Here is a 115343-nt window from a genome sequence, read left to right as displayed (position 1 = left end):
TGTTATGGTCAGTAAAACCAGAAGCTAAAACACCAAATATCCTTTCTTTATATGCAATCAGACCTGCAGGTGTTGATAATGGCCCAGTATTAACTGGTGATGTTATTACCAATGCGCGTGATGAGTTTAATGAGAGAAATGAACCCGTTGTTTCCATGCAGATGAACAGCGACGGTGCTCGTGAGTGGAAAAAAATTACAGCTAAAGCAGCACAAGGTCACCAATCGATCGCTATCGTTCTTGACAATGTAGTATATTCTGCACCTGGCGTTAATGAAGAAATCGCTGGTGGTAATTCATCTATCTCTGGTTCTTTCACAGTGGAAGATACAAAGGATTTAGCGAACGTACTAAAAGCTGGTCGTTTACCAACTACCGCTAAAATCGTTGAAGAAGCGATCGTAGGTCCTACTTTAGGACAATCGGCTATTGATTCTGGTGTGAATTCAGCAGTTATCGGTATTGTGCTTGTTCTTGTATTCATGATTGCATACTATAACACTGCAGGTTTAGTAGCAAACATTGCTGTTCTTATAAACGTATTCTTTATCATGGGGGTATTGGCATCGCTGAATGCAGTATTAACACTCCCAGGTATCGCGGGTATCGTATTAACGATGGGTACTGCGGTGGATGCCAACGTCCTAATTTACGAACGTATACGTGAAGAATTAGCCGGTGGAAAATCAATCCGTCAAGCGGTTGCCGATGGTTACAAGCACGCATTACCTTCGATCTTAGATTCACAGATTACAACATTCTTAGTTGGTTTGGTATTATTCTTCTTCGGAACAGGTCCAATTTTAGGATTTGCTACCACATTAATGGTGGGTATTATCACTTCATTATTCACAGGTATATTCCTTACTCGCATTATTTTTGAGTGGATGTTAGAACGTGATATGAAAATTAAAGTTTCTTTCCCTTGGTCTGCGAAAACATTGCAAAATGCAAATTTCCAATTCATCAAGAAAAGAAAAGGCCTTTACATCGTTTCTATTGTAATTGTTATCGCTTGTTTCGCATCAATCTTTATTAAAGGCTTTAGCCAAGGTGTAGATTTTCAAGGTGGACGTACTTATACCATCCGCTATGATAAACCAGTTGATTTGGAAGCTGTGCGTCAAAACTTAGATGATGCTTTCCAGAAAACAACTGAAGTTAAAGTCTTTGGCGCTGCAAATCAAGTACGTGTAACAACAACTTACCATGTAGAAGAGACTTCTGATGAAGCAGATAAAGAAGTCTTAACTAAATTGAATGACGGATTATCGAAGGTAGATGCAAGCAACAAATATGAGATTCTTTCTTCTCAGAAAGTTGGTCCTAGTATCGCGACAGATATGAAAGCAAGATCAATTTATGCAACTATATTTGCGTTATTAATCATTGCGGTTTATATCCTAGTGCGTTTCCGTAAATGGCAATATTCAGCAGGTGCGGCAATCGCAACTATACATGATGCCATCATTGTATTAGGTTTATTCTCTATTTTAGATGGTATTGTTCCATTCTCATTAGATATTGATCAACATTTTATTGCCGCTATTCTAACGGTATTAGGTTATTCAGTGAATGATACTGTAGTGGTATTTGACCGTATCCGTGAAGATGTAAACAAACCAAATGCTTTAAATAAAGATTTTGGTGAAACGATCAACCACGCCATAAATACAACATTAAGTAGAACGGTTATTACATCATTGACGATTGTATTCGTATTAGCAGTACTATTTATTTTCGGTGGTGAAGTTATCAGAGGATTCTCTTTCGCTATCTTAATTGGTATTATTGTAGGTACTTATTCATCTATATTCTTAGCTGCACCAGCAGTATACGATTTAAGTAAAGGAAAACACTTTGAAGAAGCTCCTAAAAAAGCTGAACCGGTAACTCCTTAGTAAAAAATCAAAACGTTTAAAAAGGCTTTCAGATAAAACTGAAAGCCTTTTTTATTTTATAATAAATCTACCAAATACTTGTTGCACTAAGTATTTAATGATTATATTTGTTGTACTAAATATTAGCAATACAAATATTTTAAATGCAAGACGAAAAATTCAATCGATACTCTTTCATATTAGAAAGAACAGCAAAAAAAGTAAAACAATTTGCACAAAATTCTTTTACAGATAATGATTTTGATATCACCGTAGATCAGTGGACCATCATGAAGACACTTTATGAGAATGATAATCTATTGCAAAAAGAACTTGCTGAAAAATGTTGCAAAGATCAACCTACGCTCACCCGAATTGTTGATCTGTTAATAAAAAAAGGATTAACAGAACGAGTGATCCATCCCTCTGACAGGCGAAGTATCCACTTGCACCTAACAGAGGAAGGTCGAAAAAAAGTAGAAAACTACTCTCCCATCGTTTCCAGCATTCGCATGAAAGCTTGGGAAAATCTAACAGACGAAGACTTTAGTTCTTTCACACGTATTCTAGACAAAATTTATAATAACTTAAGTAATTAACATTTGATATGATAACAACAGACATATGTATTATAGGAGCCGGACCAGTGGGTCTATTTGCTGTATTTGAAGCAGGTTTGTTAAAGATGAAATGTCACCTCATTGATGTTTTACCTCAAGTTGGAGGTCAGTTGTCTGAAATATATCCGCATAAGCCGATATACGATATACCGGGCTACCCGACTATCCGTGCTCAAGAGTTGATTGACAATCAGATGAAACAGATCGAACCATTCAATCCCACTTTTACACTCGGCGAGCGTGTTGAAGGCTTAGAAAGGCAGGAAGATGGTTCATATGTGGTCGTAAGTTCAGAAGGAACACGTATACACTGCCGAGTTGTTGTTATAGCAGGCGGCTTAGGATGCTTTGAACCCCGAAAACCTGAACTTGCTAATTTAGTTAAGTATGAAAGAAAAGGTGTTGATTACATGGTCAGAAATCCAGAAACGTATCGTGACAAGAAGATCATCATCGCGGGTGGTGGCGACTCTGCTCTAGACTGGACGATTTACTTAGCCGATATCGCAAAGGAAGTAACATTAATTCACAGAAGTGACTCCTTTAGAGGAGCGCCAGACTCTGCCGAAAAGGTTTATCATCTAGCTCAAAAAGGGGCCATCAACCTCTTACTGTCCCACAACCTGGCAGATGTACACGGCTCAGATAGCTTATCGCATGTCATTGCAGTCAATAAACAAAAAGAAGAAGTCAAAATGGAAGCGGATTATTTTATACCGCTATTTGGGCTAACCCCAAAATTAGGACCTATTGCGGACTGGGGCTTAAATATTGACAAGAGTGCTATCGTAGTAAACACAGTTGATTATTCGACAAATGTAGAACGCATTTATGCTATAGGAGATATCAATACCTATCCAGGTAAATTAAAGTTAATTTTATGTGGATATCATGAAGCGGCATTAATGGCTCAAAGTGCTTTTAAATATGTGTATCCAGATCAAAAACTAAGCTTCAAATATACAACTGTTAATGGCATCAATACTTTTTAAATTATGGACAATATTATTGAAATAGAAATTGAAGATCGGGATGGAACTGTTCAAACAATCGAAGTTCCTACGGATGTCAACTTATCCGTAATGGAATTGCTAAAAGCATGCGATTATGAGGTCTTAGCTACCTGTGGAGGCATGGCACTTTGTGCAACTTGTCATGTTGAAATCAAATCTGGAGGTGAAAACTTGTCCGAACCTCAAGACCAAGAGCTCGATATGCTCGATACTTTACCCGATGCTAATGATGATAGCCGACTAGCATGCCAGCTGCGGTTAACAAATGAAAATAACGGCCTAAGTATTAAAATAAGAGGAGCATTACAGTAATAAATTATCAAAGTGTACTTTCTACACACTTTTTTTCATTTTTTGAGACAAGCCGTATTAATAAACCATGCAATTAATACGGTTTACAAAACACTGATTAACAAGGAGTAATAAAACAAGAGATATATTAAAAGAGTGAGTTATCAATAAATATGACAATAAAAAGCAAGTATATATAAAGATATTTTAGTTTTTTGAGTGAAAAATTAAGATATTTGCAGAAGGATTACAATTTTCCGAATATTTTATATAAATTTCAAATAATATGCTAAGCAATCGTTCAGATAGAAAATTCCCAAAAGTGGTCATTATTGGTGCTGGATTTGGTGGAATTGAAGTTGCTAAAAAGTTAAAAAATAAGGAAGTAGAAGTACTATTATTAGACAGAAATAATTTTCATACCTTCCAACCTTTAATGTATCAGGTAGCTACAGGTACATTATCTGCAGATTCGATCTCTTTCCCTATCCGTAAGATGTTCAAATCTCAGGAGAATTTTAGTTTCAGAATTGCAGAAGTTAATCATATTGACTCGTCCAACAAGACTGTTCAAACGAATATCGGTGATTTTGAATATGATTACTTAGTGGTTGCTACTGGAGCAACAACAAATTTCTTTGGAAATCAGCAAATTGCAAAATATGCGTTACCAATGAAAAGTATTCAAGAAGCTTTAAACATTCGGAGCTATGTGCTACAAAATCTTGAAAAAGCTGTTCAAATTGCAAATCCGGAAGATCGCAAATCATTTTTAAACTTTGTAATTGTAGGCGGTGGCCCAACTGGTGTTGAGCTTTCTGGAGCAATTGCTGAGATCAGAAATAATATTCTGGAAAAAGATTATCCAGAATTACGCAAGGAAGAAATGAATGTTTACTTAGTCGAAGGACAAAGTAAAGTATTAGCAAACTTGTCAGAAAAATCTTCTGAAGACTCTGAAAAATATTTAAAAGCATTAGGTGTTAAAATATTACTAAATGTTTCTGTAACGGGCTTTGATGGTACTGCAATCTCTTTTGGTGATGGTAGTGCGATCGAAACAAAAACAGTTATCTGGGGCGCAGGTGTTGCAGGACAATTTCCTGAAGGTTTCAAAAAAGAAAATATTCAACGCGGTAACCGCATTCAAACAGATGATCAATGTCGTGTGTTAGATATGGAAAATGTATACGCAATTGGTGACGTTTCAGCATTTATCACAGATGATTTACCACGTGGATTACCTGGTGTGGCACCTGTAGCACAACAACAAGGTAAATATGTTGCCAAGCACATTAGCAATGTGATGGATAACCGTTCAAATGAAAAATTCTCTTACTTTGATAAGGGCTCAATGGCGACAATTGGTCGTGCGAAAGCTGTAGTCGATATGGGTAAAATCCATTTTAATGGATTCTTTGGTTGGATTGTTTGGATGTTTGTTCACTTAATGTCTATTTTTGGTTTTAGAAACAAAGTAATTACCTTTATCAACTGGACAGTGAAATTTTTCACGAAGAACTCGGGTGTTCGATTAATTTTCTATAAATTCAATCAGCCGGCGCCAGAGGTAAAACAAGAAGATCAAGTATTAGAAAATAACTAAAATGGATAATAAGACAATTGCTAAAAAATTCAAGTTATGTAGCCAACTGATGGAATTACATAATGTAAACCCATTCAGAACAAAAGCAATTGCCAGTGCATCCTTTAAGTTAGATAAAATACCTTTTCTGCTGGAAACAGCTTCTTTAGAAGAAATAAGCAGTCAGCCCGGTATCGGGAAAAGCACTGCAGAGAAGGTGAAAAAATTAGCCGAAACTGGCTCGTTCGATGAGCTAGACGCGATGTTAAGCATTACTCCAGAAGGAATTTTGGAAATGCTTAACATAAAAGGCTTAGGTCCAAAAAAGATACAAATTATCTGGACTGAGCTCCAGATTGAAAGTGTTGGTGAGTTATTGTATGCTTGCAACGAAAATAGGCTCATTGAGGCTAAGGGTTTTGGCCTAAAAACACAAGAGGATATTAAAAAATCCATCGAATTCTCCATATCCAATCAAGGTTGGTTTTTATATGCAAGGGTATTATCCCATGCAAACAACTTACTAGCTTCATTACAAAAAAACTTATCTCCTACCCTGATTTCATTTACTGGAGATTTTAGACGAAAATGCGAAGTACTTAGCGCTGTTGATATCTTATTGGATACGGATAAACAAACTACTTTAGCTTATCTAAATGCGAATTATGCTGACAGTCTAAAGGAGGAACTTGAATACATTTCATTTCGAGATGAATTAGGATTTTCCTTTCATATTTATCTATCAGCAACAGCAGAATTTTACCAAAAGTTAATATTAACCACTGGTTCTAAAAAGCACTTAGAATTACTCGATCTAACTTTGGTTACAGCTTTAGGTTCTGAAGAAGAAATCTATGCTAAACAAGGCTTAGACTATATTGAACCTGAGCTTCGAGAAGGGCTGGATGAAGTGTTTTTGGCGAAAAACCATCAATTACCCAAATTGATCAATTTTGATGATCTTAAAGGAACTTTACATAATCACTCGACTTATAGTGACGGTGTGCATAGCTTAGCAGAAATGGCAAGATATACAAAGGAAGAATTAGGTCTTAGCTATTTCGGAATTTGTGATCACTCAAAAACTGCTGTATATGCCAATGGCCTACCTATTGAGCGGGTGCAAAAACAGTGGGAAGAAATCGATCAGCTTAATCAACAACTTGCTCCCTTTAAAATATTCAAAGGCATTGAGTCAGATATTTTATCCGATGGTTCGTTAGATTATCCAGATGAAATTCTTGCAGGTTTTGATTTTGTAGTTGCGTCCGTTCACTCTAATCTAAAAATGGATGAAGAGAAAGCAACTGCTAGACTGTTAAAAGCAATAGAAAATCCCTACACGACGATATTAGGACATCCAACAGGTCGCCTCTTATTAAGTAGATCGGGTTATCCACTGGATTATAAAAAAATAATTGATGCTTGTGCGACTAACAACGTTGTGATTGAAATTAATGCCAACCCGTTAAGGCTTGATTTAGATTGGAGATGGCATCGTTATGCCTTAGAAAAGGGTGTGCTTTTATCCATTAATCCAGATGCTCACCGCACGGAAGGCTTACTTGATATGCATTACGGGATATTTGTCGCAAGAAAAGGAGGATTAAGTGCTAAAAATTGCCTTAATAGCTTTTCATTAACAGAAATTGAAAGCTTTTTTAATAAAAAAAGCTAATAGATCTATTTCTTAAAAAAGATCCCATTTTTTTAAATAGGCAAATTATCTTATATTTAACACTTATATTAAAATTATAAGCGTTGAAAAATCTATCCTATTTAATTCTATTTCTTTTATTATCTCCCTTCCTTGTAAATGGGCAATTATTATCGGACAAAAATGAATTTTCCCGCAAAGATTCTTTAAGAGGTCAACTGACTCCCTTAAGAACCTGCTACGATGTCACCTATTATCACTTAGATGTTGATATTAATATTCCAAAACGTAGCATTGCAGGAAGCAATCTCATTAAATTTAAAACTATTCAAGATTTCAATCGCATCCAGATTGATCTTTTTGATAATATGGCAATTGATAAAATTCTTTACAGGGGTAAACAGCTAAAGTATACAAGAGAATTTAATGCGGTTTTTATAGATTTTCCAACGCAGATTAAAGCAAACACACTGGATTCTATTTTAGTGTATTTCTCAGGTACACCACATCAAGCCAACAGAGCTCCTTGGGATGGCGGATTTGATTGGAAAAAAGACAGCAATAACAAACCTTGGGTAGCGAGTGCAAATCAGGGTATTGGAGCAAGCTTATGGTGGCCCAATAAAGATCATCAGTCAGACGAACCCGATAGCGTCTTAATCTCTGTAACGGTGCCTAAAGAACTTATGAATGTTTCTAATGGTCGCCTCCGTAATACGGAAAGCATCGGTAAGAAGAAAACTAAATTCAACTGGTTTGTTTCCAATCCCATTAACAATTATAACATTGCAATCAATATTGGTGATTACGTACATTTTCAAGATAGCTTCAATGGTGAAAAAGGAAAGCTAGATATTGACTACTACGTACTACGTGAAAATATAGAGCGGGCAAAACCGCATTTCGAGGCCAATGTAAAACCGATGTTAAAAGCATTTGAATATTGGTTTGGCCCCTACCCTTTTTATGAAGACAGTTTCAAACTAATTGAAACATCTCATTTAGGGATGGAACATCAAAGTGGTATAGCGTATGGCAATCGTTTTTTAAATGGCTATTTGGGAAGAGATGGTTCTGGAACAGGATGGGGATTAAAGTGGGACTTTATCATCATACATGAAGCCGGACACGAATGGTTTGGAAATAATATCACAGCATCGGATATTGCCGACATGTGGATTCATGAAAGTTTTACCAATTATTCAGAAGCACTTTATATCGATTACTATTTTGGTAAAAAAGCTGGACAAGAATACATACATGGCAATCGAAGAGCAATTCAAAACAAAACACCGATTCAAGGACAATATCATGTTAATAATGAAGGCTCCGGAGACATGTACAATAAAGGTGGTGTACTGCATAACATGATTAGAACAATTATAGCAGACGATGATAAATGGCGATCTATTTTGAGAGGATTAAATGCTAAGTTTTACCATCAGCAGGTTGATTATGATGATATTGTCAATTTCATCAATCAAGAATCTGGTTTAAACTTCAACTCCATATTTGAGCAATATGTGAAGACAACTTTGATTCCTGTGTTATGTATTTCAGAGACAACAGATGGAAAAGTTCAGGCGAAGTGGAAAAATACAGTCGAAAATTTTGAAATGCCGGTCTATATTGGTACCGCAGATAATAATTTAAAAGCAATTAATATCACGAACAACGACCAAACATTAAATATTCACAATCTAACCAAAGAAAATATAAAGATTGACACTTTTAATTACTACATTGACATACAGAAAAATTAATTTCTGCATTAAAAACATAAGAAAATGCTTTAATTAACGTTTACTTGTTATCATCCTTAAAGCTCCGCAAAAGAGTTCTAAATTATCAATAAAAAAAATCAAGACTTACCTACAAAAACTAATAATTTTTAGTAGGTTTGCATATTCATAAAAAGTAGCTTAAAATACAGCAAATGGGTTTATTTAACTGGTTTACACAAGAAGTTGCCATCGATTTAGGTACCGCAAATACCTTAATTATCTATAATGACAAAGTAGTAGTTGATGAACCTTCTATTGTAGCCTTTGATCGTACGACAAACAAAGTAATTGCAATCGGACGTCAGGCAATGCAAATGGAAGGTAAGACACACGATAATATAAAAACAGTACGTCCTCTCCGTGATGGAGTTATTGCAGATTTTACTGCCGCAGAGCATTTGATTCGTGGTATGGTAAAATTAGTAAATAATGGTAAGAGTTGGTTTTTCCCTTCTTTAAGAATGGTGGTTTGTATCCCTTCAGGAATCACTGAAGTAGAGAAGCGTGCCGTACGCGATTCTGCAGAAATTGCAGGAGCAAAAGAAGTGTATTTAATTCATGAGCCAATGGCTGCCGCAGTAGGTATCGGAATTGATGTCGAAGAACCAATGGGTAACATGATTATTGATATCGGTGGTGGAACAACAGAGATTGCAGTAATTGCACTTTCGGGTATTGTTTGCGACCAATCAATCCGTGTTGCAGGAGATAACTTCGACTCCGATATTGTACAGTATATCCGTAGACAGCACAACATCATGATCGGTGAGCGTACAGCTGAGAAAATTAAGATTGAAGTTGGTGCAGCTCTTCCGGAATTACAGGATCCACCTGAGGATTTCGCCGTTCAAGGCCGTGACCTCATGACAGGTATCCCAAAACAGATCACCGTTTCATATACAGAAATTGCACATTGTTTAGATAAATCGATTTCTAAAATTGAAGAAGCAATATTGAAAGCTTTAGAAATTACGCCTCCAGAGTTGTCTGCTGATATTTACCAAACTGGTATCTACTTAACAGGTGGTGGTGCTCTATTGAGAGGATTAGATCGCAGGATTCAAGCTAAAACTAAATTACCGGTACACATTGCAGAAGATCCTCTTCGTGCAGTAGTGCGCGGTACAGGCATAGCATTAAAGAATATTGGCAGATTTAAGTTCTTAATGCAATCATAATTGCCACAACATAAAATTTTATATGCGATATAGTTGATTTTTCACTATATCGCTTCTTTATTAAATAGCAAAGTAATAATTATTAAACAATGAGAAACCTTTGGTTATTCCTTAGACGTTATAACGCTTTCTTTTGGTTTATCCTTTTTTTTGGATTTTCTATGTTTCTGGTTGTTACTAACAATACCTTTCAGCGTGCTAGTGCATTAAACTCTTCCAACACTATAATTGGCAATATTTACCAAAAAGTGAATTCATGGAAAAGCTACCTGTCACTAACAGAAACAAATGATCAACTTGTAAAAGAAAATGCAAGTTTGAGAACGCAGTTAGAAAACTATTTGACGACTGATACAGTCGCCATGGCTAAAAGACCGGTTATTGATAGTAGTGAATTTGGACGTTATGAGTTTATTATTGCAAGCGTTACAAATAATAGCATTCACCAAAAAAGTAATTATCTCACCCTAAATAAAGGTTCTTTAGCTGGTATTGAAAAAGGAATGGGCGTAATTGCTCCAAATGGTGTGGTCGGTATTGTGCTCAACGTAACACCGCACTTTTCGACAGTTCAGTCTCTACTTCATCCCGATACAAAAATATCAGTAACATTAGCTAATACAGATGTATTTGGTTCTTTAGTTTGGGGCAGCAACGTAGACTACCGTTTTGCAATGGTCAAAGAAATCCCGAATCACGTAAAAGTTAAGACTGCGGAAAAAGTGTTCACTTCAGGCTACTCTGGCCACTTTCCAAAAGGTATACTGGTAGGCGCAGTTGTGGAAACGGGAATATCTTCCGGAGACTCTTTTTTAGATTTAAGAATTCTCTTGAGTACTAATTTTTCAAACCTCCACCATGTATATGTTGTGAAAGACTTATTGGCAAAAGAATTAAAACAATTAGAAGAAACGAATCAGGATAATGGCTAGAATATTACTCTTTAATATCATTCGGTTTTTGGTACTTATTGCCATGCAGGTATTCTTGTTTAAAAATATCGGCTATTATAATCTAGCAAGTCCTTTTCCATATATTCTGTTTATCTTTTTGCTTCCTACCGGAATGCCGAACTTTGTATTATTTACAGTTGCATTTTTAACCGGACTTTCGGTAGATGTATTTTATGATACACTTGGAGTCAATGCCGCAGCTTGTGTTGCCTTAGCCGCCTATCGTGTATTTTTTATGAAAATTACAATTGAAAACGATATGGATACATTCATTACACCAATTTTAGGTGAAATGAATTTTAAATGGTTCTTTTCATATACTTTTTTCGGAACATTGATTCATCACTTTGTTCTTGTCACATTAGAAACATTCAGTTTCAAACAGTTTCAGTACACATTAGCGACTATTGGTTTAAGTTGTATCTTTACAATGGTTATCCTACTCATTTTTAGTTTTCTTTTCTATAAAAGAAAGAGTAGAATTTAGTAATTCCATCGCTTAAAAAGAGGATAAAAGAATTTATGAATAGTTTTTTTGCACGTAAATTTGTCATTCAAGGCATTATTATTAGTATAGCGTTATTAATAATAGCAAGGCTATTTTATCTTCAGATTATAGATGACTCCTATATACATTCTGCTAACAGCAATGTCATGCGGAAGGTTATAGTATATCCTGCACGTGGTGTTATTTTAGATCGTAAAGGTCAGGTTTTAGTACAAAATGAACCTGTATATGACCTCATGGTTACGCCAAGAGAAGCAAAAGATATCGATACGGCTCTATTATGTCAATTGATTGAAATTGACAAAGAAGGTTTCATTAAACGCATGGATAAAGCCCGTGCACACTCCCCTTATCGTGCCTCCATCTTTGAAAAACAACTATCATCCCGAACGTATGCCCATTTACAAGAGTATTTGTATCGATTCAGAGGTTTCTATGTTCAAAATAGAACTGTGCGAAATTATCCGGATAGTATCGCAGCACAGTTTCTGGGCTATGTAAATGAGGTAAACGAAAAAGACATTGAGAAGTCGAACGGCTTTTATCGTCCAGGAGATTATATCGGCCGAAGTGGTGTTGAACGCTCTTATGAAGATTTATTAAGAGGAAAAAGAGGGGTTAAAAACCTCATGGTCGATGCCCTAAATAGACCTAAAGGTGTATTTATGGAAGGACGCTATGATACTTTGGCAGTTTCTGGGGAAGGTCTAGTATCTTCTTTAGACAAAGAACTTCAGATCTTGGGTGAAAAACTGATGAAAAATAAGTTGGGATCTATTGTCGCCATTGAACCTTCCACAGGAGAAATTCTTTCTTATGTAAGTAGTCCCAGTTATAATCCAAATGACATGGTCGGTCGTGAAACAGGTAATAATTTAATGAAATTATTAAATAATGAAAGTAATCCCTTATTTAATCGTCCAATTCAAGCATCTTATCCCCCAGGCTCTGTATTTAAGGTTGTTGCGGCCTTAACTGCTCAACAAGCTGGCGTTATTGATGAGAACACCTCTTTCTTTTGTCCACACGGTTATAGCTATGGCGGCGGAAGAGGATTTATGCGCTGTACCCATTACCATGGAGCAACTTCTTTGATCAGATCCATTCAAGTCTCTTGTAATACTTATTATGGGTATACTTATGCCAAAATGATTGATTCAAGAGGCTTGTCAGGACCGAAAGCATACGATCTATGGTATGAGGCAATTTCCAAATTTGGTATCGGTCATAAATTAGGTATTGATCTACCAGGCGAAAAAGGAGGTTTATTATATAAATCTGACCATTTTACTAAAAGTTATAGAAACGACAAGTGGCGTTCATCTTTTAATATTTCATTATCGATTGGTCAGGGAGAAATGGGCGTTACTCCACTCCAGATGGCAAATATTATGGCTATTGTAGCAAATAGAGGTTTTTATTACCGCCCTCACCTTATTAAAGGTATCGGAGATAAAAAGATCGTGAAGAAAGAGTTTACCGAAAAAATATCAGCAGGAGTAGATGCTAAATATTATACTCCGGTAATAGAGGGATTAAGCAGAGCAGTAAATATGGGCGAAGGAACAGCCTTCGCAAATAGAATTGCTGGTATTGAAATGTGCGGAAAAACAGGAACAGCACAAAACCCCCATGGTAAAGATCATGCTGTATTCTTTGCATTTGCCCCTAGGGATAATCCTAAAATTGCCATTGCCGTTTTTGTTGAAAATGCCGGTTATGGTGGTGTATGGGCTGGCCCTATTGCTAGTATGATGGTTGAAAAATATATCAAGGATACAATCACAATGCCGAAGCATATTCAAGATCGTATTTACAATGCTAATTTTATGCCTGCTCCAAAAGCAGACCCAAAGAAAGCAGATTTGAAGAAAACAACGGATTCAACTAAATCTAAAAAAGATACCACAAAAAACGTTAACCATATTGCTGCAGTAATGCCAAAGGAAACAATTGTCCACCATAGTGCTGTAAGGAGAAATCATGAATAACCAAAAAAGTAGTTTTTTCGGAAAGATAGACTGGTTAACCATTATCTTATGGTTGGCTTTATGTATAATCGGTTTATTTAATATTCATGCGGCAGTATATGATCCGGAAAATCCCGGATTGTTTGATATGGCAACAAGATATGGTAAACAGTCCATGTATATTGCCTCAGCTTTGGTATTAGGAATAACAATACTGATTATCGATGCAAAATTTTTCAGTTCAGCATCTCCTGTTATCTACGCTTTAGTTATTCTATTATTGATTGCAGTATTAGTTGTAGGGAAAAACGTGGGGGGAAATCAAGCTTGGATTGATCTAGGCTTTTTCAGGCTTCAACCATCCGAATTTGGAAAACTGGCAACCTGTCTCCTCTTGGCCAACTACCTAAGCTCTCAAAGCAACAAAAATCCAAATATGCATACTTTAGCCATCGGTGCTGGTATCGTATTATTCCCCGTATTCCTAGTAATGCTTCAGCCTGATACCGGTTCTGCTCTAGCTTTCTTTTCCCTCATCTTTGTATTCTATCGAGAAGGATATGTCAATAACAGCTTACTTATTTTCGGAGGACTCTGTATTGTCTTATTTGTTATGGCACTACTCGTAAATGCATGGATATTAATTGGCATACTCGCTTTAATTGCCGGCTTTTTCATGTGGACGTTTAGAAAAAAGCGGAAAAATTTAATTAATATAGGAATTCTTTTTGCCGCTTCGTCTGTATTCATATTATGTGTGGATCTTGTCTACAATCATGTTTTACAATCTCATCAAAGAAATCGTATTGATATCATCCTTGGGAAAATGGACGATCCACGAGGACAGGGTTACAATTTAAATCAATCTAAGATAGCAATTGGTTCTGGACAATTTTGGGGTAAAGGCTATCTTCAAGGTACACAGACCAAATACAATTTTGTTCCCGAGCAAAGTACAGATTTTATTTTCTGTACAGTGGGTGAAGAATGGGGATTTGTCGGCTCTACATTTTTAATAGCGATATACTTAACATTATTGCTCCGCATCATTCATATAGCAGAACGACAGCGATCTGCTTTTGCAAGAATTTATGCTTATGGAGTGGCTTCCATCCTATTTTTTCACTTCTTTATTAATATAGGAATGACAATAGGAATTGTACCTGTCATTGGTATTCCATTACCATTCATAAGTTATGGAGGATCTTCGTTATGGAGTTTCACCATTTTACTCTTCATCATGCTAAAATTTGATTCAAATAGAAAAGGAGTTGTTTAATACAACTCCTTTTCTATTTTTTAAAAACGTTCTAAAATCATTTTTATAGCACGATCTACGACTTTATCTGGCTCTGAACTAAAATGTCCCGCTACACGGCTGGCTAAAATAGCATTAATAGATAGCGCTTGATGACCAAACATACGGGATAAAGCATATATTCCAGCAGTCTCCATTTCTAAATTTGTTATTCTTAAACCATCTGACTTGAAGCTATTCGCCAATTGGATCAAATTAGGAAACGTATTTTCAGAACGCACATTCCTACCCTGAGGTGCATAAAAACCAGGAGCAGTCATCGTCACTCCTTTTGGCAAATCGTAAGCATATTGTGCTAATAAATTTTTACTGGCCTCCGCAACATAAGGCTTTAGATATAAATTCGGAAAAGCATCCCATACTGCTCTTTCCAAAGTTTTCTCATAAGCTGAATAGGGTTTTACATAATATTGCATCAGGGCATCAAAGCCTACTCCAAATGAAGAAGCCAAAATCGTTCCCATTTCAATATCCGATTGAACAGCACCAGAAGTTCCGATTCGAATGATATTTAAACTTGTTAGCTTTGACTTTAATGCTTTTGATTCAAAATCAATATTCACGAGCGCATCCAATTCATTAAAGACAATATCAATATTATCCGTTCCAATGCCTGTTGATATAACAGAAATACGTTTATTACCAATATATCCTGTGTGTGTAATAAACTCCCTTTTTCCCTTCTGAAGTTCAATACGGTCAAAATACTGAGATACCTTTACTACACGGTCAGGATCCCCTACTGTGATAATGGTATCTGCAATATCTTCTGGCATTAAATTCAGATGATAAATACTCCCATCTTTATTCAATATTAATTCTGAATCATTTATCATATTGTCCGCAAATAAGAAAGTTTACAATTATCAATTTTATCAAAACGTGTAATGACCGAATTGACCTGCATTTTTCGTACTTCAATTTCCATATAGCATGTATTATCAAAAACTTGTTTACTGACAGTTATATTCTCTTCTTTAACCACGCGCATCACGTCGTTCATAGCTAAGTAATCAAATTCAATTTTATAGATATCATTGACAGTTTTCTCTACAATCTCTACGGCAGATAAAACCTCTTGAGTCGCCGTTTTATAAGCATTAATCAGACCTGGGACGCCTAATAAAGTTCCTCCAAAATAACGAACTACAACCACAATAATATTTGTTACATCTTGTGATAGTAATACATTTAAAATAGGCCGACCGGCCGTCCCCGAAGGCTCTCCATCATCATTCAGCCGATATACTGTTCGATCCGGACCAATTCGATATGCCCAGCAATGGTGTCTCGCTTTAGGATGTAGGGTTTTTAGATCTGCTATGATTTCCTTCAACTGATCTTCCGTTGTGAATGGGTAGGCATAGGAAATAAATTTACTTCCTTTATCACGAAATATTCCCTCTGCACTTTTTTCAATTGTACGATAAGTATCTTCAAATAAACTCACAAATATGTTATAATTAAAACTGATATAATAGAAAGTGCTAGCCCTAATTTATTGATAGCACTTAATTTTTCTTTAAATAATAAAACACCGACCAGAGCCCCTATTGAAATTACACCAATATTCATCCCTGTGAAAACAATAGAAGGATTATCTGGAATTGCTCGATGAGCTTTCATATAAAACAATATATTCCCAAAATTGAAAAAGCCCAATACAATGCCAAATCCGAAAGATTTAAAAGAAAATGACTGCTTTTCAATTGCTAAGAAATAAATCATAAATAGAAACGCCACAGCTATGGCCAATAAAAAAACAACAAACATAGCTGTAATATAAGGAACAGATTGATGAAGCGCTATTTGTTTAAAAAGAATGTCAATAACACCCATTCCAATAAAAACAATTAAAGGATACAGCAGGCTACCAATCTTATTGTTATTTTTAACATTCCCCTTTTGCCAACCAATGGAACAAATGATAGCAACTAAACCGACTAGAATACCAATTCCTTTATTCCAGGTAATGACTTCCGAAAAAAGTACAAAGGATGCCATTAAAGGAATAAACAGAGACAATCTTTGTGCAATCTCCGTTTTAACCAAACCTGTGTATTGAATTGTCAATGCAATAAAAATAAAAAGTGTTGGAAGTAAAATTGCCAAAAGAATATACAATTCCCAAGGCATTTGTCCAATCTGTATATCTCCGAGGTCTGGCTCTAAAACAAAATAAGTTAGTACTGCTGCTACAGGATAATTCCAGACAATAATTTGTTTGGTGCTTACCTGCTGTAGTTTTGCATACTTTAATAGCACTGCGACCGTAACACTACATAGAACACTTAATAAAACAAAAATCATAAACTTAAATAATTTCGAAAACCGTTTAAAGCTATTAAGGCCTTCTCCTTCAATTTTACGAAATATTCCCCGTATTTCACATTTAGAAGACCTAAAACTGATAAAAGCCAGTTGCTATCTTCAGATAGGAATTAGTGAATGGTATCAAAATTAGCTAGCAATTTTCCAGCGATACAGCTTACTCACTATCCAGCCTTAGTCATTGATGTAGTTTTTATGTTCCGTCATATGAGAAATATCTCCGATAACATAGACTTCTATTTATGCATAACTTAAATAGTGATCGTATGACAAGCAACACACCTTGATATACCTAATCAACTCATTGCGGAGACTAAATGTTGAAAATTTTCAGCTTAATTTTCGATATATTCTAAACAAAAACACAAATAAACAACCAAATTAATGACATAAAATAGTGTTTTTAAAACAAAAATATAACATAAATAAACTTAAAAAAAACACAAAAATAAACTTAAAAAATAGACAAAATAAACTGATTTTTTTCATAAAAAAATAATCTATATTATAATTTATATGCATTTAAACAAAATAAACAAGGATATCGAACACAAAAAGTACATAAAAAATTACATAAAAAACAGCTAAAAAAATAGCTGTTTTCTTAATTAAAAAACACATAAAATTACGGCTAAAAAAATATTTAATTTTTATCTTGCATTTATAAAAAACATCCGTATATTTGAAATATCGAAACGAACAAATAATGAAAACGACGACTACATATTTTTTCAATTACTTTTATTTTAGACAATAAGAGCAGGGACGAATTTGTAATTATCACAAGATATTAAAAAGCAAAAGTTCCGATCAACAATCGGAACTTTTGCTTTTTCTAAGAACATATAAAACAAACAATGGGTTTAAAAATTGCAATACAGGGAGTAAAAGCTTCCTTTCATGAAGAAGCATCATTTAAGTACTTCGGTGAAGACATCGAAACGATAGAATGCGATACTTTTAAAAAAACCTGCGAATTATTAAAGCAGAAAAAAGTTGATTATGTTGTAATGGCTATTGAAAACTCAATTGCGGGAAGTATCTTACCCAATTATAATCTTTTGAGAGATTATAAATTCAACATTGTAGGTGAAATTGCCTTAAGCATTCATCAAAATTTATTGGCTTTACCAGGAGTTAAACTTGCTGATATAAAATTCATAGAATCGCATCAAATGGCCATTCGCCAATGCGAAGAGTTCTTGCAGGAATTACCAGATGTTAAAATATCAGAAAGTTCAGATACAGCGGCTTCAGCAGCAAAAGTGGCAAATCAAAAATTAACTGACACTGCTGCTATTGCAGGTACACTTGCTGCAAAAACGTATGGTCTCAATATATTAGAAGCAAAGATTGAAACTAACAAAAAAAATAGTACGAGATTCTTAGTGTTATCCAATGATGTCGAAGAACAAGCAAGTGCAAATAAAGCTTCTTTATCCTTTCAAACAGGAAACTCGGTAGGTTCTTTAGCTTCGATTTTACAATGCTTTGCTGATCAAAATATTAACCTAAGTAAAATCCAATCTATGCCTGTCATAGGAAAAAGAAATGAATATGATTTTTTCGTTGATGTGGAATGGAAAAAGCAATCAGATTATGACGCTGCTATTCGTAAAGTATTAAAACACAGCATCAATTTTAATATTATGGGTGAATATGTAAAAAATGACCGCATATAAGTTCTAATAAATAAAAAGTAAAACTCACAATAGATATTGAAATCATCATGGCCTAAAGCGCTCGAAAAATAACGAAAAATGATCATGATAACTTCATAACCACTAAAAAAATAAAATTACATAATAATGAAAAACACATTAGATATCGTCCCTTTAAAATCTTGGTTAGATACAGGAGACAAGCCTTTAATTATAGCAGGACCTTGTAGTGCTGAAACAGAAGATCAATTGGTTTCAACAGCGCATTTATTAGCAAATACTGGTAAAGTAAACATCTTACGTGCAGGTATATGGAAACCACGTACTCGTCCAGGAGAATTTGAAGGTATTGGTTCTATTGGTTTAGAATGGTTGAAAAGAGCAAAAGCAGAGACAGGATTATTGACAGCGACAGAGGTTGCAACAGCGAAGCATGTTGAAGAAGCATTAGCTGCTGGCGTAGATGTGTTATGGATTGGAGCGCGCTCTACTGCAAACCCATTTACTGTGCAAGAAATTGCTGATGCATTAGTTGGAGTAGATATCCCTGTATTCGTTAAAAACCCGGTAAACCCTGATTTATCATTATGGTTTGGTGCTTTAGAGCGTATTAACCGTGCGGGAATCAAAAGATTAGGAGCTATTCATAGAGGTTTCTCTTCTTACGAAAAATCAGCTTTCCGTAACGAACCAATGTGGGATCTTGCGATTCAATTAAAATCATTATGTCCTGATTTGCCAATTATCAACGATCCAAGCCATATCTGTGGTAACCGTGAATTGTTGCCGTACATTTCTCAAAAAGCAATGGATATGGATTTACAAGGATTGATCATTGAATCACATATTGACCCTTCAGTTGCTTGGACTGATGCAAAACAACAAGTTACTCCAGCGGCTTTGGCTGATTTAATTGATCACTTAAACTTACGTAAAGCAGACTCAGATAATCAAGCTTTTGAAGATAAATTAGCAGAATTACGTACAAGCATCGATAAATTAGATGATCTAATTATTCAAAAAATTGGTGAACGTATGAAAATTGCTGAAAAAATTGGCGAATACAAGCGTGATAATAGTGTCACAATCTTACAAGTTAACCGTTGGGACGAAATCGTTCAAAAACGCACGCAGCTCGCTGAAGCATTAACTTTGAGCAATGATTTTGCAGTTAAATTCTTAGAATTAATTCATAATGAATCAATTCGTAAACAGAATGCAATCATGAATACTCAACCTACTGCGGAGGCATAATGAGTCAACAGGTGATTACACTTACTCACCCATCTAAAAGTATTAATGGTACGGTTCAACTTACTGGTTCAAAATCAGAAAGCAACCGTGCCCTTATTATTCAAGCATTGGGAAAAGAGAAAGTACAAATAGAAAATCTTTCGCAAGCTTTTGATACAGTTACACTAAAGAAGGCTCTTCTGCTAGCTACCAATACGCAATCTGAACTAACCAAAATTGATATTGGACCCGCAGGGACCGCAATGCGTTTTTTAACAGCCTATCTTAATCTGATTAAAGGAAATTTCATTCTAACCGGTTCAGAACGTATGCAACAAAGACCTATCGGTATTTTAGTTGACGCGCTCAAGACTATCGGAGCTGATATTCATTACGAAGCAAAATCTGGCTTCCCACCTCTTCATATAGAAGGTGGCATGATTCAGAGTAAGGATAAAATTTCAATTAAGGGAAATATTAGCAGTCAATATATTTCAGCTCTATTGCTCATTGCGGCATCCTTAAAAAAAGGTTTAACACTTGAAATTGAAGGCGAACTTACTTCACGACCTTATGTCACCATGACGTTGAATATGTTGAAAGAAGTTGGTATTCAATACGAATGGTTGCATAATACCATTCATATTCCAAATCAAGAAACAAAGGAAGCAACGATTTATGTCGAACCTGATTGGAGCGCGGCGTCTTATTGGTATGCCATAGTAGCACTTTCTAATTCAGGATCGATCATACTTCCCGGATTGAAAAAAAGTAGTCTACAAGGTGATATAGCAATTGTTGAAATTATGAGCCACTTTGGTGTTGCCTCAGCTTTTGAACAAGATGGTTTACACCTTACAAAAATAAGTGAGCCTTCTGGGAAAACATTTTTTGACATGAAAGAATGCCCAGATTTAGCACAGACAGTAGTAGTTATAGCGGCTGCATTAAGACGCGATATATCACTTACAGGTTTAGAAACATTGAAAATTAAAGAAACAGATCGAATTTTAGCTTTAAAAACAGAAATTGCTAAATTCGGAGCAAAATTGATCGAAGATGGAACCACTTATCATATCAAAACTGATGAAGTCTTCGAACCAACAGCTGTTTCTTTCGCCACATATGAAGATCATAGAATGGCAATGGCATTTGCCCCACTTGCATTAATATTCAAAAGTATTAATATTGAGGAACCACAGGTTGTCGAAAAATCTTATCCAGACTTCTGGAAACATTTAGCTGAGCACAAATTTATTATTACTTAGCAAAAAATACCGCAATAATGCTCCTATTATTGCGGTTTTACCTATATTTATAGAAATTATATTAAATCATGGCAGGAAATTCATTTGGCGATTTATTTAGAATTAGCACTTTTGGGGAATCTCACGGAAAAGCGATTGGTGTTATTTTAGATGGCTGTCCTCCAAATATAGCTATTGATGAGGACTTTATCCAATCAGAACTTGATAAACGTAAGCCCGGTCAATCAAAAATAACCACACAACGCAAAGAAAGTGATACAGCACAAATTCTTTCTGGCGTATTTGAGGGCAAGTCTACAGGAACACCTATTGCCATACTTATCCCAAACGAAGATCAAAGATCGAAAGATTACTCACATATAAAAGATATCTTTAGACCATCACACGCAGACTATACATATCATATGAAATATGGTCATCGTGATTACCGAGGTGGAGGTCGCTCATCGGCTAGAGAAACTGCAGCTAGAGTTGCCGCAGGAGCAATTGCCAAATCCTTTTTAAAACAACATGGAATAGAAATATTTGCGCACGTATCAGGTGTTGGCAAAATTGAATCTCCAAATTTAGATACAAAAGATTTAGAAGCATTGTTAGATTTGAGAGAATCTAATATTGCACGATGTGCTGATCCTGCTACAGCGAATGAAATGATTGAATTCATTGATGCTGTTCGTAAATCAGGTGATACTGTAGGAGGACGCATTTCAACTATTATTAGAAATGTACCAGTCGGATTGGGTGAACCTGTTTTTGACAAATTACATGCGGATCTAGCTAAGGCAATGATGAGCATCAATGCCGTACACGGTTTCGAATATGGATCAGGATTTGCTGGTTCTGAATTACTAGGTTCACAGCATAACGATCTTTTTGTATCTGAAGAACATGATATCCATCGTACTAAAACCCATACCAATTTCTCTGGAGGAATACAAGGTGGTATTTCAAATGGTATGGACATCACATTTAAAACAGCTTTCAAGCCTGTTGCTACTATTATGAGAGATCAACAGACAATTGATTCAAATGGTAATGAAGCTACAGTTCAAGGAAAAGGAAGACATGATCCTTGTGTAGTTTCCCGAGCTGTTATTATTGTTGAGGCAATGGCTGCATTAGTTATTGCTGATCATTTATTAAAACAATCTAGTTACAAAAATGTCAGATAAAAGTGAATTCATTTTAGGAGTGGATATCGGCGGCACACATATTAGCGCCGCTATAGTAAATAAATTAGATTGGAAAATTATTCCGAATAACGTGGTGAGAAACCACGTTTTTTCGCAAGAAAATGCTAAATCGATTTTCCTTACTTGGGCAAACACAATTAACAGTTGCGTAGAAGCTGCTGGATCTATGGTAAAACACATTGGAATAGCAATGCCTGGCCCTTTCGATTATGAAAATGGTGTGTCTATGATGACTGGACAAAGCAAATATGATGACCTATATAAAATGAATGTCAAAACCCCGTTGGCAACATTAATAGGAATTCCAGAACAAAATATTCATTTCATTAACGATGCCGCGGCTTTTTTGCAAGGAGAGGTTTTTGCTCAACATCTGAATACAAAAGAAAGAATTTTAGGAATCACTTTAGGTACAGGTCTCGGTTCAGCAGTCTGGAACAAAGGAGAAAAATCTTTCGATGCCGATCTTTGGAACACACCATATAAAGATTTAATTTTTGAAGAGTTTTTAGTAACCAGATGGTTTATAAAACGGTTTAAGGAACTTACAGATATTGAAGTAACGGGACTTAAACAAATTATCAATGAGCATCAACAAAACCCTGCCTTTAGCATATTATGTGAGGAATATAGCATCCATTTATTGGATTTTCTTGATTTCTTCAGTAAAAAATATAATTGTATAGACTTTGTAATCGGAGGAAATATTGCAAAAGCACTACCTATACTATTGGGTCAAAAGAAAAATCAAGTAGAAGCATATAATATAAAAACTGCAATTCTAGGAGAAGAGGCGGCAATTATTGGTGCTGCCGCTCAATTCTCATAAAAGTATCTATCCCTCACTGACTAAAATAGTGAGGGATATTTATCCGGATTACCTTCGTTCATCATTTCAAAGACAGTTTCCACAATATCATCGCTCGAAGGTTTTGTGAAATAATCACCATCAGAGCCATAAGGAGGCCTATGTGCTTTAGCACTCAACGTTCTAGGCTGACTATCTAATAAATAATAACCATTTTGATCCTCCAATATTTGCTGCATTATAAATGCCGATGCACCACCAGGGACATCCTCATCCACAACCAATAATTTATTCGTCTTTTTTAACGATTCAGCACATAAATGAGCTTTATCAAAAGGCTGTAAAGTTTGAGCATCAATAATTTCAACACTGATGCCCAATCGATCCAGTTCCATCGCAGCCTCTTCGACCACACGTAAAGTAGAACCATATGAAACAACAGTAATATCAGCACCTACTCTAATGCACTCAGCATAACCAATCGGGATCGTAAAGTCACCAATATTATCTGGTAAACGTTCTTTTAAACGATAACCATTTAAACACTCGATCACAAGAGCAGGCTCATCGGATCTAAACAAAGTATTATACATTCCAGCAGCTTGAGTCATATTACGAGGAACACAAATATGCAGCCCCCTTAAAGTCCCCAAGATCATAGACATTGGGGAACCCGAATGCCAGATACCCTCTAAACGATGACCACGAGTACGAATAATAACAGGCGCTTTCTGTCCCCCAAACGTACGATAACTCAAACTCGCCAAGTCATCACTCGCCACCGTAATACCATAAAGAAGATAATCTAAATATTGAATTTCAGCAATAGGCTTAAGTCCCCTAATAGCCAATCCAATTCCTTTCCCTATAATAGAATTCTCTCTAATTCCAGTATCAAATACTCTATGTTCTCCAAACTTCTCTTGTAGACCAGCAAACCCTTGATTTACATCACCAATTTTACCAACATCCTCACCAAATGCTAACAAGCGCTCATCTCGACGGAAATTCTCTTCGAAGCATAAGTTAAGAACTTCCCGGCCGTCAATAAATTTAGCATCATCAGAATATTGAGGGGCGATAACTTGGACATTTTCCGGACCATCAACTCCTGTGGTAAATAATTTCGAATTATATCGGGATTCATTTACCCCTTGTTGAAGTTTATACCAAGCCAATAAAGCACCTTTACCTTCAATATCCTTCCCTTTCAGTTCACGAATAACCTTGCGGACAGTACTATAAACCTCCTTCAAAGAAGGTTCAGTTAAAGATTGCAATTGTTTTAAAGGTAATTCGACCAGTTCGTCATCAATTTGACTTAAAAGTCCAATAGCCTGTGAAGCATCAACAGCTAAAGCTTTATTATAATCAGACCAGGCACGTCTCTGCTCCTTCCTCACGAAATCCTTCGCTTCTTCATCAATTAAATTCAACTGCTCAGCAGTTGCAATATCCGAATCAATCAACCATTGATGCATTTTAGCAATACAATCATGCTCAAGCTCCCAGTTTAAACGCTCTTTCGACTTATAACGTTCATGAGAACCAGAAGAAGAATGCCCCTGTGGTTGAGTCAACTCGATAACATGAACAATACAAGGCGTATGGTGCTCCCTAGCATATTTTGCAGCTCGCTCATAAGCCTGACAAAGTCCTGGGTAATCCCAGCCTTTTACTTTAAATATCTCAAAACCGTTAGATCCATCTTCCTTCTGAAATCCTTTCAAAACTTCGGAGATATCCCCTTTAGTCGTTTGCACCTCATTCGGAACCGAGATTCCATAGCCGTCATCCCATATCGAAATAACAACAGGAATCTGTTTAACACCTACAGCATTGACAACTTCGAAAAATACTCCCTCTGAAGTTGACGCATTACCTACAGAACAAAAGACAACCTCATTACCCCCATTAGAAAAATACTTTAAATAAGATAAATTCGGATTCTCACGATACAGTTTTGAAGCTAGGCCAAGACCTAAGATACGAGCCATTTGCCCGCCAGTAGTCGAAATATCTGAGAAAGTATTCTTTTGCTTCGTTTGGTCCAACCAATTACCTTCCTCATCAATAACACGGACTGAAAAATGACAATTCATTTGACGCCCCGCAGAAGATGGATCATACTCAACATCAGGATGAGCATATAATTGCGAAAAAAAATGATAAATTGAGGTCATTCCACTTGCAAAGGCCAAGGTTTGGTCCCTATAATATCCGGAACGCCAATCACCCTTTTGAAATACTTTAGACACTGCAATCTGCGCCAGTTCCTTCCCATCTCCAAAAATTCCAAATTTTGCTTTTCCTGTTAAGACTTCCTTACGTCCCAATAGACTAACATATCTGCTCTCTACTGCAACCCTATAATCTTCAACAATGATCTTTCTAAAGTCATCAAAACTTAATTTCGAATTTAAATCACTGCCTTGGTCTAATGTGGTTTCCAACATATTATATTTTCAGTTTCCAACAAATTTAATAAAAATAATATTCTAAAATAATCATTATTAACATTAATAAATAATTGGAGATAGCTATTTAAACAATATAAATAATTGCTTAACGGAATTAGCACTTACAATTAGCTTATAGCTACTCTACTAAAGAATATTATCAATTTAGTCACTAAATCTTATCTTTGGTAAAATAAAACATCAAAACTTTGAAATTTCAAGATCTTAATATTCATTCAAGTCTTTTATCCATCTTAGAGCAATCAGGATTCACAATCCTGACATCCGTTCAAGAACTTGTGATTCCTCATATACTAAATAAAAAAGATCTTATTGCGATTGCTCCTACAGGAACAGGAAAAACCGAAGCGTTTACAATACCCATCTTACATCGCTATTTCACACAAGAAATTACATTACAGGAGCAGACACTTATATTAAATCCTACAAGAGAATTAGCGTTGCAAACACAAAGCCGTATAAATAAGCTCATTCAAAGCTACCCCGTTACAACCATCACACTTGTTGGAGGACAGGCTTATGATATGCAGCTAGCAGGACTATTGCAAAGTCCTACTATACTTATAGCGACCCCTGGCCGTATCTTAGATCTTATTGACCAAGGGAAAATTACATGTAATACTATTAAAACGCTGGTTATAGATGAGTTTGATCAGTTATTACAGCTAGGTTTTATTAAAGAAGTAAATCAAATTTTAAAGCATTTACCAAATAAAAAACAAAGCCTTTACTTTTCAGCTACACTTCCTAAAGATATTTTGAAAATTGTGAATAAAACGTTGAAAAATCCAATTAAAATTGAAATAGAAAAGGAAGTGAAGAAATGCACGATCGAAGAAAGTGTATTTTATGTAGACAGAACCAATAAAAAAAATCTGATCAAGTACTTAATCGAGTTAAACCCGGAAGAACAGATACTGATCTTTAGCAGAACAACACATGCAGTAGATCGTATCGTAGCGGATTTAAAAAAAGAAGGAATTGTCGCCGAAGGGCTTTACGCAGATAAAGCGCAGAAAAATAGAACGCAACTATTAACGGCTTTTAAATCAAAAGAAATTCAGATACTTGTTGCCACAGACCTACTGGCTAGAGGAGTGGATATCGAAAACCTTCCCATAGTAATAAATTACGAAGTCCCGGATAGTGATTCCTTATACACGCATAGAATTGGGAGAACAGGAAGAAGTATGACAACAGGTAAAGCTTATACCTTTTGCGACGCACAAGACAATAACAAGTGGATCCAATTACAATTATCATTAAATAGACAAATAAAAATAAACGACCAGCACCCTTATATATTAACCTGGGAACAAATGATTTCCACAAGTCAAGTCAAAACAGCTAAGAAGAAAAAAAAATAAGGAATCGAAATTGTTGCACATCCTTATATCCCATTCCTAATAAAATGTCTATTTTTACTAATTATCATAATGATCGAAATTTAATATGAGTACGGTACATTTATTTAACGACAGTGAAAACTCAAATGAAAATCTGCTAGGGGATCTTTCAAAAACTATCAATATTAATTCTTTACTGGAGATTCCGTTTAAAGAACGTGATGAAAAATGGGTAGCAGAATTTTTAGACAACATAGGTGAGTCAACCTTCCAGCTGGCAGCATCAGAACTAATCATAGGTCCTGATGGATATCCTTATTTTCAATTAGAAAATGCACCGAAAGATCAAAATTTTCAAGCTTTTGTGATCAAACATAAATTGAAATCATTCCTTCTCAAAAAAGGTATGGGGCTTGCTATTAATACACATCAAGAGCAACCAGACTGGATCTTCTCATATGGTGACCTAGTCAACTATTCCTTAAATAATGAATTCTATTCTGATGAGTCTATTTTTTCAAAAAAAACGGAAGAGGCTCACATTGATAAAGATGAAAAAATCTTAGTGGGACAACCTTCAGAAACAATTCTACCAAAAGACTTACGCCATAATTTGAGAGAATACTTAGTAAACATGGGGATCAAAGAACCCAAAATTATGTTGATAGCAAGAAATTATGATGATGAAACTTTGGTAAGTCAGGATTTAGTTTTTAATATTACACCAGCTATGTTTCAGACTGAGCAAGATTTTAAACAAATTATGGCATCTATATCTTGGTTTTTACCGAGGCATTATTCCTACATGGGTATAGACGAGCAAACAGTTGAAAATGGTTTTATGCCTTTATAATGATGAAACTCAAATATATATTGCCGATCGGCTTATTAGCACTGTCTGCTGCCTGTGCTACACAGCATCATTCAAAAAATCAAAATAAGAACGGGTGGATCAGTCTGTTCAACGGAAGAAATCTTGATAATTGGATTGTGAAAATACACCATCATGATGTTGATGTAAACTTTGCCAATACCTTCCGAGTAAAAGACGGTGTAATACAAGTCAATTACGATGGCTATGGTGATTTTAATGAGCAATATGGACATCTTTATTATAAAACGCCCTATTCAGATTATCACGTTAAGCTAGAATATCGATTCTATGGAGATTTACAAAAGGGTGCACCATCCTATACCTTACGGAATAGCGGACTTATGTTTCATTCACAAGATCCAAGAACGATGCCTAAAGAGCAGGATTGGCCAATCTCAGTTGAAATGCAATTTTTAGGAGGGTTAAGCGATGGAAAGCCGAGACCAACCGGCAATATGTGTTCTCCAGGAACAGATATCGTCTATAAAGGAAAAAAATTGGAATCACATTGTCTAGAATCAACCTCTAAAACATATGATGGAGATCAATGGGTCAAAGCAGAATTGATCGTACATGGTGATTCATTGATAACACATATCATTAATGGGGATACTGTCCTTCAATATAGCCAGCCAACGATAGGTGGCGGAGTGGCAAATAGGTATGACCCAAGAATAAAAATTGATGGCAAAAAGCTAAAACAAGGATTTATAGCCTTGCAAAGCGAAGGTCAGCCTGTGGAATTCAAAAATATTTATCTTAAAGATTTATCAAAAAAATAAAATAATAGCACATGTTTCCTTTTAATGTAAGAGTATATGGAATTTTGATTAATGATGATAATGAAGTACTCATCAGCGATGAGAAAACTGAAAATGTATCGTTCACCAAATTTCCTGGAGGTGGTTTAGAATACGGAGAAGGACTTATTGATGCCCTAAAAAGAGAATATCAAGAAGAATGCAACTTTGATATTGAAATCTTATCACACATCTATACAACTGATTTTTATGAAAAATCAAGCTTTAATGACAGTCAGATTATTTCAATATATTATTTAATCAAAAACAGCACCCCCATTCAGATCCGAACCACAAAAAAAGAATTTGACTTTGAAGGCCAGGAATATGACGATGGTAAAGCGCAATCTTTTAGATGGGTAAAAATAGAAAACTTGAAAGAAATTAATCTAACATTCAAAACCGATCAAATGGCATGGAATATTTTTTATAAGGATATAAAATAAATTTGTATTTATAAAAAAAAACATTAAATTTACGTATACCAATAAAAAAATTACCTTTTGTAGAAGGAACCTAATCAGTTATTTTGTTAAGATTATTCCAGATTTATAAACGTAAAACTTTGGTATACTGAATTTTGCAAATTCCTAGTTCTATAGGTTTTTTAATAGTTAGTGTGATTTTATGGCGATACTCCCGGTATCGCCTATTTTTTTTAATAAAAGTCCAGACACTTAAGTGCATGAACTTATATTGCTTCAAAAATTATATTGAAAATATATACTCTTATGCAGGATCTCTACGCAATTATAATCAAATCACTAAAACTAAAAGAGGCTCTAAACAAAGAATAGAACCTCTTAAGAAAAGTTCGTGCTATAAATCGTTTAGACAAAATAAGCCAAAAGCAAGACAATAATAATACAAACAATAATAATAATCTTAGTGACTCCTGAATTATTATCATCGCTCTTAAAGTGATAATCTCTTTTACTTGGTAACATATGTAACTCCTTTCTTTAATTGATGCATAAATTATATTAATTCCACAATTATTCGTGATGATAAGGCTCACCTTTTAAAATTGAAAATGCGCGATAGGTCTGCTCAACAAAAAACAAACGAATCATCTGATGCGAAAATGTCATCTTTGATAATGATATTTTCTGATTAGCACGCTGATAAATCTGATCATCAAAACCATAAGGCCCTCCTATAACAAAGATAAGATGCTGCGTACTCTGAATCATATTCTTTTCCAAATAAGAAGCAAATTCCAAAGAACGATACTCCTTCCCAAACTCATCCAGTAAAACAACAGTATCCAAAGAATTAATATGTTTCAGCAAAAGTTGTGCTTCCTTTTCCTTTTGTTGTTCTTTCGTTAGATTTTTACTATTCTTGATATCTGGAATAACTACGAGATTGAAGGTTATATAAAACTTTAATCGTTTCAAGTATTTTTCAATTCCTTCAATCAAATATTTATCATCTGTCTTCCCAATGCACAACAAAGTTATTTTCATAAATCATTCTCTTTCTACAAAAATGACTTATTTTTTGATTATTTTGTAATAAAAGTTCCAATTATTAAACAAGCGAACTATTAACTTTGTTTAATATGCTAGATTTGGAACAGTTAAAGCTACCCTATTTCTATCAAAGTCCTAACACCTGCTGCCAAATCGACTCACAAGTAAATGATGCATCAATCTGTATCCTATTTTTCAGACATCGGATTACGACCAAACCCTCTCCCCTAATAAAAAACTAGCACAACAATCAAATAATCATCTTGATCACAAACAGTTCCATATGACCTCCTTTTCTAATTCCTATTTAGATCTGAGCAATTACTTTTTTAAGAATAGTGATTCTTAATACACATCATATTGTTTGCAAAAAACAGTGTTCTTCTAGACAAAGGTTGTTTTTTTTGATTGTTTAATAATAAAATATTGACTTTAACTAAACAATCTAAGTTGGCTTTGTGTTTAAGCTTTTAGACTTAAAAAAATGAAATATGAATAAAATAAAACTTTTATTGTTTACAGCCATCTTTCTAATAATTAACAAAGGTCAGGCACAAGTTGATTCGACAAAGAATTGGACCATACATGGAGAGAACACATTTCTGATTAACCAAAGTTCATTCTCGAATTGGGCTGCCGGGGGAGTCAATTCTTTCGCAGGCAACATAATCTTAAATTATGACTTCAACTATAAAAAAGAAAAATGGTCCTGGGATAATAAAGTAATTGCAGCTTATGGTCAAACTTTTCAAAAGGAAACAGATTGGAGAAAAAATGACGACCGATTATCTTTAAACAGTTTATTGGGTTACCAAGCTAAAGAACATTGGCTGTACACCTTTTTTCTTAATTTTAACACCCAATTTGCCAAGGGTTATGATTATACATCCGCAAATAAAAAATTGCTATCAGAGGCCTTTGCTCCTGCCTATTTAAGCTTTGGTCCCGGTATAGCTTATAAAAAATCAGATAATTTAAAATTTAACTTGTCTCCCGCAGCCGTTCGCTTTGTTATTGTTAAGAATGATAGCCTAGCGCCAAATTATGGACTGGATCCTGGAAAAAATACACGCGTAGAATTTGGTGCTTCATTTGATGCCTATTATAAAACACAAATTATGGAGAATGTTACTTTTGAAAATATCCTAAAACTTTATTCCAACTATTTAGAGAAGCCACAAAATGTAGATATTGACTATACGGCCAATCTAAATATGAAGGTGAACAAATGGATTACAGTAAATGCAGGTGTACAGTTAATATATGATGATAACACCAAACTTCCTAAAATAGAAAATGGAGTTCAAGTAGGCAAAAAATCAGATCTACAAGTGAAACAAATACTAGGAGCTGGTATTACTTACAAATTCTAATGATGTAAAAAAGCCTTGTTCTTAGTAAAGAACAAGGCTTCCAAATAACTATATAAGTTTTAATATTTTAGCTTAACCTTTCTGAAAACAAAATGCCAAAGCCAAATAGGACCTACGGAAATTAATGTCCAAAATTCACCTAATGAAATAGCTTTATTCTCTTTAGACTTACCCCACCATAATGCAGCTAAAGAAACTGCTGTAATCACTCCAGAAACAAGTAATACACTTGGTCCACCATCCCGCTCAATATATTCGAGTTGCACAATAAAATAACTCATTATGCCTATACATAGTAAAACAGCATAAGATAGTGTTGGAGAAAGCTTTAAAAAATAATAGATAAGCACGGCAATAAAAAATGAACCCCAGTTCAGAAAAGTATGCCATCCTAATTTAACCAAAAAATCAAATTGAGGAAATGGAATCATCCAAATCAGTCCCATTAAACCAAAAAAGAATAACGGTAAAAAAATAATTTGAAAAATTCGATTCGTAGGATTCTGAAAATTTGCATTTAAATTCTCAAAATATTGATCAACTGGTCTTTTTACTTCTTGAACGGGCGGTTGCTTTTTCTTCATCTGATCTGCGTTATAGTTGCTATGCAATATGAACTGCAAAAATACTAAAAATAAAAGTTGAAAGTAAGGCGAAATAGCGATTAAAAACAAAAAAAGCCAGTCTGTAATAAACCTGCTCTGTTGAAAACCGAATATAATGCCAATAATAAATCTTAATCATTAAATAGGATCAAAAAGAAATCTAAAACACTTATTTTCATCACGGTACAAATATTCAAAAATTACTTAAGAGACAGCTTTTCTTATTAGAGACTAGATAGCAAGGGAAGATATTTTCACCCTCAGAAGCAAAAATATCTTAACATATGCTTTATGCCAGGATGTTCTCTATTTAAGTTTAGAGTGACTACAATACATAAAAGACAATGAAACCTTGGCCCTTTCGACACGATAAATGTAGAAATCATTTTGCGCAAACGCAGTAAAGCAAAGCACAATGGCTTATTACTTTCTCCCTCCCGCCTACATATATCGCAATATGGCGGACTGACTATGCGCCTTTAGTCAATCATGATGCGCAAAGGCAATAAAGCAACGCGCTATGGCCGATTGGTTTATCTCCATAGCCATAGTGTCGTGCATTATGGCGATACATTTCGGTACTCTGGGTAGTTCATATTGCGACACGGCTTATTGAAAATTCTGGATGGCCTTTAAGTATCGCTACGTAACATGCTTTTAAGCTAATCCTATTTAACTATTAAGAATAAATGATTTACAAACAAGTAACATTGCAATACTATTTAGCCCCCTGTTAAAACCCAAAGTACTCCTCGCAGAAACTCTCTGCACCTATGGAAAGTGTTATTTTTACTCGAATCTATTCATAATCATCTTTGGGAGCTTATTTTTCAGTCAAACGAAACGAAAAATCCATGTAACAACTTTGCTTTGCAGTATGGTGAAATAAAATAAACAGAAGAATTTGTGCGCAAACTATACCGCGATAAGATCAATCACATGCTCCTCCTTTCCATGTTACGTAGAATAATGAGCTACTTTGAATATATAACAGTAAAAACATCCTCTTAATAGCGCAAATCATTAAAAAAACTAAGGCTGTCTCAAATAAATGAGACAGCCTTAGTTTTAAGCTATATTTTTAAAATCTCGTTTTATTTCGCGTAGGCGACAGAACGGATTTCACGAATAACAGTTACTTTAATTTGACCTGGATAAGTCATCTCAGTCTGAATTCGGTTTGAAATATCAGCGGCTAGAATCTCAGCCTGTGCATCAGATATCTTTTCACTTTCAACAATAACACGTAATTCACGACCGGCTTGTATAGCGAAAGTTTTTTCAACGCCTGGATAAGATAATGCTAGATCTTCTAACTCCTTTAGTCGTTTGATATAACTCTCCACGACTTCACGGCGAGCCCCAGGACGAGCTCCTGAAATAGCATCACAAGCTTGCACAATTGGTGAAATCATTGCTGTCATTTCAACTTCATCATGGTGAGCACCGATAGCATTACAAACATCAGGATGTTCTTTATACTTTTCAGCCAGTTGCATTCCCAAAATAGCATGTGGCAATTCTGGATTATCATCAGGCACTTTACCAATATCATGTAAAAGACCAGCACGTTTTGCATGCTTAACGTTTAACCCCAACTCTGCTGCCATTGTAGCTGCAAAATTTGCAACCTCACGGGAGTGCTGTAACAAGTTCTGTCCATAAGAAGAACGGTAACGCATACGACCGACCATACGGATCAATTCCGGGTGTAAACCGTGAATACCAAGATCAATAGCTGTACGTTCACCTATTTCAACAATTTCGTCTTCTATCTGTGTACGTGTCTTTGCAACTACCTCCTCAATACGCGCAGGGTGGATACGTCCATCTGTCACAAGACGGTGCAAAGCCAAACGAGCGATTTCACGACGAACAGGATCGAATCCCGATAAAATAATTGCTTCAGGGGTATCATCAACAATGATCTCAACACCAGTAGCAGCTTCTAATGCACGAATATTACGTCCCTCACGTCCAATAATACGGCCCTTGATTTCATCATTCTCAATATTGAAAATAGAAACCGTGTTCTCAATAGCAGATTCTGTAGCCGTACGTTGAATGGTCTGGATGACCACTTTTTTAGCTTCTTTTGTTGCTGTCAATTTAGCTTCATCAACGATATCTTTAATTTGGCTAATTGCTTGTGAACGTGCCTCTTCACGCAAAGAGTCGACCAGTTGATTTTTAGCTTCTTCCGCTGTAACTCCAGCAATACCTTCCAGTTGTTTAATCTGCTGTAACTTTAACTGCTCGACTTCCTCAGACTTACTTTCATTTACTTCAACAAGCTTTTCAAGCTGTTTACGGGTTCCATCTAATTCTTGTTTTTCGCGGTTTAAATTCTCAAGCTTCTGATTGACAGATTGTTCCTTCTGGCGTAAGGTATTTTCCTTTTGACTGATTGTATTATTTCGCTGACTGACCTCTTTTTCATGCTCTGATTTTAGCTGTAGAAACTTCTCTTTAGCTTCTAAAAGCTTTTTCTTTTTCAGATGTTCTGCTTCTTGATCTGCCTCTTTTATAATGCTTTTCACCTTTTCTTGAGCTTCTGCTGTTTGTTTACTAAACAAAAGAGCTAAAAGATAACGGCCAATTGCAATACCAACAATCAGAGAAAGTATGATATAAATTGCGATGTCCATGTAATATTAATTGTTTATATGTATTTTATTTATTTATAATTTTCAAAAAAAAACCGCAATTAAATAACGGGTATCTAATATTATTAAACTTCTATATCATATGATTAGGCTATGATCATGGTCCAGATGGCTTACGCAAAATGACCTACATCTTTTTCGCCTGTAATATTGAAGCGTTAAGTTTAAAATAGTGACAACCCGAATTCAACTGCGGCAAATTCGTTTAGTAAAGCGCTATAAAGAACGATTATTTTGTAAAGAAATTAGATAATAGCTGATCCAGTTCATGAACTGATTGCTCTAAACCTTGATCTTGTGTTTGAACTTGTCGCTCAGCTTTCAACATTCCTGTTGCGTACTGAAGGACGCACATTGACAATAAATCCTGTTTATCACGAACAGTATAGCTATCTTGTAACTCTTTTACTTTTTCATTAATCAATTTCGCTGCATGGCGGATTATCTCCTCCTCTGCTGTATCAACACGTAGCGGATACACACGATCAGCGATATTTATTTTGATGGAAATCTCTCCCATTGTTATTTGAGCTTTACGTTGTATTAGTAAGTTATCCTTGTACTACACTCTTCACTTACTTCAACAAACTAATACATTTGTCTATTTCTCGCACAAAATCGTTAATTTTTTGCTTTGTGTCAAGTATTTTCTCATTAATTGCATCCTTATCGGCTTCAGAACTATCAAGAGAACGAGCAACTGCCATTGCTTTCATTTGCTCCTCCATTTGCTTATTCTTATCGCTACTCGTATTGAAAGCGACTTGAAGCGATTGAACCTCTAATTTAAGTAAATCATTTTCTTCTTGCAAGACTTCGCACATTTGAATCAAGTTTTTCGTTTTCTCAACGATAATATTCATTTGTGAAGATAATGCTGCCATATACTAAATTTATACAATTAAATGTTATTATTCAAATTAACCACGCACTTCTGCGTTTACTTCTTTCTCAAAGTTAAGAATTAATTTTTGAACTATTGCGTCAATTTGTTTGTCCATTAAAGTTTTTTCCTCATCCTCGATAATAAAACTCAAAGCATATGATTTTTTGCCTACAGGAATCTTGTCTCCCTTATAAACATCAAATACTTTAACCTCTTTTAAGAGTTTACGTTCGGTTTTATGCGCGATTGTTTCCAATTGTTTGAACGTAACTGCTTCATCGATCAACAACGATAAATCACGTTTTACAGCAGGAAACTTAGATACCTCTTTAAACTTAATAACATTTTTACGGATGATCTTCAGTATTTGATCCCAGTCAAAATCAGCAAAAAACACTTGCCCATCGACGTCAGCTTTGGATAAAGAAACATCAGATACCGCTCCGAAAGTTACTAAAGGTTTTGTACCCTTCATATAACTTAATCCGTAAGCGAAATGATCGGTAGGTGCATCTTCCAACTGAAGTCCTTCAATTTTCAATCTTTTCAAAATAAGATCGACAACCGCTTTCAGATTGTAAAAATTTACCGATTGTTTACTATTGTTCCATTGCTCAACTTCCAACTTTCCACTAATAGCAATAGCCAAGTGCTGTTTCTCTTTATATCCCTCACCATCGATCGAATATGTTTTTCCAATTTCAAAAACCTTCAAATCAGAATTTCTTCTCTTTTGATTATAAGAAACTGCTGTTAAAGCTGAAAACAACATATTTTGTCGCATGGTATCCAAATCAGAACTTAATGGATTACACAAACGAACGGCGGTCGCTTCATCATTTACATAATCCAACTTCGTTAATGAATTCGAAAGAATTTCTCTAAAACCATTTGCAATAAGCAAATCTGCCAGTTGATTTAAAACAACCTCTTTATCAGGTTTTTCCGAAGTATTTAAAGATGACTTTATCTGTGGTTTCAATGCTACGTTATTGTAACCGTAGATACGCAAAACCTCTTCTATCACATCCACCTCACGCGTAACATCAACACGATAAGCAGGAACTAATACATCAATACTATCTGCCGATTCTTTTTCAATACCGATACCTAAGGCAACTATAATTGATTTTATTTCCTCATTAGGTATATCCTGACCGATTAATTTACGGACATTATGGTAATTGACATTAAAAGCAAATGGATTTATAACAGCAGGATAAATATCGGTAATATTAGAAGTGATCTCACCACCAGCGATCTCTTGAATCAGAATAGCCGCCTTTTTTAATGCATTAACGGTAATATTTGGATCAGTTCCTCTTTCATATCGGAAAGAAGAATCTGTTTTCAGATGATGACGCTTTGCTGTTTTACGTACTGAAACTGCATTAAAATATGCTGACTCTAAAAATATGTTTGTAGTCGATTCTGAAACGCCTGAATTAGCACCACCAAAAACACCAGCGATGCACATTGGCTTCTCAGCATCGGCAATAACAAGATCTTCAGCAGAAAGCTTACGCTCAACACCATCTAAAGTGACAAAAATCTCATCTTGTTTCGCTTGTCTAACAGTAATTTTATTACCTGCAATCTTATCTTGATCAAAAGCATGAAGTGGCTGACCCAAGTCATGTAATATAAAATTAGTAACATCAACGATGTTATTAATGGGACGAATACCGATAACGTTTAAACGCTCCTTTAACCAATCAGGGGATTCAGTTACTTTAACACCTGAAATATTAATTCCTGAATATCTTGGACTGCCGGAATGATTTTCTACAATTACTTCTGTATTGACACCAGACACTTCTTTAAATTTAGAAAGATCAATTTGCTTCATTTCAGATCTAAAATATGCGGCAATATCACGAGCGACACCTAAATGTGAAGCTGCATCTGCACGATTCGGAGTCAAACCAATTTCATATCGGTAGTCATCTTCGATCTGATAAAAATCTTTGACAAGTGTACCAACCCCAGCATCTGAAGGAAGTTCTACAATACCTGCATGCGAATTGCCTAAACCAACTTCATCCTCCCCGCAGAGCATTCCTTCAGAAACTTCACCACGGATTTTTGATTTATTGATCTTAAAAGGCTCACCGCTAGTTGGATGAACTGTTGAACCAACTGTCGCAACAATAACTTTTTGACCGACTGCTACATTTGGAGCTCCACAGACAATATTTAACAACTCGGGCTGACCAACATCAACCGTTGTAACTTTCAATTTATCTGCATTCGGATGTTGTTCGCATGATTTTACTTCCCCTATGACCAACCCTTCTAAACCTCCTGGTATACTTTGGACCACATCTAAAACCTCAACCTCTAATCCTACGTTAGTTAGAATCAAAGAAAGCTCTTCTGGTTTTTTATCAATATCGATATGATCTTTAAGCCACTTATATGAAATATTCATTTTAGAATCTTATTTTACGCACAAACTTAGATAAATTTGCTCTGATTCGCAATATAATTACAGTCTTATCCATGCAAATTTATCGTTTTATCCTCTACCCTTGAGAGTTTATTACTACCTATAATATTAAAATTTGTATGTAAATAACCAATTCAGTTTTATAGACTGGCTCAGTTTCTATATTTAAGTAATAAAAAAAGAGAACGTATGGGCAGCTCATTTACAGCATATAAAACTTAAAATCGTAAGTACTTCAAAAATTAAAAAGAAGTTGAGATCAAGCAAAAGATGAACCGCTTAAGAGTAAAAAATATTTTTACGATTATTTAGCACTTTTCATTCCTAATAAGTCAAAGGATTAACGTAAATTTGTATTTTAATTTGAAGAACGTTCAAAACTTACAGTTATAATGATTCATTTCTTTGTGAACCCAAGCGACATCGTTTACGGTGTGCAAACCCTACAAGATTTATCAACCGATGATATCTCTAAACTAAACTGGCTATTTGGAAACGCTACCAAAATCGAAAAAGCAACCTTAAACGATTATTATGTTGGTCCTCGTGCAGCTATGATTACTCCATGGAGTACCAATGCCGTAGAGATAACCCAAAACATGGGTATTCAAGGGATTATTCGAATTGAAGAATTCCATAAGGCACAAGCTGATTTTATCGATTTCGACCCAATGATTTCTCAAAAATATGAGTCATTGACACAAGAAATGTATACCATCAATATTGCTCCTGAATCTATTTTAGAAATTGAGGATATTGATGCTTATAACAAACAAGAAGGTCTTTCTTTAAATCCTGAGGAAGTTCAATATCTTTCGGACTTAGCAACAAAATTAGATCGTAAGTTAACCGACTCAGAAGTATTTGCCTTCTCTCAAGCAAATTCAGAACACTGTCGCCATAAAATATTCAACGGTACTTTTATTATCGATGGCGAAGAACAGCCGACATCGCTTTTCAAATTGATTAAGAAAACATCTGAAACAAATCCCAACGAAATCGTTTCGGCATATAAAGATAACGTAGCTTTTGTTAAAGGCCCACGGATCACCCAATTTGCACCACAATCTGCAGATAAGCCAGATTTTTACGAAGAAAAAGAATTTGACTCTGTACTTTCTGTAAAAGCAGAAACACATAATTTCCCAACTACCGTTGAACCTTTCTCAGGAGCAGCAACTGGTTCAGGAGGTGAAATTCGCGACCGTTTAGCTGGAGGACAAGGATCATTACCTTTAGCAGGAACAGCGATTTATATGACGTCTTACTCCCGCTTAGAAGAAAACCGTCCTTGGGAACAAGCGATGGAAGAACGTCCATGGTTATACCAAACTCCAATGGACATTTTAATCAAAGCTTCCAACGGTGCTTCAGATTTTGGCAATAAATTTGGACAGCCTTTAATAACAGGATCGGTCTTAACATTCGAACATGAAGAAGATGCCCGAAAATTAGGATTTGACAAAGTAATCATGCAGGCTGGTGGTATAGGCTATGGTAAATTGAACCAGGCAAAAAAACATACTCCAAAAATTGGTGATAAGATCGTTATACTGGGTGGTGAAAATTACCGTATCGGTATGGGAGGAGCAGCAGTTTCTTCTGCTGATACAGGAGCTTTCGGTTCCGGTATTGAATTAAATGCAATTCAACGTTCAAATCCAGAAATGCAAAAACGTGCCGCAAATGCAGTTCGTGGAATGGTGGAATCCGATCACAATCCAATTGTATCTATTCATGATCATGGTGCAGGAGGTCACTTAAACTGCCTTTCAGAACTAGTAGAAGAAACAGGCGGCCTAATTGATTTAGATGCACTACCTGTAGGTGATCCTACCCTATCAGCAAAAGAAATTATCGGTAACGAATCTCAGGAAAGAATGGGATTAGTGATCGGTGAAAAAGATATTGACACGTTAAAACGCGTTGCCGATCGCGAACGCTCTCCAATGTACACTGTTGGCGATGTAACAGGAGATCACCGTTTCACTTTCGAATCAAAAACAACCGGTGAAAAACCAATGGATTATGCCTTAGAAGATTTCTTCGGGTCATCTCCCAAAACAATTATGAAGGATACAACTGTCGTTAGAAATTACGCAGATGTAAATTACAGCACTGAAAATATCCCAACTTACCTAAAACAAGTGCTGCAATTAGAAGCAGTAGCCTCTAAAGATTGGTTAACCAATAAAGTTGACCGTTGTGTTGGCGGACGTGTTGCTAAACAACAATGTGTTGGTCCATTACAATTACCATTGAATAACGTGGGAGTAATGGCATTAGATTACAAAGGTAAAGAAGGTGTAGCAACTACAGTAGGTCATTCTCCCGTAGCAGCAATTATAGACCCTGCAGCGGCAAGTAGAACGGCTATTGCCGAATCATTGTCAAACTTAGTATTTGCTCCTATTAAAAATGGTCTTGCAGGTGTATCACTGTCGGCAAACTGGATGTGGGCCTGTAACAACGAGGGTGAAGATGCTCGCCTTTATAAAGCTGTCAAAGCATGTTCAGATTTTGCTTTGGAATTAGGAATCAATATCCCTACAGGAAAAGATTCACTATCGATGAAACAAAAATACCCGAACGGTGACAATGTCATCGCTCCAGGTACTTTGATCGTTTCTGCAGCTGGTAACTGTACGGATATTACAAAGGTTATAGAACCTGTGCTAAATAAAAATGCTGGTTCTATATACTATATCAATCTATCAAAAGATAGTTTCAAATTAGGCGGTTCTTCATTCGCTCAGATCTTAAACAAGATTGGTAAAGAAGTTCCAACCATTCAAGATGGAACATATTTTAAAACGGCTTTTAATACGATTCAAGATTTAATAAAAGCTGGACAAATTGAAGCTGGTCATGACATTGGTTCAGGAGGTTTAATTACGACTTTATTAGAACTGACATTTGCAGATGTAAACTTAGCTGCAAATTATGATTTATCAAGCTTAGGTGAAGCAGATACTGTAAAAGCACTATTCAATGAAAACATTGCTGTTGTTTTACAGGCAAAAGATGACGCTACATTTGAAAGTACTTTCGCCGCTGCTGGTATTGATGCTGTTAAGATTGGAGAAGCAATCTCAGGTGCAGAAGTTTCCTTCAAAAATAATGCTGACACGTTTACTTTCAATGTTGTAGAAACTCGTGATACTTGGTATAAAACGTCTTTCCTATTAGATTCAAAACAATCTAAAAATGGAACTGCTCAAGCTCGTTATGATAATTACAAAAATCAGCCATTGAATTTTGTATTCCCAAATCACTTCACGGGGTTGAAACCTGCAATAGACGAATCAAAACCTAGACCAAAAGCAGCTATCATTCGTGAAAAGGGTTCAAATTCTGAACGCGAAATGGCAAATGCGATGTTCTTAGCGGGATTTGATGTAAAAGATGTCCACATGACTGATTTAATTTCAGGACGTGAAACACTAGAAGACATTCAATTTATTGGTGCTGTTGGGGGATTCTCGAACTCTGATGTTCTAGGTTCTGCAAAAGGTTGGGCTGGTGCATTTTTGTACAATGAAAAAGCTAAAACGGCATTAGAAAATTTCTTTAACCGTCCTGACACCATGTCGGTAGGTATTTGTAACGGCTGTCAATTGTTTATGGAATTAGAATTAATCAACCCAGAACACGGAGTTCATGGTAAATTACTTCATAATACTTCACAGAAACATGAATCTAATTTCTTATCCGTTACCGTTCAAGAAAACAACTCGATCATGTTATCAACGTTAGCTGGTACAACATTAGGGGTATGGATCTCACATGGTGAAGGTAAATTCAATTTACCTGAAGAAGAGTCACAATATAATATTGTTGCTAAGTACGCTTACGATCAGTACCCTGCAAACCCTAATGACTCTGATTATAATACAGCTATGCTTTGTGACAAAACTGGTCGTCACTTGGTAACCATGCCACATATTGAGCGCTCAACATTCCAATGGAATTGGGCAAATTATCCGAAGGATCGTCAAGATGAAGTGACACCTTGGTTAGAAGCATTTGTAAATGCCCGTACTTGGATTGAAAAAAATAAAAAATAGTTTTCTATACGGAAAAAATAAAAAAACCTCTTGCATGAATTGCAGGAGGTTTTTTTTGAATTGATATAATCAATATTAAATCTTTCTCTCATAACCAGGTCTATTCATTAAATTATCTAATGAATATTTACCCGAACCCATAACAAGAAATAAAATAAGCAAAAGTAGAACAACAATGGACAACCATAATTCTCCATTAAGAAAACTAAATCCATGCGTTAAGTTTACAAAAAATACAGCACCAAACAAGATCGGCAAAAGAACTAGACAAGCTAACCTGGTCTGGAAGCCAAAAATAATAAACATCCCACCGACAATCTGGGCAAAAACAATATAATGCACCCCTCCCCAAATATAAAATGTATAGTTAACTTGCTGCACCAAAGAACTAACCCGATCTAGATCACCAACAAAGCTCATTCCTTTGATTAAAATTAAGAATCCTACAGCAATCCGTAGGTAATCTATCCATTGCGGATGATGCGTATCACCCCAATGCTCAATTTTGTGAATAAGGTTCATAATATTATTCCTTTCTTATTGATTTATAGCTACAACAAACCTAAATTAGTTTTGTTTTTATATAATTTTCAACAAAGAATAATAGCTGTTTTTAATAAAAAAAAGTAATTTTAATATATTGCTAATATAAATAGATGTATCCTTATCATAATAAAATAAAACAGCGTATTGCTAATGGAGAATTCATTACATATGAGTATGTACCGAAGTACAAACAAATTGCACCATGCATGTTGCTATACTTTAAAACTGAACCGTACATTCGGCCGATAAGAGAACATCGGTTCCAAGAATATGAACAAATATTCCGGACTTTAAAGCAGGAATTAGAATGTCCAAAAAGTAAATAGTCTATTTGGGATAAAAAGGACCATCAATTTTTGATCAATGCTTAATGATATGCGGAACAAATCGACTCTTATCCGTGGTGATGGGCATAGTCGATTCTCTAAAACTTATACCACACGGTTCCTGTCCAATAATCCAGCTGCCTATGATAGAAAAACCCGATTCTTCTTTATGAAGTGTGGCCAGCTCTTGATAAATATACCCTTCATGTCCATATGCACCAGATGTTGAATAAATGAGCTCCTTATCATAATACATTGCGATATTAGCACCCTCCCTGGATAGAATAGGTTTTTTAATGTAATTTCTAAGTGTTCTCTGCTCTTCAAAATAAGCTGGCAATAAGTTATCATGATGCGGAAACAAATTCCATAATATGGGTAAAATAGCTTTGTTAGACAGTATCATTTTCCATGAAGGCTCTATCCATTGAGTTTTATTGATATCATTGAGGATATGGTGCCCAAACTCCTCATGTACCATCCATTCCCAAGGATACAATTTAAATATAGATTGGATCGAGTCACCCTCTAAATCAATAAATGAATTTCCATTCCAACCAATATCGTCGACGTAGATCAATTGTGTTTGGATGCCAGCTTGTGTGGCCGTATCTCTTAAATATTCTACATTGGTCAGATCCTCCAATGTCTCCTTTGCACAAGTGAAATACAAAATATCACCTTTGAGATAAGGTTTAATATCTTTCCAAGAAGTGATCAATTGCTCATGTACGCTATTAAACTGATCGACTGATTCTGAAAAATAATGGTTTTTCCAATACCACTGGACAATGCCACACTCAAATAAAGAAGTCGGTGTATCTGCATTAAACTCCAGTAACTTTAATTTTCTTTTACTGCTATCATAAGCAAAATCAAAACGACCATAAATTGAAGGAGATTCACTTTCCCACGACTGTTCGATATGAGGTACCATATGATCGGGAATATGAAATAAAGCGTAGAGCTTATTTGCAATCACATGTTCAACTGCTTTTAGACACATATCCCAAACCTCAGCTGTTGCTTGATAAATAGTGTCTGCTTCATTACTAGTGATTTCGTAGTAATAATTATCTATCCAGTAAGGTTCATCATGATCCGAATGATAACCATATCCAATAGCCGTTAATCTAGATTTCCAATTTGGATCAATCGTAAGATGTTTAATTTTCATTATGAACCGACAGAAGAAGAGTGGGAAGAAGCAGCAGTATTGCCAAAACCACCTCGCTTTGCTTGATATGCAGCAGATTTTTTAGCATTAGTACCAGAAACAGAACTGGGATTTAGATTATTGTTCGCATATCCCATTCCTCCCCCAAGATGTCTAAAGGCCATAAACCACAAAAGAGAAGACCCCATACCTCCGCCCGTACGATGCTGATCCTTATAATCATTTGTAACTTCTGTATAAGGAGCAGTAGAATCAGCACGCATAAAAACACGCTGTTTATTTTTATCCTCCGGAGGAGACTGAGCAGTTCCACATGAGGCCAAAACGGAAGTAATTAATACTAATTTAATCGCTGAAGATGTTTTTTTTCTCATAATTACTGCACGGTTACGTAAATAGGAACTTCACTAAGTGTTTGAGCAGAATCCCCAACACTCCAGGTATTCACTTTCTTTGCTGTAATGATCGTATCACTTTGAGAAGCAATTTGCTCTCCATTAAACCAGATATGCTGTTTAGTAATATGCAGGACTGAATCACCCTTCACTTCGGTCACTAAAACCACTTCACGAGCAGACTTTTTATCTAACTGCTCTAATGGCTTATCTTGTTGCGCATTGGAACAACTCATGAAAACCATGACTGGAAGTACGAATAAAATATATTTCATTTCAACGGAATTTAAACAAGAAGAATACTGCTAGCTTAGAAAATAATAGGGCAATTTACAAAAAACTAAATACAAAACATTAAAAAAAAACAGTACTTAACGAACGTTTAAAACGATAGATAATGATTTGATTAAAATTCTTTATCGTATGTACGATTCCAATGTTTATTGCTGTCCAAAGGAGTTGGAATAACACGATACTCAAGGTTTATTCCATTTAATCTTCTTTTTTTGATCCGTTTATTTACTTCGTTAATAAAGGCAATATGGGTAATTCGGTAAGTTCCAAAACTTGTTCCTCTTATATCTTCTCTATCCAACAAATCCTCAACCAATTCAAAATTAAAAAAGCATCCTAAATAATCCTTCCAAAAGAAAATAGGATTGTCAATTTTATCCAAATAACTGTCTTCAGGATAACATAATTCACCATCCTCAACTTCAAAGTGGTCGGATAATACCTTATTTGTATGAGCTACAAACTCTTTCGCAACTTCTTCATCTTCGATTGGAAGAAATGAAATTACATCTTCCTCCTCTAAGCTATCAAACATCAAATGATTATTGAAGCAATGAATCAATTCGGGCAATAATTCCACCACATCATTATACATTTTTCCCATCTTGCAAAGATACAAACATTCTATCATTACATAATTATTTTTAGCTAATGATTCTATTTACATCAAATTGCATGTAAATTTATGCCATGAAAGCACAAAGAATATTTTTCAGCATCCTAGTTATATTTTTATCCCAACTTTGTTTTGCTCAAAAAGTTGAAACTAAAAACCTTAAAAATGGTGATCTTATCTTTGTAGAGGCGGAACAAGAAAATCTATCTGGAGCTATAAACCGTGTGACACAACGTGACAAAAAAAATTCTTTTGATCACATTGGACTCTTAGAAGTTGAGCATGATTCTATTTTTGTTTTACACGCAAGTTCCAAAAATGGATCCATACGTCAAAACTTAAAAGATTTTTATGATTCTCAAAAAAATAATCAAAACAATTTAGTCGTTTACAGACTAAAAAAAGAATATCAGAAAGCTATACCCCTAGCGATAAAAACTGCAAAAAATATGCTGGGAAAACCGTACAATTGGAGCTATATTTTAAATGAAAACACTTACTATTGTTCCGATTTTATCGAAAGAGCTTTTAGAAAATCTCAAATTTTTACCTTAGAGCCCATGACCTTCATCAATCCTGCTACGGGTGAAATAGACAACTTTTGGAAAGATTTTTATAACAAACAAGGACTGGAAGTTCCTGAAGGAAAACTAGGTTGCAATCCCAATGGATTGGCAGCGTCAGAAAAATTAACAAAAATCGGTTTTCTAACACCCTTAAATTAATTAGAATATCATTAAAATTAATTTTTATCGTAACTTACGACCACCATCAAACATACAAATTATATGAGTCCAAGCCTAATCAACACGTTGAAGAAGCAATATAAAATACTTTCTGGAAAAATATCATCATTCAAGATCGAACATAAATGTCCACATGTTTGGTACGGAAATTCTTATGGTGGATTTTTTGTCAATCCAGATCTGCTGCATCCCGATGCGATTGTATACTCTTTTGGAATAGGACAAGACACTTCTTTTGATGATGCCATTATACAAAAGCACAATTGCCATGTCCATGGCTATGACCCAACACCGAAATCAATTGAATGGATAGCGCAACGATCAGATCTATCTCCCAAATTTCATTTTCATCCGTTCGGATTGGACAAGGAAACCAGAATAACCCATTTCAATTTACCAAAAAACAAAGAGCATGTCTCCGGCTCCATCATTAACCATCAAAATGTTGATGAGAATAATATGGTAGAAGTACAAATGAAATCACTTATAGATATTGTATCTGAAAACAACCATAGCTACATCGATGTGCTAAAAATGGATATTGAAGGCTCAGAATATTGCGTCATAGAAAGTATTCTAAATTCATCCATCGAGATCCGCCAGATTTTATTAGAAATACACGAAAGATTTTTTGATAATGGAATTGAAAAAACAAAAGAGTTATTAAACTCTTTACATCAACATGGATACAAAGTATTTGGGATTTCTGATACTTTAGAAGAAATTTCTTTTATTAAAGTCTCTAGTTAATATCATTTCAGAATTAATTATCTCATGGACATTTTCAAGGATTACATAAAAAAAAGAATAGCCGTTACAGAAGAACAACTTGAACAGATCACGTCTAGTTACACCCAAACACATGTAAAAAAAAAGAGCTTCATTCTGCGGGCAGGGGAAATATGCAATTTTGAAGGATTTGTAAAGAAAGGCTGTTTTAAAATTTTCTATTTGACTCCAAATGGAGAAGAACATATTTTATACTTCGCTATAGAAGAATGGTGGATATCAGATATTGCCAGCTTCAATGATCAAGAACCCGCTCAATTATATATTCAAGCTTTAGAAGATTCTGAAATACTAATAATCTCGAGAGAACAGAAAGAAAAACTCTTCACTAATTGTACTCAAGTAGAACGGCTATTCAGAATTATGTCCCAAAGAGCTCAAGTAGCATCACAACATCGCATCATTGCGGCTCTGGGATTTACGGCACAGGAGCGCTATCTGGATTTTATTAAACGTTATCCAAAAATATACCCCAGAATATCTAATTTGCAGCTCGCATCTTATATCGGAGTTACACAAGAGTTTTTAAGCCGATTAAAAAGGCAGATCCTAAAACCAAAAAAATAGTACATTTTATTGATGTAGGTCAATTTTTAAAACAGCATTATTCGTCATCTTTGTACAAGTTAATACAACAATTTATTTGTTTATCGACAAACATTTTGAACAAGATTACTGTTAAAAAAGATAAAAAGAAAGATTATGAATAATTTATTGAAAATTGTAGCAGCCACAGTCTTAATGATCAATGGCGCCTTAGCACAAGTAAAATGGAGTGCAGATCCTGCACATACAAACGCAAGATTTGATGTAAATCACTTAGGGATAAGCTTTGTCGATGGTGAATTCACGAAAGTATCCGGATCCATTGATGCTCCGAACAAAGAAAGTTTTGATAATGCAAAATTAGATTTCACGATTGATGTCAACAGTATTGACACACGAATAGATGCTCGTGACGGCCATTTAAAATCAGATGACTTTTTCAATGCAGAGAAATATCCAACAATGAAATTAAAATCTGTTTCTTTTAAACAGGGTAAAAAAGGAAAATATGTATTAATCGCCGATCTAACAATCAGAGATGTGACAAAGAAAGTTACTTTTGACGTTACTCAGAACGGAGGAATCATTACTGATCCTTGGGGAAAGACACGGGCTGGTTTCACTGCGAAAACTACTATTAATCGCTTTGATTTCGGAATGAAATATAATGATAAATTACCATCAGGGGTTGAAGCTGTCGCAGCAGATGTGGCTATCACAGTAAATACAGAAATCGTACTGAATTAAGAAAATAAACAGATAAAAGCCCTTAAGTAAATACTTAAGGGCTTTTATTTTAAAATCCATTCATCATGCCACCGTCAAGTGGAATATTGGATCCCGTGAGGTAGCTCGCATACTCAGAACAGATGAAGGCGACAAGATAACCGTACTCCTCGGGTCTGCCCAATCTATTCATGGGAACTTGCTTCAATCGCAAAGACAAAGCCTCTTCATACGGTATATCTAGACGCTCCGCATCCATCTGTGTCAATGATTGAATGCGCGCAGTATCAAATAGACCTGTCAATACACTGTTAACTGTTATATTATGAACGGCAACATCTTTCGCTAATGATTTGCTCCAGCTCATTAATGCCGTACGCACTGTGTTCGATAATACCAAATTTGACATTGGCTCTTTTACAGTTAACGAAGAAACATTAATGATACGCCCATAACCCGCACTTTTCATATGAGGTAATGCCAGATCTGTCGTATAACAGTGAGTCTTAAATAATAAGTCAAATGCCCGTTGATAGTCTGCTAATGATTGATCTGCAATAGTGCCGGCCTTCGGACCATTGGTATTATTAATCAATATATCAACAACATGATGAGTAAAATACTGGGATATTACACGTTGGTATTCTTCAAAATCATTAAAATCTACGACAAGATAACGGTGCTGCTGTCCTCTACTCCTATCTAATGTAGCAAGTGCAATTTTCAGCTTCTCTTCATTTCTAGCCATTAAAGTGACAGATGCACCATGTAAGGCTAATTGTTGTGCTATTGCGCAACCTATACCACCAGAACTGGCACCAACCAATGCTTCCTTATTTTCTAAATTTATTTGTATCATATTATTTTATATCATGTCTAACCTCTATTGACTAATCTCGATTTTTAGCACGTATCATAGCTATAAATAGATAAATCGATAAAGAAAAAGAAGTTCCTAAAAACACCCATGCCCAAACTGGAATTCCTAAAAATTTAGGCTCAACATGCGCGATAATAACCATACCTGCAAGCATATTCAAGGACAAAACCATAATTCCGATTACAATACGGTTAACGCCTTTTCTTAAGATCTGGGTAAATGACTTAGCACTGATCAAGTGGTGATTAAGCGTGAAATTTCCAAGCTTTATTTGCCTAAATAAGCCTCTAAGATCATCAGGAAGTTTTTCAATATCACGAGCAAAAGAAAAAGCCTTATTCTTCCCTTTTTCAAATAAATATTTTGGATCCATTCGCTCCCGCATAATACGGTTTGCAAACGGTCTTATACTCTTCATAATATTCAAGTTTGGATTGAGTTGTCTGCCAATTCCCTCCATTAATGATATGCCTCGAATAAGCTGATAGATATATTCAGGAAAATAAAGACGGTTATCCCCAATGATCGTCCATAATTTATCAAATAATGACTCCAAACTGATATCTCCCAATGAGACGTTATCAATCAGATCAAAAATCTCATACAAAGAACGTTCAAATCTAGCACGATCAGGAATATTACTCACAACCGCCACATCTTCTATCGTATCAGCTAGATGCATCGCATTGGAAGAAACTGCCGCCTGGATAAACTCTTCTAAATTTTGTCGGTCTATACCTAACAATTTACCCATATTTCCAAAATCAATAAAAGCTAGTTTACCATTTGGAAGCACAAGTAAATTACCAGGATGAGGATCGCCATGAAAGAAACCATGTACGATCACCTGTTCTAAATAAAGATTGATGCCATTATCTACAATCTCCTCTAAATCAAGCCCCATAGACTGCAACTTCTCCTTATCCGTCACTTTAACACCGTCCATAAATTCCATTGTCAGGATACGATCAGAACTTATTTTCGGATAAACTTTAGGAACACTGATTTTGCTGTTGCCCTTAAAGTTTTTGGCGAAACGCTCTATGTTATGACGTTCATTTAACAGCGAAATTTCCTGAACCAAGGTGGTTGCAAAAGAGTCAACAATTAATGGTAAATTAAGGTTGTGCAAAGGTTCACTATAGCCTACCAAAATCCGGGCAATATCTCGCATTAAAGATAAATCCGTTTTCAGAATCTCATCGACTTGAGGCCTACGAACTTTAACAACAACATCTTTTCCATCCATGAGTTTCGCCTTATAAACCTGGGAAATAGAAGCGGCGGCAAAAGGTTCTGGATCAATAGAAGCGAAATGATCATCAAAAATAATATCCAGTTCCTCTTCAATATAACTTTTGATATCAATGCTAAATGGATCAACACGATCTTCCAAAAACTTCAATTCTTCAATAAGCTCTTGTGGCAATAAACCCTCGCGTGTAGAGGCAGACTGCCCAAGCTTAACAAATGCTGGCCCCAACTCTTCCAAGGCCATTCGAATACGTCTGTAAACGGAAATATTCTCGACATCAACACCTATTTCTAAAGAAGTTTTACCGGTATTCCAGGGGAGTCTGTTTAAGATATCGCGAAATCCATATTTAGCAAGTACGCTAATGATATGAGAACTACGCTGTATTTTTTTAGCTGAATGCTGCATCATAACCTTTTATTCGATTAGATCATCAAGATACAAAAACCTTGCCCACAAATCGAATTGAGAAACTCTTTTAAAGATTGATAACTCAAAATAAAACAGTTTTATTACAATTACTCTTCCTCTAGGGCATCGATATTTTTTTTGATCATTTTCAAATATTTGCCATAGTAGTAATAACTCATAGACTCAATACAAACAACCAAACAAATCAAACCTGCAAAAACCCCAAGAATAAAAAATATGATAAACGAGGAATCATTTTCCCAAGTAGCACCAAAATGATAAATCTTATCTGCCCACTCCGCAGAATGACCTAAAGAGAAAAATATGAAACAAATAAGAATTCCCTGAGGAACTAATAAATAAGAAGACATTTTATAAGTTTCAATCGAAAATTTTAAATCGTAATACAACTTTAACAGATTTTCACGGGAACTTAATAGTTCAAATTGCTTTGTGGTTTTATAAAAATAAAAAAACTTTTTATAGTAAAATAGACTGGATATGCACATTTGAAGTAATAAAAAGTAATAGGCAACTTTTGTATATCCTGTGATCATATAGGTATCAATGTTGGGCAATAACATCAAAAATGTAATTGCACACAACCATGAGAAAAATTCCATTTTAATATTTCTCCTCAGTTTCACAAGAATGCTACCAACGGATTTATAATGATTAAGATTTGGATCAATCTCAAAATTATTTTCCGCTTGATTATTCCATTGTTCTTTTAATTCATCAAAATTCATAACCTTGTGTTTTAATAATCTGTTGCAATTTTTCTTTGGTTCTGTTCAATTTAACACGTGCATTTACTTCAGAGATACCGAGATTAATAGAAATATCGCGATGACTTTGTCCTTCCAAAAACAGAAAGATTAATGCTTTCTCTACAGGATTCAGATGTTGAACTGCTTGATAGAAATAACGTAACTGCTCCTCTTTTCTTTCCGAATCAAATTCATCTACGACATCAATATCAACAGTAAGCTCATGCTGATCAGGCCGGCGTTTCTCCTTTTTGAAATACATGAGGGCAGTGTTAATTGCCACACGATACAGCCAGGTAGAAAATAAACTCTCCTTCCTAAAGGAGCCATAAGACCGCCATAACTGCATAACAATTTCCTGAAATAAATCCTGCTGATCCTCTAAGTTGTCCATATACATTCGAGACACCTTAATGATAGCACCTTTATTCTGCTCTATCTGTCTTAAAAATTGCTGTTCGTCTGGCTTTATCATTAATCGTGTAGCCTCTTAATGTAATTAAGTTTAATATACAGGATTAGTACCGCATTTTTGAAAATGTTACAGTCAATATTTAAAAAAAAGAATCTTTTGCATTTTATTCACTATTTTAGGTTGAAAACAAAAAATATCATCGTATGGATAAAATATTTTTTAAAGGTCAGGTATTATGGGCGCAGATTGATCCAAATCGGCATTTACGTCACTCCGCATATGCAGACTTCTGTGCACAAGCAAGAAGCAATATGTTAAATAAAATTGGATTATCTCTAGAGCAATTTGCTAAACATCACATAGGCCCCATCCTATTTAGAGAAGAGCTACTATATCATAGAGAAATTCATCTCGATGAAGAAATTTATGTTGAAGTAGAATTAACCAAATTCAATATTTCCAATAGCCGATTTTCTTTTAGGCATATCGTTTTTAAAGCAGATGGAACAAAAAGTGCTACCATTAATGTCGATGGTGCTTGGCTAGATTTAGAAAAAAGAAAATTAACATTCATTCCTCAAGAATGGAATCATTTTATGGATAAAATTCCTAAAGCGGACGATTACACAGAAATTTTAGAATAAAAAAAGCTTCAAGGAATTTACTCCTTGAAGCTTTTTTCAATAAACACATATTACTTAACTTCTATTAATCTTTTTGCTACAATAGCATCTTCTCTCTTGCCCACTGTCACTACTAAAACACCATCTTCGTAGACCGCATCAATATTGCTGTGATCTACCGTTTCAGGCAATGCAAAAGATCTTGAAAAAGAAGTGTAATTAAACTCTCTTTTACTAAATAATTTCTCTTCACTTACTGACTCTTCTTTTTTCTCAGCAGATATAGTTATTATTTTTTTATCTACATTGATCTTAAAATCAGACTTCGTTAAACCTGGAGCAGCCAGCTCAATACGAAAAGCCTTTTCTGTCTCCGAAATGTTCACCGCCGGAACGCGGGAAATCAGACGATCCGAAATAAAAGAATCGTTAAACAAATTATCAAACACTGTACTTACAAATGGATTTACAGAATCAGTATTCAAGCTTTTTGTTGGAAATTTAATTAATGCCATTTTTTGTCCTCCTTTTATGTTTATACTTTATTTTTTATTAATCAATTTACATCAGTATTTCAATTCCCATACCAAAACATTAAAACAAAAAATACATAGACAAAATGTCTGAATAACTTATTTAAAGTTGACAATATGTCACTTTCGATATAAAGAAAGAAAATAACAAACTTAAAATCAAGCAATTTGAAAATAAAACTTTATTATCAAAAAAATATAAATTGTTTACACTTAGTTTTCAGCATAGAAAAATTGTAATTGATAGCGAAAAAAAAAGAAAAACAAAAGCTGAACATATAATTAGTGTTTATCAATCAAAATTTAGTTAAATTAGATTACAAAGATGTATTGACAATCATAACATAGAAAAATATGAAGTGGAATCCCCAAATTTACAATCAATTTAAAGATATACGCAATCAACCATTTTACGATTTAATCAATTTTATTACTGAAGAACCACAACAAAATTGTATCGATATTGGCTGTGGTACAGGTGAACAAACTTTTATCCTGTCCAACAAGTTAAAAAACGCGCAATTTCTAGGTGTTGATTCTTCAGAAGCGATGTTATCGGAGTCTTCACAATTTAAAAATGACAGATTAGCATTTAAAATAGCTACTACTAAGGATGTCCTCGATACAAAACAAAAATGGGACCTGATATTTAGCAATGCAGCATTACAGTGGTCTGATAACCATCAAACCTTATTTCCCGATCTTTTGTCGCTATTAAATCCCAATGGCCAAATTGCAATTCAAATGCCGATGCAATCGGATAATATCTTAAATCAAATTTTATTAACATTAGTGCAAGAACAGCCATTTAATGACTATCTCAGTGGATGGAAAAGAGAATCACCAATGTTATCAATAGATCAATATGCGGCAATTATGTATGACGCAGGATTGATAAATTTGCAAATTATTCAAAAAGTATATCCCATAATTGCACAAAGTTCACAAGAATTACTAAACTTTATTTCTGGCTCTGCTTTAATTCCTTATCTGGACAAACTACAGGAGGATCAAAAAGAAGAGTTTATTACGGTTTATAAAAGTCGTATCGAACAAAAATTTCCCAAATTTCCAGCCATATATGCCTTTAAACGACTGTTACTATATGGAAGAAAACCCGTGTAAGCTCTTATGCGCCTGCTCTCATAGAATTCCATAATTGGATTAAGGTTTTGAAAAATTAATAAAAATCTCTTTTCCTGCTCTTGGTGAAATACTATTGTAACACTTTTCCATTTTGTCGATGGAAAAAAAAGGTCTGAAAAGCTTTTCATAAGTAACAACATCACCTCCAAAAGGAGGCCCAGGTGCTTCAAATGCTTTATCAAAAAGTAAACCAACAATCCGACCCTGTGGTTTCAGCAAGGATAATACTTTTTGCACGTAATCGGCACGTCTTTCCGGTGCAATCGCACAAAAAAAAGTTTGTTCCAACAACAGATCATATTGTCTCTCGTGTTCAAAAAAATCTGTACAAAGAATCTTTATAGCAGGATATCCCGCAAATTTTTCAATCAATCCTTTAACTGCTTCTTCAGCAAAATCAATTAAAGTAATGTCAGTGAAATTATTCTCTAATAAGTAGACCGCTTCGTAGGCATTTCCGCAGCCCGCTATTAAAATTGCCGCATTTTTATTAGGGTATTGCGCCATATACGCGGTAATAGCCGGAGAAGCATAACCGATATCCCAACCGGTTTGATTGTTCTGCCACTTCGTATTCCAATAGTTTTGATCCAGGACAGGCTGTACTGTTTTAACTGGAAATTGTTTTTTAATCTTATTATTCATACACCTAATAATAAATAATGATCACTTAATACAACTGTTGAACATCTACGCTTACCTAATCAAAAGTCATATTTGTGCAATTTGAATAAATAAATTTAAAATAATTTTGCTTAGTGTAAAAATAACACTTATATTTGTGTCATCATAATTTAGGTTTATAATTGGTTATAAAGGTTTTCATTCTCCCCGTTTGAAAACCTTTTGTTTTTTAACAGAAAACCAAACTTATAACGTTAAAATTCACGTTTCAATTCCTTTAAACAAACATTTCATTCTATACTAAAATCGCTGGATAATTTTTTCACTACCTACTGTGTAATAACAAAATATCCAGCGACTAACTATGAAAGATCGAATCTTCACAAGAGCAATTATGCCGAAAAAGACTAATCACAATACGTTACGATTATATAGACTGCAATGCTAATTTGACATGTTCATCAATCAAAATTAGTCTTTTGCTCCTTCGTATATTATTATTCTTTTCAGGTACACTCAGATTGGGATCAAAAGAATACACTTGATTTCCTTCAACCGTTGCAACATCTGCTTTCCAACCATCCCATTGATAGTCTTGATAAAATAAACCAAGGTCTCCATTTAATGACCAATTAATGAAGTCTGCGTAACCGCATTCCAAACTTTCCCAACGCAAAGTATTTGGAGCAAAGTAATATATTTTACCTATCTCTTCCCCCAGCTCCCCAGCATTAATTGCAAAATATCCACCCAAAACATCATCAGCAATCAGTAAGAAGCCCCCTTTCTCTCCTTCATTGACATAGGTCTTACCTTTATTCCACTCCATCATACCTCTATTCAGCTTTGTGGAACCCGAACCTAAGATACGTAACCATCCATTTTCAATTAGAATACCCCCTGTTTCAAAAACAATAGCCCCCATCGGCGATTTAGTTGAAATCTGCAAGCGTAACAACTCCTCATCAGCTCGCTTAGAAACTCTTGGCAAAGTTTCAAAGGTATTCTTTGAATTTTCCATCCACTTTTGTACAAGTGCCCAACCAAATCCATCCTTATTTATTAAATCTTTTAATGTTTTCATCATCTAATCTTTTAAAAAAAACATACGGTGATGATAAATACATTATAACCTCCAATATTTTTCACTTATTATATTTTCAACTATTACTGATATGATAACCCCACTTTACCTTCATTGAATATAATTCAAATGGTACTATAATAAAACAGGGTAAAAAGTAATAGTGCGCATTTTTCTCCATCAATAACGTATAAGATGCTTTATGCTAAGCATAATATTCAATCTGTTTTCAAAATAGCAAGCAATACCTTATCCCAAAATCAAACAAAGAAAACGCTACTGCAAAGAAATAAAAAAGAAACGAATAACCCGTAAAAATTAAGGTTAAATCAAAATAGGATACAATTCGAAAAAAATATTAAAAAAAATTTGTCTTAGTGTACAAATAACACTATATTTGTGTCATCATAATTTAGGTTTATAATTGGTTATAAAGGTTTTCATTCTCCCCGTTTGAAAACCTTTTGTTTTTTAACAAAAAAACAACTTACCAATTCATACTTAGACTAAGAAGACAAGTCAATATTCTATTACCCCTACCATCATACTGTTCTCCATTCAAAAGAAAATACTGAAAAAACAGGAGCCTTTCGGAGCTAATTTTCCTACTTCTAGATTTCCGTATTATTTCTCTTCAAAAGTATTTAGCCAGACTTATCAATTGAAGTAATACATACACAATAAATATCCTAAACTTAAGTTCAACTTGATTAAAAATACAATAGAGGAACTGGAAAAAGACTGGTTATACTGGATCTATATCAAATAAGCATAGGACTTCTATGGACTTATTAATATTTTGGTAGGCGGAGAGATCAAGGAATCAGAATAATTAGCATCCATGACAAATTATTATTTTTAAATTCATACAACCTTAAAATTCAATTCTTATATTTCCATAATAATAAAGGATACCTATCTTTACTTATCTAGAAACAAGTCAACGAGCACGATAAAACTAGATGATGAACAAAGCTTTTGAAATAGACAAAAACTAACCATAAATAGAAAAACTATGAAAATTCAAAAAATGGTATTAAAACTATCACTTTTGTTAAGTTTTATACTCACAACTGAGCTTGCAACCGCACAACTTGGAGGCTTTCTCAATAAAGTAGGAAAAGTAGCAACAAGTAAGGGCACACAAGCGCTAGGTTTGGACAAACTACTCAAAGAACCCGAAGCGATATCCACGAATTTTGAAGATGTAGATAGAAAAGGTGAGCAGATGCCAAGTTTTCAACAAGATGCAAATTATAAGCCATTACAGGAACTTCCCAGAAACGCCAAAGATGGTTATATTTTACAGGCTGGTCATTTCGAGATGACAAACAAAAGCTACTGCTTAAAAGCGGGCACTCATGCGCCATCATCGGGAGATGGTTATATGTATGCACCCACCTTAGGTAAGAAAAAAGAAGTTGTTACAGCCATACTTAAAAGTGCTGAACAACATCCCGAAGTAAAACAAAGCGATATTCAGATGCTCTTATGGACAATAATAGCTAAAACAAAATTTATCGATTACGCTGGCTCCGTAAAAGAAACAGCATTGACATTGCTAACACCTAAACAACTTTTGCAACTAGAAGGGGGCGCACTTGGAATTTTACCTTTTGATGCAATGGCTGCTGCCAAAGAACAATTGCCTGCATCGCTGCGCGCAGTCTTTGAAGCTGAAAATAATATTAGAAGCCTAGTTTCTTCAGGTAATTACTCCTATGAAGAATTTGAACAATATGCAATTTTGGCGGGTATGGCTATGCCAAGAACAGATACACCAAGTGGAATTTGGACATTACATCCTGATGGTTACTATATTCGTTATTTCCCTAGTGGATATAGCATAACCCGTATTCAAATTTATGTACCTGAAGAATTAATAAAACCAGGTAAAAAATTAATCTATGATGCGACAGACGATATCTCATGTCCTGCAAATAATGGTTCCCAACGTTTAGCGCAAACAAACGAACCGATTCAAAATCATGAATAATTGAACAACCAAATAAAAAAGCCAGACATTGTTACTGTTTCTCACAATATGATAAAAACGCAACCTTTAAAATTAACGGGCTAATATCTTCCATGATGTTAGCCCGTTAAAATAAAAAAAATGCGAAGTTTTTACGCTCCGCATTTTCCTACAAACTAAATCACCAAACTAGTTTTTCTGCGACACATCCGATCGTTCCTTCTTTACCATTCGATTGACTGATCTTCGTCAGGAATCTCGGTGTTCAATCGCCGTTGTAAAATCAATGACCCCGTAACCTTATATTTAATAGCAACATTTGGAACCATCGTATAGTCGGTAAATTGATAGTCAATATTATTGATAGCAATGTAGCGGTGCAGTAGATAAGGCCTTACCGCATCCATCTGCTCTGAAATAGTATAACTGGCATCTTTATTCACTTTGAAATTCATGTTGGCATTATCAGCACGAAAGCTGACCCCACCAGTTTCATTAAAAGTTGCATAAATTTTATATTTACCACGATCTTGTCGTTCTTCATCTATGTTTCCTGCATAAAAGAAAATCGTATTTTCATCAACGACATAACTCCGAATTTCACTTTTAACAATAGGAGTTTCGTTTTCATATCCCTCCATATTTGTTTTCAAAGCTGTACCGCTATAGGTTCCCGAGTAATTGTTAAAAGGATAGATACGCAATAGAGCTTTACGATAATGTTTTCGAGGATTAGCTTTGTATCCATTGGACGCATCGTCCAAGATCGTTAATGGGAGAACCCACTTATCGACCATGTCAATATTTTTAAGCGTGAAATCTATTGGCATTAAAGCAGTGCTTTCACCAGCTTTTATATGAACTGCTGGAATCATTGAAAAGTATTGACTCATAAGCTCCCGGTAATAAAAATCTTCCCTGTTTTGAAAACGTTCATAATTCAACACCTTCAATGTATCGGGATCCACACGAACTTGAACAGTCATATTTTTATCATTGATAGTCGATCCGCTAACGATCATAGGTAGCATGAAAGTCGTTTTCTGATCTCCTTTATACCGCACATAGATATTAGAAACACCCTCAATTGTCAAAGGTGCTTTAAATGACACAAAATTTTCAAATTGTTCATCTTTCCATTCATCATTGCAGCCGCTAAATAAGAACAGCAAAGAGAGTAACAAGAGTTGTATATATCTTTTTTTCATTGGACAATTTATTTTTATAAGTGTAAATTATAAAGGGCATACAAGAGTTTAGTAACACTCTTTTTTTTTAAAGGCATTTATTTTAAGTACTATATTATTTACGATCTAAAAGCATGCATCAACTAATTTTACAATATTCCATCACTGTGTTATACCGCTTAGCTCATATGCATAAGCATCACATATCTTTAATCATTGTAAGTCCATCCTGGATTTTGAGTCAATCTCTTATTACGTTTAAGCTCACTATGACTGATCGGCCAAAACCACATTTTATCCGCAAAGGTCGTTTTAAGTGTCCATATGGCTACTGGTCTATGAAAGAGATCTCGCTCCTTAACATTCATCAAAATATTACACCCATAAACTGGTAAAGCCTCCTCAACAGGCGCATCCATCCAACGACGTAAATCATAGTAACGCTGTCCCTCTCCCATCAATTCTATAAAACGTTCTCGTTTCAAAGTTTTTCTTAATTCCACTTTGCTAGTATACACCTGAGCAGGATAGTCTGGTACACCAGCACGAATACGAACCGGATGAGTACCACGCTGTATCTCTTTAATATCGCGACTGATCGCATAAGTTGTACCGCGCCACGAAGGAATATTATAGGAACCACTTAATTCATTTAATGCCTCGGCATAGACCAATAAAATATCAGCATAACGAATGGCAGGTTCAGCTTTTGAAATAACGCGTGACGCACTCCCCCCCTCATAAGTGTCACTTGGATGAACAAATTTTTTCACTCCAAAACCCGTACGAAGCCAGTATGCATTGGATGAGTTGAAGCCATTACCCTTTGTATCATCGCGGTAATAAAACACTTGCTGATTGCGATTGCGTTCCAAGGTCTCATTCAGTAAAGTCCAGAAGCTACCATTATAAGCAACAGAAGCATAAAACCGAGGCTCTCGATTGGCATATTGCAAAGAAACACCTTCTCTCAATGGCCTATATTTACCTTTGCTATAATCATCAGCTGATACATAACCACTTAACCGGTTTGTTCCATTTCCACGTCCGATCTCACTATCTTTACCTGGAATATCTTTTCCGTCATTCATATAATATGCATCGACGAGCTTCTGTGTAAGACCATGCGTATTCCATCCGGTTGCAGAACGAGGCAACTGATGGATAACCATATCTGCTACGCTTTCACCATCTTGATTATTACCTCTAGTGAAAATAAGTTCCGGATTTCCTGAGGCTTGCAAAGTACCGTCAAACACTTGCGCATAGGATTTGGAAGGATCAATATTTGCCCAACCTTCCGGCCAGTTCTTTCCTGAAAAATTATTATCATTTGGCGGAACTACAGTTGCATCATCACCAGTTTCTTGGATTGGAACCCAATACAGTCTATATACGCCTAATTCAATCACATCTCGCGCAGCGGCTGCAGCCAGAGCCCATTTCTCATCTTGATAATCTACTGAAAGCAACCGCTTACCGACATCATCGACCAATCTCGCTGAAAAGCTTGACGTATTTCCGTTGGCTAATGGACTTGCCGCATACAGCAATACTTTAGCACGTGTGGCCAATGCGGCACCGCAACTAGGGCGAGCAGAACCATCCTGACCACGATTCATACCTAGCTTTTCCATTTCTTTAGCCGCCAATAATAGCTCATCAGCAATAAATTTAGCACACTCCTCATAGGTGCTGCGTGCTGTAGCAATGTCATCATAACTTTGTGTATAATCAATTCCTTCATCAGGTAACAATGGAATCGGACCGTATTTCCGCAAGAGTAACCAATAGAGGTAAGCTCTACCAAAACGAGCTTGCCCGCGATAATCTTCGATCTCAGCAGCAGTCATTTCTGTATTCATATACACATGATGAATAAAAGTAGTGGCATTGCGAATGCCCCGATAACACTGCGTCCAGCTACCTTGCTTATCATTTTCAGTATAAATCCCCATTTTGAACATATTATAGGATAGTTCGGTCTTTGAAGGATCAAAATCACGATCCCGATCACCATAATACATATCATCTGCAAAATTATGGGGCGTGAGCCCCTTGCTGGCAACGTCAACATTCTCTCCTTTAAACTCTTGGAAAACATGTGCTAACCACTCCTCTGTATATACTTTACTCTTAAAGACTTTTTCAATCGTGATCCGATCCTTAAAATATTGATCAGATTCCAGATAATTCTTTTTACAGGAGGAAATAAAAGTTGTGCACAGCACAAATAATAGCATGAAATATATCTTCTTTTGCATTTTTATTCAATTTATAGATTAACATTAATGCCTAACGTAAATGATTTCGGAAGCGGATAGTCTTCACCCCTAGGGCTCGCGAGTTCAGGATCCCAAAGCTTAAATTTTGACCAGGTCAACAAGTTACTTCCAACAAGAAAAATTCGAATGTTATTAGTCTTGATTCGATTAGCTAATGACTTAGGAATAGAGTAACCGATATCCAGCGTTTTAAGACGAAGATATTGACCATTTCTAAGCCAGTAGGTAGATTCTCTAAAATTGTTAGCGTTATAGCCATAACTTAAACGTGGATAGGAAGCATTTGGGTTTTCAGTCGCTGGATCTCCTGAAATATCCGCAGAAACCCAACGGTTATCGCCCATTACGCCTTTCATAACTTGCCCCCACTCGCCCTCACTGAATGCGTGCACAGTTTTTCCATAGGTGGAGAAAGTAGATTTTCCCGCTCCTTGAAAATGGACATTTAGATCAATCGCTTTCCAACTGATCGAAGCACCGATACCATAAATCAAATTTGGTCTTCTGGTAGCACCAATAGGTACACGGTCACCATCATCAATCACTCCATCACCATTAATATCTTTATATTTCAAGTCTCCAGGTTGATAATTTCCGAAAGTTTGATTCGGACTGTTGCGGATGTCATCATAATCTTTGAAGAGACCTAAAGCAACTAATCCTTTAGCCTGATCAACACGGAAACCGCGTTCATTCTGATAACCGTACACATTATTCTCTTCATCTTTTTCTAAAATGATATTCTTACTATAGGTAATATTACTTCTTGCAGTGATATTGAAAGCCCCTAACGTTTGCTTATATTCAAATCGACCATCGAAACCCCGTGACTGCACCGCGCCTACATTGGCACGAGGCGTACTTTCAAGTCCAACGATCGCAGGTAAAAATCTGCGTTCCATATATATACCTGTACGCTCCTCATTGAAGAAATCAAGATTAGCAACAATCTTATCTTTAAAAAGTGAAATATCGAATCCTAGATTTTGTTTCGTTGCCATCTCCCAGGTCACATATGGAGACGCTACTTGCGCATATTTCATTCCTTGATAGTACCTATTGAAACCATAATCGGCCCATTGGTAACCCCCATCTGGTATCCTGTTACCTGCACCATCTAAAGCAAAACTTCCGTCACTATTCCTTCGCCAGATTTCTTCGATCGTATATAAATAAGGAAACCTTTCCTGATTATTACCTACTTTTAATTGATCATTACCTACACGACCCCATGAATACCGGATCTTAAACATATTGACCCAATCCAAGTTTTCCTTGATAAAGGATTCCTCTGATACGTTCCAGGCTGCAGAAACTGCTGGAAAAAAACCATACTGCTGTCCAATAGCGAAATTTTCGGAACCGGTGTAACCAAAATTAAAATCGGTAATGTATCTATTTTTCCAATTATAGGTTACCCGTCCTGCGAGTGCTTGATTTCTTCTCGATATACCATTCTTAATATCATCACCAATGTTTACGGTTTTTACTAAGGCGTCACGCGTAAAACGGATTACCCCACCTATATTATGATCGCCAAAGCTTCGATCATAATTGAACATTAAATCCAGAAATTCACGTCTTTCTCCCTCAGCTCCACTCATTTGAAACATTTCACTGGGATTGGATACATGCGTAAAAATCAGATTTCCATTTTCATCGCGCGCACGTTCAGCACGCCATTGCTCAGGCCATTTACGACGGGATATATTACTTTTATTGTTGGTATCAAAACCGACGATTCCCCTAGCCCGAAGTCCTTTAGTAATGAAATCGAAATTTTGTTCTATAGATACATTTGTCTGGATACTATTGGTCCAATTCTCATTAAAGCCCGTCTGCGTAGCTACTACCCAGGGATTAGTCTGATTCCCTGTACCGATCGCAGGTACGTAACCATTCGAATACATAACAGGTGTACGGATGGGCGAATACCCAAAGAGTACCCCCCAGAAATCATCATCCCCCATTCCTGGGCTGTTTCGTTTATCTAACGATCCTGCAACACCAATTTTAGCTACCGTAGTTTTTGTGATATTAAAATCAGTATTCAAACGATAATTCCAACGTTTGTAATTTGCATTGGTATTATAATCATTACGCAATGTTTCATCGATCTTATACATCCCACCTTCTTCAACATAACTCCCTGAAGCAAAATAGCGCGCTGTGGGGCCACCGCCACTCATATTCAGATTGGCTCTATAGGTCATCGCACCATCTTTGAGTAACAGATCTTGCCAATCTACATTTGGATATAAATCTGGATCCAGTCCTAATCTCAAAATTTCTAATTCTTCAGGTTGATAAATGGGTGCCTGATTACGCGTGATCCGCGATTCGTTTAAGAGATTAGCGTAAGTGACTCCATCTTCAAATTGAGGAGTAATCGTTCGGGTATTATAAATTGTTTCATCTTTAAAATTGATATTAATTTTACCCTCCTTACCTCGTTTAGTCGTAATGAGAATAACTCCATTTGCACCTCTAGAACCATATATTGCAGTAACTGCAGCATCTTTGAGCACGGAGAAGGATTCAATGTCTTCAATATTGATATCGTTGATATTACGTTCAATATTATCAACCAAAACCAGTGCACCTGTGCCACCACCAAAAGTTGAAATACCGCGAATCCAGAATTCAGAAATATTTTTACCCGGTTGTCCAGATTGCATCATGGCCATCACACCCGGTACATTTCCTGCTAATGCATTGGATAAGCTCGAAGTTGGATTGGATTTCAAGTCATTGACATTTACACTGCTTACAGCTCCTGTAGAAGTCAATTGCTTTTGGGCACCAGTTCCTGTGATTACAACTTCATCCAGAACACTTGTTTCTGATTTTTCCAATGCCATATTTATAACAAAGACATCTTTAATCAGCAGGTCTTGTTTAATATATCCGATATAAGAAAATGTTAATCTTTTATAGCGTTCTACTTTGATTTTATACCGACCATTATTATCGGTAACCGTACCTAATCCAGGTGAATCGGTTACAAAAATACTAACCCCTACTAAAGGTTGTTTTTGGGCGTCCGTGACGACACCAGTTACTTCGACGATCTCTTGAGCCAAAAGACTACAGGTGAAGCCGAACAGCAACATGCATATTATTAAGAATTTTTTCATCATTAAAACCACTGGTTATTCGTTAATACTTTGATCCATTTCTTCAAGTGCGATTTTACGGATACGGCGATTTGATTGATCTCCTATATAAAATGCACCTTCTGTTTCACTGTAAGCGATACCAGAAGGTCTGTCAAAACGTGCTTCCTGTCTCAGGTCTCCATCTACATAGCCATATGGATTAGCATTGATACTGGAACTGCCTCTTCCTGCAAAAGTCGTCACACTCCCATCGGGTTTCAAGATACGGATAGCATGATTCTGCTGATCTGTGAAATAAAAATCGTATTCATCTGTCTTACCATCAGCGACATATTTCGGATTTTTAACAAAGACTCCCTGATAAGGATTTCGCAGTCTTGCAGAAGAACCTACCGCATCCTCATAACCAGCTCCTCTAAGTTGACCACAAACCAAATACGGTTGATTAAACTGTTTCTTTTCCCAATTATAATCGACACGAAGGATATAGTGCTGGTTAATGACAACAATGTATGCGTAGTTTCCCGTAGGATGAATCAAAATCTTATATTCCCATTGCGGATCATGCACGACAAATAATTGTTCGTAGCCTTTAACATCAAGACCTTCATTAAAATATTTATTCAGATCGAAACGAAAAAATTGTCCTTTCTCATAACTATTAAAATACATCTCCCCATTAATAGGATGAACAGAGGCACCATTACACTGCCTATAGGTGGTCAGCACCTCCCTATCCTGCCACTGTCTATCACGCGATAATCGATAAGTTGCTCGATCATTTTCTCCGCCGCGGTCTTCTGCTATAATCATATATTTATGATCAACCGTGAAATCAATACTACGGGGACGGTCAAAATCAGAACGTTTTTTTGTTACGGTACTATCTGCAAAATTGATCAAGTAAAGTCCATTGTTATTATCGAATGTCATCCAGAGATGCTTCGGATTCACAGGATCAAATTTCATAAAAGAAGGCTCCCAGAATCCACTTGCCATTTTACTTTGGTCTGCATCCTTAAATTTTCCGTCCCTCCACGGTTCATCCCCCCGCGAGTTTCGGTATCCTATAATGGTAGATACAACCATTTTGCGCTGGTAGTCAAAAGGTTTTGCAGATTTACCAATAGTTTGTTTATTTGGATCTCCGACCCGCACTTCAATGTCCCCATTAAACGCTTGCCTTGGGACCAAGCAGTATAGTGATTCTCCGACGGCACTAATGACTTTTGCTTGCTTTCCTCCAATAAGCACATTTATCTTTGTGGGATCATTTCCAAAATTTTGTCCATAGATAACAAGGCGCTGCCCCATACCTCCCGCTTTTGGACTAAAATCAGATACAACCACAGGTTTAGCTGGATCAAAAGGCAACGCCTCAGTGACATTTTTAATATCATCCTTACAGCCCCCCAATCCAAAAATAAGTACAAGAAATGTCCATAGCATATTGCTTAGGAGACACCTATTGCTGTTAATAAACTGTTTAGTTATCATAAAATATAATTTGGTTAAAATTTATTCTCAGTATTTAAAGTATTATCATCGATACAAATAACATAAGTGAATAATATCACCACAGCTAAATGGTATTAGCTTTTTAAATTAAAAAAAGGACCTCAATACGGTCTCCACTTTTTAACGATATATAAACTGCTACATTTTTAATTTACTTCTTGTAATTTAGATCTTTTAAAAAACCAGGTGAAGACATTTATAACTGCTATACCAGTATAGAACTATATGATAATGGTCAAAAAAAATAGTAGCTATAATTTTATAAAAATCGCTATTTCCCTAACCTCAGAATACATGTGGTTTTAAATAAAGTCTCTAATTATATTAGAAGGTTTAATGCTATAATTGATTAATCAAAATTAATCAATACAAAAAACATGACACTACCAATTCATCTCAACAGTCTGCTAATTAGTATCATAAATAAACAAAAAGACATGTTGAATATATTTTCAAACAAGATTTCCGAGGATAAAAACTTGGTTAAAAAAAGAATAAATGAATAGAGACCATCCAAAGGAAGTAAGTTTATCGATTTTTACACAAAAAAGAATTCTATAAAAGACAGTAAAGAATAGCTTCTCGTACATGAGAATATATACATCAGATAAACAAAAAACCGCTCTTTAACGGTCTCAAAAGAGCAGTTGAAATTGTGAGTATGTACGAAACAAAATGGGTAGATTTATCAATTGCGAGTTCGTCTTAATCTGCATCCATCACCTGGTCAAAACAACTCATTACTTCAGTAAAATTGAATTTATCAAATTTTACTAAAAAGTGTAATTATTAATTTTAAAATTAACTCAACTGATCTTCAAGTGAATATAACGAGACAAAAAACTAGATATGAAAGGAGCTTAACAGCTAGTGATTGTTAAGTGCTAGTATTACGAACTCTATAGATTAAAAATTTAGATAGTTCTGTCGACTATTGTACTGCTCTAAAAAATGGTGCTTCCTTAGCTAAATGGCTACTGGTATTATTTTCCACTATAGGCCAGTCGGCGACCCATTTAATTTGATCTAAGAGCAGAACGCGTCTGTTACCTCCTGAAGATACACGGCTTTGCTTAGGGTTTATTCCATGATACAGCATCCAATCAATGCCATTCTCATCGGTCATGATACGAGAATTATGCCCAGTACCTACAAAGTTGTCATTACCCTCTAGCAACAGCGTGCCAGCACCCCTCATTTTCAAATCTCGCCCCTCTCTATCAAAATATGGGCCTTGCAATACTTTTGCACGCCCCACCATAATATGATAAGTACTCTTGGCTCCTTCACAGCAAGAACCCTTTGAACCAAATAAATAATAATACCCTCTACGTTTATGAATCATAACAGCTTCAAAATCTCCTGCGGCCACTTTAAACTTTTTCTGTAAACTGGAAATAGCTAATCCATTATCTGTCAACGGTATTCCATAGGTACCTTGCGTATCAGCATCACTAAAACTTCCCCAGAACAGATAATTAATGCCTTTATCGGAGAAGAAATGGGGATCTATAGAATTGGGAACTTGAATTTCTTGACTATCGAATAATTTACCTTGATCTAAAAATGGACCAATAGGTTGATCTGCAACCGCGACACCTATTCCTGGATTGGAATCTCCCCAAGTGGAAAATGCATAGTACAGCAAATATTTGTTCTTTAGCTTGATAACATCAGGTGCCCAGATTCCTCCAGTCATTTTCCATGATGGCTTCTGTTGAAAGGCTGTCCCTATCCATTTCCAATGAACAAGGTCTTTAGATTGTAATATAGATACGAGACGTTCTCCGTGTTCATCTCCCCAATTATCAGCAGTACCATACGCATAGAAATAGGCTGACTTCGGATCTTTAAGTACTGTTGGATCCGCAAGTATGGGCTCAAATACTGGATTCAAATATGTGTTAGATCCAATAGTAGCATCACTGCCACCGGTCAGATTGCTCTTCCGCAATCCTAAACTACTACACGAAATCGAAAAATAAACAGTACATATAAGTACTAAAAAACGACCGGTTACATTTAATTTATACATGATAAATGAATAATATGTCCGTAGGTTGAGCCTGCATTAAAAAAGGGCCTTGTTGCATACAGGTATACACAAGGCCCTACAAACCAACCTATCTAAATCTACTTTACTTTTTCCATTTTTTCTGCCAGCATTTTGATAAAATAACCACCTACTACAGATCTAGCTTTAAAACCTGAGCGTTTAGGTTTATCTGTATAGATCCAATCTGACATGGGTACACGATCTACTGTCTCATTCATAAAACGATATACTGGGCTAATGAATTTTTCAAAGGTTTCTTTGTCATCGGCCATTGTTGCAGTCCAAGAAATCCAATCAGTTTTTGTATACTGTTGACGGTTATCCAATGGAAGACCATAAATGTTCTGCTTTGTGAGATAGTATTTGATTTCAGTTGTACGAATATCTTCATCAAAAATTTTCATTTTTAATATTTTGTCCCAGACCATGTTGTATTTTTGACTCCACGTACCAGATTGATCAAAGGTAAGTTTATAATGATCACCGTCTTGTGCCATTGTCTTCCATTTCTTAGCCATTGATTTTGCTTGATTGAGATACTTATCAGCGGTTTGCTGATCACCCATCATCTCCGCTAAATAACCATAAGAAGCAATTCCTAAAATCGCTTTAATCGATAAGTTGGCATTATGAGCAAAATGCCCTGCAAAGTCATCTGTACATAACTGATTTTCTGGATCAAGTCCTTTCTCTACCAAATAATCTACCCAGGTAGATAAGACTTTCCAATGTTTCTTTGCATAAGCAGCATTGCCTTCTGCTTTAGCAATAGCATAAGTTAATATTAACATATTGCCAGACTCTTCTACTGGCATATCTCCGCCATAGGTTTGCCCATTTGCTATCGGATAGGTACCCACGTCATGTGCCGCAAAAGGTTTTGTCCACTTATTACTTTCACTGTAATAGAAAATAAAATTCATAAGACCTTTTGCCAGTTCAGGATTATAGTATAGAAATAATGGTGCTGAGGGATAAGTAATATCGACGGTACCAATAGATCCATTGCTATCATTTTCCTTCGATAACAAAAGTAAATCACCATTTGGTGCTTTTACCAATTTATGTGCAGCTATCGCTTGACGATACGCAAGTGCGCATAATGCTGCATATTCTTTACCACCAGCCTTGATCGCGCTTTGCATCAATTGGGCATCAAATTGATCTGAGGCTTTTATTAATTTGCTATATTCTTTATTTGCTAAATCAAATTGCTTTTCAATGGTACTTTGGCCATCTCTATTCCAATAAGGACGTAAGTTTTCGTTAAAATACTGAATCGCATATAAATCGTCGTAACCTAAAAGTATCTTATCACTATATTTGGACGTTACGGAGAATGACTGACGCAGGGCCAGTTGCTTCCCTGAAACAGAGCTTTGAATAACGTGATTTGATTTTAAGAATTGTTTCCTTAAATCATGGCTATCACCAATCATGGCTTTGGTATTTTTTTGATCTCCAGCCATATAAAAATATCCCCAATCAATACGCAAGTCATCACCTTTATTACCCAGTATCTGTTGATTCTTACTTCCTGTTTTTACGTATTGTAAGGATCCATTTTTAAATTCACTACTTTCAGATTCTTGTAATGGCGAATTTAATGCCCAGTTTGGAGATGCTTCAAGATAGAATTCGATTTGATGTTTTTTACCATCTTTTGATTCAACTTGATAAGATAAATAATTGACAGGTCGTGTCAGTAAAGCCAAATTATCCAAAAACATAGGAGCAGTAAAACTTACTTTCACTTTTACCGGCCCACAGTCAAAAACATAATGAGTTTGTGTTGCTTGCACATCAACGCTTTCTTGCTTTACTTCCTGATCAAAATGATTGCTCCCCTCTCTTTCTAAAAATAAGCCAAAATCAAAAAAGCCATTTGCAACTCTGTTGTGGCAGTAACCTCCAATGATATTTTTCCCTTTCCGAAGGGTTTTAACAACTTCATCTGAGAGTTTGACGCGATTATTTTTACCGGTTCTATTTCCGGTATTAACGACTTCTATTCCATTAACATATAAAATTGCATCATCATCATGGGTAAATTCAATATAAACAGACTGTCCCGCTAAATCTTTTTCTAAGTTGATAATCCTTCTAACCCATATCTTAGGCTCTTGCCAATCTGTTTTCGCATGAGATTCTTTATCTTTTGTACCAAATGGCGTAATCCCTGTTTTCCAGTTCGCATCATCAAATGCCAAGGTATTCCATCCGGCAGAAGGTTCCTTCTCTGTGTATGGCGCTTTCCAGTGATCATCTTCTCCCATTCGTGCGATAGGTTCTAATTCTATTTCCTCTTTACCTAAAAAACGATAAGCTTTACCATCTACTTTTATGACGCCAAGCAACGGAAAAGTTTTTCCGGTCCAATGCCGCACAACATCACCATAAAGTTCATCACTATACGACCACGCACTGGTATTGGGGTCAATGGTGACTAGAGGAAAAGCAGGTGCGCGCAAATTATTTTTGACTGGATTATGTTGCGCCGACGAAAAAAGCGACTGACACAACAGAACAGCTATAGCGACATATTTTAATTTCATTATGAATATATTGATGGATTACTTAAATAAATTTTCAATTTATTATCTTCATGAATCAGGTTACTCCACTTGCACAAAAGTAGAGCAACCTAATACACACTAACGTTTAATTAAAAACTCAAATAAAGGTTTGTGAATTGCCTTCAGTTCACTTTCAGGCATTTTTATTACTTTTCGATCGTAGGTCATTAGTCCATTTGTTTCAACTTCCACATCTGTGGTTTGCGTATAAACTGCCGCTGATAATCCCATTGGAATCAAACGGTTTAGATCATGAATAAGTCTTTTATAACGATCCAATAACTCCGTTTTATTTTTAAAACTTTGATAACCCCAGTTGTCTTTTTGTTGCCAAGAATGCCCCTCGACCGGTAAGCCTAAACCTCCAAATTCACCTAATGCTAAAACCTGATTTGCACCAAATAAAGAAGGATCAGGCATAGCAGCATCTGGATAATTATGAATATCAAGAATATGTCCAGTTTCCATGAAATTCCCTCCACTGGCACTGTTCACTAAACGAGATGGATCATTTGCAATTGTCCATTCTGTAATTTCCTTAGTTTTAAACTGTCCCCAAGCCTCATTGAAAGGCACCCAGATGACGATGCTTGGGAAATTATGCAAAACTTCCATTATCGCCTTCCATTCTTTACGATAATACTGTTCTGATATTGCCGAACGCGTCTTGTCACGATCACCTCCTGAAATTTTTCCGGGTTGCATATCCCAATTATTTCCACCAAGATCACCGCTTGGCATATCTTGCCAAACTAACATACCGATACTATCGCAATGACGGTACCAACGTGCAGGTTCAACCTTAATATGTTTCCTGATCATGTTGAAACCCATTTCCTTAGTTTTGATCACATCAAATTTCAACGCTTCATCTGAAGGAGCTGTATGCAGACCATCGGGCCACCAGCCTTGATCCAATGGACCATACTGAAATGTAAACTTATTATTAAGCATTAATCGTTGAATACCATCTTTATCTTGCTGCATCGATATCTTACGCATCGCAAAATAACTTTTAGCCTGATCAATTACTTTACCCTTACGTAACAATTGAATTTCCAGATCGTACAATTTAGGATTAGAAGGAGACCACTCCTCTGCATTTGGAACAGCAATCTTAAAAGCCACATTTGGCTCACCTAATTGCTCCTGCAGAATACGACTGCCATCCACAGCTTTCACCTTGATCTGATCGCCAGGCTGACCTCCGGATACCAAAGCTTCAAAGGTTAAGCTTCCCTCATCCAATTGCGGAGTTTGCTTAGTACTTACAATATGACTTTGAGAAACGCTCTCTAGCCAAACTGTTTGCCATATACCTGTCACAGGTGTATACCAGATTCCATTAGGATGCTTTACTTGTTTACCGCGTGGCTGTGGCCCATCATCGGTAGGATCCCATACCCGAATAGCAATATCCTGCTTCGATCCCTTTTTAAGAAATTTTGAGATATCCATCGTAAAGGGATCGAATCCCCCTTCGTGCCTACCGACCAGTTGGTTATTGATAAATACATCACATTGCCAATCTACGGCACCGAAATGAAGTAAAATCTTATTTTTTTGAACTGCTTTATCTAAAGTAATGCTATTACTATACCACAACGCTTTATCTTTTCCCACTTCTTTCCCTACTCCAGACAAAGATGATTCAACAGCAAATGGTACCAAAATATTACCTTCCCATTGGGTTGGAATAGCCTGAGCATCGACAGGTGTAATGGCATATTTCCAAAGTCCATTCAAATTTTGCCAATTGTTCGATCGGACGAGCTGTGGTCTCGGATATTCTGGATGTGGCTTTTCAACATTTACTTGTTCCCCCCAAGAAGTTAAAATATGCGAACCTGCGGGCTTCCAATCTTGAGCAAAGTTCATCTGTATGGTCATTAATAAACCTGCAAACAATAAAGTTCTCTTCATAATAAAAAAACGTATAATCATTAATATCTATATCACTATATTTAAAGATGGGACGACTACAAACCATGAACTTAGGCTCCCATCAAAATCAATTCAATTCTTATTTTGTAATCTCAATATTTTCCACACGAGCCTAAAATGCTGTGATCAGTATCATTCTCTTTTAACCCCAAAACGATCATATTTTCTAAGATTAAACCATAATTCCTCGAAATAATTATTGAATGATTATTAGGTCGTTGTGCTTAATTACTGGTTACTCAAATTTATGATTTAACAAGCTACTTTAACTTGCTAATTTTCTCAAAAATGTGCGCATTTGTATCATTTAATTAAGCTTAAAGCAAAGGATTCTAAATTATTATTAAAGAAAAGCCCATTACCTAAATAAGAAATGGGCTTGATTATGTTTGGATAATATGAAAATAACAATTACAGAACTGAGAATCGATATAGTGATTTAGTTTTATAGATCTGACCAGGAACTAATACGGTTGTTGGAAAATTCGGTTGATTAGGGGAATCTGGATAATGTTGTGGTTCTAAACAAAATGCAGTTCTAAAAGAGTCTTTTTTACCATTTTTCAATTGGACCTTTTCACTCATAAAATTACCACTGTAAAATTGAATCCCCGGTTCCTGCGTCAAGATATCCAGGACAATTCCGGATTGATCACCCACAATATGAGCAGCTTTATACCAATCACCTTCTCTTTGTTTATTTAAGACAAAATTATGATCATATCCCTTACCATAAGACAGTTGACGATCATTAGCATCAATATCTTTACCAATTGCCTTAGCGGTCGTGAAATCAAAAGCTGATCCGCCTACTTTCTCAAGTTTTCCAGTTGGAATCAATGTACTATCAACAGGCGTGAATTCATCGGCAAATAACTGAAGCTGGTGATTCAATATTGAACCACTACCTTCTCCGTTTAAATTAAAATAAGCATGATTTGTTAGATTTACAACCGTTTTTTTATCCGATTGCGCCTCATATCCAATTGTTAGTTCATTTTGGTCATTTAAACCATATGTAACTTCCATCGCAATATTTCCTGGAAAACCTTCAGCTCTATCTGGCAAGGTATATGCAAATGTAATCGATGAATCGCTCTTCATTTTCAAGGTCCAATTGGCAAAATGAACGCCATTAAACCCACCGTGTAGTGTATTGACACCATTATTAATAGGTAGTTGGTAAGTTTGTCCATCAAGTTGAAACATTCCCTTTGCTATACGGTTTCCAAAAGGACCGACAATCGTTCCAAAATAGGGCTCTGCCGGGTTGTTGTAATCGGTAGCTTTTGTAAATCCCAAAACCACATCCCTTAAATTACCTTGTTTATCCGGAACCCACAAACCAACTATGCGTGCACCAAAATTTGTAAAGTATGCATGCACACCCCGTTTATTTTTCAATTCAAATAACTGGACATCATGATCATTTATTTTAGCAGCAAATGCAGCGCTATCCATATAGGAAATCATTCCAGATTGATCCTTATTTTCTGTGACATTCTTTTGCTGACATCCTAATCCAACGACAAGGATACTAACAATACCCATACACTCCATTTTTCTTTTCATTTTTAATTTATTTTAGGTCCCTTATAAAGGTTCATAATTTTGATCATATTGATCAACTTAAGCGATTTAGTTGACAGATAAATGAAATAATTAAACTTAAAAGTTACGATTTACTTTTTAATTTTTTATCTTCAACCTTACAAGTACTAAAATCCTAAATTTAGAAAATATTGATTAGCAGAATTGTTTCATAATACTGCTCTTTTGTATCAATTACCAATTAGACATGATAAAAATTAAATTGTTGCTTCTTTATTTTGCTTATCTTTTATTTTCTGCTCATATCCATGCACAACCTTATTATTTTAACCATTATCAAATAAATGAAGGACTTTCTAACAACGCAGTTATCTGCAGTATGCAAGATAGCTACGGATTTCTATGGTTTGGTACCAAAGATGGATTGAATCGCTTTGATGGAAATTCTTTCAAACACTTTACAAGTAAAGAAGATCATCGAAGTTTAGGAAGTAATTCTATTATATCTTTAAAAGAAGACTATCAAAAAAAAATGTGGATCGGTACAGATCAGGGGATCTACTCTTATGATCCCATTCATGAAAATTTTGAAATATTAGATGAGAAATTTAGAAGCACAGAAGTTCCTGTTATTACGACAGATGGAAAGCACAACCTATGGTTTATATCCAGTGGAATGCTTTACCTGCACAACCTTACAAATAAAGTAACAAGACAACTTACAAAATCAAATCTGTACATCACATCACTATGCAGCACAAAATCCGGAAAACTCTATTTTGGAACTCCAGAGGGTATTATTTACCTCGTTAACGAAAAGTATCAGATTACTCCATTTCTTGATTTCACAAAATCATTTGAAAAAAAAGATTGGTATAGCATTGAAAAAATAGTAGAAACAAAGCAGGGACAACTCCTAATTGGGACTTCCAAAGCGGGTGTATTCTCTTACGAAAAGAGCACTGGAACACTTACTTCCATTCTTGGTCAAAAACAGTTGAAACAATTTTTATATGTAAGGGATATTCTTCAACCGAATGACCATGAATATTGGTTTGCAACAGAATCTGGCTTGTTTGTTTATCAAATCGCCACTAAAAGTTTTCTCCATTTACGTAAGGAGAATCATAATAAATGGGGTATTTCCGACGATGCAATTTACAACATATTACAAGACAAAGATCAGGGCATCTGGTTAGGTACTTATTTTGGTGGACTAAATTACTATCATGCACATAACAGCATCATCGAAAAAATTTTACCGGGCGACCAACCAACAAACCTACAAGGATCGGTTGTAAGGGCCATTAAAAAAGACAAAGAAGGTAATATTTGGATGGGTACCGAGAACGGCGGAATATCAAAATGGAACCTCTCAACCAATAAGATCCAAAGTTTTACGAGTCAAAATAGCTCATTAGCTAATAATAATATTCATGGATTACTAGCCATTAAAGACAAATTACTAGTCGGTGCTTTTGTAAATGGACTCGATATATTCGATTTAAAACGTTTACAGGTGACACAACATTTGGATAGAAATAGTTATCATAATTCAGAACTTGAAAGTAATTTCATATTCCACCTCTATCAAACAAAAAAAGGTGATATTTTAGCCGCTTCTACACGAGGATTGTACCGCTTTAATTTGGATACCAAACAATTTTTCTTAATAAAAAATGTACCGGCTTATATTTTTTACACCTGTATATTAGAGGACTTCCGGGGTAATTTGTGGATAGGTACGTGGCGTGATGGTTTAATTTGTTACAATCCAGAGACCAATTATTTTAAACATTATAAGCAGCAGACACATGATCAACATGCGCTACCCAATAATCGAATTAACAGTTTATTTGAAGATTCAAAAAAAAGATTGTGGATTGCAACTGAAGGAGGAATGGTAAAAAAAGAATTTGAAAATAACAGCTTTAGCTCTATAAGTATAAAAGACGGAATGCCCAGCAACGTTATTCTCTCTTTTTTAGAAGACAAAGAAAATAATATTTGGGTGGCTACTTCCAAAGGTCTTGTTAGGTATAACCCCGTCAACCACAAAATACGGACATTCAATATGGAATCGGGTTTACCAACATTACAGTTCAATTACAACTCTTCCTTTGATGATAACAACAATAATTTCTACTTTGGGACTATCAATGGTTTGATCCGATTTAAGCCCGAACAATTAAATCAAATCAAATACAATGCAAAAACACCTATTTTTATTACAGATTTAACTGTCAATAATCGAGAAGTAAGTCAAACTGATGAATCAACCATTCTCAAAAAATCAATTCTCTTTACCGAAAGTATTAAACTTAAGCACGATGAATCCTCATTTAGCTTAGATTTTGCAGCATTACATTACCAAGCTCCTCATTCTGTACGCTATAGTTATAAAATGTTAGGAATAGATGAAAAATGGAACCCTATCAATGGTGTCCCCCGCGCATACTTTACCAAACTGGCGCCAGGAAATTACACATTCATAATTAAAGCTGAAGATCCAAATGGCACTGCGATTCCACAAATCAAGACCTTGAAAATAGAAGTATTACCACCAATATGGGCAAGTCTTCCTGCATATCTTATCTATGGATTTATTATTATCGGGCTTATCGCATTTATAATTCATCATTTTAATGAAGCAATAAAACAGCGGAATCGTCAACATATCTTAACAATCCAAAACTTAAGAGATCAAGATTTATACCGTTCAAAAATCAATTTTTATACTGATGTTGCTCATGAAATCCGAACTCCGTTAACATTAATAAAGGCCCCTTTGGAAAAATTGATGGATAGAGTCGAACGCAGTCCGGCTGTAGATAAATTACTGCTAACGATGGAAAACAATACCAATAAACTTATTGAATTAAGCAATCAATTACTGGATTTCAGAAAGGTGGAGGCCGAAGGGTTTAAATTAAACTTTGCTCCGCATAACATAAGCCATATTTTACAAGAAATTATCAATAATTTTGCCATAACCTTAATTGCTCAAAATCGTGTTTTAACACTAGATATCAGTCAGAGTATTATCGCTTTAATAGATCTGGACGCTTTCGAAAAAATCTGTTATAATCTGCTTAATAATGCATTAAAATATGCTGATCATCGAATAGAAATAACATTAAAAACTGATGAAAACACAAAAACATGTGTATTGATCATAAAGAACGACGGGGCAATAATTCCGCCAACAGAACAGCAAAATATTTTTGAACCTTTTAATCGCTTAAAAAGAAGCAAAAGTATTTCAGGTAGTGGATTAGGTTTAGCCCTTACTAGATCATTGACCTTAAAACATCAAGGGACATTAATATATGAAGTAGACGAATCCTCCTTCAACGTATTTAAACTCATACTTCCTCTAAATCAAAGCTCACTATCATCATGAAAAATGCAAAAGCCAATATCCTCTTAATCGACGATCATCAAGAATTACTTGAATTTATTGCAGATGATCTCTGTGAAGAATATCATGTTCAAACCTGCAACAATGGTATAGAAGCATTGAAATTGATGGAATCGGATAATTTTGATTTAATTATTAGCGATGTCATGATGCCGGAAATGGATGGCTACGAATTGTGCCAACATATTAAAGAAAATATGGCATCCTCCCATATTCCGGTAATTTTACTTACGGCGAAAAATAGTATTGAATCTAAAATCCAAGGCTTAGAATTTGGCGCTGATGCTTATATTGAAAAACCATTTTCACCGGCATTTTTAAGAGCACAAATTGCCAGTCTTTTAAAAAACAGATTAAAAGTAAAAGCTTTTTTTGTTAGTAACCCTTTATCACAGATACAGAGCATTGGGCAAAATCAAAGCGATCAAGAATTTCTTCAAAAAGTGGATGAAATTATTCAGAATCATTTAGATGATCCGAAATTCAATGTTGACCGTATGGCTGATATTTTGTGTATGAGCCGACCAACACTCTATCGAAAAATTAATATTGTTTCAAGCCTATCTCCTAATGAATTGATTAACCTGACCCGGCTGCGAAAAGCCGCAGAATTACTAGCACAACGAAAATTCAAAATCTATGAAATATCCAACTTACTAGGCTATAGCTCGGCCACGCATTTTTCACGGAACTTTCAAAAACAATTTGGAGTAAGCCCTTCTGAATTTTTAGAACAACAAAAACTACACTCCTAAAATAACTAAAAGACCCCATGCTAAATACATGAGGTCTTTAAAATCAATCTTTATTTTTTGGCTAAAATCACAACTTGCTATTTAGGTTTATTTCGATTTGTCTAATTCGTATTGCGATAAAATAGCATATTGCGCAGCATATGTAAACATGAACATACCTTCCAGATTATTTTTATTTTGATCGGTGTCCCATCCCTTTAATAAATCTGTTGGTAAAAACCCATCCTTCAAGAAGTGGTCATATCCATAATCAAGATTCTTTTGAAAAGACTCCATGTAACTTCCTACTTTTCTATGATTAGGATAAATATTAAAGAATCCCCGCAGTAGGATACCGTTAAACCAATTGTTGAATCCGGAGGATTCGTAAGTGTAATATGCCGGAATCTGCTTTCCCAATTTTGCAAAATACTCGAAACTAGCATGAGATAATGACTGTGCATCTTCCCTATATTTTTTTGATTTTGTTACACGATACAGATCTGCAGCTCCAGAAATCATCGTTCCGCTATTATAGGAAAATGAAGGACCTACGGCAGTTTTCAAGCGTGTATTTGCACGGTATCTCGTTCCATTTACATTCTCATATGCGATAGTACAATCCGGAAAGCAATCTCCCATCATATCTGAATACACACCTTGGTTGTTTAAAAGGTAACGTTTTTGCCAATCGTAGACTTTTTTTGCAAAACTTAGATAATAATCACCTTTATTTAACATTTTAGAACGACGTGTTTTTTTGTCTTTTGGATCGACATAGCGATGCTCGATCTGATCAGATTTATGCTTATAGATTTCGTGTAGCCATACCAAGGGGCTAACCATTGGACCGTTGCTACAAGCATGCTTGGTCACATAACCTGGGCCCCAGGGAATACCGCCATGCTCTTTATTTCTGTCATCTAGTGTACTATCCCAACCGTCAAGAACATAGGCCGTCAAATACTCAGCCTTTTCTAAAAAGACTCGATCATTCGTTAGGTGATAGGCGTCTAATAATTCACGGACAAGCCACATTTGGTCATCGTAAACATTCAGTATCCCAGTAACATTCGCTTTCCCCTTTTCTCGAACACGGTCTACCGCATAGACTGCCCACTCTTTTTCTTGTGTAAATGACGTCAACTTAAAAGTGCCTAGATAATAATCAGCATTATCAAATAGTTTTTTCAACAAATCGACATAACGCTTGTAATGTTGATTAAACAACAATACATTGCCATTTTCCTTTTGAAGTTTAAGACTTGTTAAAATTGCATTAACAGCTTCTATCGAAGCTGTATACATCCAAACACTCCCCCTTTCAGAAGATAGTTCTTTGGTATCCGGGTTGTAAAATCTAGCCATGGTCATCTCATCACCTGAAAAATAGGTAGCAATGGATTTATCAACAAGCTGAATAGAACGCACTAAATTTTGCGTTTGAAGATCTGAAACATTATTACCATCCCCGCCATTTCCCATCGTGGCATAGGTAGGCATTAAAAAACAAAACTGTACAAACAGTAATAGTGGAATAGCATGAATAAAAATGCTTTGTAGCTTTCTTAAAAATTTCATAAGAAGAATCTGGTTTATCATTAGTCAGAATTTTGCCCATGATTAAGGCATTAAATTCTGGAACAAGATAAGTAGAGTTGATTAATTTTAGGGTTAAAAGGGGGTTAATAGGCAAAAATAAAACAATAACCCGGTTTTATTTTAATACTATAGCGTGTTAAAAATCAGAAAACATGTAACAACGTCTTTATTTCATTTGATTAATTTTTTGTATACTTTTAAGGTATTAAGATGTTGAAAAATTAGTTACTAACCATTAAATCATCTACGAAGGTTTATACGCTCGCCTTTTAAAAGGAATGATGCGTCCATACTTCTGGATTTAAGTTTTTGATTGCCCTGTATGAAATTCTATTATATATATTTTGCTATTTACTTATTCCTGCCGACGCTATCCTTTTCACAAGGACTTAAATTTAACGGAGGTCATCACGCAATCGATGAACGTACTTCTTATGAAGTTTTTGGAGAAAACACAATTTCATTTGAAGGACTATTTGATATTGACTTTCAACTTGCAATCTATGGCACCAACTCACTTGGGAATATCCTTAGAGTTCAAAACAAGGAAAATAATACCATCTATAACCTATTTTATGACGAAGAAAAAGATCAGTGCATTTTCAGACTAAATGAAGAAGGAAAAAGTAGTTTGATCATAGCCAAGATAGATCGTCGGTTATTAGACAACAACAGCTGGTTTCCGGTTAAATTAACCTTTAATCTGACACAAGGAATTTTTAAACTTCAAATAAAAAACAAAGTTTTCGCATCCGAAAAAATTAAGCTCCCTAACCCCTATTTTCCAATCATTACTTTCGGAAAAAGTGATTACCTAATCGATGTCCCAAATATGGGAATTAAAAACCTATCCATTGGAAATAAAAACACCAAATATGTGTTCCCCTTGAGGGAAAATGAAGGTAATATCGTTCATGATTTTGAAGGAAATAACTATGGTTTAGTAAGCAATCCCGAATGGTTGATCAATGATTCTTACAGATGGCAATTAGTACAGACCTTCAATTCGTCGATTCAAGCAGGCTCTAATTATAATGAAAGCAGAAAAGAAATTTATTATTTCAATCGCGATTCTATATTTATTCATAATATCAAAACGAATGACACTCGGAAAGTTGCTTTTCAAAAAAAATGCCCTGTCGATCTGATCCAAGCAACCAATTTTCTCGATGTAAAAGCAAATAAGCTTTATGTTTATGAATTGTATCATAATTATCCCTATGAGGGCCCCACCGTCGCCAGTCTTAATCTAGATAACTTGACATGGACTATTGAAAGCTATGATCGTGTCCAAAAGGAATTGCATCACCATGGATTCTTTTTTGATCAGCAAGCAAAGCAATATTACATCTTCGGAGGATATGGGAACATGTCCTATAGTGACAAATTTTATCGATATGCCGCTGATTCTACCAAATGGCAAAAACTTGAAGATTTTACCGGAGATAAGCTCTTCCCACGATATTTTCTATCTGCGGGCTATATGGAAAACAACCGTACAGCATATATTTTTGGAGGAATGGGAAATGAGTCTGGAGAGCACATTGTTGGAAGAAAATACTATTATGATCTACACAAAATTAACTTAGATACTAAAAAGGTGACAAAAATGTGGGATATTCAATGGAAAGATAAGCATGTGGTACCTGCACGCGGTATTGTATTCCTAGATCAGTCACACTTTTATGCCTTATGTTATCCCGAGCATCTCACCCGATCAGCAATCAAGCTTTATCGGTTTTCAATCCAAGATGGAAGCTATGAAATATTAGGTGATTCTGTAGCCATCTATTCGGACAAGATTTCAACACGGGCACAGCTTTATTATGACCATCAACTTGGACGTCTAATCGCTTTAGTACAAGAGTCAAATGATGATGTTAAGTCAACATTAAAAATCTATTCCCTAAACTCCCCTCCTATCTCAGAAACAGAATTAAGCAATTATCCCAAAAAAAATAATAAAATTAAATATCTGATTTTTGTATTATTCGGAGGAACTGTTGCAATAGGAGCTTACATCATGCTCAAAAGGATCTCTAATAAAAAAACAGGGCGACATATGATCTTACCAGTACCTGCAGGTGTAGCTGATAGCAATAAAGAACATTTGTTGGTCAAGACTAAAAAATTAGCACCCATCGGTAAGTTAAAACCAAGTAATAACGAACCCGCTGTCTGGAAAAATAACTTACGAGCCAATGCAATCTATTTATTTGGAGAATTTACGGTATTAGATCGCAATCAAAAAGATATATCCCATTTATTTAGTACACGACTGAAACAAGTTTTTTGTTTGATTTTAACCCACGCAGGTGAAGCCGGGATTTCATCCGCATTATTAAGTCATCTGGTATGGCCAGACAAATCTGAAGATAAAGTCAAAAATTCAAGAGGCGTTACAATCAACCATTTAAGAAAAGCATTAAGTGAATTGGATGGGATAGAATTACGCTATGAGAAAGGGCGTTTTAAAATTGAACAACATGCTGATTTCTATTGCGACTATACGAGATGTATGAAACTCACTTCGTCTATTAACAACACTGAAAACAGAGATGAGTTAATTCATCTATTACGAAGGGGAAAGTTCTTACAGGGTACCAATCAACCTATTTTCGACTCAACTAAGGCTGATCTAGAGAAAAATATAACACCTCTTTTAATCACTGAAATCTATCAAAGTATGGAGAAACATGCCTATAACGATAGCATAGCATTGGCTGAAGTTATTTTTCTATTTGACCCTCTCAATGAAAATGCCTTATTTATGGAAATTAAAGCAATGATTGCTTTAAACATGCTCCAAGAAGCTCGCATACGTTTTCAAAACTTTGCTAGCCAATACAGGAACATCATGGGGGAAGACTTCCCTTTCAACTTTGAAGATATAGCCTAATTTTACATCTTATGGGTTTAAAATCTCCAATCAAATGTAACTTAATCATTTGATCGGAGGTTATCTTGAGTTGCCGAAAAACTATTCCTTTTCATCGAAAGAATTAAATACCCTTTTAAGTTCCGTCAGTTTTTCAGGATATTCATGAATCAAATTCGTTCTTTCACTCGGATCCCAGGCAATATTAAACAATTCCTCTACCGTCTCCTCCGTTTTGCCTGAGATTAAATTTGTTCGTTGTTTAATAATACGATATTTCCAATCACCAACTTTCACAGCTTCTGGTTTACCATAATTAACCAAAAAAATTGGTCTATGGACATAGTTTAAATCAGTCTCTTTACCTTCCAGTAAATTATGAATTGATTGTCCATCCAGTTTTCTGTCTGGTAAAGAAGATCCCGTCCAAGAAGCAATAGTTGGTAAAATATCTAAATTACTGATAGAAGAGCGAATAACTTTTCCTTCCGGGATAATTCCCTTCCCGAAAACAATAAAAGGAACTCGGGCACCGCCTTCATAAGTCAGCGCTTTAGAACCTTTAAATACGCCAGCAGTTCCAACATGCCAATTTTTCGTCTCGCCGTCATCTGACATACGAGCAGGATACTCAATCCAAGGTCCATTATCACTAGAAAACATCAAGATGGTATTTTTATCCAGACCCTTAGCCTCTAATGCGTGCCATAATTGGGCAATATACTGATCCAGCTCATACAAGACCGCACCAAGAGGACCTGCATTTTGTGCACTGGCATAAGGATTTTTCTTGTTTGAAAATGCCAATGGAAGATGAGGGAAATTATGTGCATAATACAAAAAGAAAGGTTTGTCTTTTTTTTGCTTATTGATAAAATGAAGTGCTTCACGGTGATAGTGCTGACTTAGATCCGAATCATCAGGAGCAAATACTTCAGGACTGCGATTTCTAAAAAGTTTAATAACAGTATCCGTTTTCACATAAGGTGCACGATAATCATGGCTATAGAGCATACCATAAAAGAAATCAAATCCTTGTGCATTGGGTAGCGATTCTGCTTTATCACCAAGATGCCATTTTCCTACCAAACCCGTTTGATAGCCCTTCTGCTTTAACATTTCAGCGATCGTTACCTCTGCATCAGGTAGACCTAATTCCGAACCAGGACCGATCGGTTGAGGCAAGTTATAACGAGAAGCATAACGTCCGGTCAATAGCGATGCACGAGAGGGTGTACATGAAGGAGTGGAAACGACATAATTTGTAGCCCGTACACCTTTACTCGCTATCGAATCTAAAAAAGGTGTTTGAATATTCGGACTACCATAAGATCCCAAATCCGAATACCCCATATCATCCGTCAATATAAAAATAATATTAGGAGGTTGTTTTTGAGCATATAATAAGGAACAAAAACTTATGCCCGTTAACAATAACAACATTCTTTTTTTACACGACACGATACTCATAATAGTAATTTCTTTTTTTAAATTAATCAATTAGGATTTATAAAAATTAAAAACTGCTGCATGTTTATTAAAACCTTTGCAGGGACTACATTTTCGATCTTCCAATATTAAATAAATGGCATAATCAATTTCAGAACTGCAAGATTGATTTATAATTGCAGACCAATATAATTAATAAATTGTGCGACCTACAATAAAAAACCTATTAAAATACGAAAACGATTTCATTCCATCAATTTCAATAACATCATTTAAATGTAAAACATAGCCGTAAAAATAACATTAAACCGTTATGAGATTATAAAAAAAATCCTGTAACATCAGCAAGACAGTAATTAAAAAATAAAACATAACCAACTCATTACAAATACTATAATAAAAAAAAATAAAATTTATTTTCTGAAATTAAATAATCAAATAATTATGTAAAATGTAAAATCATATACCATCCACGTTCTGTAAATATTAAAAAACAAGTCTTCATCTTTATTGAATTTTATACCTTTGCCACATGAGTACATTCAAAAAATAGGTTACATATGTCATATGTAACTTTTGTGACATTTCAGATATCCTCAAGAACATTCGCTAGCTAAAGAAACCCTATTTACGTTTATCTCATTTGTTTTCAATAAACAATACACATGCAAGAAAATACTTTAAATTCACGAAAATCATTTGCTCCGACACTAATTGCATTCGCATTGGTTCCAATTTCGGGCTTAGCAACAGACATTTACCTACCATCCATGCCACAGATGGCAACAGAGCTAGGACTGGCAGAAAGTAAGATTCAACTCACCTTATCCCTGTTTTTAATTAGTTATGGTATTTCACAATTCTTTGCCGGTGCCCTTGTTGATGCATGGGGAAGATATCGGATTACCTTAATTTCTCTTTTTCTATTTACAATCAGCTTTTTTATTACAGCCACAACTGATAATATTATTGTCATTTATATGATGCGCATACTGCAGGGAATACTATCCGCTTTTGTTGTAGTATCAAAACGCGCCTATTTCGTTGATGTGTACGAAGGTGAAGAGCGAAAACGATACCTGAGTGCCATCACTATCGTTTGGTCATTAGCGCCAATTATTGCTCCTTTCATTGGCGGATATTTACAGGCACAATTTGGATGGCGCTCTAATTTTATGTTATTAGCAGCTTACAGCATTGTGCTCTTCATATTAGAACTCATTTTTTCCGGTGAAACAATCCGTCAGAAAAATCCACTTCAATTTGAATATTTAGTCACTGAATTTAAGACCATGCTTCAAACGAAAGACTTTACGTTTGGAGTGCTCATGTGTGGAATAAGCTATGGTTTAGTTATGTTCTACAATCTAAGTGGACCATTTTTCATTGAACACAATTTAGGTTATAGCTCCATTACGACCGGATACATTTCCTTATTAATGGGACTTGCATGGATGTCCGGTGGGTTTATCGGTCGTGCACTAATCAAGAAAGCACTACTACCAAAATTAAGATATGCTAATTATTTACAAATTGCTTTCATTATTTTAATGATTATAATATCTCCGTATATCACAAATCTCTTTACATTATCACTATTCGCCTTCTTGATCCACGTTACCGCAGGATTTATATTTAATAATTATTTCGGTTACTGCTTAGGTCGTTTTCCTTTATCTGCAGGAATTGCAGGTGGCTTAGCAGGTGGTATAACTTACCTCGTCACTTCTGCATTAAGTTATATTGTCGTGAGTCTCGTGAATCCAGAAACACAGACTGAGATAGGTATTGGTTATGCAGTATTTGCTGTTTTGGGTTTCGTTACCCTGATGATAATTAAGGCGAAAAAAGCATACAAACAATGGACATAATCACTAAGTTTAGATTATTCTAAAAACAAATTGGCGAAATTATACGTTTTTACCTTAACATTTTAGACAACTTAAAATAAGCTTGTTTCAACTTTTTTAAATATTTCACCAAGGTATGATGATTACGTCTTCAATAGTAATACAAAAAAAAGCATCAATTATCTGGGAGGTACTGACCGATAAGAATCAATTCAAGCAATGGTATTTTGACATTCCTGATTTTGCTCTAGAGAAGGGCTTAACATTTCATTTTTATGAGCCTGGTGGTAAAAATAAATTTTTACATGAGTGTACAATACTTGAAATTATTCCTAATAAAAAATTAGTTCATACCTGGACTCACCCCACCTTTAGTCAGGGTGTAACAACAGTCAGTTGGTTGCTCCAGGAAAATGAAGGACTAACAACTGTTACTTTACATCATGAAGGTATCGAAAACCTTCATGATGCAGGCCCCGAATTTGCTTCAGAAAACTATCAAACCGGATGGGATCAGATTCTCAGCAATCTCAAAAAGTTTGCTAATGAAAAAGATTAATAAATTTCCCAAAAGCGGGTATATTTTACAAAAAGCAATTGTAATCTAATTCATAAACTTTTTAGAGCAGTAAACTCACAATAAGACCTGTAGAGTTTATATCTAGTAACTAATTACTGCTAAAAAAAATCAAATAATAATTTCACTCGAATTAAATAGATTGTATATTTGCCTATTGTTTAGAACAAATCTAAATCAACATAAGAATATTACAGATGCCTATTTCATTCCCTTCCATCTCTAATAGATGGAAATTTCTAATTCTAATAATACCATTACAGGTATTCGTTTTCATTTGTCAAGCACAACAAATGACTATAAAAGTCAAAACAGAAAAAGATCTTCCAATTGCTGGAGCGACGGTACGTTTAAATCAACAACTATTAGGAAGTACAGATACAGCTGGTGTGTTGATCACAACAAATGAAAAAATAGTAAATCAAAAAATATCAGTCTCCGCGATAGGATTTAAAGAAAAAACCCTCAGCTTATCAAATAAACCCAGCAATAATTTAATCAGCATCACTTTATTGGCAAGTACAAATGTATTGGATGAAATCGTTGTTACGGCCGGAAGAAAGCCAGAAAGTATTTCAACGATACCATCCTCTATCACAATCTTGAATCAACAAGATATACAAGCACAAACCAACATTACGAACAATTTAGCTACGGTACTTGGTAATGCAATTCCGGGTTTGGGTACCTCGACCAATAAAGCTACAAATTCTGGACAGACCCTTCGTGGACGTGCCGTACTTGTTCTGATAGATGGAATCCCGCAATCAACACCGCTTATGAATGGAGCACGTGACCTACGCACCATCGACCCAAGTGTGATTGAACGTATCGAAGTAATAAAAGGTGCTACTTCAATCTACGGAAATGGTTCAGGTGGAGGTATTATCAATTATATTACCAAGAAAAACAAGGACGGTAAAAAGATTAGTGGTCAGACCATTTTGGGAACATCAATAAATCCATTTGATCCCAAGGAAACCTTAGGTTACAGACTTTCACAACAACTTTCAGGACAGGTAAATAAATGGAGTTACACCGTTTCTGGTTCGGCAGACTACAACGGTTTACAAAGAGATTCCGATGGTTTACCTCTTGGACAGACTGATGGACTTTCCAATTCCTATCAGTACAATGGCTTTATTAAAATAGGTTATCAAATTGATTCAAGCAGTACATTGACTGGATTTTACAACTACTATGGAAGTACACAACATGCCAAATATATCAGTAAAAACGGCATCTATGGTCAGTCGCCTACAATTGGAGTTAGAGGAGAAGAACCAGGCAAACCCGCAGGTACACCTTATAATCACAATGCGATGTTAACCTATTCAAAAAGTAATCTTTTTCATTCAACCCAATTGGATGTAACAGCTTATTTAAATTCCTTCAGTTCAATGAACAGATACGTTGCTAGTGGAACGGCTTGGTATGGTCCTGGACAAACCATGATCAACTCTGATAAAAAAGGATTGCGCTTAAATCTGAATACCCCATTTCAGCTTTTTTCTATTCCAACCGAAATAACTTACGGTTTAGATTTATTAAAAGATGTAACCTATCAAGATTTAACAGATGGACGTGTATACATACCAAAAATGAATATGGTTAATTTTGCCCCCTATGCGCAAGTAAAAGCCGACCTCATTGAAAATTTGATCTTTAAAGCCGGGCTTCGGTATGAAAATGCAACCGTTAAAGTCAACGATTACAATACCATAGCTACTGGTCCGAATGGAGAAGGAAGTATATTGGTAAGCGGAGGAAATATTCCATATAAAGCGACAATGTTCAATGCAGGATTACGCTATACTAAATACGATTATTTCAACCCTTTCGTTAGTTTTTCGCAAGCATTTGCGATCAATGAATTAGGTCGTATTTTACGCCGTGCTAAAGAAAACACAATCGGTAATTTAGAAACAGACCCGATCATTACCAATAACTATGAAGCTGGTTTTTCAAGCCGTTTCAGTATCTTCAATATTTCAGCCTCTTACTACATCAGTACTTCGGATTTAGGTGTTAATTTAGTAGATGTTGGTGGTTTTTTAATGCCTCAGCGTGAACCTGAAGAAGTAAAAGGATATGAAGTTACTCTTGATGCGCAACTGAGTCAAAAATTAAGCGTCGGTGGAAGCTATGCATATGTAGAAGGAAAAGCAAAAATGGATGATGGTAGCAAAATTTATCTTAATGGATCTCGGATTGCACCACCTAAAGCAACTGGTTTTTTAAGCTATAAACCAAACCAACAGTTAAATCTGCAATTGTTTTGGATACACACTGGAGCTAGAGATCGATTTGCACTCAATGACAAAGAAAAATATAACAATAGTGAAGGCCCAATCAGTAATGTCGATCTCTTCAATTTATCAGGTAACTACAATTTGAATAAAAATTGGAAAATAGGCTTCGGAATAGAAAATATATTCAATACATCTTACTACCCTACAGTTAGTCAATACCGTGCATTGGATGCCGAGTACGTAAAAGGTAGTGGTACTGTCACTTCATTAAACCTTCATTATCAATTTTAATAATGATTAAGGCAGTTTTATTATGGCTACATAAATGGCTAGGTCTCTTTACAGGCCTAGTTGTTTTTATTGTTAGTTTATCGGGTTGCTTTTATGTTTTCTATGATGAGCTTAAACTAATAGTCTATCCTCAAAAATACTATACTCAAGATTCAGTTGGAGAAAATAGTAAGTTACTCCCACTAACACAGCTGATTGATATTGCTCAAAACGCTTTACCTAAAGGTGAAAAAATAAGTAGAACAGATCTGTACCTCTCACCAGACAGAACTTGGATATTTCGTGCGCTAAAAACGGATGAACATGCTTTTGGTAATAATCAATATTATATTTACCATAAACGAGTTTTTATTAATCCTTATTCGGGTAAAGTACAAGCGGTAGAAAACTCCAAAACAGAATTTTTTCAGATCGTCTTACAACTTCATATGAACTTACTATTGGGCGCCATGGTAGGACATTGGGTAGTAGGAATTTCGGTCATCATATTCATAATAATTTTAATAACAGGAGTGGTCCTATGGTGGCCTAAAAAATGGACCATCAAAAAATTAAAAAGACAGCTTTGGTTTGATTTTAAAGTTAAATGGAAACGATTAAACTATGACCTGCATCAAATCTTAGGACTTTATAGTGTCATTTTCGCCTTATTAATTGCATGTACAGGTATTGCATTTACATTTCCCGCATTTAAAACTTTTTATGTAAAATCGCTCAATGGTTTCGATAGCACAAAAGAAATTGAACAACAGGAAAAGTTCGAATATGTACCACAGAATCAGTCTAAAATATTAGATAATGCGCTCAATTTCACCATATCAAAACACCCAAATGCAGATATGATGTCGATTCGTTTACGTAAATCTCCAACAGATCCACAAGATATTCAAGTGCGGTTCATTAAAGATCGTACCGGCGAATTTATTTGGTATTATTTTAACAGAGGAAATGGTCAGATTGAAAAAGTAAAACAATCAGAAAATGCTCTCATAGGTGATAAAATTGGCGCGATGAACTATGATCTTCATGTGGGTAATTATGGAGGTATAGCCACTAAAGTTTTACATTTTTTCATCGCTTTAATATGCGCATCACTTCCTATTACAGGAACAATCATTTGGTTAAACAAGAAGAAAAAGAAAACCAAAAAAAGAATTAAATAATTTCAATTATATAATAACATAAAAAGAAAAGCCATCCTAATAGATGGCTTTCCTTTTTTAATAAGAATTTATTTTTTGTCTTTTCTATTTTCAATATTTAATAACAATTTTCCCAATTGCAGTAGCACTTTCTAGAAGCCTATGCGCTTTCATATTTTTTCTAATTATTACTACTAACTACTATTTCTTTTTAAATCTATAAATGAAATAAGGAGCGACTCCAATATCTTTACCACCTGTAAAGGCTGGCGCTGTATTCAATTGATTTATAGAAATATACATCCAGTCATCAGGCCCCTGATAAACATTATCTGGCCATAAAAGTTTATCATCATCCTGTATTATATGACTCAATTTGCCTTTCTTGTCCATTTTAGTGATCGCATGCTCCTGTAGATTTGTAAAATAATGATTCCCCTCCCAATCGGTAAGAGCTCCGTCACTGAATGGTTTATCCCCTACCTTAATAATCTGATCAAATACCAATTGACCAGGCTGGTGTCCCCGTAATACTTTTGTCGGGATACTGTACCATCCCGTGCCATTCATAGCTCCGTAAAATAAAGTTTCACGATCATCCGATAAGGTGATAGGATCGATACCCACTCGCGCAGGCTTTCCTCCAAAATGAACTACCTTCCCGTCAATAACCATATCTTTATCCTCGGCATCAAACGAAAAGTGCTTACCAAATCTTGTTGCCTTCTTAGTTTTTAAATTTAAGACGATGATACCTGGATCGGCAATATCTGCTAAATAGGCAAAACCATGCTTTTCGTCAATGGTCACATCCTGAGCAAATGTCCCCTTAGGAGCAATACGACTTGGCAACGTTATTTTCTCTATAACTTTATTTTGCTGTATATCAAATGCCCATAGTCTGGTCTTCCCAAGTTCCAACCCCATATCAACAACCCAAAGCCTATTCTGTTTGTCAAAAATAAGACCCAACATCGCATCAAAAGTTGTATCACTTGCTTTAGCACCATTCTTTTGCATTTTAAGATTAGGATAAGGAACTGCCTTACCATCCACAATCTCCACCAATTGTAACTGCTGACTACCCAATGGATGAATCGTTGAGAAAATGCGTCCTTCAGCAGATACAGCCACATCACCAGGGCGAACGTCCAATTGGGCGACAGCTTCCAGGTCTCTCTTATTTTCTTGATCATTTCCAAAATAACTGGCAGTTCCATCAATCCAATCTTTTCTTGGAGGAGCAAAAAAATCAATGTCCAATGTGCCGTCTTCCAAACATTCAAACTCATGAGGTATATTACCTGGTATAATAAGTACCTCTCCTGCTTTAACAATATAATCTTTGTTCTGCATAGTCACTTTAACACTTCCCTTCGTAATATAAGTCGTTTGTTCATTCGAATGCTGGTGCAAAGGAACTTTCGCTCCTTTATCCATTTTGAACAAGGCTAGCATACCTTGTTCACCAAACACATATTTCCGGTAAAGTCTGTCAGCTAATTTTTCCCAGCCCAAATCATCAAATTTAATATGCTGAATTTCCTTTGGCAGTTGAGCGACAGCAAAATTCATTACTGCAAATGTAAACAGTACAAATACAATGGACTTTTTTAATAAAAACATAATATAAAAATTTATAATTATTTAATAAGCGCTTTGAGAAGCGCGACCTGTATTCCATTCTTTTTGAAACCTTGGACTTGACTCAGGAAAGAGTAATTCATACCCCACTTTAGTATCCACACTGACTTTTATTTTTGTTGTACCAGACCTTCCCGATATAACATGTCCACCAACAGATCGGTCATCAGAAATAAAGTGCAGATGAAAAGGAGTTAGATCAATATTATCCATGAATGTAGGATTATAAAATCCCACCAGTGTACCCGATATACCCGAAACATGATAGACCGGTCGTGTTTCCATTAACTTGGCAAGACCGGTAGTATCATTTTCAGCAAGCTTTAGGGCTCCTCCCAATTGAATTTCTGCCATTAGTCCATGTATCTGAATACCGAAAGGCTTGTTAAAAGAAGGTAATCGCTTAACGATCTCTTCCTGCATCCGTGCTAGTGTTAGATCACCATCCATTTCAAATACCATATCAGGCGTGAATTGTGCAACAGCGGCGAAAGGTACCTTCCTATCATCTTCAGCTTGAACAACTTGACCGGTAGGGATAACACGGTAATATATACCATCCAAAGCAACCATTTCACCATCCAAGTGATTGAATGTACCTAATCCAAAATCCCCCTTCTCTCTTAGCTTACCAACAGCTAAATCTCCCATATAAACACCATGGCGCATAGCATCCATGACAGAATAATGAAATACAGTCTCCGTCGACTGCGCCCAGACGTCAAAGTTAAATCCACTGATCAGAATCGATAAAATTAGAATGGTATACTTTTTCATCAAAGCATAATTCAATGATAGATCATGGATCAGCAAAACATTAGTTTTTATAGTTTTCATTATTGATTATTATATTTTCGTTCGGAATCATCTCTTGGTGTTTTAGGATCATGGAGCACCATCTTCGCAATGTCATCCTTACGCATAAAAACAACCCCATCTTTATCTTTGACATATGTAATAAAATCATCCATTGCTTTTACAACAGCTGGAGTTCCCCCAATACGATCATGAAAACTTATACTCATCATTCTTCTTTTTGATTTACCCTCCTCATACAGTTGATCGAACTCCATCTTTAACTGCGAAAGAAACATTTCTGGAGTCCAATGATTGCCTGCTATATTGACAATATCATTGTTACGAAGCGTGTAAGGCATGACCACAAAGTCCTTTCCATTCACGGTTGTTAAAAAAGGTTCATCACGGCTCAAGTCATCGATATGATATAGAAACCCCAATTCTTGTAAAATCTTTAAAGTATTAGGACTTCTACGTAACCAATTTGCATTATATCCAACGGCTCTTTGTCCCGTAATACGCTCCACAGTATCTACACCTCTTTTTACAAAATCTAGTTCCTCATTATAATCTTTATTCCATTGGTCATCCCATGAAATTCCATGGGCAGCTATCTCATGTCCATCTGCAGCAATTGCCTGAGCGACTTCGGGATATTTCGCCGCGGCTGTCCCAACGACATGAGAAGTCACTTTGATATCGTACTTTTTCCAAAGATTTAGCATGCGATAAACGCCTTCTACAGCCCCGTACCTATACCAACTTTCAGCAGGTAAATCGGGGTTTCCCACCGGTAAGGGATTGCCCGAAAATGGACTTTCAGCTCCAGCCGGCTGTCCCCCTGTTTCAAACTGCATGGAAACAGATATCACCAGCTGAGCGCCATTTGGCCATTGCTTGGTACTAGAAATAGAATCAGAAACTGAAGATTGCACATCAGAACTTTGCCCATTATTTTTGCAAGAAGCAAAGACGAGTATAGTTGCTAAAATAGCAACTATAGAAATTGATGATTTATACATAGTAATTATTTGTTTTTACAAAAATATTATGAAGCAAGCGCTTAAATCTGTAATTTTTCATCGTATGTTTGTACAAATCAATTACTATGTATGCAAAGGTTTAATAGCTATTACTCATTAAATGTATTTGCTCTGGAGCTGGATAAATGGGATTTCCCAGAACATAAGCACAATTTTTATGAAATTATTTTCATTGAAAAGGGAACCGGTGATCATATCTTAAATGATGCTCGTATGTCCTATGAGGCCGGAGATGTTTTTATCTTAAGGCCTGAAGATGGACATTATTTTGAAATAAAAGAATTTACAAAATTCATCTTTCTAAAATTTAATGAGCAATTATTTACAGAAAAGTTAGCAGGAAGCAAAACAGCCAAATGGTTAGAAACGACCCAAACTTTACTTCAGACAGCCTCAACAATAAATGGAAACATAGTAAAAGATGAGGTTGACAAAATTCATCTCCACTATCTGTTTCAAATTCTATTGCGTGAGTTTTCAAATAATTGTGCCTATAGTAGAGAGTTGCTTCTGGAACTGTTTGGTGGTGTCATGATGCTGTTGGCCAGAGCGCAGTCTACAGTCCAATTTGGACTAGAATGCCCCTCTAATACTGAAATAGATAAATTAAGCCAAATACTGAGTTTTACCCGGATGCATGCCTTGAATCCTGAAAAGATGAAAATTGACAATATAGCATCCCAATTTAATATGTCTCCAAACTACATCAGTATATATGTCAAAAAGCATAGTGGCCAATCCATTCAGCAACATATCATCCAGACCAAAATAAAAACAGCTAGTCAACTATTAAAAAATGGTCGGTACAACATTAATGAAATTGCGCTAAAACTTGGATTCTCCGATGCAAGTCACTTCAATAAAATTTACAAGAAATATACAGGAGCAAGTCCTAAACAAAAGTAAAGACAATTGCTTTAAACGGTATAAGATATTGCATTATATAATTCATCAATGAAAACTGTTTACAAAATATCCTCTCTCTTGAATATAATAGCATGGACGCTAATGTCTCTCGTTATTATTGGAAGCGCATATCATGATATGAGGCACCTTGTGCTCAATAGCTCAGTAGGAATAATGGTCCTGATCATACCCATTTTCACCTATAAAAAAAGACAGAATATCCTAAGACTATGGGAATATTCTGATAAATCAAACAGTCAATCCTGGAAAAACTTTTCCATACTAAACATCATACAGTCATTATTCGTTTTACTAATCGGATCTGTTGGTTTATTTGCTGTAATTTCGAGAGCATTTGGAGAAAACTATCCAGTCTTTGGATAGCAGTATAAAAGTTAAAAAATCTTTCACAATTCCGCAATAAAGAGTTATTTATTTTCATACTATAACAATAATAGATACAAGTAACATGCTCCCTCAAACAAACAACTACTAGGCTTTAACTGTTATCTTTCAAGAACAGTTAAACAAGAAAGATGAACAGCAGTCTCCGCAACGAAAAAGAAACAATAACTAATCATAAATTCCAAAAAGAGGTATTGGATGATTTAAAAAGTAATCCGAAGAGATTATCCTCTAAATATTTTTATGATAGCAAAGGAGATCATCTCTTCCAAAAAATCATGGCACTGGAAGATTATTATCTGACAAAATGTGAACTTGACATCTTCAAAAATCAGACAGCTGAAATTGCTAATTTAATAAGCACAGATGGCAAACCATTTGATCTAATAGAATTGGGAGCAGGCGATGCAATGAAATCCACCTTTTTACTGCAACACCTTGTTAGTAAAGGAGCAAACTTCACTTATATGCCGATCGACATATCAGGTAACATACTTTCAGTTTTAAAAACAAATCTTAACGATGCAATTCCAGCTTTAAATATCATCTGCCTCAAAGGTGAATATTTTGAGATGATCGAAAAAGCAATGACAATATCGTCAAATCGCAAAGTAATATTATTTTTAGGGAGCAATATTGGTAATATGGAAATTGCGGATGCTGAACAGTTTTGCTCCAAATTGAAGAGTAAACTAAATCCTGGAGACAATGTATTAATAGGTTTTGATTTAAAAAAGCATCCTAAAACGATACTTCGTGCTTATGATGATCCAACAGGTATAACTGCAAAATTCAATCTTAATCTTCTCCTTCGCATTAATCATGAACTCGGGGCTAATTTCAACATAAATCAATTTGAACATTATCAAACCTACGATCCCTTAAATGGCGCATGTAAAAGTTATCTCATTAGCTTAACAGAACAGCAAGTGACACTCGGCGAGGAGCAGATCTCATTTGAAAAAAATGAACCCATTTACATGGAGATATCACAAAAATTCTCACCTTCTGACATCCGACATCTCGCCAATAGCTCAGGTTTTAACTTTGTCAGCGAACTATACGATTCGAAAAAATGGTTTATGGATGCAATATGGAAAATCAAGTAAAAAAACGATGATGAATACAAAACATACAATAACCGATCACATTACAGATTTAGAAGAACAATATTGGACTATTCGAAATCACTCTGTACATATATGCGCACCTTTAGCCATTGAAGATTATGTTGTGCAGCCAATAGTAGATGTCAGTCCTCCAAAGTGGCACTTAGGGCATACAACTTGGTTTTTTGAAACATTTTTATTGATCCCTTACTTTCCTGAATATCAGGTTTTCGACTCACAGTATAATTATGTCTTTAACAGTTATTATGAAACTGTAGGCGCGCGGGTCATCCGAACCGATCGTGGAAATTTAAGCCGTCCATCCGTATCTGATATTTACAAGTATAGAGCATACGTAGATGAGCAAATGCAGTTATTTTTTAAGCAGAAACGACATCACTTACAAGACGTATTAACTTTGCTCGAACTAGGACTTAACCATGAACAGCAACATCAGGAATTACTGATTTCAGATATCAAATATATTTTGGGACACAATCCACTTTTCCCATGCTACAAAAGCGATCCAGAACCTTCAAAATCAGAATTCGTAAATAACGAAATGATTACCTTTCCAGCCGGAATATACGAAATCGGATTCGAAGGAAAGGGGTTCTGTTTCGATAATGAACTTGGGAGACATCACGTCTATTTACAAGAATTCGAAATTGCTGCACAAGTTGTCAGCAACGGGGAATACTTAGAATTTATAGAAAACGGAGGGTATCAAGACTTTCGCCATTGGCATGCTGAAGGTTGGGACTGGGTAAAAGAAAATGATGCTCATGCACCACTATATTGGCATAAAATTGACAATCAATGGATGCACTATACATTATCAGGTCTAAAATTATTGGATCTCAATGAAGCACTCAATCATATCAACTATTTTGAAGCGGTTGCTTATGCAAATTGGAAAGGAATGCGTTTACCAATAGAGGCCGAATGGGAAATCGCGGCTGATAACATGCATTGGGGCGACCGATGGGAATGGACAGGAAGTGCCTATCTGCCTTATCCAGGTTTCAAAAAAGAAGCTGGTGCGGTAGGCGAATATAATGGAAAGTTCATGGTCAATCAAATGGTTTTACGAGGTGCTTCGGAAGCTACGTCAAAAGGACATAGTAGAAAGACATATCGAAATTTCTTTCATACACAGCACCAGTGGCAATTTACGGGTATTCGACTAGCACGATGATATCGATCACAACGAAATCAGCCCTATAATATCAAAAAATACGATAATAAATAACGGTGACATGGATTATCAAGCCGTGGCTAATAATTTGAAAAGAACGTAACTGATAACAACTTATGTGACCAAACAAATTTTATAAAAAACCAAATCATGTACCTTAATTTCCATAAATTAATATAAATTTAACATTTAAAAGATATAGTATTTATAAACAATGTTTAGCATTGTAAAACATTTTATGTTATATTTACAATACAATTATGGCTAAGCAAGGAAAATTCTTGGTTTTTGAAAAACCTAAATCTCCTCTTCAATCAGTATCGAGTACGATACCAAATCTGGAAGAAGGAGAAATACTCGTCAAAATAAATTACGCTACACTTTGTGGCAGTGATCTTCATACTTATTGCGGTCTACGTCAAGAACCTTGCCCAACTATACTTGGACATGAGATAGTGGGGACAATAATGGAGACAAATTCAAATTCAGTTTTAACAGATGCTTCCGGACAGGAACTCAAAGAAGGAGATGTTATCACCTGGACCGTATTTGCTAGTGATCCCGAAACAGCTAGTTATAATGCAGAAACACCTCAAAAAAATGAAAATCTATACAAATATGGACACAGACAAATTACAGATCGTGACAGTTTTCATGGAGGATTAGCGTCACACATTATATTAAGACCACATACTTCCATTCGTATTCTTCCAAAAGAATTACCTGCACCTATTGCAGCAACGATCAATTGTGCCATTGCTACATCAGCTGGAGCTATTCGGTTAGCTGGAACCATCAAAGGTAAAAAAACACTTATTTCCGGAATGGGTTTATTGGGTCTCGTATGTGTAGCGATGTGTAAAGAAGCAGGTGCATCCGAAATTATAGTAACAGATATTGATGACAAACGCTTAGCGCTTGCTAAAAAATTCGGCGCTAACGAAACTCTAAATTCTAAGGAAACCACGCTTGATGAATCAGCAATTGTTAAAGTAGGAAATGGGATTGATCGCTTTATTGACATGAGTGGCTCACCAGATGCTATGGAAGCAGGAATAGCACAATTGGGTATAAATGGAGTTGCCGTATTTATTGGAGCAGTGTTTAAACAGCGTAAACTTGAGATCGATGCAGAGCAAATGATCCGACGCATATTAACAATTAAAGGTTTACATAATTATAATTACGAAGATTTTTCTACAGCAGTAGATTTTATTGTGCAGAATTTCGAGAAATACCCATTTCTTGATCTTGTTGAAAAAGAATTCTCTTTAGATGAAGTGAATGAAGCTTTCGACTACGCTGTAATGAACAAACCAATACGTGTCGGCATCAATATGGATATCAAATAACAGAAGATGCAGATTCAAAAAAACTTCAGAAAAGAGCAATGGAAGATGCTATTTATCACCATGTTCTGTTATTTATTTTTTTATACAGGAAGACATAATTTTGGCTGGGCGGCAAAAGGAATGTCAGCTGAATTAGGTATAAGCTACCAGCAAATTGGATGGATTAGCTTTTCCATGTTGATGGGATATGCCATAGGACAATTAATTAACGGTAATCTTGCAGATCGTCTAAGTCCAAAAATCATGATCTTAACAGGTGGTTTTCTATCTATTGTCTGCAACCTGTCTATTAGTTATGCCAATACCTACGTTGTAATACTTATTCTTTGGACATTAAATGGTTATTTTCAATCTATGGCCTGGGGATCGGGAAGTAAATTAATCTCCAATTGGTGGGATAGCAATGAACGAGGTAAAGCTTTTGGTTTTTATACGATGGCAGCAGGGAGCTCATCTGTGCTTACATTTTTCATGGCGTTACTTTTAGTACAACAAGAACAAAGCTGGCGTACACTTTTTAGATACCCCATACTCTTTCTTCTTTTTGCCTTAGTCTTATTTTTAATTATTGCGAGAAGTCATCCGTCTTTAAAAGGATTTACGCTACAATCAGATAGTGCACAAAACGATTCAACATCAAAATTAGGTTGGAAAGAGTCTTATAAGCTCGTATTCGGAAACAAAAAATTTCTGATCGCATCCTTTGCCATCGGATTTCAAAGTATGGCAAGATATGGACTTATTTTCTGGGTACCGATCCATTTCTTAGGGAATAATTACAAGGAATCAAATGGTAATTTATGGCTTACTTTATTCATTCCTATCGGTATGGCTGTAGGAGCAGTTTCATTTGGTTATATTTCAGATTTACTGTTCAACAAAAACAGAAGCAAGTCGATTAGAGCCGGAATGCTCTGCAGCTGTGCAATTGCATTGTTGATTTATGTTATACCAACCCCACATCATGTACTCGCTGCTGTCTTGATGTTTACTGCTGGCTTTTTTGTGTACGGACCCCAAGCTAACTTTTGGACCTTAAGCCCAGATATCTTAGGAACCAAATTAGTAGGTACCGGTATAGGTGTTATGAATATGTTCGCGTATGTGTTTGCGGCTATCGGAGAACCTATATTTGGAAAAATTATTGATTACACAGGCAATACATCAAACATCTTCCTTGTAGTTGCTGTAATTTGTGCAATTTGTGCTATCATTATTTCCTTTGTAAAGCCAGCAACAGCAAGTGAAGTTCAGATGTAAAAATAGCGCTATTAGATGAAGAGAATATAAACCGGAATATAATATTATAAATTATGTTAAACAGAAAATCATTCCTAAAAATCGGAGGACTAAGTCTGTCAGGACTTCTTGTAAATAAAACTATTGCAGCTCCAATAGTGGAGAATATTGACAACATTACCAGTAAAAATCGGGGAGTAAAATTCGGCGTCATATCAGATCTCCATTATGATCTCATGCATGACAGTGATCGAAGAGCACAGTTATTTATTGATACTATGGTCAAAGAGCAGCCCGATTTCATAATACAGTTAGGTGATTTTTGCGTCCCAAAACCAAAAAATAAACCTTTACTAGATATTTGGAGTAAATTCGAGGGAGAAAAACATTACGTATTGGGAAATCACGATACCGATGGTGGCTTCTCCAAAGAACAGGCTCTGGCATTTTGGGGTGCGACAAATCCTTATTATTCATTTGACAAGAATGGTTTTCATTTTGTCGTATTAGATGGCAATGAAAAAAGTGAAACGAAGAAAATAGATGGCTATCCTCGTTCTATTACAAAAAAGCAACTTAACTGGCTAAAAAAAGACCTTCAAAACACATCCTTACGCACCGTTATTTTCTGTCATCAAGGGCTTGAAAATACATTAGGCGGATTAGATAATGGCATGGAGGTCCGTTATCTATTCGAACAGATAAACAAAGAGGCAGGCTTTAACAAAGTAGTACTCGTGTTAACAGGTCACCATCATATGAATTATCACAATGAAATCAATGGGATCCATTATGTACAGATTAACAGTTCATCATACTATTGGGCGGGAGAAGACTTTAAAAGTTCGGCTTTCTCAGATGATTTTTACAAAAAACACGGCATCCTTCGCTATACACTCGTATATGAAGATCCAATTTGGGCAGTAATTGACCTAGATCATAAAAAGAATATTCGTATTCAAGGTACGAAAACCAAAATGGCTGGAGTACCATTAAGCGATGCAGGAATTGATGTTTACAAAGATGTATATCCAATAACTTCCGAAATTGACTCGCGAAAATTGAAGTATTGATTTCATAATAAAGGCCTCTAAAGAGGCCTTTATTATGAAATCAATATCATTATGTTATCTGGAAACAATTAACATGACTTCAAAAATCAGTTATTTAAATATTTTTAACTTAGATATGCTCTTCTTAAAAAGATGCTACACCTAAGAGCATAAATGCTAAAAATATTCCATTGCATTCCAATTTGTTATTTTCTATAGTACCTAACTATACACGTGACCTCATAACTGAGCTTTAAAGATAATTGTTGCTAACAAAATAGCTCAAATAATTCATTTTTCTCATTACTATAAAAAAAATTAGCCCTTGAAAATCAAGGGCTAAATACCTAAAAAATATTAACAAGAGTTATCTCCATCCTAAAGGCTGTAATAAATTCGGATTAAGCGTAGTTTGTACAATCGGAATTGGGCGATAGTAGTATTTAGGTCCATCTTCCCATTTTCGTACTTGCACTTGATCTCTTACAAACTGAATATGCCCTGACGTTCCATTTGAAAGAAAGATAACCTTTTCATCCAAATAATACATCACAAGCTTATCTTTAACTTCCTTAGGAATGGAAGAAATGGGTTCTAAAGTATCCTTATTTTGCAGTATAGCAATATCAGGAACACCGTCACCAGTCACATCTATTGCTCCTAACGCAGGGACATACATGCCTTTTGGATTAACGGCCAACAACTGACCTACAAACCATCTATTTAAATCATTTAATCTAAATCCTTCAGAAGCAAGCTCTATCCTTCGCTCTCGTCTGATCTCCAAAATAACGCCATTCTGAAAAGGTGTATTATCTCCAAAACTGCCATAGCGTTTTGCCAGAATAGGATCAACATTTGCATTTGCAAAACCCAAATTCAATGCAGGCATTTCTACACGAGCACGAAGCTTACCTATTGTTGCATCCAGATCAGCTTGTGAAATTGAGCCCAATTCTGCTCGTGCCTCGGCATAATTCAACAACACCTCTGCATAGCGCATAATCGGAAGATCAGTATAATTCAGATCCCAACCTTTACGCTGATTTGGATCTCTAGGATAAAACTTGATCTGAAGATATCCACCAAAAGTAGGTTTTAAAACATGTGGAGTATTAACAGCAGGATTAGTCTTAAAGCCCGGTTGCATGATATTCTCAGCTAACCGCGGATCACGATTTTCAAATATTTCTGTCACAGTCTTTTTATCATAATTTGGTAAATCTGTAAAGCGCGTACCATCCTTCATCAGAAACTCTTCCATCAGATCTTTACTTAGTGCCCATTGGTAATCAAAGACCGTATGAGAATTATTCGCGGCACCATCTGCTTCAGAATTTTTTCGGAAAAATATAATTTCCTTATTACTCGTTATATCACTACTTACAAATAGATTTCGATAATCCTCTCCTCCTTTTCCTGTGCTATAGATTGTAAAACCTCCTTGATCCATTACTTCTTTAGCAGCAGAAGCAGCACGCTCAAAATAAGTATTTGCACTTTTATCTAATCCTAAATATTTGTGGTATTTGCGGTATGAACCTTCAAATAAAGATATTCTTGACAGCAAGCTCAATGCCGTCCATTTAGTCACCCGCGTATTGCTACCACTTGGCTTAATATTAGCAGCGGCATACTCTAGATCGGCCATCACTGAATCCACAACAAGCACTCTAGGATCTTGTGTTTTTTCCATTAATTCGGTTTCGTCATCCTTTAAGACCTTATTATACCATGGCACATCACCATAAGTCATCACCATATTATAATACAGGTATGCTCTATAAAATTTGGCTATACCAATAAAGTGATTGATACTTGCTTTATCCCCAACAGTCCTACTCGAATTTTGCAACATAAAGTTGATTGTACGGATGTTTTTCCAACTGTCCCATCCGCCAACATTTGAAGGGGTAAGACTATTTCTGACCATCGCGTCTGTATTAGATGATCCACTCATACCAGCAATATTATCCGAGAATCCATCACTATAAGACGGTCCCATCATTTCATAAAAACTATTACTATAAGTTTCCAAGTCACTCACATTTTTGAATAGCGTTTCTTCAGTAGGTTTCGTTTGAGGCAAACGATCCAAAAAATCTTTTTGGCACGATCCAAGCATTAAAATGCTTGCACATGCTATATAAGTTAGAATTGTATTTTTCATCATTATCATTTAAAAAATAGACGTTGTTCCTTAATACTTAAAAGTTAAGATTCATACCAAATGAGTAGGTACGTTGAAATGGATAAACTTTACCATCCAAGCCCTCAGGATCCAATGATACTTTCAAATTGGTTTTTTCAAACAAATTCTCCCCACTAAAGTAAAAATGTACACGCCCCAATCCAGTCCGCTCCAACCATTGTTTAGGCAACGTATAGCCTAAGGTTATATTTTTCACCCGCATATAGCTCGCATCTTGCATATACTTTTTATTTGGTACAGCCAATGAACGATCAGTCACTTCTGCAGCATAAGCGCGCACTGCTGGAAAATAACCATCTGGATTTTCTGGAGTCCAGTGATCTAAATTTTGTTTGGTTAGATTAGTCCATGGTTGTGCATATACACCCCAGAAATAAAAATGTCCGCCACCTGGATACCAATCCTTCTTACCTACACCTTGAAGAAAAACACGTGCATTAAAACCTTTCCAATCGGCTCCTAAATCTAAACTATATGGATACTGCGTACTTGAATTTCCAACGATCACGCGATCACCGTGATCATTCAAAGTATTTTTACCAAAATTGATTCTGCCATCGCCGTTCAAGTCCTTAAATTTAATATCTCCGATATAAGAATTGTTTCCTACATTTCCATTTCCAATATCCACTTGATTTAAAGCGTCTAATTGTGCTTGATTTTCGAAAACACCATCATATTCTAAACCCCAAATTTCGCCCATAAGTTTTCCAGCGTAATGGTCCTTTAAGTTACCCGTCGGATTGTGATATCTAGTAATATGGGTTTGACTATTTGAAACAACAACTGCAACATTGTATTTAAAAGGAGAATTAGAGAGTTCAAATTGATCATTCCATGCTAAGCGCAATTCCCAACCTTTATTTTTCAGATCTGCGGCGTTAAATCGTGGTGCTTCCGTCCCGAAAACACCTGGTAGCGTACGCCCTGGGATAACCATATCTTCTGTCTTACGAGTATAGGCATCAAAATTAACATTTAATCGATTCGCTAAAAGCGCGAAATCAATACCAAAGTTTACGGTTGATACTTTTTCCCATGTTAATGATTTTGCAACTGCCTCCGGTGGGCGCAAAGATGTTGGACGTTCACCATCTAACCATTGACCTACTTTATAACTGTCCATAAAAGGTATATAGGGGTAACTTAACAGATTCCCATCTTTATCGTATACATTTTGGTTACCAAGTTGACCATAAGAACCTCTGAATTTAAGCAGATTAACAACAGGTTTTAAACTTTCGAAAAAACGTTCTTCAGATAGCACCCATGCTCCAGAAACAGACGGGAAAAAACCCCAACGATCGCCTTTAGGAAAACGAGAAGAACCATCGTAGCGACCATTAAATTCCACCAAATATTTTCCTTCATAGTTATAGTTCAATCGATAAAAAATCCCTTGTAATGCCCAATCATCAATCCCATGACCTACTGACATCGGTCCAGTCGCCAATTCAACCGTTGGAAAATCGGGAGACAACAAATTATTTCGAGACATTTCACTGTAGTCATTTTTACGATACTCTTGATTGTACCCTAATAATGCTTGTAAAGAATGTTTTCCAAACTCTTTCTTAAAATTGGTGTAAATATTAACTACATCATACTTGTCCGTATCGTTAGTCTTTGAAGCGTAAGATGTTGTAGAACCTGCATACTTAATCTCTGTTTCTGGTCCCGTACGATAAGGAATCGGTAAATCGAATGAATTAGAATTTCCACTTGTCCTTCTAAAGGTAACATCAGCATTTACATCCCAGATATCTTTGATAATGGATGCTTTAGCAGAAAATGTGGATTGAAATTCATTAATAGTTTGTCTTTTACGACCCCCGTCTTGCATTCTACCCAACAAACCTGCTCCTGCCGAAGTCCAACTTCCATCAGGATTCTTAGGGATATCCAAAGAACTTGTACGGTTCACATTTCCAAAGAAATCGCCTCCCATAAAAACTGGCGATTCATAATCACGACTTGTGATTAAAGTATTGACGCCAAAAGATAGCCAATCTTTCATTTGAAAATCAACCTTACCCCTTGCATTATATCGATTCAACTGATCAGCCCCATATTTCAACATACCATCTTGACGGTAATATTCTCCGGAAAACAGATACGCTAATTTATCTGCTTTCTTTCCAATACTTAAATTAATCGTATGCGCTGGAGCAGATTTTTTATAAGCTTCATCCATCCAGTCTGTTGAACCATAATACATATAATTCAACTTATTGGTCGGATCCATAATCACATTGGGCAAAGATGGATCATCCTGCATTTTCTTTGCATAATCTCTTACAGCATCAGGATACAAATCATAAAGCGGAGCGGCAGCCATCCTTTTGTACTCCATTACTTTTAAAGGATCCGTTACGATATCGGGCAGCTTGCCTACTGTACGAATTGAGGTATTATACCCTAGATTGACTTGAACATCACCATTCTTAGCGGATTTAGTTGTAATTAGTACGACACCGAAAGCGGCTCTAGCTCCGTAAATAGCTGCCACAGCAGCATCTTTAAGCACAGTAACCGTCTCAAAATCGTTAGGATTCAATCGAGCCAGTTCATCTTCGGAATAAGGAATATTATCGATCAAAATTAAAGGAACTCCTCCATTCAGAGAAGTTGTTCCCCGGATATTGAATTTGGCACCCTCCGAAGGATTTCCACTTGGATTTGTAATATTCAAATTGGGTATTAATCCTTGCAATGCAGCACCAATATTGGTTACCGGGCGATTCTCCAATTGCTTCGCTGAGATCTGATCTACAGCTCCTGTCAAATTAATCTTCTTTTGGGTACCAAAACCCACAACAATTGCCTCCTCAAGAAGCGAAGCATCTGCTATCAAGTCAACATTTAGTAATGGACCAGCTTGTACTTCCTGCATCTTAAAGCCTATGGAAGTAAAGATAAGAGTAGAACCTTTTGGTACTTCTAAGGTAAACTCTCCAACACTATTTGTTTTAGTGCCTATTGATTTCATACCTTTTACAAAGACAGATACATCCTGCAAGCCTCTTCCTTGACTGGTTACTTTACCTTTTACCAGGATTTCTGATTGTATAGATGTATGTACCGATGAAGCATATAAGGCATTGTGCTCGACATGCATAAGTGAGAGCATCAATCCGATAGATAATGCTTTTTGTGTAGTGGAAACCCGAAACACTGGGCAATAAAATTTACTTTTCCATTTTGAAACGAGGGAAAAATTACTCATATTTAAACAATTAAGGTTAATTAATTTTTTTCTAGACTTTTGATTTCCTTATACTTAAAGGGGATGTTAGCGCATCTCCTTTTGTATTTTGAGGATCTTGTAATTAGTTATCCATAGGCATTTCTTATTTTAAAATTTCTCAATAATAAGTATTAAATTATTTCATTTTGAATCAATCTATCTACAACCTACTCAATTGTTTACAAATATTAAAATAATACATCATCATCAGCATTAATTCCTCAAATATAAATCTCTGAGTTTAGCATTACTTAAACTTAATATTAAATTTAAACTTTTTTATACCTGCAAAAGTATATAGAACAAGACACGCGTATTTTCTTGAAGAACCATAATTCAACAGGTTATACTATAATTTGGTCGCTATAAAAAAATATAGAAGTAACAATTTGATCCATTTAAATGCAATTTGCAAAGTAAGATCGACCTCTTCATTACTTAGTCTATATCTGTTTAATATAACTTAACATCAATAATAGATAATATATTTTGATTAACAAAAATAAATTCGCTAAATCCTTTTAAAACAATATTTATATAATAAAAGATGAAATTAAATACACATAAGTTTAGCCTTTATTAACAAATCACATCCCCACAAATAAATAGTTATAAATCTGATTACTATATAAATAGTAAATATAAAATTGCATCAGTTGCCAACAACATAAATTAACTAGGCTACTATAATCCCTATTCAAATAATTTTCATTTTTATATTTCTTCTGTCCAATTGTTGTAACAACATCTTGAGTCAAACACGCTTCACAATAAATTTTTGTTACTCCCCTAACTAATCTTATATTAGCTAAATACAGTTATATAATCTACAAAACAATCAATATACATGAAGCCAGTATTTGCAAAAGTTTTAGAAGGATTAGGAAGCAATATATTTGTAACACGAGAAATAAACAGGCCCTACTTTTCCTCAGAATTTCATTTTCATAAGGAATGTCAAATCACGTATATTGTCAAAAGCGAGGGACGTCGCATGATTGGGGATAGTTTAGATACTTTTACCAGTGATGAACTGACTTTCATTGGATCAGATTTACCACATGTCTGGCACAATGACAGTCAAGATTTAAATATTAACCATGCGGCATCTTCGATGGCATTATACTTTGAGCCGGATAAGTTAATTAGTACACTTTCCCTTTTTTTTAACACATCCAAACTCGAGCAGTTCTTTGCCCTATCTCAGAGAGGGCTAATATTTCATGGTAAATTAAAAAATGACCTGAAAAGTATTTTACAAAAAATGATAAGCAGTGAGGGTATCCCAAAAACGATTCTCTTACTTGAGCTTTTCCAAAAAATGTTAAATTCTCAGGAATATAGTTTTCTTTCAAGCCCAGGATATACAAATACTTACATTGCTAAAGACAATGAAAAGATTGATAAAATTTTCCGACATGTATTCGACAATTTTTCTAAAGAAATAAATTTAGAGGAAGTTTCCAAAATAGCGAATATGACCAAACATGCTTTTTGTAGATATTTTAAAACCCGCACGCAAAAAACATTTATTCAGTTTGTCAATGAAGTCCGTATTAGTCAAGCATGTAAACTCATTAATGAAGATAAAAACCAGATTGGAAATATCGCTTATGATTGTGGTTTTAACAGTTTATCAAATTTTAACAAGATTTTTAAAACTACAAAAGGAATTACTCCAAGCGAGTACAAAAATGAGTTGCTGAAATAAAAAATAATGCTTCATTACTAGTAAATATCAATAAATTGATACTCGAAAAACCATTAATAAATATAAAGTCCAGTTGAAGTTAATCTTTCTGGACTTTATATTCTCATTTATAATTTTATTTCTTTTTATTTTTCAAACCGTAACATAACTTTTCCAGTTACACGGTCCCCCCTTTTTAAGGGGCGATATTCAACCTCTGCATGAGAGGATAGAAAACCTTCACGTCCAGCATTATTGTAATCTGCGACCAACATATTAATACTATTTTTATCCGTGCTTATCCAAGCTCTAAAATGTTGTTTACCATTACCTAAGACCTTAACCTTATTCCCATTTAAATTCGACAAATCAGCAGAGTAAATATTTTCTTTCGTTGCCCTAAAGAGGTTCGAACCTGCATCTGTCTGATCAAAAGACCAACCTAAGTGGGGTAAAGCAGATGGTCCCGCCGAAGCAGAAACGGGTAGATCAGGATTAAAAGCGACAGCATGACCAGTCAATGACCCGAGATGATCCTGCGGATACATATTCCAATATCCATGACGTTTCCATTCTAAATTATTAAATTCTTTAGGTATTTCAAATACCAATCCAACTTGCCTTGGTGATACTGCAGTTCTCAATTCAAAATCATAGCTAACCGTTAATACGCCATTTGCTTTAAACACATAAATATATGCTCCTTCAGCTTCTTTGTATGCTCCCTTAATACGTATAATTAAACTATCTTTCTGTATGTCATAGACCACCGACTGACATATCCAGTTCACACAAACAGGGTTAAAAGGTTCAAAATTTTGATCTTTACCAACCATTTGAATACCCCTGCCTTCCGAATTGAGCGGCAATAACATCAATGTAGCCCCTTTATTGATCAAATTGTTACCATGGACATCATAAACTTTTAAAAGCCCATCAGACTTATTGATTTCAAACACCCTGTTCTTGTCCTTAACAAGGATAGCTTCATTTTTTTCTTCAAAACTGACAGAACCTTTCTTTTCAACCTCCGCGACCATTACTTTCGGTTTCAAGGAATATAGATATTCATCTATTACAAAACCTAAAGGAGAAATTATTCTCAAATAAATTTCCTGATCCAAGTGTTTTTCATTCTTCAGATCGATATCAAAATGACCTTTACTTCTGGCAGGTAAATTCACTTGCACAACCCCACTATCCTGACCAGAGCACCATTCAAATCGACAAGCAGACAGATCCGTAAAATTATGACGATTCTCGACATCAAAAGATACTACACCGTCCTTTGATAAATTTCCACGCTGTTCTAATTTTACTGGACTGTATGACTTTTTCATATTCCAATACTCGGGTTTCGCCCGACGCCAGCCATCCAACGGACCCCATGTTCCATATCCGACAACCTTGTTGTTAGGTAAGAAAAAAGTATCATCTATTCCAGCCCAGATTGCGCCACCAAGCACACCTTGACTGTTGTACATAGCTGTCCACATTTTATCCAATAACGGTCCCCACATATTTCTTACACCCGGATCTGCCGATAGTTCAAAACGATTGTAAGAATTTACATGGATATATTCGTCAAAAGTAACCGGACGTTTACTATTGCGATACATATCTGGACCAGTTGGACCAGGATAATGATGGTTCGTCACCTCAAGCTCGCCATTATCAGCATCCGGGCCCCATTGACTGAATATGCGGGGACGGGATGGATCCATCTTTTTAATAACTTCACCAGCTTCCTTAAAATACTCTTTATAAAGATTAGACTCATTTCCTAAAGACCACATAATAATAGAAGGATGACTCCTGTCCCGGTTAACCATCTCAATATGTTGATTCACCAGAAGAGGGTACATATCCTCTTTTTTAATAGCAGTCTCATGTGCCCAACAAAATGGAGCCTCAACCTCTACAAACATACCAAGCTCGTCACAAGCCTCAAGCAATCTCTCATCAGGAGGATAATGCGATGTACGAATATAATTTACATTGGCTTCTCTAAATAACTTAACATCTTTAGCCCAAATATCACCTTCCAAAGATCTTCCTCGGAGTGGCATCACTTCATGTCTATTAACGCCTCTTAACTTGATCGGTTTTCCATTAACCAAAAACTGGTTTCCTCTTACTTCAAGCTCTCTAAAACCAACTCTTCGCTTTGTGCGATGTAAAACACCCGATCCATCACTTAATTCACAAATTAACGTGTACAAATAGGGAGACTCAGATGTCCAATGATGAGGTTTACGAATCTGAAACTTTAGACTACGATTTAAATTTATACCATTTTTCAACTCATCAACTAGATATTCCGACTTTCCTAAATCAACGGATCTTCCCTCTGTGTCCAACAAACTAAATGCTAGTTTAAGAGTACCTTTGTCTTTAATAGATTCATTTGACAACTGCACATCCGCAGACAAAACCGCATCTGTATAGCTCGCATCAAAATCAGTAACCACATGAAAAGAAGAAATATTTGTCTCTGGGATCGCAAACAAAAATATATCTCGAGTTATACCACCAAGGGCATGTACAGCATAGCGTGATGCGCTCGCTAAGGAATCAGCTAAACTTTCGCTACGTACAGCTATTGTAATCTGGTTAGTAGCACCGTAGTGAACAAAATCTGTCACATCGATCTCAAAAGGAGTAAATCCCCCTATATGACTTCCTACTTTCTTACCATTAATATAAACTGTACTTTCACTAAAAATCCCATTATTTCTAAGCTTGACACGCTGTCCTTTCCAACTTACAGGGATTTCAAATTGACGAAAATAGCCCGCCTTAGCTCCTTTCTCTACTTCAAAACCTTGCATCACCCATTCGCCCGGAACCTGTATATTCTTACAATCTACAGCTTGCGGAGACTTCCAGAAACTTTCGTTCGGATCAACATCAAATAACCATTTTCCATTCAAATCTATTTTTGTAGATTGGATATGATCAGGAAAAGGCGTTAATCTTGGAACAACAATATCTTGCGCCCATATTATAAGCGGAGAAAGAAATCCAAAGAAAAGGACTAATAATGATTTCATTTATTTAGATTTTAGATATTTACTCATGATAAAAAAATCCCTCTCGGATTACAGATCATGTACGTTTCAAAAATGAATAATAAAAATCGTCTTTTCTGCAACTAAACTAACCCTTTCTTAAACTATAATACCTCATAATATCCCATACAACATCTCTTTCAGTATAAATTATTGAAAATTTACCCACATACACTAAAAATTAAAAAATCCAGCAAATGTATACTTGCTGGATTTCCTACATCAAAAAATAAGATTAATCAAGTTTCAAATCAAAATTAAATGTTGACTTTTGAATACCTTTTTCCTGAATAACAAGTTTCATTAGATTATTCGCCCCCTTTGTTAATGGAATAATTCCTGCTAATTTAATTTTGCTCATGGCATAAGGATCAAGTGGAGCTATCAGTCCACTAGCGATCAAAGTTTTCTTTTCACCATCAAGAATATATAATTCTAACTTACTTTCCTTAGATTTCACTAGCCCAAAATTATCCACCTGTACTTCGAAAACTTGCTGATCTTTTGTTTTATCCACGATCGGCTTTCTAGCTGATAAAATCGCTTCGTTATACGCCACCCATGGCACTCTGGTATAACCAAAAAGAATCTTTCCCGACTTAGATTTACCAATTAATTTGGGAGCAAATTCATCTTGAGTTAACCCATGCCCACTATTCTCAAATGTAATGATAACCCCATCTTTTGTATTTTCTATTTTAGTTGCACGGCTCCCTTTTCCATAATTAACAAGCTCTGATTTTCCAAATCGCAATGTTTGTAAATCCAATTCCTTAGCAGGATCAAAATTAGGCTCTTTTAACACTTTGACACGGACAAATTTTGTATTTAAAGATGGTAGTTCTGTATTCAGCATTTCCATCAGCATTCCTGGGTTCAATGGAATCGAAATATTTTTTGAACTATGTCGGTCATTCGGTTTATCTTCCAGCTTTAAAACATCAATAACGGCGAAATTTGCCTGATAAGCTCGACCGTACTTATCTTGCAATACTTTAATGCGCTCATACTTAAACCAATCTTCCTTTACACCATCCTGATGAAAAGATATACCAGTGGTATAAGCTTCCCCTGGATCAGTTAACCAATTTACACCATCTTTAGAACGCTGATAAAAAGCAATTCGTCCCAACCAATCATTTACAATAAGATGATACTGAATATGATCGCGCCAGACAACTGGATCTTCGAACTCTCCTTCAACAGCTGGATATACGCGTTTATCTGTTATCTGATTATAAGGACTTAAACCTGTTTCACTAAACCAGATACCACCACCTCGGCACACCATCAAATTAGATCCATCCTCACGCTTTGCAAAGGTAAGGTTTGACAAACCTTCGATGATAGGACGATCCCGTTGATCAAATACAAACTTCTCATACTTCCAAGGCCCGTTATAGCTATCAGATATGTAGTAACCATTGATCACATAAATAACATACTTACCATTTTTCGCTCTGAAAATTTCAGGATTATGACCTTTACCTATAGTATCAACGATTTTGTACGGCCCGATTGAATTATCACTAACCGTATGATATACAACTGAATTCGACCATTCCATATGTCCTTTCGCTGAACGCTCAGGCCATCCGCATACGTAAAGATGAAACTTACCATCATCGCCTTTTAAGATGTTACCGCCCCAGTACGATCGCTCACCATCTTCAATTCCATTATCAATATATCGTTTCCGCACTCCCTCCGCTCCCCAATCACTTCCAGTTATAACTTTTCCTTTAGGCATAGGTAGAAAACGATCTTTAAAGCGAGCACCTTCAATAAGAAGATCCCATTCTTTAGGACGTGGCCTTTCAGTAATTTGACCATAAGATGGGGCAATCATCCACAAGCAAAATAAAGCAGTCGTATACAGTCCAAATTTTCTCGGCTTTTTCATAATCTTAAATGAAGTAAATAATAGTCATGTAAAGATACCTATGACCAATTTCATATTGCAAAGCCTATTTTACCAAGCTTTGATCCAATATTATCATGATGTCTATCACTCAATTATTCTTTTATTGAATTCGATATTTTCAATCTTATAAAACTAAAACTATTCACACCTTAAATGACACTATTTTAACTACATAAAGAAATTAATAAAATAATGGTATAAAGAGTTTTAATACTGGTTAAAATAGTTTTACAATTTCAATTAATTAGCGTATAGATTTACCAATAACCAAATCTCTAACCAAGATGTACTTAAATAATTACGCTGCTTATCGCATCAGGAGCGACCTGTTGCATGCTTGTCAAATTCCTGTAGACCGCATTTGCTATGCCTCTATCGGTAAAACAAACCAATAATACTAATAACCAAACACCTATAATCTACATCTTATGAAACTAAAAAACTATTTGCTGTTTTTTCTCATATCCCTACTTTGGATTTCATGTAAAAATGCAGACAATATACCCATTGAACCTCATAATGCAAATCAACCTATTGTGCTGACAGATTTCTCTCCTCAATTAGGATCCGCGGCAACTAAACTTATTATTACAGGAGAAAATTTTGGAAATGACACTAGCCAAGTTACGGTCAACATTGGAGGTAAAAAAGCGGCTATAGTAGGCATTTCACCCACCAAAATATATGTTTTATCACCTCGCAGATTAGAACCTATCAATACGATCGAGGTAACAATTAAAGGTCAGTCAAAATCCTTTGAAAAAAAATACAACTATAAGTTGCTACAGACCGTCAGCACACTTTCCGGTAGAGTAAACGCAGATGGTAGCGGTGGCGATGTAGATGGTGCACTTGGTACCGCCATGTTTAAAGATCCAAAATACCTGAACATTGATGGTGAAAAAAATCTTTTTGTCATACAATATGCTGATTCAAGAAATATTAGAATGGTCAATATTACAAACAACAAAGTAACGACTATACCTGCCGGAGCTGTGAAATCTGCACATGGGATAGTAATCAGAAAAGTAGATAATGTCCCATTCGTATGCGACCGCGATGGTTTTCCTAAGACTTTCTTTCAATTATCACCCGCAAATTCGTGGCAACCTACATTGAGTTTCAATGATGCGGCAAATGAATACTCCTACCCCTTAGATATTGCTTATGATGAAACGGCTAATATTTTCTATTTACAAGACTATACTTTCGGTAAAATATTAGCTGTAGATGGACGCACCTTTACCTCATTGGGAGAAGTGTACAGAACGAATGTAAATGAAATTGATCGCATAGCTGTCGATCATGAAGGTAATATCTATATCGCTAGAACAAGTAGCCACTACATTGTCAAGTTCAATCCCAAAACTGGTCAGGCAGAAACATACGCTGGAGGTCAAGGTATTGCCGGAACACAAGATGGACCAAAAATGCATGCTCGTTTCAACAATCCTGAACAGATGGTCTTTGATGAAGAAAATAATATGTATGTAGCAGACCGTGGCAATCATTGTATCCGAAAGATTGATAAAGACGGTAATGTCACGGTATATGCAGGTCAACCAGGTAAAGGAGGGTATTCAGACGGACTTCCACAAAATGCGCTTTTCAACCAACCCACTGGTTTAGCATTAGACAAGGAAGGTATTCTTTATGTAGCAGATTGGAAAAATCATCGTATCCGAACTATAATTATTGAATAACAGATCTAAAGAACATATACATATGAAAAAAATACATATAATCATATTTCTGCTCAGCTTTACGATGATTTCCTTAGCAGAGGCGCAAGATAAGATAAAAGTTAGAGGTACTGTAACAGACTCATTAAAGAGTGCTCTATCCAATGTCAGCATTATTGTTAAAAATAAA

Annotated in this window: 86 protein-coding genes (2 of these 86 cut by a window edge); 47 read left to right on the top strand and 39 right to left on the bottom strand. The window is 35.6% G+C overall.

Annotated elements, in window-relative coordinates; genetic code table 11:
* The 12 genes from secDF to rodA all read left to right on the top strand — a co-directional run.
* Positions 1–1901 carry the 3' portion of a protein translocase subunit SecDF gene (secDF, locus tag FHR29_RS01865; protein ID WP_183912031.1) on the top strand. The gene continues 1066 nt to the left of window position 1, outside the view, so 1901 of the gene's 2967 nt are visible here — the last part of the coding sequence; its start codon lies off the left edge, out of view; the stop codon is at positions 1899–1901.
* 143 nt (positions 1902–2044) lie between these two features.
* The gene (locus FHR29_RS01860; protein ID WP_132772649.1) at positions 2045–2479 is read left to right on the top strand and encodes a MarR family winged helix-turn-helix transcriptional regulator; all 435 of its coding nucleotides are present in this window, start codon (positions 2045–2047) and stop codon (positions 2477–2479) included.
* An 8-nt stretch (positions 2480–2487) separates the two neighbouring features.
* Positions 2488–3492 carry an NAD(P)/FAD-dependent oxidoreductase gene (locus FHR29_RS01855; protein ID WP_183912029.1) on the top strand — a complete coding sequence of 335 codons (1005 nt, stop codon included), beginning with the start codon at positions 2488–2490 and terminating at the stop codon, positions 3490–3492.
* 3 nt (positions 3493–3495) lie between these two features.
* Entirely contained in the window at positions 3496–3825 is a 330-nt protein-coding gene (locus FHR29_RS01850; RefSeq protein ID WP_183912027.1) for a 2Fe-2S iron-sulfur cluster-binding protein, read from the top strand.
* Positions 3826–4090: 265 nt separating this feature from the next.
* Entirely contained in the window at positions 4091–5410 is a 1320-nt protein-coding gene (locus tag FHR29_RS01845) for an NAD(P)/FAD-dependent oxidoreductase (RefSeq protein ID WP_168127451.1), read from the top strand.
* 1 nt (position 5411) lies between these two features.
* Entirely contained in the window at positions 5412–7067 is a 1656-nt protein-coding gene (locus FHR29_RS01840; protein WP_183912025.1) for a DNA polymerase/3'-5' exonuclease PolX, read from the top strand.
* Between the two features lie 83 nt (positions 7068–7150).
* Positions 7151–8809, top strand: a complete 1659-nt coding sequence (locus FHR29_RS01835) for a M1 family metallopeptidase (protein ID WP_183912023.1) — start codon at positions 7151–7153, stop codon at positions 8807–8809.
* Between the two features lie 173 nt (positions 8810–8982).
* A complete protein-coding gene (locus FHR29_RS01830; RefSeq protein ID WP_021191193.1) occupies positions 8983–10008 on the top strand; it encodes a rod shape-determining protein in 1026 nt (341 codons plus the stop codon).
* An 89-nt stretch (positions 10009–10097) separates the two neighbouring features.
* A complete protein-coding gene (gene mreC, locus FHR29_RS01825; RefSeq protein ID WP_132772637.1) occupies positions 10098–10940 on the top strand; it encodes a rod shape-determining protein MreC in 843 nt (280 codons plus the stop codon).
* On the top strand, positions 10933–11448 hold the full coding sequence (locus FHR29_RS01820) for a rod shape-determining protein MreD (protein WP_132841317.1): 516 nt from the start codon (positions 10933–10935) through the stop codon (positions 11446–11448). The genes mreC and FHR29_RS01820 overlap by 8 nt, the downstream gene beginning before the upstream one ends.
* A gap of 35 nt (positions 11449–11483) precedes the next feature.
* Positions 11484–13460 (top strand): penicillin-binding protein 2, encoded by a 1977-nt coding sequence (mrdA, locus tag FHR29_RS01815; RefSeq protein ID WP_183912021.1) that lies wholly within the window; start codon positions 11484–11486, stop codon positions 13458–13460.
* Positions 13453–14718, top strand: a complete 1266-nt coding sequence (gene rodA / locus FHR29_RS01810) for a rod shape-determining protein RodA (RefSeq protein ID WP_183912019.1) — start codon at positions 13453–13455, stop codon at positions 14716–14718. The genes mrdA and rodA overlap by 8 nt, the downstream gene beginning before the upstream one ends.
* 20 nt (positions 14719–14738) lie before the next feature.
* On the opposite strand, the gene FHR29_RS01805 is transcribed toward rodA, so the two are convergent.
* Genes FHR29_RS01805 through FHR29_RS01795 form a run of 3 tightly spaced genes read right to left on the bottom strand, consistent with a single transcriptional unit; the run spans position 14739 to position 17067 of the window.
* The gene (locus tag FHR29_RS01805) at positions 14739–15593 is read right to left on the bottom strand and encodes a nucleoside phosphorylase (RefSeq protein ID WP_168127447.1); all 855 of its coding nucleotides are present in this window, start codon (positions 15591–15593) and stop codon (positions 14739–14741) included.
* Entirely contained in the window at positions 15590–16207 is a 618-nt protein-coding gene (locus FHR29_RS01800; protein WP_021191198.1) for a YigZ family protein, read from the bottom strand. The genes FHR29_RS01805 and FHR29_RS01800 overlap by 4 nt, the downstream gene beginning before the upstream one ends.
* Positions 16204–17067 (bottom strand): DMT family transporter, encoded by an 864-nt coding sequence (locus FHR29_RS01795; RefSeq protein WP_183912017.1) that lies wholly within the window; start codon positions 17065–17067, stop codon positions 16204–16206. Before FHR29_RS01795 ends, FHR29_RS01800 begins: the two co-directional genes overlap by 4 nt.
* Before the next feature lie 878 nt (positions 17068–17945).
* Here FHR29_RS01795 and FHR29_RS01790 point away from each other — a divergent pair.
* From FHR29_RS01790 to FHR29_RS01770, 5 genes are all read left to right on the top strand, one after another.
* Positions 17946–18770 (top strand): prephenate dehydratase, encoded by an 825-nt coding sequence (locus tag FHR29_RS01790; RefSeq protein WP_132772628.1) that lies wholly within the window; start codon positions 17946–17948, stop codon positions 18768–18770.
* A 126-nt stretch (positions 18771–18896) separates the two neighbouring features.
* The gene (locus FHR29_RS01785) at positions 18897–20003 is read left to right on the top strand and encodes a chorismate mutase (RefSeq protein WP_021191200.1); all 1107 of its coding nucleotides are present in this window, start codon (positions 18897–18899) and stop codon (positions 20001–20003) included.
* Positions 20003–21250 carry a 3-phosphoshikimate 1-carboxyvinyltransferase gene (gene aroA, locus FHR29_RS01780; RefSeq protein WP_132772626.1) on the top strand — a complete coding sequence of 416 codons (1248 nt, stop codon included), beginning with the start codon at positions 20003–20005 and terminating at the stop codon, positions 21248–21250. The genes FHR29_RS01785 and aroA overlap by 1 nt, the downstream gene beginning before the upstream one ends.
* A gap of 68 nt (positions 21251–21318) precedes the next feature.
* The gene (gene aroC, locus FHR29_RS01775) at positions 21319–22422 is read left to right on the top strand and encodes a chorismate synthase (protein WP_021191201.1); all 1104 of its coding nucleotides are present in this window, start codon (positions 21319–21321) and stop codon (positions 22420–22422) included.
* The gene (locus FHR29_RS01770) at positions 22412–23272 is read left to right on the top strand and encodes an ROK family protein (RefSeq protein WP_021191202.1); all 861 of its coding nucleotides are present in this window, start codon (positions 22412–22414) and stop codon (positions 23270–23272) included. Before aroC ends, FHR29_RS01770 begins: the two co-directional genes overlap by 11 nt.
* 20 nt (positions 23273–23292) lie before the next feature.
* On the opposite strand, the gene FHR29_RS01765 is transcribed toward FHR29_RS01770, so the two are convergent.
* Entirely contained in the window at positions 23293–25707 is a 2415-nt protein-coding gene (locus FHR29_RS01765; protein ID WP_183912015.1) for a thiamine pyrophosphate-dependent enzyme, read from the bottom strand.
* A gap of 212 nt (positions 25708–25919) precedes the next feature.
* Between FHR29_RS01765 and FHR29_RS01760 the strand changes: the two genes are divergently transcribed.
* The 4 genes from FHR29_RS01760 to FHR29_RS01745 all read left to right on the top strand — a co-directional run bounded on the left by FHR29_RS01760 (position 25920) and on the right by FHR29_RS01745 (position 29197).
* Positions 25920–27098, top strand: a complete 1179-nt coding sequence (locus tag FHR29_RS01760; RefSeq protein ID WP_183912013.1) for a DEAD/DEAH box helicase — start codon at positions 25920–25922, stop codon at positions 27096–27098.
* 85 nt (positions 27099–27183) lie between these two features.
* The gene (locus tag FHR29_RS01755) at positions 27184–27930 is read left to right on the top strand and encodes a hypothetical protein (RefSeq protein WP_132772619.1); all 747 of its coding nucleotides are present in this window, start codon (positions 27184–27186) and stop codon (positions 27928–27930) included.
* On the top strand, positions 27930–28733 hold the full coding sequence (locus FHR29_RS01750) for a DUF1080 domain-containing protein (protein ID WP_243656022.1): 804 nt from the start codon (positions 27930–27932) through the stop codon (positions 28731–28733). Before FHR29_RS01755 ends, FHR29_RS01750 begins: the two co-directional genes overlap by 1 nt.
* An 11-nt stretch (positions 28734–28744) precedes the next feature.
* Positions 28745–29197, top strand: a complete 453-nt coding sequence (locus tag FHR29_RS01745) for an NUDIX domain-containing protein (RefSeq protein ID WP_183912011.1) — start codon at positions 28745–28747, stop codon at positions 29195–29197.
* A 549-nt stretch (positions 29198–29746) separates the two neighbouring features.
* Here the strand turns inward: FHR29_RS01745 and rlmH are convergent.
* Complete coding sequence (rlmH, locus tag FHR29_RS01740) at positions 29747–30220, bottom strand: 23S rRNA (pseudouridine(1915)-N(3))-methyltransferase RlmH (RefSeq protein ID WP_183912009.1); 474 nt, start codon at positions 30218–30220, stop codon at positions 29747–29749.
* A 497-nt stretch (positions 30221–30717) separates the two neighbouring features.
* Here rlmH and FHR29_RS01735 point away from each other — a divergent pair, with 497 nt between their 5' ends.
* Positions 30718–31599, top strand: a complete 882-nt coding sequence (locus FHR29_RS01735) for a DUF3078 domain-containing protein (RefSeq protein ID WP_183912007.1) — start codon at positions 30718–30720, stop codon at positions 31597–31599.
* Positions 31600–31658: 59 nt separating this feature from the next.
* On the opposite strand, the gene FHR29_RS01730 is transcribed toward FHR29_RS01735, so the two are convergent.
* The 5 genes from FHR29_RS01730 to pheT all read right to left on the bottom strand — a co-directional run bounded on the left by FHR29_RS01730 (position 31659) and on the right by pheT (position 38187).
* A complete protein-coding gene (locus FHR29_RS01730; RefSeq protein WP_183912005.1) occupies positions 31659–32183 on the bottom strand; it encodes a hypothetical protein in 525 nt (174 codons plus the stop codon).
* A gap of 1115 nt (positions 32184–33298) precedes the next feature.
* A complete protein-coding gene (gene rny, locus FHR29_RS01725) occupies positions 33299–34852 on the bottom strand; it encodes a ribonuclease Y (protein WP_132772610.1) in 1554 nt (517 codons plus the stop codon).
* Positions 34853–35099: 247 nt separating this feature from the next.
* Positions 35100–35390, bottom strand: coding sequence for a cell division protein ZapA (locus tag FHR29_RS01720; RefSeq protein ID WP_021191210.1), 291 nt, complete (start codon positions 35388–35390; stop codon positions 35100–35102).
* Positions 35391–35445: 55 nt separating this feature from the next.
* On the bottom strand, positions 35446–35754 hold the full coding sequence (locus FHR29_RS01715) for a hypothetical protein (RefSeq protein WP_021191211.1): 309 nt from the start codon (positions 35752–35754) through the stop codon (positions 35446–35448).
* A 36-nt stretch (positions 35755–35790) separates the two neighbouring features.
* On the bottom strand, positions 35791–38187 hold the full coding sequence (gene pheT / locus FHR29_RS01710) for a phenylalanine--tRNA ligase subunit beta (protein WP_183912003.1): 2397 nt from the start codon (positions 38185–38187) through the stop codon (positions 35791–35793).
* A gap of 410 nt (positions 38188–38597) precedes the next feature.
* On the opposite strand from pheT, the gene purL reads away from it, so the two are divergent.
* Positions 38598–42272, top strand: coding sequence for a phosphoribosylformylglycinamidine synthase (gene purL / locus FHR29_RS01705; protein WP_183912001.1), 3675 nt, complete (start codon positions 38598–38600; stop codon positions 42270–42272).
* A gap of 75 nt (positions 42273–42347) precedes the next feature.
* Here purL and FHR29_RS01700 read toward each other — a convergent pair whose 3' ends face one another.
* From FHR29_RS01700 to FHR29_RS01680, 5 genes are all read right to left on the bottom strand, one after another.
* Positions 42348–42794 (bottom strand): DoxX family protein, encoded by a 447-nt coding sequence (locus FHR29_RS01700; RefSeq protein ID WP_132772605.1) that lies wholly within the window; start codon positions 42792–42794, stop codon positions 42348–42350.
* A gap of 384 nt (positions 42795–43178) precedes the next feature.
* On the bottom strand, positions 43179–44321 hold the full coding sequence (locus tag FHR29_RS01695; RefSeq protein ID WP_183911999.1) for a glutathionylspermidine synthase family protein: 1143 nt from the start codon (positions 44319–44321) through the stop codon (positions 43179–43181).
* Complete coding sequence (locus tag FHR29_RS01690; RefSeq protein ID WP_132770120.1) at positions 44321–44695, bottom strand: hypothetical protein; 375 nt, start codon at positions 44693–44695, stop codon at positions 44321–44323. Before FHR29_RS01690 ends, FHR29_RS01695 begins: the two co-directional genes overlap by 1 nt.
* A 2-nt stretch (positions 44696–44697) precedes the next feature.
* On the bottom strand, positions 44698–44991 hold the full coding sequence (locus FHR29_RS01685) for a hypothetical protein (RefSeq protein ID WP_021191215.1): 294 nt from the start codon (positions 44989–44991) through the stop codon (positions 44698–44700).
* Positions 44992–45122: 131 nt separating this feature from the next.
* The gene (locus FHR29_RS01680; protein WP_021191216.1) at positions 45123–45614 is read right to left on the bottom strand and encodes a hypothetical protein; all 492 of its coding nucleotides are present in this window, start codon (positions 45612–45614) and stop codon (positions 45123–45125) included.
* Positions 45615–45700: 86 nt separating this feature from the next.
* On the opposite strand from FHR29_RS01680, the gene FHR29_RS01675 reads away from it, so the two are divergent.
* From FHR29_RS01675 to FHR29_RS01660, 4 genes are all read left to right on the top strand, one after another.
* A complete protein-coding gene (locus FHR29_RS01675) occupies positions 45701–46351 on the top strand; it encodes a YiiX/YebB-like N1pC/P60 family cysteine hydrolase (protein WP_183911997.1) in 651 nt (216 codons plus the stop codon).
* Between the two features lie 63 nt (positions 46352–46414).
* Positions 46415–47122 carry an FkbM family methyltransferase gene (locus FHR29_RS01670; RefSeq protein ID WP_132770124.1) on the top strand — a complete coding sequence of 236 codons (708 nt, stop codon included), beginning with the start codon at positions 46415–46417 and terminating at the stop codon, positions 47120–47122.
* 24 nt (positions 47123–47146) lie between these two features.
* Positions 47147–47728, top strand: coding sequence for a Crp/Fnr family transcriptional regulator (locus FHR29_RS01665; RefSeq protein ID WP_132770126.1), 582 nt, complete (start codon positions 47147–47149; stop codon positions 47726–47728).
* A 135-nt stretch (positions 47729–47863) separates the two neighbouring features.
* A complete protein-coding gene (locus FHR29_RS01660; RefSeq protein WP_132770128.1) occupies positions 47864–48454 on the top strand; it encodes a YceI family protein in 591 nt (196 codons plus the stop codon).
* 49 nt (positions 48455–48503) lie between these two features.
* On the opposite strand, the gene FHR29_RS01655 is transcribed toward FHR29_RS01660, so the two are convergent.
* The 4 genes from FHR29_RS01655 to FHR29_RS01640 form a co-directional block, all read right to left on the bottom strand.
* Positions 48504–49292: an SDR family oxidoreductase gene (locus FHR29_RS01655; protein WP_206368487.1), complete on the bottom strand. Its 789-nt coding sequence runs from the start codon at positions 49290–49292 to the stop codon at positions 48504–48506.
* Positions 49293–49323: 31 nt separating this feature from the next.
* Positions 49324–50979, bottom strand: a complete 1656-nt coding sequence (locus FHR29_RS01650) for an AarF/ABC1/UbiB kinase family protein (RefSeq protein ID WP_168127441.1) — start codon at positions 50977–50979, stop codon at positions 49324–49326.
* 107 nt (positions 50980–51086) lie between these two features.
* Positions 51087–51728: a hypothetical protein gene (locus FHR29_RS01645; protein ID WP_132770132.1), complete on the bottom strand. Its 642-nt coding sequence runs from the start codon at positions 51726–51728 to the stop codon at positions 51087–51089.
* Positions 51718–52224, bottom strand: a complete 507-nt coding sequence (locus tag FHR29_RS01640) for an RNA polymerase sigma factor (protein ID WP_221197784.1) — start codon at positions 52222–52224, stop codon at positions 51718–51720. Before FHR29_RS01640 ends, FHR29_RS01645 begins: the two co-directional genes overlap by 11 nt.
* Before the next feature lie 143 nt (positions 52225–52367).
* Here FHR29_RS01640 and FHR29_RS01635 point away from each other — a divergent pair, with 143 nt between their 5' ends.
* Positions 52368–52808: a thioesterase family protein gene (locus FHR29_RS01635; RefSeq protein ID WP_132770134.1), complete on the top strand. Its 441-nt coding sequence runs from the start codon at positions 52368–52370 to the stop codon at positions 52806–52808.
* Positions 52809–52858: 50 nt separating this feature from the next.
* Here FHR29_RS01635 and FHR29_RS01630 read toward each other — a convergent pair whose 3' ends face one another.
* The gene (locus tag FHR29_RS01630; protein ID WP_021191225.1) at positions 52859–53302 is read right to left on the bottom strand and encodes an Hsp20/alpha crystallin family protein; all 444 of its coding nucleotides are present in this window, start codon (positions 53300–53302) and stop codon (positions 52859–52861) included.
* Positions 53303–53674: 372 nt separating this feature from the next.
* On the opposite strand from FHR29_RS01630, the gene FHR29_RS01625 reads away from it, so the two are divergent.
* Positions 53675–54445: a methyltransferase domain-containing protein gene (locus FHR29_RS01625; RefSeq protein ID WP_132770136.1), complete on the top strand. Its 771-nt coding sequence runs from the start codon at positions 53675–53677 to the stop codon at positions 54443–54445.
* Between the two features lie 39 nt (positions 54446–54484).
* Here FHR29_RS01625 and FHR29_RS01620 read toward each other — a convergent pair whose 3' ends face one another.
* Complete coding sequence (locus FHR29_RS01620; protein WP_132770138.1) at positions 54485–55111, bottom strand: methyltransferase; 627 nt, start codon at positions 55109–55111, stop codon at positions 54485–54487.
* 406 nt (positions 55112–55517) lie between these two features.
* Complete coding sequence (locus tag FHR29_RS01615) at positions 55518–56177, bottom strand: DUF2625 family protein (RefSeq protein ID WP_207898564.1); 660 nt, start codon at positions 56175–56177, stop codon at positions 55518–55520.
* Between the two features lie 1012 nt (positions 56178–57189).
* Here FHR29_RS01615 and FHR29_RS01610 point away from each other — a divergent pair.
* Positions 57190–58170, top strand: coding sequence for a hypothetical protein (locus tag FHR29_RS01610; protein ID WP_132770140.1), 981 nt, complete (start codon positions 57190–57192; stop codon positions 58168–58170).
* A gap of 203 nt (positions 58171–58373) precedes the next feature.
* On the opposite strand, the gene FHR29_RS01605 is transcribed toward FHR29_RS01610, so the two are convergent.
* From FHR29_RS01605 to FHR29_RS01570, 8 genes are all read right to left on the bottom strand, one after another.
* Positions 58374–59357 (bottom strand): DUF4973 domain-containing protein, encoded by a 984-nt coding sequence (locus FHR29_RS01605; RefSeq protein WP_132770142.1) that lies wholly within the window; start codon positions 59355–59357, stop codon positions 58374–58376.
* A gap of 188 nt (positions 59358–59545) precedes the next feature.
* On the bottom strand, positions 59546–61600 hold the full coding sequence (locus FHR29_RS01600; RefSeq protein WP_183911995.1) for a RagB/SusD family nutrient uptake outer membrane protein: 2055 nt from the start codon (positions 61598–61600) through the stop codon (positions 59546–59548).
* Between the two features lie 11 nt (positions 61601–61611).
* Positions 61612–64761 carry a TonB-dependent receptor gene (locus FHR29_RS01595; RefSeq protein ID WP_260291511.1) on the bottom strand — a complete coding sequence of 1050 codons (3150 nt, stop codon included), beginning with the start codon at positions 64759–64761 and terminating at the stop codon, positions 61612–61614.
* A gap of 12 nt (positions 64762–64773) precedes the next feature.
* Positions 64774–66237 (bottom strand): IPT/TIG domain-containing protein, encoded by a 1464-nt coding sequence (locus FHR29_RS01590; RefSeq protein ID WP_206368482.1) that lies wholly within the window; start codon positions 66235–66237, stop codon positions 64774–64776.
* A gap of 952 nt (positions 66238–67189) precedes the next feature.
* Positions 67190–68293 carry a family 43 glycosylhydrolase gene (locus FHR29_RS01585; RefSeq protein ID WP_183911993.1) on the bottom strand — a complete coding sequence of 368 codons (1104 nt, stop codon included), beginning with the start codon at positions 68291–68293 and terminating at the stop codon, positions 67190–67192.
* 98 nt (positions 68294–68391) lie between these two features.
* Positions 68392–70869 (bottom strand): glutaminase family protein, encoded by a 2478-nt coding sequence (locus tag FHR29_RS01580; RefSeq protein WP_183911991.1) that lies wholly within the window; start codon positions 70867–70869, stop codon positions 68392–68394.
* A gap of 99 nt (positions 70870–70968) precedes the next feature.
* Positions 70969–72813, bottom strand: a complete 1845-nt coding sequence (locus FHR29_RS01575; RefSeq protein ID WP_132770150.1) for a glycoside hydrolase family 2 protein — start codon at positions 72811–72813, stop codon at positions 70969–70971.
* A 432-nt stretch (positions 72814–73245) separates the two neighbouring features.
* Positions 73246–74406 carry an aldose epimerase family protein gene (locus FHR29_RS01570; protein WP_183911989.1) on the bottom strand — a complete coding sequence of 387 codons (1161 nt, stop codon included), beginning with the start codon at positions 74404–74406 and terminating at the stop codon, positions 73246–73248.
* A 226-nt stretch (positions 74407–74632) separates the two neighbouring features.
* Between FHR29_RS01570 and FHR29_RS01565 the strand changes: the two genes are divergently transcribed.
* Positions 74633–77788, top strand: coding sequence for a two-component regulator propeller domain-containing protein (locus tag FHR29_RS01565; RefSeq protein ID WP_183911987.1), 3156 nt, complete (start codon positions 74633–74635; stop codon positions 77786–77788).
* Complete coding sequence (locus FHR29_RS01560) at positions 77785–78561, top strand: response regulator (RefSeq protein WP_221197783.1); 777 nt, start codon at positions 77785–77787, stop codon at positions 78559–78561. The genes FHR29_RS01565 and FHR29_RS01560 overlap by 4 nt, the downstream gene beginning before the upstream one ends.
* A gap of 87 nt (positions 78562–78648) precedes the next feature.
* On the opposite strand, the gene FHR29_RS01555 is transcribed toward FHR29_RS01560, so the two are convergent.
* Positions 78649–80121: a glycoside hydrolase family 76 protein gene (locus FHR29_RS01555; protein ID WP_221197782.1), complete on the bottom strand. Its 1473-nt coding sequence runs from the start codon at positions 80119–80121 to the stop codon at positions 78649–78651.
* Positions 80122–80464: 343 nt separating this feature from the next.
* Between FHR29_RS01555 and FHR29_RS01550 the strand changes: the two genes are divergently transcribed.
* Positions 80465–83041, top strand: a complete 2577-nt coding sequence (locus tag FHR29_RS01550) for a DNA-binding transcriptional activator (protein WP_183911985.1) — start codon at positions 80465–80467, stop codon at positions 83039–83041.
* Between the two features lie 81 nt (positions 83042–83122).
* Here FHR29_RS01550 and FHR29_RS01545 read toward each other — a convergent pair whose 3' ends face one another.
* The gene (locus FHR29_RS01545; protein WP_183911983.1) at positions 83123–84463 is read right to left on the bottom strand and encodes a sulfatase-like hydrolase/transferase; all 1341 of its coding nucleotides are present in this window, start codon (positions 84461–84463) and stop codon (positions 83123–83125) included.
* A 671-nt stretch (positions 84464–85134) separates the two neighbouring features.
* Between FHR29_RS01545 and FHR29_RS01540 the strand changes: the two genes are divergently transcribed.
* From FHR29_RS01540 to FHR29_RS01525, 4 genes are all read left to right on the top strand, one after another.
* Positions 85135–86340 carry an MFS transporter gene (locus tag FHR29_RS01540; protein ID WP_168127430.1) on the top strand — a complete coding sequence of 402 codons (1206 nt, stop codon included), beginning with the start codon at positions 85135–85137 and terminating at the stop codon, positions 86338–86340.
* Positions 86341–86455: 115 nt separating this feature from the next.
* The gene (locus FHR29_RS01535) at positions 86456–86878 is read left to right on the top strand and encodes an SRPBCC domain-containing protein (protein ID WP_183911981.1); all 423 of its coding nucleotides are present in this window, start codon (positions 86456–86458) and stop codon (positions 86876–86878) included.
* Positions 86879–87189: 311 nt separating this feature from the next.
* Complete coding sequence (locus FHR29_RS01530; protein WP_183911980.1) at positions 87190–89439, top strand: TonB-dependent receptor domain-containing protein; 2250 nt, start codon at positions 87190–87192, stop codon at positions 89437–89439.
* A 2-nt stretch (positions 89440–89441) separates the two neighbouring features.
* Positions 89442–90602: a PepSY domain-containing protein gene (locus FHR29_RS01525; RefSeq protein ID WP_207898556.1), complete on the top strand. Its 1161-nt coding sequence runs from the start codon at positions 89442–89444 to the stop codon at positions 90600–90602.
* Between the two features lie 180 nt (positions 90603–90782).
* Here FHR29_RS01525 and FHR29_RS01520 read toward each other — a convergent pair whose 3' ends face one another.
* Genes FHR29_RS01520 through FHR29_RS01510 form a run of 3 tightly spaced genes read right to left on the bottom strand, consistent with a single transcriptional unit; the run spans position 90783 to position 94045 of the window.
* A complete protein-coding gene (locus FHR29_RS01520; protein WP_132842125.1) occupies positions 90783–92207 on the bottom strand; it encodes an L-dopachrome tautomerase-related protein in 1425 nt (474 codons plus the stop codon).
* A gap of 21 nt (positions 92208–92228) precedes the next feature.
* Positions 92229–93062, bottom strand: a complete 834-nt coding sequence (locus tag FHR29_RS01515) for an acetolactate decarboxylase (RefSeq protein ID WP_132842124.1) — start codon at positions 93060–93062, stop codon at positions 92229–92231.
* Complete coding sequence (locus tag FHR29_RS01510) at positions 93062–94045, bottom strand: polysaccharide deacetylase family protein (protein WP_183911978.1); 984 nt, start codon at positions 94043–94045, stop codon at positions 93062–93064. Before FHR29_RS01510 ends, FHR29_RS01515 begins: the two co-directional genes overlap by 1 nt.
* A 90-nt stretch (positions 94046–94135) precedes the next feature.
* On the opposite strand from FHR29_RS01510, the gene FHR29_RS01505 reads away from it, so the two are divergent.
* The 7 genes from FHR29_RS01505 (at position 94136) to FHR29_RS01475 (ending at position 101348) form a co-directional block, all read left to right on the top strand.
* Positions 94136–94972, top strand: a complete 837-nt coding sequence (locus FHR29_RS01505; protein ID WP_132842121.1) for an AraC family transcriptional regulator — start codon at positions 94136–94138, stop codon at positions 94970–94972.
* Positions 94973–95020: 48 nt separating this feature from the next.
* Positions 95021–95356, top strand: a complete 336-nt coding sequence (locus FHR29_RS01500) for a hypothetical protein (RefSeq protein WP_183911976.1) — start codon at positions 95021–95023, stop codon at positions 95354–95356.
* A gap of 152 nt (positions 95357–95508) precedes the next feature.
* Entirely contained in the window at positions 95509–96486 is a 978-nt protein-coding gene (locus FHR29_RS01495) for an L-histidine N(alpha)-methyltransferase (RefSeq protein ID WP_183911974.1), read from the top strand.
* Positions 96487–96493: 7 nt separating this feature from the next.
* Entirely contained in the window at positions 96494–97684 is a 1191-nt protein-coding gene (gene egtB, locus FHR29_RS01490) for an ergothioneine biosynthesis protein EgtB (protein WP_311732289.1), read from the top strand.
* Positions 97685–97944: 260 nt separating this feature from the next.
* Positions 97945–99036, top strand: a complete 1092-nt coding sequence (locus FHR29_RS01485) for a zinc-binding dehydrogenase (protein ID WP_183911973.1) — start codon at positions 97945–97947, stop codon at positions 99034–99036.
* A gap of 6 nt (positions 99037–99042) precedes the next feature.
* Positions 99043–100296 carry an MFS transporter gene (locus tag FHR29_RS01480; RefSeq protein ID WP_260291492.1) on the top strand — a complete coding sequence of 418 codons (1254 nt, stop codon included), beginning with the start codon at positions 99043–99045 and terminating at the stop codon, positions 100294–100296.
* A 53-nt stretch (positions 100297–100349) separates the two neighbouring features.
* Entirely contained in the window at positions 100350–101348 is a 999-nt protein-coding gene (locus FHR29_RS01475) for a metallophosphoesterase (RefSeq protein ID WP_183911971.1), read from the top strand.
* 346 nt (positions 101349–101694) lie between these two features.
* On the opposite strand, the gene FHR29_RS01470 is transcribed toward FHR29_RS01475, so the two are convergent.
* Together FHR29_RS01470 and FHR29_RS01465 are read right to left on the bottom strand one after the other, a co-directional pair.
* Positions 101695–103500, bottom strand: coding sequence for a RagB/SusD family nutrient uptake outer membrane protein (locus FHR29_RS01470; RefSeq protein ID WP_183911969.1), 1806 nt, complete (start codon positions 103498–103500; stop codon positions 101695–101697).
* Positions 103501–103534: 34 nt separating this feature from the next.
* Positions 103535–106765, bottom strand: coding sequence for a TonB-dependent receptor (locus tag FHR29_RS01465; protein ID WP_183911967.1), 3231 nt, complete (start codon positions 106763–106765; stop codon positions 103535–103537).
* Between the two features lie 868 nt (positions 106766–107633).
* On the opposite strand from FHR29_RS01465, the gene FHR29_RS01460 reads away from it, so the two are divergent.
* Positions 107634–108497 (top strand): AraC family transcriptional regulator, encoded by an 864-nt coding sequence (locus FHR29_RS01460; protein WP_183911964.1) that lies wholly within the window; start codon positions 107634–107636, stop codon positions 108495–108497.
* A gap of 125 nt (positions 108498–108622) precedes the next feature.
* Here the strand turns inward: FHR29_RS01460 and FHR29_RS01455 are convergent, their stop codons facing one another.
* Positions 108623–111529, bottom strand: coding sequence for a glycoside hydrolase family 2 TIM barrel-domain containing protein (locus FHR29_RS01455; protein WP_183911962.1), 2907 nt, complete (start codon positions 111527–111529; stop codon positions 108623–108625).
* Positions 111530–111782: 253 nt separating this feature from the next.
* Positions 111783–113450, bottom strand: coding sequence for a glycoside hydrolase family protein (locus FHR29_RS01450; protein ID WP_183911960.1), 1668 nt, complete (start codon positions 113448–113450; stop codon positions 111783–111785).
* A gap of 449 nt (positions 113451–113899) precedes the next feature.
* Here FHR29_RS01450 and FHR29_RS01445 point away from each other — a divergent pair, with 449 nt between their 5' ends.
* Together FHR29_RS01445 and FHR29_RS01440 are read left to right on the top strand one after the other, a co-directional pair.
* A complete protein-coding gene (locus FHR29_RS01445; RefSeq protein WP_183911958.1) occupies positions 113900–115174 on the top strand; it encodes an IPT/TIG domain-containing protein in 1275 nt (424 codons plus the stop codon).
* A 22-nt stretch (positions 115175–115196) separates the two neighbouring features.
* Positions 115197–115343, top strand: the 5' end (the start) of a protein-coding gene (locus FHR29_RS01440; protein ID WP_183911956.1) for a TonB-dependent receptor. Its footprint extends 2928 nt past the window's final position; 147 of the gene's 3075 nt are visible here — the first part of the coding sequence; the start codon lies at positions 115197–115199; its stop codon lies off the right edge, out of view.

The organism is Sphingobacterium sp. JUb56, assembly GCF_014191365.1.
In the GTDB taxonomy this organism is placed as follows: Bacteria; Bacteroidota; Bacteroidia; order Sphingobacteriales; family Sphingobacteriaceae; genus Sphingobacterium; species Sphingobacterium anhuiense.
This window is presented reverse-complemented; position numbering and strand designations above follow the sequence as displayed.

Bases quoted from the DNA above. Each gene is read 5' to 3' on its own strand.
- FHR29_RS01860 (WP_132772649.1), top strand. From the start codon at position 2,045: ATGCAAGACGAAAAATTCAATCGATACTCTTTCATATTAGAAAGAACA.
- FHR29_RS01855 (WP_183912029.1), top strand. From the start codon at position 2,488: ATGATAACAACAGACATATGTATTATAGGAGCCGGACCAGTGGGTCTA.
- FHR29_RS01850 (WP_183912027.1), top strand. From the start codon at position 3,496: ATGGACAATATTATTGAAATAGAAATTGAAGATCGGGATGGAACTGTT.
- FHR29_RS01845 (WP_168127451.1), top strand. From the start codon at position 4,091: ATGCTAAGCAATCGTTCAGATAGAAAATTCCCAAAAGTGGTCATTATT.
- FHR29_RS01840 (WP_183912025.1), top strand. From the start codon at position 5,412: ATGGATAATAAGACAATTGCTAAAAAATTCAAGTTATGTAGCCAACTG.
- FHR29_RS01830 (WP_021191193.1), top strand. From the start codon at position 8,983: ATGGGTTTATTTAACTGGTTTACACAAGAAGTTGCCATCGATTTAGGT.
- mreC (WP_132772637.1), top strand. From the start codon at position 10,098: ATGAGAAACCTTTGGTTATTCCTTAGACGTTATAACGCTTTCTTTTGG.
- FHR29_RS01820 (WP_132841317.1), top strand. From the start codon at position 10,933: ATGGCTAGAATATTACTCTTTAATATCATTCGGTTTTTGGTACTTATT.
- mrdA (WP_183912021.1), top strand. From the start codon at position 11,484: ATGAATAGTTTTTTTGCACGTAAATTTGTCATTCAAGGCATTATTATT.
- rodA (WP_183912019.1), top strand. From the start codon at position 13,453: ATGAATAACCAAAAAAGTAGTTTTTTCGGAAAGATAGACTGGTTAACC.
- FHR29_RS01805 (WP_168127447.1), bottom strand. From the start codon at position 15,593: ATGATAAATGATTCAGAATTAATATTGAATAAAGATGGGAGTATTTAT.
- FHR29_RS01795 (WP_183912017.1), bottom strand. From the start codon at position 17,067: ATGATTTTTGTTTTATTAAGTGTTCTATGTAGTGTTACGGTCGCAGTG.
- FHR29_RS01790 (WP_132772628.1), top strand. From the start codon at position 17,946: ATGGGTTTAAAAATTGCAATACAGGGAGTAAAAGCTTCCTTTCATGAA.
- FHR29_RS01785 (WP_021191200.1), top strand. From the start codon at position 18,897: ATGAAAAACACATTAGATATCGTCCCTTTAAAATCTTGGTTAGATACA.
- aroA (WP_132772626.1), top strand. From the start codon at position 20,003: ATGAGTCAACAGGTGATTACACTTACTCACCCATCTAAAAGTATTAAT.
- aroC (WP_021191201.1), top strand. From the start codon at position 21,319: ATGGCAGGAAATTCATTTGGCGATTTATTTAGAATTAGCACTTTTGGG.
- FHR29_RS01770 (WP_021191202.1), top strand. From the start codon at position 22,412: ATGTCAGATAAAAGTGAATTCATTTTAGGAGTGGATATCGGCGGCACA.
- FHR29_RS01765 (WP_183912015.1), bottom strand. From the start codon at position 25,707: ATGTTGGAAACCACATTAGACCAAGGCAGTGATTTAAATTCGAAATTA.
- FHR29_RS01755 (WP_132772619.1), top strand. From the start codon at position 27,184: ATGAGTACGGTACATTTATTTAACGACAGTGAAAACTCAAATGAAAAT.
- FHR29_RS01750 (WP_243656022.1), top strand. From the start codon at position 27,930: ATGATGAAACTCAAATATATATTGCCGATCGGCTTATTAGCACTGTCT.
- FHR29_RS01745 (WP_183912011.1), top strand. From the start codon at position 28,745: ATGTTTCCTTTTAATGTAAGAGTATATGGAATTTTGATTAATGATGAT.
- rlmH (WP_183912009.1), bottom strand. From the start codon at position 30,220: ATGAAAATAACTTTGTTGTGCATTGGGAAGACAGATGATAAATATTTG.
- FHR29_RS01735 (WP_183912007.1), top strand. From the start codon at position 30,718: ATGAATAAAATAAAACTTTTATTGTTTACAGCCATCTTTCTAATAATT.
- FHR29_RS01730 (WP_183912005.1), bottom strand. From the start codon at position 32,183: ATGAAGAAAAAGCAACCGCCCGTTCAAGAAGTAAAAAGACCAGTTGAT.
- rny (WP_132772610.1), bottom strand. From the start codon at position 34,852: ATGGACATCGCAATTTATATCATACTTTCTCTGATTGTTGGTATTGCA.
- FHR29_RS01720 (WP_021191210.1), bottom strand. From the start codon at position 35,390: ATGGGAGAGATTTCCATCAAAATAAATATCGCTGATCGTGTGTATCCG.
- FHR29_RS01715 (WP_021191211.1), bottom strand. From the start codon at position 35,754: ATGGCAGCATTATCTTCACAAATGAATATTATCGTTGAGAAAACGAAA.
- pheT (WP_183912003.1), bottom strand. From the start codon at position 38,187: ATGAATATTTCATATAAGTGGCTTAAAGATCATATCGATATTGATAAA.
- purL (WP_183912001.1), top strand. From the start codon at position 38,598: ATGATTCATTTCTTTGTGAACCCAAGCGACATCGTTTACGGTGTGCAA.
- FHR29_RS01700 (WP_132772605.1), bottom strand. From the start codon at position 42,794: ATGAACCTTATTCACAAAATTGAGCATTGGGGTGATACGCATCATCCG.
- FHR29_RS01695 (WP_183911999.1), bottom strand. From the start codon at position 44,321: ATGAAAATTAAACATCTTACGATTGATCCAAATTGGAAATCTAGATTA.
- FHR29_RS01690 (WP_132770120.1), bottom strand. From the start codon at position 44,695: ATGAGAAAAAAAACATCTTCAGCGATTAAATTAGTATTAATTACTTCC.
- FHR29_RS01685 (WP_021191215.1), bottom strand. From the start codon at position 44,991: ATGAAATATATTTTATTCGTACTTCCAGTCATGGTTTTCATGAGTTGT.
- FHR29_RS01680 (WP_021191216.1), bottom strand. From the start codon at position 45,614: ATGGGAAAAATGTATAATGATGTGGTGGAATTATTGCCCGAATTGATT.
- FHR29_RS01675 (WP_183911997.1), top strand. From the start codon at position 45,701: ATGAAAGCACAAAGAATATTTTTCAGCATCCTAGTTATATTTTTATCC.
- FHR29_RS01670 (WP_132770124.1), top strand. From the start codon at position 46,415: ATGAGTCCAAGCCTAATCAACACGTTGAAGAAGCAATATAAAATACTT.
- FHR29_RS01665 (WP_132770126.1), top strand. From the start codon at position 47,147: ATGGACATTTTCAAGGATTACATAAAAAAAAGAATAGCCGTTACAGAA.
- FHR29_RS01660 (WP_132770128.1), top strand. From the start codon at position 47,864: ATGAATAATTTATTGAAAATTGTAGCAGCCACAGTCTTAATGATCAAT.
- FHR29_RS01655 (WP_206368487.1), bottom strand. From the start codon at position 49,292: ATGATACAAATAAATTTAGAAAATAAGGAAGCATTGGTTGGTGCCAGT.
- FHR29_RS01650 (WP_168127441.1), bottom strand. From the start codon at position 50,979: ATGATGCAGCATTCAGCTAAAAAAATACAGCGTAGTTCTCATATCATT.
- FHR29_RS01645 (WP_132770132.1), bottom strand. From the start codon at position 51,728: ATGAATTTTGATGAATTAAAAGAACAATGGAATAATCAAGCGGAAAAT.
- FHR29_RS01640 (WP_221197784.1), bottom strand. From the start codon at position 52,224: ATGATAAAGCCAGACGAACAGCAATTTTTAAGACAGATAGAGCAGAAT.
- FHR29_RS01635 (WP_132770134.1), top strand. From the start codon at position 52,368: ATGGATAAAATATTTTTTAAAGGTCAGGTATTATGGGCGCAGATTGAT.
- FHR29_RS01630 (WP_021191225.1), bottom strand. From the start codon at position 53,302: ATGGCATTAATTAAATTTCCAACAAAAAGCTTGAATACTGATTCTGTA.
- FHR29_RS01625 (WP_132770136.1), top strand. From the start codon at position 53,675: ATGAAGTGGAATCCCCAAATTTACAATCAATTTAAAGATATACGCAAT.
- FHR29_RS01620 (WP_132770138.1), bottom strand. From the start codon at position 55,111: ATGAATAATAAGATTAAAAAACAATTTCCAGTTAAAACAGTACAGCCT.
- FHR29_RS01615 (WP_207898564.1), bottom strand. From the start codon at position 56,177: ATGATGAAAACATTAAAAGATTTAATAAATAAGGATGGATTTGGTTGG.
- FHR29_RS01610 (WP_132770140.1), top strand. From the start codon at position 57,190: ATGAAAATTCAAAAAATGGTATTAAAACTATCACTTTTGTTAAGTTTT.
- FHR29_RS01605 (WP_132770142.1), bottom strand. From the start codon at position 59,357: ATGAAAAAAAGATATATACAACTCTTGTTACTCTCTTTGCTGTTCTTA.
- FHR29_RS01600 (WP_183911995.1), bottom strand. From the start codon at position 61,600: ATGCAAAAGAAGATATATTTCATGCTATTATTTGTGCTGTGCACAACT.
- FHR29_RS01595 (WP_260291511.1), bottom strand. From the start codon at position 64,761: ATGATGAAAAAATTCTTAATAATATGCATGTTGCTGTTCGGCTTCACC.
- FHR29_RS01590 (WP_206368482.1), bottom strand. From the start codon at position 66,237: ATGATAACTAAACAGTTTATTAACAGCAATAGGTGTCTCCTAAGCAAT.
- FHR29_RS01585 (WP_183911993.1), bottom strand. From the start codon at position 68,293: ATGTATAAATTAAATGTAACCGGTCGTTTTTTAGTACTTATATGTACT.
- FHR29_RS01580 (WP_183911991.1), bottom strand. From the start codon at position 70,869: ATGAAATTAAAATATGTCGCTATAGCTGTTCTGTTGTGTCAGTCGCTT.
- FHR29_RS01575 (WP_132770150.1), bottom strand. From the start codon at position 72,813: ATGAAGAGAACTTTATTGTTTGCAGGTTTATTAATGACCATACAGATG.
- FHR29_RS01570 (WP_183911989.1), bottom strand. From the start codon at position 74,406: ATGAAAAGAAAAATGGAGTGTATGGGTATTGTTAGTATCCTTGTCGTT.
- FHR29_RS01565 (WP_183911987.1), top strand. From the start codon at position 74,633: ATGATAAAAATTAAATTGTTGCTTCTTTATTTTGCTTATCTTTTATTT.
- FHR29_RS01560 (WP_221197783.1), top strand. From the start codon at position 77,785: ATGAAAAATGCAAAAGCCAATATCCTCTTAATCGACGATCATCAAGAA.
- FHR29_RS01555 (WP_221197782.1), bottom strand. From the start codon at position 80,121: ATGAAATTTTTAAGAAAGCTACAAAGCATTTTTATTCATGCTATTCCA.
- FHR29_RS01550 (WP_183911985.1), top strand. From the start codon at position 80,465: ATGAAATTCTATTATATATATTTTGCTATTTACTTATTCCTGCCGACG.
- FHR29_RS01545 (WP_183911983.1), bottom strand. From the start codon at position 84,463: ATGTTGTTATTGTTAACGGGCATAAGTTTTTGTTCCTTATTATATGCT.
- FHR29_RS01540 (WP_168127430.1), top strand. From the start codon at position 85,135: ATGCAAGAAAATACTTTAAATTCACGAAAATCATTTGCTCCGACACTA.
- FHR29_RS01535 (WP_183911981.1), top strand. From the start codon at position 86,456: ATGATGATTACGTCTTCAATAGTAATACAAAAAAAAGCATCAATTATC.
- FHR29_RS01530 (WP_183911980.1), top strand. From the start codon at position 87,190: ATGACTATAAAAGTCAAAACAGAAAAAGATCTTCCAATTGCTGGAGCG.
- FHR29_RS01525 (WP_207898556.1), top strand. From the start codon at position 89,442: ATGATTAAGGCAGTTTTATTATGGCTACATAAATGGCTAGGTCTCTTT.
- FHR29_RS01520 (WP_132842125.1), bottom strand. From the start codon at position 92,207: ATGTTTTTATTAAAAAAGTCCATTGTATTTGTACTGTTTACATTTGCA.
- FHR29_RS01515 (WP_132842124.1), bottom strand. From the start codon at position 93,062: ATGAAAACTATAAAAACTAATGTTTTGCTGATCCATGATCTATCATTG.
- FHR29_RS01510 (WP_183911978.1), bottom strand. From the start codon at position 94,045: ATGTATAAATCATCAATTTCTATAGTTGCTATTTTAGCAACTATACTC.
- FHR29_RS01505 (WP_132842121.1), top strand. From the start codon at position 94,136: ATGCAAAGGTTTAATAGCTATTACTCATTAAATGTATTTGCTCTGGAG.
- FHR29_RS01500 (WP_183911976.1), top strand. From the start codon at position 95,021: ATGAAAACTGTTTACAAAATATCCTCTCTCTTGAATATAATAGCATGG.
- FHR29_RS01495 (WP_183911974.1), top strand. From the start codon at position 95,509: ATGAACAGCAGTCTCCGCAACGAAAAAGAAACAATAACTAATCATAAA.
- egtB (WP_311732289.1), top strand. From the start codon at position 96,494: ATGATGAATACAAAACATACAATAACCGATCACATTACAGATTTAGAA.
- FHR29_RS01485 (WP_183911973.1), top strand. From the start codon at position 97,945: ATGGCTAAGCAAGGAAAATTCTTGGTTTTTGAAAAACCTAAATCTCCT.
- FHR29_RS01480 (WP_260291492.1), top strand. From the start codon at position 99,043: ATGCAGATTCAAAAAAACTTCAGAAAAGAGCAATGGAAGATGCTATTT.
- FHR29_RS01475 (WP_183911971.1), top strand. From the start codon at position 100,350: ATGTTAAACAGAAAATCATTCCTAAAAATCGGAGGACTAAGTCTGTCA.
- FHR29_RS01470 (WP_183911969.1), bottom strand. From the start codon at position 103,500: ATGATGAAAAATACAATTCTAACTTATATAGCATGTGCAAGCATTTTA.
- FHR29_RS01465 (WP_183911967.1), bottom strand. From the start codon at position 106,765: ATGAGTAATTTTTCCCTCGTTTCAAAATGGAAAAGTAAATTTTATTGC.
- FHR29_RS01460 (WP_183911964.1), top strand. From the start codon at position 107,634: ATGAAGCCAGTATTTGCAAAAGTTTTAGAAGGATTAGGAAGCAATATA.
- FHR29_RS01455 (WP_183911962.1), bottom strand. From the start codon at position 111,529: ATGAAATCATTATTAGTCCTTTTCTTTGGATTTCTTTCTCCGCTTATA.
- FHR29_RS01450 (WP_183911960.1), bottom strand. From the start codon at position 113,450: ATGAAAAAGCCGAGAAAATTTGGACTGTATACGACTGCTTTATTTTGC.
- FHR29_RS01445 (WP_183911958.1), top strand. From the start codon at position 113,900: ATGAAACTAAAAAACTATTTGCTGTTTTTTCTCATATCCCTACTTTGG.